General features: G+C 70.0%; 98 protein-coding genes and 3 pseudogenes (2 of these 101 running past the window's edge). 45 read left to right on the top strand and 56 right to left on the bottom strand.

Going from position 1 to position 114,687, the window contains the following annotated elements:
• The 3 genes in view from ACIP6U_RS30520 to ACIP6U_RS30530 are tightly spaced (each overlapping or abutting the next) and all read right to left on the bottom strand, a layout consistent with a single transcriptional unit that may run on beyond the window.
• On the bottom strand, window positions 1–237 hold the beginning of the coding sequence (locus ACIP6U_RS30520) for a cupin (protein WP_401724351.1). Its footprint begins 525 nt before the window's first position; 237 of the gene's 762 nt are visible here — the first part of the coding sequence; the start codon lies at window positions 235–237; its stop codon lies off the left edge, out of view.
• Window positions 231–1,154, bottom strand: coding sequence for a PmoA family protein (locus ACIP6U_RS30525; RefSeq protein ID WP_401724354.1), 924 nt, complete (start codon window positions 1,152–1,154; stop codon window positions 231–233). The genes ACIP6U_RS30520 and ACIP6U_RS30525 overlap by 7 nt, the downstream gene beginning before the upstream one ends.
• Window positions 1,151–2,266, bottom strand: a complete 1,116-nt coding sequence (locus ACIP6U_RS30530; RefSeq protein WP_401724355.1) for a Gfo/Idh/MocA family protein — start codon at window positions 2,264–2,266, stop codon at window positions 1,151–1,153. The genes ACIP6U_RS30525 and ACIP6U_RS30530 overlap by 4 nt, the downstream gene beginning before the upstream one ends.
• A gap of 337 nt (window positions 2,267–2,603) precedes the next feature.
• Between ACIP6U_RS30530 and ACIP6U_RS30535 the strand changes: the two are divergent.
• Window positions 2,604–3,812: pseudogene (locus tag ACIP6U_RS30535) on the top strand (chitinase).
• Between the two features lie 55 nt (window positions 3,813–3,867).
• Here the strand turns inward: ACIP6U_RS30535 and ACIP6U_RS30540 are convergent.
• The 5 genes from ACIP6U_RS30540 to ACIP6U_RS30560 all read right to left on the bottom strand — a co-directional run bounded on the left by ACIP6U_RS30540 (window position 3,868) and on the right by ACIP6U_RS30560 (window position 9,342).
• Entirely contained in the window at window positions 3,868–4,302 is a 435-nt protein-coding gene (locus ACIP6U_RS30540; RefSeq protein ID WP_401724357.1) for a hypothetical protein, read from the bottom strand.
• Window positions 4,303–4,334: 32 nt separating this feature from the next.
• On the bottom strand, window positions 4,335–4,745 hold the full coding sequence (locus ACIP6U_RS30545; protein WP_401724360.1) for a hypothetical protein: 411 nt from the start codon (window positions 4,743–4,745) through the stop codon (window positions 4,335–4,337).
• Between the two features lie 103 nt (window positions 4,746–4,848).
• Window positions 4,849–6,690, bottom strand: a complete 1,842-nt coding sequence (gene asnB / locus ACIP6U_RS30550) for an asparagine synthase (glutamine-hydrolyzing) (RefSeq protein ID WP_401724362.1) — start codon at window positions 6,688–6,690, stop codon at window positions 4,849–4,851.
• Between the two features lie 292 nt (window positions 6,691–6,982).
• Window positions 6,983–9,010, bottom strand: a complete 2,028-nt coding sequence (locus ACIP6U_RS30555) for an ATP-binding protein (RefSeq protein WP_401724363.1) — start codon at window positions 9,008–9,010, stop codon at window positions 6,983–6,985.
• Window positions 8,953–9,342 carry a hypothetical protein gene (locus ACIP6U_RS30560; protein WP_401724366.1) on the bottom strand — a complete coding sequence of 130 codons (390 nt, stop codon included), beginning with the start codon at window positions 9,340–9,342 and terminating at the stop codon, window positions 8,953–8,955. The genes ACIP6U_RS30555 and ACIP6U_RS30560 overlap by 58 nt, the downstream gene beginning before the upstream one ends.
• 187 nt (window positions 9,343–9,529) lie before the next feature.
• Here ACIP6U_RS30560 and ACIP6U_RS30565 point away from each other — a divergent pair, with 187 nt between their 5' ends.
• The gene (locus ACIP6U_RS30565; RefSeq protein ID WP_401724369.1) at window positions 9,530–11,056 is read left to right on the top strand and encodes a hypothetical protein; all 1,527 of its coding nucleotides are present in this window, start codon (window positions 9,530–9,532) and stop codon (window positions 11,054–11,056) included.
• 22 nt (window positions 11,057–11,078) lie between these two features.
• Here ACIP6U_RS30565 and ACIP6U_RS30570 read toward each other — a convergent pair whose 3' ends face one another.
• From ACIP6U_RS30570 to ACIP6U_RS30625, 12 genes are all read right to left on the bottom strand, one after another.
• Window positions 11,079–13,064, bottom strand: coding sequence for an NAD-binding lipoprotein (locus tag ACIP6U_RS30570; RefSeq protein ID WP_401724370.1), 1,986 nt, complete (start codon window positions 13,062–13,064; stop codon window positions 11,079–11,081).
• Between the two features lie 154 nt (window positions 13,065–13,218).
• Complete coding sequence (locus ACIP6U_RS30575; protein ID WP_401724373.1) at window positions 13,219–14,940, bottom strand: MFS transporter; 1,722 nt, start codon at window positions 14,938–14,940, stop codon at window positions 13,219–13,221.
• Entirely contained in the window at window positions 14,937–15,407 is a 471-nt protein-coding gene (locus ACIP6U_RS30580) for a MarR family winged helix-turn-helix transcriptional regulator (RefSeq protein ID WP_401724375.1), read from the bottom strand. The genes ACIP6U_RS30575 and ACIP6U_RS30580 overlap by 4 nt, the downstream gene beginning before the upstream one ends.
• Window positions 15,408–15,499: 92 nt before the next feature.
• Window positions 15,500–17,287, bottom strand: coding sequence for an MOSC domain-containing protein (locus ACIP6U_RS30585; protein ID WP_401724377.1), 1,788 nt, complete (start codon window positions 17,285–17,287; stop codon window positions 15,500–15,502).
• A 95-nt stretch (window positions 17,288–17,382) separates the two neighbouring features.
• Entirely contained in the window at window positions 17,383–18,252 is an 870-nt protein-coding gene (locus tag ACIP6U_RS30590) for a DUF427 domain-containing protein (RefSeq protein ID WP_401724379.1), read from the bottom strand.
• 32 nt (window positions 18,253–18,284) lie between these two features.
• Entirely contained in the window at window positions 18,285–19,004 is a 720-nt protein-coding gene (locus tag ACIP6U_RS30595; RefSeq protein ID WP_401724382.1) for an SDR family oxidoreductase, read from the bottom strand.
• On the bottom strand, window positions 19,001–19,867 hold the full coding sequence (locus tag ACIP6U_RS30600; protein ID WP_401724385.1) for an alpha/beta fold hydrolase: 867 nt from the start codon (window positions 19,865–19,867) through the stop codon (window positions 19,001–19,003). Before ACIP6U_RS30600 ends, ACIP6U_RS30595 begins: the two co-directional genes overlap by 4 nt.
• Before the next feature lie 96 nt (window positions 19,868–19,963).
• Window positions 19,964–20,572: a hypothetical protein gene (locus tag ACIP6U_RS30605; protein ID WP_401724388.1), complete on the bottom strand. Its 609-nt coding sequence runs from the start codon at window positions 20,570–20,572 to the stop codon at window positions 19,964–19,966.
• Window positions 20,559–21,059 (bottom strand): sigma-70 family RNA polymerase sigma factor, encoded by a 501-nt coding sequence (locus ACIP6U_RS30610; RefSeq protein WP_401724391.1) that lies wholly within the window; start codon window positions 21,057–21,059, stop codon window positions 20,559–20,561. Before ACIP6U_RS30610 ends, ACIP6U_RS30605 begins: the two co-directional genes overlap by 14 nt.
• A gap of 42 nt (window positions 21,060–21,101) precedes the next feature.
• Window positions 21,102–21,575 (bottom strand): hypothetical protein, encoded by a 474-nt coding sequence (locus ACIP6U_RS30615; RefSeq protein WP_401724394.1) that lies wholly within the window; start codon window positions 21,573–21,575, stop codon window positions 21,102–21,104.
• 139 nt (window positions 21,576–21,714) lie between these two features.
• Window positions 21,715–22,617 carry a helix-turn-helix transcriptional regulator gene (locus tag ACIP6U_RS30620; RefSeq protein ID WP_401724397.1) on the bottom strand — a complete coding sequence of 301 codons (903 nt, stop codon included), beginning with the start codon at window positions 22,615–22,617 and terminating at the stop codon, window positions 21,715–21,717.
• A 104-nt stretch (window positions 22,618–22,721) separates the two neighbouring features.
• Window positions 22,722–23,183: a cupin domain-containing protein gene (locus ACIP6U_RS30625; protein ID WP_401724400.1), complete on the bottom strand. Its 462-nt coding sequence runs from the start codon at window positions 23,181–23,183 to the stop codon at window positions 22,722–22,724.
• Window positions 23,184–23,408: 225 nt separating this feature from the next.
• On the opposite strand from ACIP6U_RS30625, the gene ACIP6U_RS30630 reads away from it, so the two are divergent.
• Window positions 23,409–24,077 carry a TMEM175 family protein gene (locus ACIP6U_RS30630; protein ID WP_401724403.1) on the top strand — a complete coding sequence of 223 codons (669 nt, stop codon included), beginning with the start codon at window positions 23,409–23,411 and terminating at the stop codon, window positions 24,075–24,077.
• 50 nt (window positions 24,078–24,127) lie between these two features.
• Window positions 24,128–24,337, top strand: a pseudogene (locus ACIP6U_RS30635) (hypothetical protein); the annotation flags it as partial.
• 21 nt (window positions 24,338–24,358) lie between these two features.
• Here the strand turns inward: ACIP6U_RS30635 and ACIP6U_RS30640 are convergent.
• Window positions 24,359–24,793, bottom strand: coding sequence for a hypothetical protein (locus ACIP6U_RS30640; RefSeq protein WP_401724405.1), 435 nt, complete (start codon window positions 24,791–24,793; stop codon window positions 24,359–24,361).
• Window positions 24,794–25,261: 468 nt separating this feature from the next.
• Here ACIP6U_RS30640 and ACIP6U_RS30645 point away from each other — a divergent pair, with 468 nt between their 5' ends.
• Window positions 25,262–26,089: an enoyl-CoA hydratase/isomerase family protein gene (locus ACIP6U_RS30645; RefSeq protein ID WP_401724407.1), complete on the top strand. Its 828-nt coding sequence runs from the start codon at window positions 25,262–25,264 to the stop codon at window positions 26,087–26,089.
• Between the two features lie 54 nt (window positions 26,090–26,143).
• Window positions 26,144–27,010 carry an alpha/beta fold hydrolase gene (locus ACIP6U_RS30650; protein ID WP_401724409.1) on the top strand — a complete coding sequence of 289 codons (867 nt, stop codon included), beginning with the start codon at window positions 26,144–26,146 and terminating at the stop codon, window positions 27,008–27,010.
• Between the two features lie 18 nt (window positions 27,011–27,028).
• Here the strand turns inward: ACIP6U_RS30650 and ACIP6U_RS30655 are convergent, their stop codons facing one another.
• Window positions 27,029–27,994, bottom strand: coding sequence for a GlxA family transcriptional regulator (locus ACIP6U_RS30655; protein WP_401724411.1), 966 nt, complete (start codon window positions 27,992–27,994; stop codon window positions 27,029–27,031).
• A 168-nt stretch (window positions 27,995–28,162) separates the two neighbouring features.
• Here ACIP6U_RS30655 and ACIP6U_RS30660 point away from each other — a divergent pair, with 168 nt between their 5' ends.
• Window positions 28,163–28,912: an MBL fold metallo-hydrolase gene (locus tag ACIP6U_RS30660; protein ID WP_401724413.1), complete on the top strand. Its 750-nt coding sequence runs from the start codon at window positions 28,163–28,165 to the stop codon at window positions 28,910–28,912.
• 39 nt (window positions 28,913–28,951) lie between these two features.
• On the opposite strand, the gene ACIP6U_RS30665 is transcribed toward ACIP6U_RS30660, so the two are convergent.
• Both ACIP6U_RS30665 and ACIP6U_RS30670 read right to left on the bottom strand, forming a co-directional pair.
• Window positions 28,952–29,545: a DUF4328 domain-containing protein gene (locus ACIP6U_RS30665; protein WP_401724416.1), complete on the bottom strand. Its 594-nt coding sequence runs from the start codon at window positions 29,543–29,545 to the stop codon at window positions 28,952–28,954.
• Window positions 29,546–29,683: 138 nt separating this feature from the next.
• On the bottom strand, window positions 29,684–30,358 hold the full coding sequence (locus ACIP6U_RS30670) for a Type 1 glutamine amidotransferase-like domain-containing protein (RefSeq protein ID WP_401724419.1): 675 nt from the start codon (window positions 30,356–30,358) through the stop codon (window positions 29,684–29,686).
• Between the two features lie 192 nt (window positions 30,359–30,550).
• Between ACIP6U_RS30670 and ACIP6U_RS30675 the strand changes: the two genes are divergently transcribed.
• Window positions 30,551–31,093 carry an RNA polymerase sigma factor gene (locus tag ACIP6U_RS30675; RefSeq protein ID WP_401724421.1) on the top strand — a complete coding sequence of 181 codons (543 nt, stop codon included), beginning with the start codon at window positions 30,551–30,553 and terminating at the stop codon, window positions 31,091–31,093.
• Window positions 31,090–31,587: a transmembrane transport protein gene (locus tag ACIP6U_RS30680; protein WP_401724424.1), complete on the top strand. Its 498-nt coding sequence runs from the start codon at window positions 31,090–31,092 to the stop codon at window positions 31,585–31,587. The genes ACIP6U_RS30675 and ACIP6U_RS30680 overlap by 4 nt, the downstream gene beginning before the upstream one ends.
• A gap of 7 nt (window positions 31,588–31,594) precedes the next feature.
• Here ACIP6U_RS30680 and ACIP6U_RS30685 read toward each other — a convergent pair whose 3' ends face one another.
• From ACIP6U_RS30685 to ACIP6U_RS30705, 5 genes are read right to left on the bottom strand one after another with little or no spacing between them, the layout of a single operon-like run.
• Window positions 31,595–32,068: an acyl-CoA thioesterase gene (locus ACIP6U_RS30685; protein WP_401724427.1), complete on the bottom strand. Its 474-nt coding sequence runs from the start codon at window positions 32,066–32,068 to the stop codon at window positions 31,595–31,597.
• Window positions 32,049–34,427: a bifunctional salicylyl-CoA 5-hydroxylase/oxidoreductase gene (locus ACIP6U_RS30690; protein ID WP_401724430.1), complete on the bottom strand. Its 2,379-nt coding sequence runs from the start codon at window positions 34,425–34,427 to the stop codon at window positions 32,049–32,051. The genes ACIP6U_RS30685 and ACIP6U_RS30690 overlap by 20 nt, the downstream gene beginning before the upstream one ends.
• Complete coding sequence (locus tag ACIP6U_RS30695) at window positions 34,424–36,142, bottom strand: AMP-binding protein (protein WP_401724433.1); 1,719 nt, start codon at window positions 36,140–36,142, stop codon at window positions 34,424–34,426. The genes ACIP6U_RS30690 and ACIP6U_RS30695 overlap by 4 nt, the downstream gene beginning before the upstream one ends.
• A gap of 41 nt (window positions 36,143–36,183) precedes the next feature.
• Window positions 36,184–37,089: an acyl-CoA thioesterase gene (locus ACIP6U_RS30700; protein ID WP_401724436.1), complete on the bottom strand. Its 906-nt coding sequence runs from the start codon at window positions 37,087–37,089 to the stop codon at window positions 36,184–36,186.
• A complete protein-coding gene (locus ACIP6U_RS30705; protein ID WP_401724439.1) occupies window positions 37,086–37,568 on the bottom strand; it encodes a cupin domain-containing protein in 483 nt (160 codons plus the stop codon). Before ACIP6U_RS30705 ends, ACIP6U_RS30700 begins: the two co-directional genes overlap by 4 nt.
• A 190-nt stretch (window positions 37,569–37,758) precedes the next feature.
• Between ACIP6U_RS30705 and ACIP6U_RS30710 the strand changes: the two genes are divergently transcribed.
• The 5 genes from ACIP6U_RS30710 (at window position 37,759) to ACIP6U_RS30730 (ending at window position 42,584) form a co-directional block, all read left to right on the top strand.
• Complete coding sequence (locus tag ACIP6U_RS30710) at window positions 37,759–38,178, top strand: RidA family protein (protein ID WP_401724442.1); 420 nt, start codon at window positions 37,759–37,761, stop codon at window positions 38,176–38,178.
• Window positions 38,179–38,271: 93 nt separating this feature from the next.
• A complete protein-coding gene (locus tag ACIP6U_RS30715) occupies window positions 38,272–39,159 on the top strand; it encodes a fumarylacetoacetate hydrolase family protein (RefSeq protein WP_401724445.1) in 888 nt (295 codons plus the stop codon).
• A gap of 156 nt (window positions 39,160–39,315) precedes the next feature.
• Window positions 39,316–40,158, top strand: coding sequence for a PaaX family transcriptional regulator C-terminal domain-containing protein (locus ACIP6U_RS30720; RefSeq protein ID WP_401724448.1), 843 nt, complete (start codon window positions 39,316–39,318; stop codon window positions 40,156–40,158).
• Between the two features lie 377 nt (window positions 40,159–40,535).
• A complete protein-coding gene (locus tag ACIP6U_RS30725) occupies window positions 40,536–42,332 on the top strand; it encodes a CocE/NonD family hydrolase (protein WP_401724451.1) in 1,797 nt (598 codons plus the stop codon).
• A gap of 66 nt (window positions 42,333–42,398) precedes the next feature.
• Entirely contained in the window at window positions 42,399–42,584 is a 186-nt protein-coding gene (locus ACIP6U_RS30730; protein ID WP_401724453.1) for a hypothetical protein, read from the top strand.
• A 13-nt stretch (window positions 42,585–42,597) separates the two neighbouring features.
• Here the strand turns inward: ACIP6U_RS30730 and ACIP6U_RS30735 are convergent, their stop codons facing one another.
• Window positions 42,598–43,038 carry a DUF6086 family protein gene (locus ACIP6U_RS30735; protein WP_401724456.1) on the bottom strand — a complete coding sequence of 147 codons (441 nt, stop codon included), beginning with the start codon at window positions 43,036–43,038 and terminating at the stop codon, window positions 42,598–42,600.
• Window positions 43,039–43,106: 68 nt separating this feature from the next.
• Window positions 43,107–44,585 carry an MFS transporter gene (locus ACIP6U_RS30740; RefSeq protein WP_401724458.1) on the bottom strand — a complete coding sequence of 493 codons (1,479 nt, stop codon included), beginning with the start codon at window positions 44,583–44,585 and terminating at the stop codon, window positions 43,107–43,109.
• A gap of 141 nt (window positions 44,586–44,726) precedes the next feature.
• Between ACIP6U_RS30740 and ACIP6U_RS30745 the strand changes: the two genes are divergently transcribed.
• The 3 genes from ACIP6U_RS30745 (at window position 44,727) to ACIP6U_RS30755 (ending at window position 47,492) form a co-directional block, all read left to right on the top strand.
• Window positions 44,727–45,311, top strand: coding sequence for a TetR/AcrR family transcriptional regulator (locus ACIP6U_RS30745; RefSeq protein ID WP_401724460.1), 585 nt, complete (start codon window positions 44,727–44,729; stop codon window positions 45,309–45,311).
• An 83-nt stretch (window positions 45,312–45,394) separates the two neighbouring features.
• Window positions 45,395–46,909: an alpha/beta fold hydrolase gene (locus ACIP6U_RS30750; RefSeq protein ID WP_401724462.1), complete on the top strand. Its 1,515-nt coding sequence runs from the start codon at window positions 45,395–45,397 to the stop codon at window positions 46,907–46,909.
• 79 nt (window positions 46,910–46,988) lie between these two features.
• A complete protein-coding gene (locus ACIP6U_RS30755) occupies window positions 46,989–47,492 on the top strand; it encodes a hypothetical protein (RefSeq protein ID WP_401724464.1) in 504 nt (167 codons plus the stop codon).
• Here ACIP6U_RS30755 and ACIP6U_RS30760 read toward each other — a convergent pair.
• Both ACIP6U_RS30760 and ACIP6U_RS30765 read right to left on the bottom strand, forming a co-directional pair.
• Complete coding sequence (locus ACIP6U_RS30760) at window positions 47,461–48,348, bottom strand: LLM class flavin-dependent oxidoreductase (RefSeq protein WP_401724466.1); 888 nt, start codon at window positions 48,346–48,348, stop codon at window positions 47,461–47,463. The genes ACIP6U_RS30755 and ACIP6U_RS30760 overlap by 32 nt on opposite strands.
• A gap of 23 nt (window positions 48,349–48,371) precedes the next feature.
• Entirely contained in the window at window positions 48,372–49,391 is a 1,020-nt protein-coding gene (locus ACIP6U_RS30765; RefSeq protein WP_401724469.1) for an aldo/keto reductase, read from the bottom strand.
• A gap of 159 nt (window positions 49,392–49,550) precedes the next feature.
• Between ACIP6U_RS30765 and ACIP6U_RS30770 the strand changes: the two genes are divergently transcribed.
• The 3 genes from ACIP6U_RS30770 to ACIP6U_RS30780 all read left to right on the top strand — a co-directional run bounded on the left by ACIP6U_RS30770 (window position 49,551) and on the right by ACIP6U_RS30780 (window position 52,453).
• Window positions 49,551–50,144: a TetR/AcrR family transcriptional regulator gene (locus ACIP6U_RS30770; protein WP_401724471.1), complete on the top strand. Its 594-nt coding sequence runs from the start codon at window positions 49,551–49,553 to the stop codon at window positions 50,142–50,144.
• 75 nt (window positions 50,145–50,219) lie between these two features.
• Window positions 50,220–50,687: a MarR family winged helix-turn-helix transcriptional regulator gene (locus ACIP6U_RS30775; RefSeq protein WP_401724473.1), complete on the top strand. Its 468-nt coding sequence runs from the start codon at window positions 50,220–50,222 to the stop codon at window positions 50,685–50,687.
• 116 nt (window positions 50,688–50,803) lie between these two features.
• Window positions 50,804–52,453: an MFS transporter gene (locus tag ACIP6U_RS30780; RefSeq protein ID WP_401724815.1), complete on the top strand. Its 1,650-nt coding sequence runs from the start codon at window positions 50,804–50,806 to the stop codon at window positions 52,451–52,453.
• On the opposite strand, the gene ACIP6U_RS30785 is transcribed toward ACIP6U_RS30780, so the two are convergent.
• The 5 genes from ACIP6U_RS30785 to ACIP6U_RS30805 form a co-directional block, all read right to left on the bottom strand.
• Window positions 52,410–52,928 carry an AAA family ATPase gene (locus tag ACIP6U_RS30785; protein WP_401724475.1) on the bottom strand — a complete coding sequence of 173 codons (519 nt, stop codon included), beginning with the start codon at window positions 52,926–52,928 and terminating at the stop codon, window positions 52,410–52,412. The genes ACIP6U_RS30780 and ACIP6U_RS30785 overlap by 44 nt on opposite strands.
• Window positions 52,929–52,937: 9 nt before the next feature.
• The gene (locus ACIP6U_RS30790; RefSeq protein WP_401724478.1) at window positions 52,938–53,699 is read right to left on the bottom strand and encodes a sulfite exporter TauE/SafE family protein; all 762 of its coding nucleotides are present in this window, start codon (window positions 53,697–53,699) and stop codon (window positions 52,938–52,940) included.
• A 151-nt stretch (window positions 53,700–53,850) separates the two neighbouring features.
• A complete protein-coding gene (locus ACIP6U_RS30795) occupies window positions 53,851–55,080 on the bottom strand; it encodes a glycoside hydrolase family 88 protein (RefSeq protein ID WP_401724481.1) in 1,230 nt (409 codons plus the stop codon).
• Window positions 55,081–55,215: 135 nt separating this feature from the next.
• Window positions 55,216–56,745 carry an APC family permease gene (locus ACIP6U_RS30800; RefSeq protein ID WP_401724484.1) on the bottom strand — a complete coding sequence of 510 codons (1,530 nt, stop codon included), beginning with the start codon at window positions 56,743–56,745 and terminating at the stop codon, window positions 55,216–55,218.
• Window positions 56,746–56,911: 166 nt separating this feature from the next.
• Window positions 56,912–57,937, bottom strand: a complete 1,026-nt coding sequence (locus tag ACIP6U_RS30805; RefSeq protein WP_401724487.1) for an alcohol dehydrogenase — start codon at window positions 57,935–57,937, stop codon at window positions 56,912–56,914.
• Between the two features lie 390 nt (window positions 57,938–58,327).
• Between ACIP6U_RS30805 and ACIP6U_RS30810 the strand changes: the two genes are divergently transcribed.
• From ACIP6U_RS30810 to ACIP6U_RS30865, 12 genes are all read left to right on the top strand, one after another.
• Window positions 58,328–59,323, top strand: a complete 996-nt coding sequence (locus ACIP6U_RS30810; RefSeq protein WP_401724490.1) for a LacI family DNA-binding transcriptional regulator — start codon at window positions 58,328–58,330, stop codon at window positions 59,321–59,323.
• A 395-nt stretch (window positions 59,324–59,718) separates the two neighbouring features.
• A complete protein-coding gene (locus tag ACIP6U_RS30815) occupies window positions 59,719–61,248 on the top strand; it encodes an ABC transporter substrate-binding protein (protein WP_401724492.1) in 1,530 nt (509 codons plus the stop codon).
• A gap of 64 nt (window positions 61,249–61,312) precedes the next feature.
• Window positions 61,313–62,254: an ABC transporter permease gene (locus ACIP6U_RS30820; protein ID WP_401724495.1), complete on the top strand. Its 942-nt coding sequence runs from the start codon at window positions 61,313–61,315 to the stop codon at window positions 62,252–62,254.
• On the top strand, window positions 62,251–64,092 hold the full coding sequence (locus ACIP6U_RS30825; protein WP_401724498.1) for a dipeptide/oligopeptide/nickel ABC transporter permease/ATP-binding protein: 1,842 nt from the start codon (window positions 62,251–62,253) through the stop codon (window positions 64,090–64,092). Before ACIP6U_RS30820 ends, ACIP6U_RS30825 begins: the two co-directional genes overlap by 4 nt.
• Window positions 64,089–65,015 (top strand): ATP-binding cassette domain-containing protein, encoded by a 927-nt coding sequence (locus tag ACIP6U_RS30830; protein WP_401724501.1) that lies wholly within the window; start codon window positions 64,089–64,091, stop codon window positions 65,013–65,015. Before ACIP6U_RS30825 ends, ACIP6U_RS30830 begins: the two co-directional genes overlap by 4 nt.
• Entirely contained in the window at window positions 65,012–66,499 is a 1,488-nt protein-coding gene (locus tag ACIP6U_RS30835; protein WP_401724503.1) for a glycoside hydrolase family 43 protein, read from the top strand. Before ACIP6U_RS30830 ends, ACIP6U_RS30835 begins: the two co-directional genes overlap by 4 nt.
• A 76-nt stretch (window positions 66,500–66,575) precedes the next feature.
• Window positions 66,576–68,738: a beta-galactosidase gene (locus ACIP6U_RS30840; protein ID WP_401724505.1), complete on the top strand. Its 2,163-nt coding sequence runs from the start codon at window positions 66,576–66,578 to the stop codon at window positions 68,736–68,738.
• The gene (locus tag ACIP6U_RS30845) at window positions 68,735–71,254 is read left to right on the top strand and encodes a beta-glucosidase (protein ID WP_401724507.1); all 2,520 of its coding nucleotides are present in this window, start codon (window positions 68,735–68,737) and stop codon (window positions 71,252–71,254) included. Before ACIP6U_RS30840 ends, ACIP6U_RS30845 begins: the two co-directional genes overlap by 4 nt.
• A complete protein-coding gene (locus tag ACIP6U_RS30850) occupies window positions 71,251–72,816 on the top strand; it encodes a DUF4038 domain-containing protein (RefSeq protein WP_401724510.1) in 1,566 nt (521 codons plus the stop codon). Before ACIP6U_RS30845 ends, ACIP6U_RS30850 begins: the two co-directional genes overlap by 4 nt.
• 5 nt (window positions 72,817–72,821) lie before the next feature.
• On the top strand, window positions 72,822–75,521 hold the full coding sequence (locus ACIP6U_RS30855) for a family 78 glycoside hydrolase catalytic domain (RefSeq protein ID WP_401724513.1): 2,700 nt from the start codon (window positions 72,822–72,824) through the stop codon (window positions 75,519–75,521).
• 147 nt (window positions 75,522–75,668) lie between these two features.
• On the top strand, window positions 75,669–76,358 hold the full coding sequence (locus tag ACIP6U_RS30860; RefSeq protein WP_401724818.1) for a response regulator transcription factor: 690 nt from the start codon (window positions 75,669–75,671) through the stop codon (window positions 76,356–76,358).
• Window positions 76,355–77,740 (top strand): ATP-binding protein, encoded by a 1,386-nt coding sequence (locus ACIP6U_RS30865; RefSeq protein WP_401724516.1) that lies wholly within the window; start codon window positions 76,355–76,357, stop codon window positions 77,738–77,740. Before ACIP6U_RS30860 ends, ACIP6U_RS30865 begins: the two co-directional genes overlap by 4 nt.
• Before the next feature lie 20 nt (window positions 77,741–77,760).
• Here the strand turns inward: ACIP6U_RS30865 and ACIP6U_RS30870 are convergent, their stop codons facing one another.
• The gene (locus tag ACIP6U_RS30870; protein WP_401724518.1) at window positions 77,761–78,441 is read right to left on the bottom strand and encodes a hypothetical protein; all 681 of its coding nucleotides are present in this window, start codon (window positions 78,439–78,441) and stop codon (window positions 77,761–77,763) included.
• Window positions 78,442–78,505: 64 nt separating this feature from the next.
• On the opposite strand from ACIP6U_RS30870, the gene ACIP6U_RS30875 reads away from it, so the two are divergent.
• Window positions 78,506–78,997: a CGNR zinc finger domain-containing protein gene (locus ACIP6U_RS30875; RefSeq protein ID WP_401724520.1), complete on the top strand. Its 492-nt coding sequence runs from the start codon at window positions 78,506–78,508 to the stop codon at window positions 78,995–78,997.
• Between the two features lie 93 nt (window positions 78,998–79,090).
• Complete coding sequence (locus ACIP6U_RS30880) at window positions 79,091–80,122, top strand: hypothetical protein (RefSeq protein ID WP_401724522.1); 1,032 nt, start codon at window positions 79,091–79,093, stop codon at window positions 80,120–80,122.
• A gap of 26 nt (window positions 80,123–80,148) precedes the next feature.
• On the opposite strand, the pseudogene ACIP6U_RS30885 reads toward ACIP6U_RS30880, so the two are convergent.
• The 3 genes and pseudogenes from ACIP6U_RS30885 to ACIP6U_RS30895 all read right to left on the bottom strand — a co-directional run.
• Window positions 80,149–81,876: pseudogene (locus ACIP6U_RS30885) on the bottom strand (ABC transporter ATP-binding protein); the annotation flags it as partial.
• Window positions 81,877–82,221: 345 nt separating this feature from the next.
• A complete protein-coding gene (locus ACIP6U_RS30890) occupies window positions 82,222–83,400 on the bottom strand; it encodes a HupE/UreJ family protein (RefSeq protein ID WP_401724525.1) in 1,179 nt (392 codons plus the stop codon).
• Window positions 83,397–87,383: a metallophosphoesterase gene (locus ACIP6U_RS30895; protein WP_401724527.1), complete on the bottom strand. Its 3,987-nt coding sequence runs from the start codon at window positions 87,381–87,383 to the stop codon at window positions 83,397–83,399. Before ACIP6U_RS30895 ends, ACIP6U_RS30890 begins: the two co-directional genes overlap by 4 nt.
• Before the next feature lie 224 nt (window positions 87,384–87,607).
• On the opposite strand from ACIP6U_RS30895, the gene ACIP6U_RS30900 reads away from it, so the two are divergent.
• Window positions 87,608–88,543 carry a PfkB family carbohydrate kinase gene (locus tag ACIP6U_RS30900; RefSeq protein ID WP_401724530.1) on the top strand — a complete coding sequence of 312 codons (936 nt, stop codon included), beginning with the start codon at window positions 87,608–87,610 and terminating at the stop codon, window positions 88,541–88,543.
• Window positions 88,544–88,692: 149 nt separating this feature from the next.
• A complete protein-coding gene (locus tag ACIP6U_RS30905; protein WP_401724534.1) occupies window positions 88,693–91,059 on the top strand; it encodes a glycosyl hydrolase family 95 catalytic domain-containing protein in 2,367 nt (788 codons plus the stop codon).
• Window positions 91,060–91,062: 3 nt separating this feature from the next.
• Here ACIP6U_RS30905 and ACIP6U_RS30910 read toward each other — a convergent pair whose 3' ends face one another.
• The 3 genes from ACIP6U_RS30910 to ACIP6U_RS30920 are packed head-to-tail and all read right to left on the bottom strand — an operon-like array spanning window position 91,063 to window position 94,977.
• Window positions 91,063–93,129 (bottom strand): iron ABC transporter permease, encoded by a 2,067-nt coding sequence (locus ACIP6U_RS30910; RefSeq protein WP_401724536.1) that lies wholly within the window; start codon window positions 93,127–93,129, stop codon window positions 91,063–91,065.
• 4 nt (window positions 93,130–93,133) lie between these two features.
• Entirely contained in the window at window positions 93,134–94,108 is a 975-nt protein-coding gene (locus ACIP6U_RS30915) for an ABC transporter substrate-binding protein (protein WP_401724538.1), read from the bottom strand.
• A complete protein-coding gene (locus tag ACIP6U_RS30920; RefSeq protein ID WP_401724541.1) occupies window positions 94,105–94,977 on the bottom strand; it encodes an ABC transporter ATP-binding protein in 873 nt (290 codons plus the stop codon). The genes ACIP6U_RS30915 and ACIP6U_RS30920 overlap by 4 nt, the downstream gene beginning before the upstream one ends.
• A gap of 111 nt (window positions 94,978–95,088) precedes the next feature.
• On the opposite strand from ACIP6U_RS30920, the gene ACIP6U_RS30925 reads away from it, so the two are divergent.
• The gene (locus ACIP6U_RS30925; RefSeq protein WP_401724544.1) at window positions 95,089–95,907 is read left to right on the top strand and encodes a siderophore-interacting protein; all 819 of its coding nucleotides are present in this window, start codon (window positions 95,089–95,091) and stop codon (window positions 95,905–95,907) included.
• Window positions 95,908–96,123: 216 nt separating this feature from the next.
• Here the strand turns inward: ACIP6U_RS30925 and ACIP6U_RS30930 are convergent, their stop codons facing one another.
• From ACIP6U_RS30930 to ACIP6U_RS30950, 5 genes are all read right to left on the bottom strand, one after another.
• Window positions 96,124–96,486: an STAS domain-containing protein gene (locus ACIP6U_RS30930; RefSeq protein ID WP_401724547.1), complete on the bottom strand. Its 363-nt coding sequence runs from the start codon at window positions 96,484–96,486 to the stop codon at window positions 96,124–96,126.
• A gap of 263 nt (window positions 96,487–96,749) precedes the next feature.
• The gene (locus tag ACIP6U_RS30935) at window positions 96,750–97,100 is read right to left on the bottom strand and encodes an STAS domain-containing protein (protein WP_401724550.1); all 351 of its coding nucleotides are present in this window, start codon (window positions 97,098–97,100) and stop codon (window positions 96,750–96,752) included.
• Entirely contained in the window at window positions 97,097–98,191 is a 1,095-nt protein-coding gene (locus tag ACIP6U_RS30940; protein ID WP_401724553.1) for a B12-binding domain-containing protein, read from the bottom strand. Before ACIP6U_RS30940 ends, ACIP6U_RS30935 begins: the two co-directional genes overlap by 4 nt.
• Window positions 98,188–99,852 (bottom strand): SpoIIE family protein phosphatase, encoded by a 1,665-nt coding sequence (locus ACIP6U_RS30945; RefSeq protein WP_401724555.1) that lies wholly within the window; start codon window positions 99,850–99,852, stop codon window positions 98,188–98,190. Before ACIP6U_RS30945 ends, ACIP6U_RS30940 begins: the two co-directional genes overlap by 4 nt.
• A 222-nt stretch (window positions 99,853–100,074) precedes the next feature.
• Window positions 100,075–101,256, bottom strand: a complete 1,182-nt coding sequence (locus tag ACIP6U_RS30950) for a PP2C family protein-serine/threonine phosphatase (RefSeq protein ID WP_401724558.1) — start codon at window positions 101,254–101,256, stop codon at window positions 100,075–100,077.
• A gap of 97 nt (window positions 101,257–101,353) precedes the next feature.
• Between ACIP6U_RS30950 and ACIP6U_RS30955 the strand changes: the two genes are divergently transcribed.
• A complete protein-coding gene (locus tag ACIP6U_RS30955) occupies window positions 101,354–101,842 on the top strand; it encodes a MarR family winged helix-turn-helix transcriptional regulator (protein WP_401724560.1) in 489 nt (162 codons plus the stop codon).
• Window positions 101,843–102,045: 203 nt separating this feature from the next.
• Here the strand turns inward: ACIP6U_RS30955 and ACIP6U_RS30960 are convergent, their stop codons facing one another.
• Both ACIP6U_RS30960 and ACIP6U_RS30965 read right to left on the bottom strand, forming a co-directional pair.
• Window positions 102,046–102,483, bottom strand: a complete 438-nt coding sequence (locus tag ACIP6U_RS30960; protein ID WP_401724562.1) for an OsmC family protein — start codon at window positions 102,481–102,483, stop codon at window positions 102,046–102,048.
• Between the two features lie 106 nt (window positions 102,484–102,589).
• Window positions 102,590–103,894: an FAD-binding oxidoreductase gene (locus ACIP6U_RS30965; protein ID WP_401724821.1), complete on the bottom strand. Its 1,305-nt coding sequence runs from the start codon at window positions 103,892–103,894 to the stop codon at window positions 102,590–102,592.
• Window positions 103,895–104,161: 267 nt separating this feature from the next.
• Here ACIP6U_RS30965 and ACIP6U_RS30970 point away from each other — a divergent pair, with 267 nt between their 5' ends.
• Both ACIP6U_RS30970 and ACIP6U_RS30975 read left to right on the top strand, forming a co-directional pair.
• Window positions 104,162–104,593: a universal stress protein gene (locus ACIP6U_RS30970; RefSeq protein ID WP_401724564.1), complete on the top strand. Its 432-nt coding sequence runs from the start codon at window positions 104,162–104,164 to the stop codon at window positions 104,591–104,593.
• A 79-nt stretch (window positions 104,594–104,672) separates the two neighbouring features.
• A complete protein-coding gene (locus ACIP6U_RS30975; protein ID WP_401724566.1) occupies window positions 104,673–105,605 on the top strand; it encodes an aminoglycoside phosphotransferase family protein in 933 nt (310 codons plus the stop codon).
• An 87-nt stretch (window positions 105,606–105,692) separates the two neighbouring features.
• Here the strand turns inward: ACIP6U_RS30975 and ACIP6U_RS30980 are convergent, their stop codons facing one another.
• Together ACIP6U_RS30980 and ACIP6U_RS30985 are read right to left on the bottom strand one after the other, a co-directional pair.
• On the bottom strand, window positions 105,693–107,480 hold the full coding sequence (locus tag ACIP6U_RS30980) for an FAD-binding dehydrogenase (protein ID WP_401724569.1): 1,788 nt from the start codon (window positions 107,478–107,480) through the stop codon (window positions 105,693–105,695).
• A gap of 207 nt (window positions 107,481–107,687) precedes the next feature.
• Window positions 107,688–108,155 carry a hypothetical protein gene (locus ACIP6U_RS30985; RefSeq protein ID WP_401724571.1) on the bottom strand — a complete coding sequence of 156 codons (468 nt, stop codon included), beginning with the start codon at window positions 108,153–108,155 and terminating at the stop codon, window positions 107,688–107,690.
• 290 nt (window positions 108,156–108,445) lie between these two features.
• Here ACIP6U_RS30985 and ACIP6U_RS30990 point away from each other — a divergent pair, with 290 nt between their 5' ends.
• The 3 genes from ACIP6U_RS30990 (at window position 108,446) to ACIP6U_RS31000 (ending at window position 112,371) form a co-directional block, all read left to right on the top strand.
• Window positions 108,446–109,741, top strand: a complete 1,296-nt coding sequence (locus tag ACIP6U_RS30990) for an MFS transporter (RefSeq protein ID WP_401724573.1) — start codon at window positions 108,446–108,448, stop codon at window positions 109,739–109,741.
• A gap of 85 nt (window positions 109,742–109,826) precedes the next feature.
• On the top strand, window positions 109,827–111,731 hold the full coding sequence (nhaA, locus tag ACIP6U_RS30995) for a Na+/H+ antiporter NhaA (RefSeq protein ID WP_401724576.1): 1,905 nt from the start codon (window positions 109,827–109,829) through the stop codon (window positions 111,729–111,731).
• 52 nt (window positions 111,732–111,783) lie between these two features.
• The gene (locus tag ACIP6U_RS31000) at window positions 111,784–112,371 is read left to right on the top strand and encodes a TetR/AcrR family transcriptional regulator (RefSeq protein WP_401724578.1); all 588 of its coding nucleotides are present in this window, start codon (window positions 111,784–111,786) and stop codon (window positions 112,369–112,371) included.
• A 24-nt stretch (window positions 112,372–112,395) separates the two neighbouring features.
• On the opposite strand, the gene ACIP6U_RS31005 is transcribed toward ACIP6U_RS31000, so the two are convergent.
• Complete coding sequence (locus ACIP6U_RS31005; protein WP_401724581.1) at window positions 112,396–112,896, bottom strand: hypothetical protein; 501 nt, start codon at window positions 112,894–112,896, stop codon at window positions 112,396–112,398.
• A gap of 28 nt (window positions 112,897–112,924) precedes the next feature.
• A complete protein-coding gene (locus tag ACIP6U_RS31010; RefSeq protein WP_401724583.1) occupies window positions 112,925–113,431 on the bottom strand; it encodes an ATP-binding protein in 507 nt (168 codons plus the stop codon).
• 197 nt (window positions 113,432–113,628) lie between these two features.
• On the opposite strand from ACIP6U_RS31010, the gene ACIP6U_RS31015 reads away from it, so the two are divergent.
• Window positions 113,629–113,859 (top strand): DUF397 domain-containing protein, encoded by a 231-nt coding sequence (locus ACIP6U_RS31015; RefSeq protein ID WP_280881144.1) that lies wholly within the window; start codon window positions 113,629–113,631, stop codon window positions 113,857–113,859.
• An 80-nt stretch (window positions 113,860–113,939) separates the two neighbouring features.
• On the top strand, window positions 113,940–114,687 hold the 5' portion of the coding sequence (locus ACIP6U_RS31020) for a helix-turn-helix domain-containing protein (protein ID WP_401724585.1). Its footprint extends 173 nt past the window's final position; only the first 748 of its 921 coding nucleotides appear in the window; it begins with the start codon at window positions 113,940–113,942; its stop codon lies off the right edge, out of view.

The following is a 114,687-nucleotide window of genomic DNA, read 5'->3' on the forward strand; positions in this document are numbered from 1 at the left end:
GGTGAACCAGGCGACGGAGCCCGCCTCCAGGGGGATGTCCCGGTAGCCGTCGGGGCTGAGCGTCTGCACGGCGCCCCGGCCGCCGGTGACGACGTACGCCTCGGTGCAGACCAGGTGGAGATGCGGGCTGCCGCCGCACACGCCGTCGGCGGCCTCCCAGTCGTAGGCGCTCAGATGGGACAGGCCGACGGCGCCGGGCAGCGGATGCGGGAGCGTGGGCTTGGGCTCGTTCACCACGGCAGGCCCTTCAAGTGGGCGTCGACGCTGTCGTGGTCCCAGGCGCCGTCGGCGACGACCACGCGGTAGCGGAACGCGAAGGACTCGCCCGGCGGCAGCTCGAACTCCTCGAAGAACGCCCAGGAGAACGCGGCCGTCGGGAACGGCTCGGAGCGCACGAACCAGTGCGACTCGTGGATCGCGGACCCGTCCAGGTTCTCGGGCGCGTGCGCGAAGACGATGGTGGAGTGGCCGTCGACGTCGTCGTGATCAGTGGTGTACGCGAGCCAGGGGCCCTGACTGCCCATCAACTTCTCGGCGCCGCCGTCGGAGTCGGGGCCGAAGACCGTGCCGCCGGTGAAGTCGCGCGGGCCGCGCCACTGGAGGCCGGTGTAGCCGGCCAGTTCACGGCCCTCGGTGGTCGGGGAGCCGAAGACGAGGGGCTCGGCGCGGACGTTGGTGAGCCGGATCGACCAGTCGAAGGCCCAGGAACCCGCCTCCTCGTCGACGGAGTGGACGACCAACTCCCGTACTTCCCGCGCCCATTCGGCGCCGCCGTGCTCCACCCAGGTCAGCTCCTCGGTGAAGGCGAGCCGGTCGTCGTCGACTGCGAACTCCGGGAAGCCGTCGTGCCGCATGGAGCCCACGCGTTCGGGCTGCGGGACGTAACCCTCGCCGTGCACATAGCAGTTGCCGCCCCAGAAGTTCTGGCCGGAGAGGTGGCTGGCCGTCATCTGGAAGCCCTTGTGCCAGCGGTGGTCCTTGGGGCGGTACCCGGTCACCGTGCGCCCGGCGAGGGTGCGCACCGGATGCGCGTACGGCTTGCGGGCCTCGAAGGCCTCGGGGTCGGGTCGGTAGACGTAGCGGAGGATCTCCGTGCCGTTCGCGGCCGCGACGGCGATGTGGTCGCCGTGGACGTGGCTGACGCGGATGCTCATGCGCGCTCCTTGGGGGCCCAGTGGGGGTGGTCGCCGTGCATCGCCGGGTAGTAGGGGTCACCCGGCGCGATCTCGCCGGCGCGCACGGGCTGTCCCGTGAACGCGGACTTGTAGAGGGCGGCGGCGAATTCGAGGGTGGCACGGGCGTCGGGGCCGCTGCCGGGCGGCCTGACACCGTTGTCGTACGCGTCGAGGAGGGCGCCGAGCTGGGCCGTGTGCGAGCTGGGCACGTCGGCGGTGGGGGTGCGCCAGGCGGCGGCGCGCTCGGCGGCCACGTGCGGGGCCGGGGTGTAGACCCAGTCCTCGTTGCGGTGTCCGTACAGATGGGTGAGTTCGACGGTGGCGTCGGCGCAGTCGATCCGGATGCGGCTCACCTCGTCGGGTGACAGCACGCTGTTGACGACCGTGGCGAGGGCGCCGTTCTCGAAGCGCACGAGGGCGGTGGAGACGTCCTCGCTCTCGGTGTCGTGGACCAGGCGGGCCGCCATGGCGCGGATCTCCGTCCACGGACCCAGCAGGTGCAGCAGGAGGTCGTACTGGTGAATGCCGTGCCCCATGGTCGGGCCGCCGCCCTCGCTGGCCCAGGTCCCGCGCCAGGGCACGGCGTAGTAGGCCTCGTCGCGGTGCCAGGTGGTCTGGCAGTGGGCCACACGCGGGGCGCCCAGTTCGCCGCTCGCGATCAGCTCGCGCGCGTGGACGGCGCCGGAGCCGTAGCGGTGCTGGAAGACCACGGAGGCGTACGCCCCCGACGCCTCCTCGGCCGCCGCGATCTCGTCGTACTCGGCAAGCGACAGGGTCAGCGGCTTCTCGCACAGCACCCAGGCGCCCGTCTTGAGCGCGGCCACCGTCTGCTCCCGGTGCAGGGAGGGCGGGGTGCCGATGAGGACCAGGTCGGGGTGTACGGCGTCCAGCATCGCGTCCATCGAGGTGTGGCCGGCGACCTCCGCGCCCGCGAGCTCCCGGAAGGCGTCGAGTCTGCCCTGGTCCACGTCGACGGCGGCGACCAGCTCCACTCGCTCGGCGTGGGCCCGCAGCGCCGGCAGGTGGCTGCCGCTGACGATGGAGCCGGTGCCGACCACGGCGACTCTGCGGCGGACGGGGCGTGCGGTCATGCGGTTACTCCTCTGACAGCCCGCGGACAGGGCGATCGACGTGCAGAAAGCGCTTGCGTCTGACGGCGACCCTAGGACCCGACCTAATGTCCGGACAACCCCCGTGCAGCGACATTGAGAAATCCGGAGACCTTTGCTCACTTTGACGCAAGCAACGGAGTTTTCACGGCCACGCGCCGGGCGCGGGTGGGGCGGGCCAAAACCGGCTCCGGGTAAAGGAGTTGCATGGCCTAGTCCAAAGAAGTGTTTGGTCTAGGCCACTCCGTTGACGTGGTCATCTCACCCTCATCACCCTGGGACCTCCCCCACTCCCCCACTTCTCCACTGGAGGCACAGAGTGAGACGTCTTCGGGCATGTCTGGGCGCGGCCGCCGCGGTCACGACGGTCGCGGCCGCCACGACCGCTCTCGTCGCGACCAACGCCTCGGGCGCGACGACCGCGCTGAGCAACCGCTGGTACGCCGCCGCCCCGTACTTGATGCCGCTCGACAACAACCCGCCGGACGCGTCCGCCATCATGGACGCCACCGGCCTCAAGGCCTTCCAGCTCGCCTTCGTCCTCGCCCCCAACGGCGGTGGCTGCTCGCCGACTTGGGGCGGTACGGCATCGGTCTCCTCCGACACCGCGGTGCAGTCGGTCGTCAACACGATCCGCGCCAAGGGCGGCGACGTGTCGGTCTCCATCGGCGGGTACGGCGGCACGAAGCTCGGCCAGGCCTGCTCGGACCCGGCGGCCACGGCGGCGGCGTACCAGCAGGTGATCACCAAGTACGGCCTGCACGCCATCGACTTCGACCTGGAGGAGCCGGAGTACGAGAACACGGCGGCGATCCACAACGAGATCGGCGCCGCCAAGATCCTCCAGCAGAACAACCCCGGGCTCTACGTCTCCGTCACCACGGCCGGCACGGCGGACGGGACGGGCTGGTTCGGAAAACAGATGCTGTTGGAGGCGAAGTCGCAGGGGTTCACCCCGAACAACTTCTCCATCATGCCGTTCGACGGCGGCTTCAACGGCGCGGCCTCGCAGACCAGCGCACTCACCAACTTCAACGCGATCCTTCAGTCCACGTTCGGCTGGGACTCGGCGACCGCGTACGCCCATGAGGGCTTCTCCGGCATGAACGGGCGCAGCGACACCGGGGAGTACTTCACCCAGAACGACTTCCAGACCGTGCTGGACTTCGCGACCTCGCACAACATGGACCGCTTCACCTTCTAGTCCCTCAACCGGGACCGCCAGTGCGCGACGCCCGACAACGGCGGTGTCACGTCCGGCACTTGCTCCAGCGTGGCGCAGAGCGCCTGGGACTTCGCCAAGTACTCGGTGAAGTTCGCCGGCGTCACCCCGCCCACCACGACCCCGACCCCGACGCCTACGCCGACCCCCACCGGGTGCAAGACGGCGTGGGGTTCGGCCTCGGTCTACGTGCAGGGTGACGAGGTCTCCTACAACCACCACAACTGGAAGGCCAAGTGGTGGACCCAGAACGAGACACCCGGCGCCGCCGAGTGGGGTCCCTGGCAGGACGAGGGCGCCTGCTGACAGACCACTGGGCCCCGGCGGTCGACTCGCCGGGGCCCACGGGTCGTTCATGTCATCAGCACTGCGGGATCTGGGACTTCCAGGTGGCGGGACCGCCGGTGTCCAGGTACCAGTCGTTGACGTAGCCGTCGCCGATGCCGTTGTCGACGTGCATCCAGTAGCGGTAGCCGTGGCCGTCCGCGTCCGGGTCGCCGGTCGTCCAGCAGTCCAGGCCGAGCTGGTCGCCGTTGTGGTAGCGGCCGAAGACCGGCGACAGCGAGGCGCTGTAGCGCGGGGCGGTGCGGACGACGAGGGCGGATCCGGCGTCGATCCCGGTGACGTAGGCGCACTTGGCCCGGTCGCCGGAGATGCTGCACTCGTGGATCGCGGCACCGGCCGGACCCGCTCCGGTCAGGACGGTGGTGGCGGCGACGGCGAGCACGGCTCCCGCCGCGGCGAGGGCGCGGGGACGGCGCGGGGACCGTACCGACTGCTGGGACTTGCTGTTCACGGGTGTTTCTTTCCTTTCGCGGGACGGCCGGGTCAGCACTGCGGGATCTGGGACTTCCAGGTGGCCGGGCCGCCGCTGTCCAGGTACCAGTCGTTGACGTAGCCGCTGGAGCTGCCGGTGGAGACGAGCATCCAGTAGCGGTAGCCGTGGCCGTCCGCGTCCGGGTCGCCGGTGGTCCAGCAATCCAGCTCCAGCCACTGGCCGTTGCCCCAGCGGGCCACCGCGCCGGCGCTGTAGCGCGGGGCGGTGCGCATCACCAGGGACGAGCCCGGATCGATGCCGATCACCTGGGCGCAGCGCGCGGGATCCCCCGGTCCGGCACCCGGACAGGCGCGGGGCGCGGCCTGGGCGGGGGTGGCCGCCAACAGTCCGGCACCGGCCAGCAGCACGGCCGTACCGGCCGCGGCCCCCAGCCGGGAGGTGAGCAGTCGTGAGGTGGACATCGGCTCCTCCGTTCGTTCTTCGCCGGTGACCCACCCTGGCAGCGAAGGGGAAGCGCCACATCCTGTGAACTGTCAGGGTGGGGACGGGGAACCGGAATGCGGCTCAGGCCGTCCTGACGTCCGGGCGGTAGATGTCCAGCCACTGGGCCAGGTCGAGCGTGCGCTCCAGACCGCGCCGTTCCGCCTGGGTGTTCACGGGCTCTTCTCGGTGGGCGACGCGGTGCAGCCGGTCGCGGTCGACGAGGTCGAAGACCGGGTGGGCGGGCCGCGCCAGGAGATCCTTGGCCTGGTCCTGGAGCGCGGCCGCGTACTTGGGGTCCTGGGTGGAGGGGTACGGGCTCTTGACCCTGTCGTACACGGACTGCGGAAGCACGTCGGCGGTCGCCTCCCTGAGCAGGCTCTTCTCCCTGCCGTCGAAGGACTTGAGCGCCCAGGGCGCGTTGTAGACGTACTCGACGAGCCGGTGGTCGCAGAACGGGACGCGCACTTCGAGGCCGACGGCCATGCTCGCGCGGTCCTTGCGGTCGAGCAGGATCCGGACGAAACGGGTGAGGTGGAGGTGGGAGATCCGGCGCATCCGGTACTCGAAGTCGCTCTCGCCGTCGAGGCCTTGGATGCCCTCGACGGCCGTGCGGTAGCCGTCGGCGATGTATCCGCTCAGGTCGAGTGCGGCGAGCAGGTCGGGGCGCAGGACCCCGGCGTCCTCGCCGAAGTGCCGGCCGAAGCGCACGAGCCAGGGGAAGGTGGTGCCGCGCCGGGCCTCCTCGTCGAAGAACTGGAGGTAGCCGCCGAAGACCTCATCGGCGGACTCGCCGGACAGGGCGACGGTCGACTGGTCGCGGATGGCCCGGAACAGCAGGTACAGCGAGGCGTCCATGTCGCCCATCCCGGCGGGCAGATCGCGGGCCCGGATCACCTTCGCGCGGATGTCGGGGTCGGCGAGCGCCTGGGCGTCCAGGACGATGTCCTGGTGTTCGGTGTGCGCGGTGCGGGCCACGTCGTGGACGAACGGGGTGTCGGGGGTGCCGCGGAGTTCGTCGGCGACGAAGTGGTCCGCCTGGCCCACGAAGTCGACGGCGAAGCTGCGCACCTTCTCGCCGCGTTCGCCCAGTTGACGGGCGGCGATCGCGGTCATGGCGGAGGAGTCGAGGCCGCCGGAGAGCAGGGTGCAGCGGGGCACGTCGGCGACGAGCTGGCGGCGGACGATGTCGTCGAGCAGGGTGCGGACCGTGGCGACGGTGGTGTCGCGGTCGTCGGTGTGCGGCCGGGTCTCCAACTCCCAGTAGACACGGCGGTGCAGGCCCGAGCGGTCGACGGTGACGACGGTGCCGGGTTCGACCTCCGCCATGCCGTCCCAGACGGCGTGCCCAGGCGTCTTGATCATGGTGAACAGCTCGCGCAGCCCGTCGAGCGTCACGCGGGCCGGGGCCAGCGGGTTGGCGAGGATCGCCTTGGGTTCGGAGCCGAACAGGACACCGTCGGACGTCGGGTAGTAGTAGAAGGGCTTGATGCCCATACGGTCGCGGATCATCACCAGCTTGTCCTGCCGGCCGTCCCAAACGGCGAACGCGTACATGCCGTTGAGCCGTTCCGCGATCCCGTCACCCCATTCGAGGTAGCCGCGCAGCACCACCTCGGTGTCGGAGTCGGTCGTGAACCGGTGGCCGCGGCCGGTGAGTTCGTGGCGCAGTTCGGTGAAGTTGTACGTCTCTCCCGAGTAGACGAGCGCCACGCTCCCGTGCGGGGTGTCGGCGCTCATCGGCTGCCGTCCGCCGGGCAGGTCGATGATCGCGAGCCTGCGGTGCCCGAGGGCCGCCGGCCCCCGCATCCAGGCACCGCGGTCGTCGGGGCCGCGGCAGGCCATCGTCTCGGTCATCGCATCCAATGTGGCGGCCTCCGTGCGCAGGTCGCGGTCGAAGGAGATCCAGCCGGTGATGCCGCACATACGTTGCCTCCCGCTCCGGGTTCGCCACGGGACGTGCTCCCACCTGCGCATACCAGCAGGCGATCACGCCCCACGAGCAAACAAGGTGTATTCGCCATCCATGTGCGAGAGTGCGCCGCCCCCTCAGGGGCGGTCAACACGGACGTAACACGGGCAGCCCGATCCACCCGGCGTTTTCAGCCTCACTTTGCATGCGCGAAACCCGCGAAGTCCGGTATCGCCGGGTCGGCCTCATCGGAAATCGGCCACGGGCAAAGATTTCCCCACCTCTGGGCCGGTCGGGCCTGGAGGGTCACCGCCCCGGAGGTGTACGACCCAGGAGTTCCCGCGTGATCGCGCCGGGTCCGCGCAGCATCGCGCGCGCGGTGGCCTCGTCGTAGCCGGCGTCGCCCAGCTGCGAACGGGCGGTCGCCTCGTACCGGTCCCGGACCGGGCCCAGCTCCGGTGTGCCGCGCTGAGGGTGGCCGACCGCGTTCCAGTACCGCTCGGCGGCCGTGTGCGCGGCGACGGCGCGCTCGGCCGCGCCCTGGGCGGCGAGGGAGGACGCGAGGAGATCGAGGCCGAGGGCGAGTCCGAAGCTGTCACCGATCCGCAGTTTGCCCTCCAGCATGGAGGTGGCGTGGGCGGTGGCGCCGTCGGCGCGGTCCTCGAACAACGCGATGAGGGCAAGCTGGTAGTCGGCGTAGGAACGGGTCCACCACTCCCCTCGTTCCATCGACTCCCGCCGCAGTTCCTCGGCGCCCTCACGGGCACGGTCCAGGAGTCCGCGGGCGGTGTGCGCGAAGACGCGCGCCAAGCGGCACATCGCCCGCGGGGCCGCGAGGGCGGGTGCTCCCCCGACCTGCGCGAGGCCCGTGTCCACGACGTGCTCGGCGACGAGCGGCCGGCCGCCGAGCAGGTGGGTCAGCGCGAGCAGATAGGCAGCCCGCAGCACGGCGTCGGCGTCCCCGGTCCGCTCGGCCTGATGGCGGCAGGCGTGGGCCAGCTCGCGCCCCGCGTCGTGCTCACCACGCAGCACTCTCACAACCCCCAGCGCCCACAGCGCTCGGTTGCGGGCCGGACCGGGCGCGGAGGACGACTGCAGCGCCTCTTCGAGATACCGGGCGGCTTCGGGCAGATGACCGCAGCAGCTCCAGAAGAAGCCGAGGTGCCCCGCCATCTCCACGGCCGCTTCGGGGTCCGCCGCCAGCAGGTGGTCCAGCGCGGTGCAGAGGTCGACATGGGAAGCGCTGATCCACCGGTACCAGTGCACCTGATCGACGCCGAACCAGGCCCGGTCCGCCCGCCACGCCGTCCGCGCGTGATGGCGGGCATGCCGGTCGGCGGTCCGGTCCGACTCCCCCAGGGCGTCGAGCCACATCCGGCCGTACTCACGGACGGTGTCCAGCATGCGGTAGCGGTCCCGGGAGCGCATGAGAACAGATCTGCGTACGAGCCCGGCCAGCGCCTTCTCCACCCCCTCGGGAGTGAGAGGACCGCCCGCGCACACCGCGCGTACGGCGTCGGCGTCCATGGCGCCTCGGAACACCGACAGCCGCGCCCACAGCAGGCGTTCGGCGGGAGCACAGAGTTCGTGGCTCCAGCCGATGGTGGTCCGCAGCGCCTGATGCCGGCGCGGTCCGCCCCTCGGTTGCGGGGTCTTGAGGTCGAGCAACTGGCCGAGTTCGCTGCCCAGTTGGTGGATGTCACGCTCGGCCAGCCGACCCGCGGCCAGCTCGATCGCCAGCGGGATGCCTTCGAGACGCGCGCACAGCCGGGCCGCCGCCACCATGTCCGCCGTGTCCGCCAGCGGTCGGCCGGCCTCCTCGGCCAGCCGTTCCAGCAGGCTCAGCGCATCGGACCCGAAGGGCAACGGGCCCAGTGCGACGCCCCGTTCACCCGGCAGGCCGAGCGGCTCCCTGCTGGTCACCAGCACGCTCAACCGCGGGCATTCACGCAGGAGTTGGGCGACCAGGGACCGGCACCCGTCCAGCAGGTGCTCGCAGGAGTCCAGGACCAGCAGCGGATCCTCCTCCGCGAGCCACCCGCTCAAGGCGTCGAGGGGGACGGCCGGGGTGTGGTCGGCGAAACCGAGCGCGTCGGCGGCGGTGGCCACCAGCAGCCGGTCGTCGGGCAGTTGCCACAGATCGGCCCAGGCCACCTCGCGGCCCGTCACCTCACGGAACTCGTGGGCGGCCTGGAGCGCCAGCCGACTCTTGCCGACACCTCCGGCCCCGGTCAGGGAGAGAAAGCGGTGCTCACGGAGGGCATCGGTGAGGGCGGTCAACTCGCGCTGACGGCCGACGAATCCGGGAAGAACGGGCGGTAGGTGGTACGACACGGACACAGTGTCCCGCGCCTGAGCACCGGGCGTGCGCCGATTGGACGCACGGGCCCTTCGAAGGCGTGAACAGGACCAGGGCGGCGGGGCGCGGTCGCAGGGCGTTCGGGCGCGGTCGGGACACTCACCGTTGCGGCGCCGGGGAACCGCTCCTGCATCAGGTCGTACGCCTTCTGGGACTCGATGCCCGGCATCGAGAAGTCCTCGTCGGAGGCACCCGGTGCCTGTAGAGCCCCCAGTCCGACGGCGGCCAGGACCGCCACCCACATCCGGGCGACGTAACCACGCCGCCGGAAGGCCAGTCGGCCCAGTCGATAAAGAAAAGTAGCCACGTCGGCGACTCCTGCTCCGGGATGAACCACCGGCGGCGGCGGACCCGTACCCCTTTTCGATTTACCCTCTGTCCTCGTATCGGCACTGGCCGTACACTGTCAACTCAGGGAAATACAGGCGTGATTGACTGGGGGAGCCGTCATGTCCTGGGATCATGAAGCACGTCCGGATTTCGTCGTCCCACCCATGCCGACCGCACCGCCACCCACTCCGCCATCCGCACCGGCGGACCCGTGGCGCGCCTTCGCGGTGGCGTTCCTGAACCTCAGCGGACTCGGACTCGGGTATGCCCTCGTCCGCCGCTGGGGCCTGATGATCGCGTGCCTGGCCGCGACCGCGATCCTGCTCTTCGTGGCACTGCCCGCGGACCCGAACGGAGTCCCGGGGGCGCTGGTCGCGCTGTACCTGATCCTCCTGCTGGCGGCCGCCGCGCACGGTGCGCTGCTCGGTCTGCGCACCCGGCTGGCGTGGCCGCCGAACCCCCTGGTCGCGGCCGGGCTCGGCATCGTGCTGTTGGCCGTCCCCGCCGGGGGTGTCGTGCTGTACGACGACGCGCGTGACGAGGCCACCGAGCAGATGCTCCTGGACCGGCTGGACCAGGCGAACGAGCTGGTCAGTCTGGGCGGCGCCCGTTCGTCCTTCGAAGTGGGCCGGCCGGAGTACTCCCGGGCGCTGACCATCTATCACGGGCTGACCGAGCACCACCCGGCGTCCCGTGCCGCCGCGCGTGTGCCGGTCCTCCTCAAGAGCTACTACAACACCGTCGCCGCCCCTTACGCGGAGCAGGACTACTGCGGGGCCGTACCGCCGTTGAAGTACCTCCGTACCGTCCCGCGGACGATGGACAAGAAGACCCTCGGGTCCCTGTCCACCTGGCCCGACGACCGGCTGGCCACCTCGCTCTACGAGTGCGCGACGGCGGCGCTGAGCAGCAACAGCGCCAACTGGCCCGCGCAGTTCGGCGAGTTGGTGTCGACGTTCCCGGACTCCGAGCAGGCGAAGAAGGTCGAGCCCGCGATCGCCGCAGAGGTCGGCAAGGCGGTCAAGGCCGTGAGCGGCAAGGACCCGTGTGAGGCCGTCCAGCGCCTGGACTCCCTCTCCACACAGATCCGTGGCGTGTCCGCGACGCAGGCCGAACTCTCCGACGCTCTCGACAGGAACGCCGACCGCGCCGACCGAGGTGCGGCGTCGGGCACGTACAACTGCGGTGTGGACCAGTACAGGGACGGCAGTTTCAGCGAGGCCATCACCTCCATGAACAAGTTCATCGAGGACAACCCCGGCAGCGCGAACCGCGCTCGCGCCCGGAAGATAGCCATCGCCGCGGAGGTCGCCGAGACGGTGCCCGCGGCGGGCAAGCGTCTGCCGACCACCCGCTCGGGCGGCAGCATCACCGTCACGGTCAAGAACGACAGCCCCGACGACATCACCGTCATGTACACCGGACCGGTGACCGGGAGCTTCAGCCTCAAGGCCTGCGGCAGCTGCTCGACCTACTCGTCGCTGCTCACCTCGCTCGGCTCCGCCTCGGAACCGTGCAGCGACAGCGGCAAGAACTACCCGCAGAAGACCATCCGACTGCCCGCCGGCACCACCTACTTCGTCCACAAGTCCAAGACCGGGCTCGGCAAGTCCCCGGCCTCGGACACCGCCAAGCTGACGCCGGGCTACATCTACACCGAGTGCGCCTACACGACGAGCCTCGGTTACTGAGACCGTTGACGGAGCGCCTGCGTCAGGCTGGCGGTACGCCGGTCGGTGAGTCGCCGACCTCGCGCGCCCGCCGCATCCCGGGCACGCCGTCGAGTCCACCGGCCACGGTGTCGTGCGTGCCCGCGGCCGGGATCAGTACGAGGATCTCGTCGTCGGCGCTCCACACGCGCCGGTCGGTCTTGCGCGGGCCGAGCCGGAACCCGTCGTCGCGGCGCGCGGTGCCCCCGCCGTGGCCGCGATGGCCGACCGCGCACTCGCCGCGCTCCAGTGCGGCGGCCACGACCGTCGCGAAGGACGCCTCGCAGCCGGGCCGCACATAGTCGGCGGCCGGGCGCAGGGCGAGCGTGCTGCCTCGGGGAGCGAAAACCTCCTCGAACACCGGGGCCAGCGCCGGGTTGTGGGAGATCTGCGCCATCAGCAGACCGGTGAGCTCGCCCCGCACCACCACGTCGGCGGCCGGGCCCAAGGGGGCGAGCGGACGGCTGCGGTGGTCGCGCAGTTCCGCCACCACCGGCAGCGCCCGGCCCGCCTCCTCCTCCAGTGACCGCAGCATGAGGAGGGTCAACAGGGTCCGGTCGTCGGGTCGTTCGGGGCCCGCGTCCGCGTCCGGTCCCGACACGACGATGCTGTCGTAGCCGAACAGGTCGAGGGCGCGCAGTGTCTCGGCGTGCACCGGGTCGGCGATGTGGAAGACGACGTCGAGTCGCGCGGGGTGCGCGGGCTGCTCCTCCGGGGGCGCGTCGTCCGGGCCGACGACCACGTCGAGGACGGAGCCCGGCTCGACGGTCCGGCGCAGGGTGTCCACGATCAGGGGCGTACGGCGGTTCCAGCCGAGCAACAGCGTGCGTGAGGGCCTGGCGGGGCGCGGGGCGGCCGGCGCGAAGACGGTGGGATCGACGTGCTCGCGGCAGTCGGAGGACGGGAGGTCGGTGTCGTCGTGCGCGACGACGACGAGCCGGTCCGTGGGCGCGAGGACCGTCCCCGCCGGCGGCGCGAGCAGGGGCTGCCCGTCGGCCCGTAACAACCCCACCACACAAGCCGCTTCAAAGCGCAGCGCGGCCTCCCTGAAGGGCAGTCCCGCCAAGTCGGACGCGTCGATGACGTGGAACTCGGCTCCCTCGAAGTCGAGCAGGTCCCGCAGGGCCGCCGGCAGCCCGGGCCGTCGGGAGGCCTGCACCAGCAGGCGGGCCGTGGTGAGGTCTGACTCCAGGACCGTACCGCGCGGCCCGGCCGCCAGCCGCGCGGCCGACAGGTAGCACGGGTCACGCACCGCGGCCACCACGGGCGGCGGCTCCTGTCCGGCGAACAGTGCTCGAAGGGCCAGCAGGACGCGTACGACCTGAAGGTCCGCGTCGGCGTCCTCGGTCGGCAGCACCAGCACCGAGCCGGCCGACGACGGGGCCACAAGCGCGAGAGCCTGGGGGTCCGTGGGCGATCCGGTACGGCACACGAGACGCGCCCTGCCCCGGACGCTGAGCGAGGCCCGCAGCCGCGCCTCCATCTCCGCGGGGTCGCGGTCGGCGAGCACGGCGACCACTCCCCTGCCCCGGCCGGCCCGGGCGGCGATCAACTCGCCGACCACGGTGAAGACTTGGTCCGACCAGCCGAGCACGACCGCGTGCTCCCGCTCCAGCACCGTCGATCGGCCTCGCCGCAGCTCGGTCAGCCGGTCGCCGAGTCCTGTGGTGATCACGCCCACCAGCGTCGAGACGCACAGCAGGGCGATCAGGCCGAGAAGCGCGGACAGCAGCATCCGCAGGGGCGCGCCGGTCATCCCGCCCAGGCGCAGGGTCTCCGCGCTGGTACGCCACACGTCCGTGAGCCGCCCCGACAGGGATCGCGGAGCCTTCGGGTCCGTCCACACCAGCAGCGCGCTGACGGGTACGACCACCGCGAGACAGCACGCGCTCAGCCAGCCCAGCAGCGCGCCGGTGCTGCGGGCCAGCGTGCTGTCGAAGAGGTAGCGCGCCCGGTCCCCTAACTCCGTCGGCCACTGCCGCCTCGCCACATCCGCCCCCTGCTGTCCGACACACCGTTCCTGACGTCGAAGGGTGCGGGTCCGGCGTCCGCGACACGCCGTGGCATCAGGGGTATTCACACTTTCGGGCAGTGCAGGTTCGCGCTGGGCGGAAGGCGTTTGCGGCGCGCGAGGCGTCAGCGGTTCAGGCGTCGCCGCCGCGCAGTTCCGCCAGCGTGGCCGCGGTGAGGTTGCGGGGTGCGGTGGCCGGGTCGACGAGCACGACCGTGCAACTCGCGGTGTGCGTAAGGGCGGTGGTCAAGCTGCCGTCGCCGAACTGGGCGGCCGGGCCGCGCGGCGAGCGCCCGATGGCCACGGCACGGGCGCCGACGTCGGTGGCGTGCTGGGCCAGCGCCCGACCGGCCGCGGCGTGGTCGCCGACGCTGACCAGGATCTGTCCGGTGGCCGCGACGCCCTGGGCGGCGAGGCGGTCGAGGTGGGCGGTGACAGCGGCGCGCGCATGGTCGTGGGTCTCGGTGTCGACGGCCTGTTCCTCGACCACCGCGGTCTGTTGGACGTGGACGACCTCCAGCGGGCTGCTCGTGTCGCGGGCGAGCCTGGCCGCGGCGTCGACGATCGCGGCGGCCTTGGCGTCGGAGCCGACGGCGACGATGACGAGCGGGACATCGGTCGTGGCACGGGGTCCGACCGGGGTGAGCGACGGCACGACGGGCTCCCCTTCTCCCGTGTCGGTCTCGGCCGCGCGCAACAGCCGGTGGCCGCTGGCGAGAACGGGAATGGCGAGCAGGAAGGTGCCGGCGCCGACGTAGAAGGGCACGCTCAGGTCGGTGGCGTCGGCCAACTTGCCCGCCACGTACGGCGCGAGGCCGCCGCCGATGAAGCGCAGGAAGCCGTACGCGGAGGAGGCGACGGGGCGCTCGACGGGCGAGACGAGCATGACGGCCTGTGTGGTCAGGGTGTTGTTGACGCCGATGAAGGCACCGCTGACGATGACGGCCACGATCACCACCGTCGGGGTGGCGACGCCCGCGGCGATGACGGCCATCACGACGCTCAGGCCGACGAGGTTGGCGTACAGCACCGGGGCCGTGCCGAAGCGGGCCTGGAGACGCGGGGCGAAGAACACGCTGAAGGCGGCGACCAGCAGACCCCAGCCGGTGAAGACCAGGCCGAGCTGGTGGGCGCTCAACTCCATGGGATACGGGGCGTATCCGAGCATGGTGAAGAAGCCCCAGTTGTACAGCAGGGCCATGATGCCCATGGTCAGCAGGCCTCGGTGCCGCAGGGCCTTCAGCGGGGCCAGGGCCGAGGTGCGCTGCTTCGGCTTGGGCAGGGAGGGGACGAAGGCGAGGGTCGCGACGAGGGCGATCGCCATCAGCACCGCCACACCGAAGAAGGGACCTCGCCAGCTGATGGCGCCCAACTCGCCGCCCAGCAGCGGGCCTACGGCGATACCGAGACCCAGCGCGGTCTCGTAGAGGATGATCGCGCCGCCGAAACCGCCGCTCGCCGAGGCGACGATGACGGCGAGGGAGGTCGCGATGAAGAGCGCGTTGCCCAGACCCCAGCCGGCCCGGAAGCCGACGATGCCGTCGATGGAACCGCTGGTCCCCGCGAGCGCCGCGAAGACGACGATGACGGCCAGGCCTATGACCAGCGTGGGCTTGGCGCCGATCCGGCTGGAGACCCAGCCCACGAACAGCATCGCGACCGCCGTCACGATCAGGTAGCTGCTGAACAGCAGCGAGACCTGGCTGGGCGAGGCGTGCAGGCTGTCGGCCAGCGCGGGCAGGATCGGGTCCACGAGGCCGATCCCCATGAACGAGATCACGCAGGCGAACGCGACGGCCCAGACGGCCTTCGGCTGCCGGAAGGGGCTGGCGGCCTTTCCATGCGGTGCGGTCATGTGCGGTTCTCTCCAGCCTCTCGAAGCGAATGGCCTTCCTGAATGGCGCGGGCCAGCGCGGGCAGGGCGATCTGTACCGCCTGCCGTTCCTCCACGGTCAGTTCGTCGATGAGTGCTTCGAGCGCGTTCGCGCGTTCGGCGCGCCGCCGCAGGAACATCTCCTCGCCGGCGTCGGTGATCTCCACCAGCACGCCGCGGCCGTCGCTCGCGTCGGCGACGCGGCGGACCAGGCCGGCGCGCTCCAGTCGGGTCACGAGCTGCGTCATGTTCGGCTGGGTCGCGCGTTCGGCGCGGGCCAGATCGGTGAGCCGGTGCGGGCCCTCGCGCCCGAGTCGGCCGAGTGTCGCGGAGGCCGCGGTGCTCAGGCCGCCGGCGGTGGCACTGTGCCGGACGTAGCGGACCATCTCCTCCAGGGCGATGATCAGGCCTTCGGCCGGTGCGGCGACTTCCATAACCCGCTTATGCATAACCGCACTATGCATCTAGGTGTAGAGGGAATCAATATCCCCGTCGGACCTGACCCGAGGAGGGCCGCGCACGACGGCCCACCCGAGGAGCCCTACATGTCGAGGACGACGTCCGTGCCGGGCCGCGCGCAGCAGATGAGGACCTGACCGTCGTCGGGGAGTTCCAGCGGAGTCGGCGCGTAGGTGACCTCGCCGGACAGCAACGGCGTGACGCAGGTGTGGCAGACGCCGGTACGGCAGCTCCAGCGGGCCGGGACGTCGCAGGCATCGGCGAGTTCGAGCACGTTGCGCCCGTCCTCGGGGAACGGGACGGCGAGGCCGCTGCGGGCGAAGGTCACCAGCGGGCCGGTACCGGGCGGACCCGGGGGCTGATGGGGAGGCCTGGCCGTATGCGCGACGACACCTGGGTCGATGGACGGCAGGGCGCCGAAGAACTCGGTGTGGATACGGGCCGGACCGAGGCCTGCCTCGGTCAGAGCGTGCCGCACGTCGGTCATGAAGGCGGCGGGTCCGCAGACGTAGGCGGTCGCGTCGCCTGGGACGGACAGCGCGATCAACTCGTCCTTCGTGAGGCGACCCGCGTGCGCCGTGTACGGGCCGGTGCCGATGTGCCCCTCGCCCGCGCTGTAGAACACGTGCTCATGGGCGTGCGGCAACCCGGCGAGCAGTGCATGCGCCTCCGCGACCAGGAGGTGCTCCCCCGGGCTGCGGGCGCCGTGCAACCACCAGACCTCCCGGTCGCAGTCCCTCGCGGCGAGTTCGTGCAGCATCGCCAGCACCGGCGTGAGGCCGATACCGGCGGAGACGAGGAGCACGGGGCCGGTTTCGTCGGCGAGCACGAACTCGCCCCGGGGCGCGGCGACTTGGAGGGTCGCGCCCGCTCGCAGCCGCGTGGTGAGGTAGCCGCTCGCGGTGCCGTGGGGTTCGTGTTTGACGCTGATCCGGTAGCGGCCGGAATCGAGGGTGGAGGACAGCGAGTAGTTGCGGACCGGGGCCGGGTCCGCCGCTTCGGGGAGGCGCAGGGTGAGGTACTGGCCCGCGTCGGCGGCGGGGAGCGGGGAGCCGTCGGAGGTGGCCAGGAGGATCGAGGAGACCGTCGCGCTCTCGGGGATCACGTCGGCCACGAGGAGCGGCCGGAATCCGGACCAGGCGGGGCGTGTGGCCGTCGCCGCCTCTGTTTCTGCGCCTGTTCCTGCCCCTGTTCCTGCCCCTGTCGCTGTTTCCGTTGCCGTGCTCGACGCCTTCGCCAGCAGGTCGCGGAACGAGCCCTGCCAGCCGGGGCTCAGCGCAGGGATGTCGAGGGCGAGCCGCAGCTTCTCGGGGTCCCGGCCCGGAAGGTAGAGCAGCGCGTCGGTGTCCGCCACGCTCAGCGCGCCCGGCCCGATCCTAGTCCGGACGATCTCGTCGCCGGCCTCGATGGTCCCCTCCCGCACTATCCGCATGTAGAAGCCGGGACGGTGGTGGCCGACCAGCAGTGCGGGCAGTTCGGGCGCGCCGAGGCGCAGGCCGACGCGGTAGCAGGTGACCCGTGGCTGAGTGACCTCGAACTCGGCCTCGCCGATGCGGTAGCGGTCACCGATGCAGACCTCGTCGTCGGGCAGCCCGTCGACGGTGAGGTTCTCGCCGAAGTTGCCGTATTCGAGGTCGTCGCGTCCGAAGTGGCGCTGCCAGTGTTCGTAGGACTGGATCTGGTAGACCAGCACGGCCCGTTGTTCGCCGCCGTGGCCGGCGGTGTCCCCCTGACCGTCGCCGTCGATGTTGAGGCGGCGGACCATGGCGGGGCCGTGCACCGGGTACTTCCACACGCCGGTGTGGACGGTCCGGCCCTGCCAGGCCACGTCCTTCGGCATACCGACGTTCACCGACAACAGCGACGGCATCGCGCGCTCCTTCCTGCGGTGACGGCCGGTCCGGCGGTGCCTTTCGGGGCTCCCTGTCGGGGCTGCCCATCAGGACTACCCGTCAGGACTGCCTGTCAGATCTTCCGGACCACCGTCGTCTCGTCGAGGTCGAGGTTGCGGTCGACGCCGTGCGAGACGACGTTCTGGCCGGGTTCCAACCGTAGTCGGACACCGTCGAGGCGCACCTCGACCTCGTCCGGTTCGAACGACACCATCCCGGAGACGCGTCGCACCTCGGTCCAGGCGTCCTCGTACGACCAGGCCGCGCGCCGGGCGCCGGCGATGTCGTAGTAGCTGGCCAACCCCTTGTACGGGCAGAAGGTCTGCCCCTCGACCGGCGTCAGAGCGGACTCGTCCACGTCGGCGCGCGGGACGTACCAGCGGGGCGCGAAGCCGGACTCGTACAGGACCAGCGGGACGGTGGTGTCGGCGACGATCCTGTCGCCGCTACGGACGACGAGGTGGCGGCTGGTGCGGCGGATGTCGACGCGGTGGTAGCTGTCGGCGGCGTGGCCGACGATCCGTTCGTCCTCCTCGTAGAAGGCGTCCATCGCGCGCCAGGCGAAGGCGATGCCGCCTTCCAACTCCGGCGCGTGGGCTGGTAGTTCGGTGTGCTGCCAGGCCGCGCGTTGAGTGCTCCGCGTGCCGGAGCCGACGGTGTACCAGGACGTCGGCCCGAGGTCGCGGTGGCGGGTGGTGTGCTCACTCCGGTGCAGGGCATCGGGGTCGATGTCGCCGAGCGGGAAGTACGCCACCGGGTAGCGGCCGGGTTCGTGGAGCAGGACGACGTTCTCGCTGTCGGCGATCCACGCGTCGCCGAACCGGACCCGCATGCGGCGGCGCAGCGGTTCCGCGAACAGCATTCTTTCGGGCATCGGGCCGGGGACCAGGAACCGGCCGACCGCACCGGGGGCGAGTGGTCCTTGCTGCCAGGAGAGGCCCATCGTTTCGTTCCCTTCTCCTCCGTCGGGGCGGGTCAGGTGAGCGGTTCGCCGCCGTCGACGCGCAGCGTGGTGCCGGTCAGGAAGGTGCTGGTCATGGCGTAGAGGACGGCACCCGCGATGTCGTCGACGGTGCCGATGCGACGGGCCGGGTTGCGGGCGGCGATGTCGGCGAAGTAGTCCGCCTTGCCCGCTTCACCGAAGGCGTCCCAGGCGCCGGTGTCGATGACTCCCGGGGAGATCGCGTTGACGCGGATCGGGGCGAGCTCGAGGGCGAGGGAGCGGGCCAGGACATCGGCGGCTCCGTTGGTGATGGCCACGGCCAGCGTCCCGACCGCGATCTTCGCCGCGGCGACGCCGGAGAAGAGGGTGAAGGATCCGGACGCGGGGGTGCGGGGAGCCAGGTGCTTGGCCAGCATCAACGGGCCGATGACCTTGGTGTCGAAGGAGCGCCTGACCGCATCCCGGTCCAGGTCGGCGAGCCGGCCGCGGGCGCGTGCCGAGGCGGTGGACACCACGTGGTCGATCGTCCCGAGCCGTTCGCCGAGGGCGGCGATGGAGGCCTCGTCGGTGAGGTCGACCGTCTCGGTGTCGATGTCGGATTCGCCGGCGTAGGCCTTGTCGAGTGCCTGCCGGTCGCGGCCGGCGGCGATGACGTGGGCTCCGGCGTCCCGGGCGGCGACCACGACGGCGCGGGCGATTCCGCCACCCCGTCCGATGACGAGCACGGTCTGACCGTGCAGCGGCCCGGTCACGACAGTGCCCTGTTCAAGAAGCCGCGGATGAGGTCGGCGGCCTGGTCGAGGTGGCTTTCGAGGAGGAAGTGGCCCCCGTCGAGCAGGTGGATCTCGGCGTGGGGCGCGTCGTCGGCGAAGGCGAGCGCGCCGGCGGGGGCGAAGATCTCGTCGTTGCGGCCCCAAACGGCTAGCACCGGGACTTCGCTCTCGCGCAAATAGGCGTGGAGCTTGGGATAGAGCGGGAGGTTGTTCGCGTAGTCGGCGAACAGCTTGAGCTGCACCAGGTCGTTCCCGGGTCGGGACACCGACGCGAGGTCGTGGTGCCAGGTGTCGGGGTCGACCAGGCTCTCGTCGGCCACGCCGTGCAGGTACTGCCACCGGATGGCCTCCAGGGTCAGCGCCCCGCGCACTCCCGGCTCGGTCTGCGGACTCTGCTCCTGCCAGTACGCCCGCACCGGCTTCCAGAACTCCTCCGCGAACCCGGCCTCGTAACCGTTGCCGTTCTGGCTGATGATCGCCGTGACCGCGGCCGGGTCAGCCAGCGCGAGCCGCCAACCCACGGGGGCGCCGTAGTCCTGCACGTAGATCGCGTAACGGCTGATACCGAGCTGACCCAGCAGGCCCGAGGTGAGGTCGGCCAGGGCGTCGAAGGTGTAGTCGAAGTCGTCCACGGTCGGCGCGTCGGACAGGCCGAAGCCGAGGTGGTCCGGGGCGATGACGTGATAGCGGTCGGCCAGCAGCGGGATCAGGTCCCGGAACATGAACGAGCTGGTGGGGAAGCCGTGCAGCAGCACCACGACCGGCGCGTCCTCCGGCCCCGCTTCCCGGTAGAAGAGCTGCTGCCCACGAACGGTCGCGTAGCGGTGATGGATGGTCGCCATGGTATCTAACTCCTGACTTGGCCATGAGTGGTTACAGGCAGGAGCCAACCACCCGACATCTAACCTGTCAAGAGAATCTAAGCGGTTACATCGCCTTCAGTCGCTCCTGACGACGATCGAGAGGTCCTGGGTGAGCTGATGGGCCGGAGCGGAGGTCTGGCAGCGCGCCCAGAGGGTGGGCCTGGCGACCGGTGGGCTGGCCGGGATCGTGACCCCGGCTTGGAAGGATCCGTCGGCAAGCGCGTCGACCGAGGTCAGCGTGTGTGTCGCGGCGGCCGTGGCGGTCGTCCGCGGGGTGCCCTGCGCCTTCCGCTCCTCCATCGAGAGGCTCAGCTTCGCGCCGCGCTCCCAGCGGATTCCGACGGACACCGCCGTGCCCGGCGCGCAGCCGGTGCCGCGGAGCGTCAGCGTGCCGCCGCGCACGATCTCGGTCGGCGAGGCGGTCAGCGACCGGGTCACCGAGGGGCGGGGAGTGCCTGGGGCCGTCGGACCGGGGACGCCCGTTCCGGACGGCTCGGAGCCGATCAACGGGAGGACGGCCACGACCGTGGCGGCCACGGCGAGGGCGGCGACCGTAGCGGTCGCGACCTCCCGGACCGTACGACGACGGCGCGACCGGCGGCGCAGGTCCGCGACCGGCGGCTGCCGCGCGGCACGGGTGCCCTCCTCGACGAGCCGGCGAAGACTGCGCTCAGGTTCGGCCATGGCGGGACAACGCTCCTTCCGGATCTGCGGCGAGCCGGCGAGCCAGGTTCGCGCGGGCTCGGGCGAGCCGGCCGCGCACGGTGCTCACCGGCAGACCCAACTGCTCGGCGACCTGGTCGATCGGCAGGTCCAGTACGTCGTGCAGCAACAGCACCGGCCGCTGGTTCACCGGCACCCGGTGCAGCATCTCGGCGACACCGGCCGTCTCCGGTGTGAGGTGCGGTTGCGGGCGCTGAGCACCCAGGCGCAGCAGGGCCGCGGCGCGGCGGCGCAGTCGCCGGATCTCGCTGACCGCGAGATTGATCGCCACCCTGCGCACCCACAGTTCCGGCACGTCGTACGTCCGGATCGTGTCCCAGCGGTCCAACGCCCGGACGAACGCCTCCTGTACGACGTCCTCGGCCTGTTCGAGACTGCCGGTGACCGAGAACAGCTGACCGACCAGTCGCGCGTACGCCGACTGGTAGAACTCCTCGAAGTCCGTCACCGCGGCCCGCCGTTCTCGGACACCGTCGCTTTCCCGCGTCACTCAGTTCTTGCCGACCGGGGGCGCCTGCGTGGTCTTCTCCGCGGGAGTCAGCTTCAGCCAGGCGAGTTGGTCCGCGGTGGCCTTGCCGTCGGCCTTCAACTGCCGGATCAACTTCTCGGCCCTGGTGATCTGGTCCGCGGTGGGGTTGCCCGTCGTGACCTTGATCTCCCGCTGAATCTCAAGGAGTTGCTGGTTCTCCTCGGACACCTGGGACTTGGTCCCGTCGGCGGGGGACGCCTTGTTCTCCTTGGACAGCTGGGAGTCGGTCCCGGCGTCGACAGACGCCTTGGTCCCCTCAGCCGCCGGAGCCTTCTGGACCGTGCTCGACGACCGGTAGCCGGCCTGCGGCTCGGTTCCGTGGTCGGACGAGGCCAGTGCCGTCGTGGCCAACACGGCGCACAGCCCGGCGGCGGCCACGCCGGCAGCGATCAGTCCCCAACTGCGGTGCTGTGTAGTCGATGTGCGGTGCTGCATGGTCGGCCCTTCGTTCGCCCGGGAGGAAGTACGACGGCTCGAACCATCGAGGCGAGCCTCGCCACCGTCGCACCACTCCCACGCCACAGGGGTCCGGCCGGCGCACACCGCACCGGCCTTCGTCACCGAACCGTGACCATCAACCGGCGCTGGAGATCCCCGACTTGGGGCGGGCCGGGCTCGTACTCACCGAAGTACGGGCGGCGCGCAGGGCGTCGATCCTCTCCGCGCCGGTGGTCCCGGCCTCGGCCGTGTACGTGACGACCCTGAGATCGGTACCGGCGGGCGTCAGGATGTCGAGGTCGACGTCGATGTCCCCGACCAGCGGGTGCTCGATGGTCTTGCGGTCGCCGACGTGCGCGCGGGCGGTGCCGTTGGACCACAGGCGCGCGAACCGGGGGTTGCCGCGCCGCAGGTGGTCGACAAGGGAGGCGAGACGTCCGTCGTGCGGATGGGCGGCGGCCGTCACCCGCAGATCGGCGACGAGGTCCTCCTCCTCGGCCTCGTCGCCGGCCCACGACCTCACCGGCCAGCCCGCGATGGGCACCCCCGCTGGTCCCCCGCTCGACCGGAACATCCCGGCGACGAGATTGCCCTCGTCCCAGCCGTACGTACGGGGATCACCGACCGTCGCGGACCACATTCCGTTCCAGCCGACGAGGGTCCAGTCGGCGGCGAAGACCGCGGTGGGGTTGTCTCCGAGCCGCCTCACCAACTGGCCTACTCGCGCGGGCACTTGCCGGGACACGCTCCCGGTGGCGGGTGGCGCGAGCCGGGCGCAGCGGAACAGATGGTCGCGCTCGGCCGGGTCGAGGCGCAGCGCCCTGGCCAGGGCGGCGACCACCTGGTCGGAGGGGTGGCGGGCGCGGCCCTGCTCCAGCCGCACCACGTAGTCGACCGACAGCCCGGCCAGTCGGGCCAGTTCCTCGCGACGCAGTCCGGGGATGCGCCGGTCGCCGTCCGTCGGCAGCCCGCAGTCGCCGGGTGACACACGCTCACGCCAGCCCCGCAGTGCGATGCCCAAGTGGTTCGTCGTCGCCATACAGATCATCGTGGTGCACACGCCATGGACCACAGGCTGCTTCTGCCGCCCCGCGACGGACTCTTTACTCGCCGGCACGTCCTCGCGGCACGCGTCGGCGATGGTCAGCGGGGCGGTCCGACGATGATCTGGCCGTACGTGTCGGCGGCTTCGGCCAGGAGGTCGCGGGAGATCTCGTAACCCTCGGGGCGCGGGCTGGCCAGGTCGCGGCCGGCGTGGCGGAACATGCCCTCGATGCCGCCCGGGGTGCAGATCATCAGCAGGTCGGCGGTGTCGGACGTGATCCGGTAGCCGTGCGGGACGTTGCGGGGGAGGAAGACGATGCCGCCCTCCGACAGTTCCATCTCCTGGTCGTCGCACCACAGCAGCGCGCTGCCCTTGATGAGCATGAACACCTCGTCCTCACGGGTGTGTTGGTGGTACGGCGGTGCCTCGCCCTTGCTGACGGAGAACCGTCCGACGGTCAACTGCCCGGCGGTGGCCGCGCTGTCCAGGAGGACGGCGAACTCGCCGCCGTCCAGCCATTCGAGCTTCTGCTGCTGCTCGGGCTGTGCGAGATAGGCCATGGTCATGACGGTGTCCGATCTGCGCCGTCGGCGGACACGGCGCCTTCGTCAGCGGGGAACGACGGTCTGGTCTGGTCCGATCCTCCTTCGGCCCGTACAGCGACCGCCAGTGGAGTGGGTGGGAACAGCAGTACCACTCCCCGACCCGAGACCTGGGCCACCGGCTATGTGCATGTGGGCAACCGGCGCACGGGACCCACAACCACCTGTGGCATCCTCTGCGCCATGGCTCACTCGACTGATCAACAACCGCCCGAGGACACGGAGATCCGGGCGGTCGCCGCGGAGCGGCTCACGTTCTTCGGGGACGCGGTGGTCGCCATCGCGCTCACTCTGCTGGCACTGGAACTGCCGGTGCCGGAGGGCTCGACCAATTCCGAGTTGTGGCACTCGGCCACCGATCACCGTGACGCCTACATGGCCTTCGCGATCAGCTTCGTGGTGATCGCCGCGCACTGGCGCGCCCACCACCGGGTGTTCCGCTATGTCACGTCGTCGAACAAGCTGATGACGAGCCTGACCGTGTACTGGCTCCTCATGTTGGTGATCACCCCGTTCGCGACCGACGTGATCGGCGGCGACGGCGCGTTCCAGGCCCGGTTCATCTTCTACGCGATCGTGCAGTTCGTCGCGTGCGTGCTGTTCGTCTTCATGGTCCGGGAGATCCGCCGCGCCACCCTCTACCGCCCGGGCACCCCGCCCGACCTGCTGCCCGGGGCAATCCGCCGCATGAGCGCGGTGGCCGCGGGGTTCCTGGTCTCCATCCCGGTCGCACTCGCCACCGAGTGGGCGTACCTGTGCTGGATCCTGGTCCCGGGCATCCCCGCGGTGATCTTCGCCGCACGCCGGCGCGGCTCCGACGGACAGGTCGCGGGGGCCGCGGGCAAGGACTAGGCCCTGTCCGACGGATCATTGAACTGCCGCATCTCCGGGTCCGCATGGTCATGGGGCGGGGCGATCTGATGAACAGCGAATGGTCGCGGCTGCTGCCGCACCTACCGAAAACCGGTGGGCAGGGTGGACGCTGGGTCAGTCACCGCACATTCGACGTCCTGCCGCGCCCACCAACACACCGCCGGTGCCCGCAGGAAAGCTTCACGTGTCCCGAAAAAAGATCACGGCCCCGGCACCACTGCCCCGACGAGAGGCTCGGAACATGAGCTTGCAGGCAGTCCTCATCGTTGCCAGAGGAAGGCGGCCGCACCGCAGGGGTGGCAGTGAAAGACGTAACCGCGGCCGCCTCCACCGAAGTTGGCGGAGGTCGCGAAGTCGGATCCCTCTTCGAGTTCGGCCGTGAATGTCATACGGGCGGTGCAGGAGGGACAGCCGGGGGTCTCGTCACCTTGGATCCAGTCGGGTTCGCCACCCAGCCGTCCCAGAACAGGCTCCGTGGTTGGGGTGTCGGCTGGGTGGGGGCGCAGGGAGGTCACCGCTCCGAGCAGTGTCTCGCCCTGGGCGGGGACGGTAGCCGCCGATAGTTGGCCTCCGAAGACGAAGCCGCGGTTGGCACCGGAGGTGGCGTCCCAGTCATCGCACATGCCCGGGTCGTTCTGGCAGAAGAAGACCGCGATCACCCCCACTTCAAGGGGCAGATAAGCCAGGAACTGCATGGGCCCGCCGCACTCGCGGCAGTTCGGCCAGACGAATCCAGCCGGGACTAGTGGCACTCCCCCCGTGCGTAGTTCGGGAGCGTCAGCTACGGCTTCCCCGCCGTGGACCAGCAGCATGGCCAAAGCCTAAGCGAAATCTTCCCCACTCCAACCGGACGGAGGCGACCGAGGGCTCAACCCGAGATCCGCCGACAGGCCCTAGCGCGCGTGGCCGCTTTTCAGCGGTTATTGACGTTCTTGCCATAGGCGGCGTGTTCCTGCGACGGGGACAGTGTGACGTGCGGCGTTCGCCAGCGAGCGACATGTCGGCATCCTGCGAGAGACCACTTCGAGCAATTCCGGCAACCGACACCAACCACGGTCGCCGATCGGCGATTGCTTCGTGCTCAACAGAGCGGGTGTTCTCCGACGGACAGGCGTGCCTCCGCACTCCTTGCGCTTTGCACCCTACGGATCAGGAACACCCCCATGTCGAGCAACACCACGGCCCCCGCACACGCACCCGTACGTGCCGAGCGGCAGAGCCCCGGCTACTGGCGCGTCACCTTCGACAATCCTCCCCTCAACCTCTATGAGCCCGAGGTGGAGACCGCTCTCGACGAAGTCGTCGGCAGGCTCGAAGCGGATCCCGACGTCAAGGTCGTCGTTTTCGACAGCGCCGTTCCCGACTTCTTCATCGCCCATCTGAACCTGGGCAGGATCGCCGAGTTCGGTGCAGGCATGCCGACCTGGTTCGACATCATCGGTCGCCTCGGGAACGCCCCTTTCATCACGGTGGGCTCCCTCCGGGGTCGTGCTCGCGGCATCGGGAACGAATTCCTCACCACCCTCGACGTGCGTTTCGCCAGCCGCGAGAAGGCCGTGCTGAGCCAACTGGAGATCGGCACGGGCGTCATTCCTGGCTGCGGCGGCATTCAGCGTCTGGTGCAACTGACAGGGCGTTCACGGGCATTGGAGATCGTCACCTCTGGTGAGGACTACGACGCCGATACCGCCGAGCTGTACGGGTGGGTCAACCGTGCCGTGCCGGACGCCGAGTTGGACGCCGTCGTCGACCGTTTCGCGCGGCGGCTCGCCCACTTCGACGCCGATGCCCTGCGTGCGGTCAAGGAGATCATCAACGAAGAGGCGCCACTGCACGACGCCGCCCGTCTGTCAGCCACGCACGCCCGCTTCGCCGGGCTGCTCGCACGGGATTTCGTGCAGGACCGGCTGAGCCTTTCGGCCAAGGCGAGCCCCGAGGTCATCTACGACCTGGAACTGAACATGGGCGAACGCCTCGGTCCGCGCGGCTAGTTCGCGCGCACGCCTGCCTATGTGTCGATGACACCCGTACGAGAGGGACCAGCTGTGACCACCGAGACCGTACAGAGCCAGATCGAGACGCCCAACCTCCACGTGGACGCCGCGGACGGCGTCACCTACCGCTACCGCCGCTTCGGCCGGGCCGACACCAGCACCCTGCCGCTGGTCTGCCTGGTGCACTTCCGCGCCAACCTCGACAACTGGGATCCCGAATTCGTCGACGCTCTCGCAGCCGAGCGCGAAGTCATCCTGGTCGATCTCGCCGGCGTCGGCGGCTCCACGGGCACCACGCCGAACAGCGTCGAGGAGATGGCGTACAACGCGATCGCCTTTCTCGACGCCATCGACCTACGCCGTTATGACCTGTTGGGTTTCTCGCTCGGCGGTTTCATCGCTCAGGAGATCGTCCTCTTCCGCCCTTGGCAGGTGCGCCGCCTGGTCCTGGCCGGCACGGGCCCCCGGGGCGGGCGTGACATCCACCTGTACACGGCGGGGGCCATCCGTGACGCGGCCTTCGGCGACGCTCCCGCGCCCACCGATCTACTCACCCTCTTCTTCGAGAAGAGCGCGTCCAGCCAGGCCAGGGGCGTGGAGTTCCTCAAGCGCCTGGGGCTGCGTTCTGCGGAGCGGGACACCTCGACGGACCTGGCCGTCCGTGACGCGCAGTTGACCGCGATCTCCGCGTGGGGTGTGCGCGACGACTCTCGCCTGCAGCGTCTGGAGTCCATCCAGCAGCCCGTTCTGGTGGCCAACGGGGACAACGACGAGATGATCCCCACCAAGAACACCTACCTGCTGTCCCAGTACCTGCCCAACGCGAAGCTGAGCATCTACCCGGATGCCGGCCACGGGTTCCTCTTCCAGTACCCGGTCGAGTTCGCCGACGAGGTGAACGCCTTCCTGGGTCGGTGACGGGGTGACGGACTCAGGTCATCGGGCAGGAGTGACCGACGCCTGGAAAGTGCGCCGGTAGGCCGCCGGGGAGACACCCAGTTCGGCGTGCATGAGCTGACGCAGAGACGCGGCGGTGGCGAACCCGATGTCCGTGGCGATCTGGTCGACGGACATGGTGCTGGACTCCAACAACTGACGGGCACGGTCCAGGCGTTGCTTGATGAGCCACTGTCTCGGCGTCACCCCGGTCTCGTCCCGGAAACGCCGGCTGAAGGTGCGCGGGCTCATGTGCGCGTGCTGTGCCAGCTGGGGCAGCGTCAGCGGTTCACCGAGCCGCTCGAGCGCCCACTGGCGGGTGGCGGAGGTGGACGCGGTGTCGCCGTCGGGGATCGGACGCTGGATGTACTGCGCCTGACCACCTTCGCGGAACGGGGGTACCACGCATCGCCGGGCCGCGATGTTCGCCAGTTGGATGCCGTGGTCGATCCGGATCAGGTGCAGGCACAGGTCCACCCCTGCCGCGGCACCGGCGGAGGTGAGCACCTCCCCGTCCTCGACGAACAGCACTCCCTCGTCGAGCCGGATGTGCGGGAACCAGCGGCGGAACACCGGCGCGCACTCCCAGTGCGTGGTGGCGGTCCGGCCGTCGAGCAGTCCGGCCGCGGCCAGGACGAACCCACCGGTGCAGATGGAGGCGAGCCGGGCGCCGGGACGGGACCTGGTGAGTGCGCCCGTGACCTCCTCCGGCAGTTCCCGGGTCAGTCTGCTCGGGTCCACCGGGGTGACGATCACCGTGTCGGCCGATTCGAGCAGCTCAGGACCGTACTGCACCGTGATCGAGAACCCGGCGTTGGTGTCGACCGGCCCACCGTCGACCGAGCAGACATCGACCTCGTAGCGGCCGTCGGCGGCCCCCAGGATGCGTGCCGGGATGCCCAGCTCGAAGGGGTAGACGCCGTCAAGCGCGAGAACGGCGACTCGGTGTCGGTGCACACGATTCATGGCGCGATTCTATCGGTGCGCACCATCCGAGCCACGAACCAGTTTCTCCAGATGAAAGGAACACCCATGACATCTCTCGACTACGCCGTACACGTCAGTCCCCTGCAGCCGTTGTCGACCAGTGCTCTGCCCCCTCGACCTGACGGTGGCCCACTCCTGTGGTCTCCGTTGTCCACGACGATCGTCTACGGTCCCCGCGAGGCCGTTCTGGTCGATCCGGGATTGACGACCGAGCAGGGCGTCGACGTCGCCGAGTGGGCGGCCGGGTTCGACCGCACGATCACCGGAATCTACGTAACCCATGCGCACGGCGACCATTGGTACGCGACCGCGCCTGTACGTGAGCGATTCCCGGACCTCAAGGTGTGGGCCACGGCCGAGACGATCGCGGAAATGCACCGGACCACTCCGGGTGGAAAGCCGAACCCGTTCTGGGGAGCGGCATTCCCGACACTGATCGGCGATACCCCGGTCATCGCCGAGGCGGTCCCGGAAGGGGGACTCAAGGTCGACGGGGAGTCGCTCGTACCTCACGCGGCCGGTCACACCGACACCGAACACACGACGTTCCTGCACGTACCCTCGCTGGACCTGGTCGTGAGTGGCGATGTCATCTACAACCAGGTGCACCAGTACCTCTCCGAAGCCGGCGACCACGGCATCGAATCCTGGCTGAAGGCGATCGACGCCGTGGAAGCGGTCAACCCGACCAGCGTCGTGGCTGGCCACAAGAATCCCGAGCGCGACGATCCCGCGTCCACCATCACTGACACCCGCGATTACCTCAACGCCGCCGCGGAGGCCTTCGCCGGCGCCACCCACCGGGTCGAGTACTTCAACGAGATGGTGCAACGCTTCCCGAAGTGGTTGAACCCGGGAATCGCGTGGCTGACCGCGGTGGGACGCTGGGCCGAATAGGCGTAGCCTCTGATCTCCGCGCCACACCCCACAACGAAATCAGGCGCTGATACGCGTGTCCGAGACCTCCGACGGCTGGCTCTGCAATGTCGTGATGCGCTCGATGACGAGCCCGACCAGTACGGCCGCCGCGATCATGAGCGCCTCCGCCACCACGAGGAGTGCCATCGAGCCCGGGGCGGCCCGGACCGCCACCATCAGCACCAGCGCGTGCGTGATCCAGGCGCCCCACCACAGATTCACCAGTGCCGTGTCCCGCTTCTGCTCCCACTCCGCCGAGCCGGCGCGTCCGATGTCGAGGACGAGCCGGCGAGGGACGACGAAGTTGACCCCGGGTACGAACCACGCGCCGATCGTCCAGCCCCGACTCGAGAGCGAGGTCTGAGGGGACAGCTCCAGGGCATTGCGCCGGGACCGGGCGAGCCACACGAGGAACAGCACGATCGCAAGAGTCATCAAGTAGACGAACACCATCGAGACAACGCCCGACTCGTGCGAGGACCTATCCGTGCGGTGCACATGCTGATCCCGCACAGCCACCGCGCGGAACACGTCCGCCACGGCGGCCACCGCTATCGCCACCTGCGCGGACCGGGCAAGAATCCATGGAGCTCTGCGGGCGGTGTTCGTCATCTTCTTCAGCCTGTTTCGGAGGGTTGGGCGGACACGACGGACGGTTGGGCGAAGTGATCATAGGGTCTACGCGCCCCACGCGCGTAGAGCTCTCAGGTCCTCGATCGCGATCGCGCGAAGACAGCAGGCCTCCTACGTTCATGACACCCCGTTGAACAACTTCCACTGCCCCTCGGAGACGACCTCGACGCCGCCGTCGGTCACTTTGATGGCGGTCTGGGCGTCGATGGCGTAGGCCGGACCGCTGATCCCGACAGCCCACCGCTCGGCCTCCGCCATGGTGTTCTCCGGACAGCCGGGGCTGTCGAGGTGCGGAAAGAGGCAGAAGTCGACGACTCTCAGCGTGCTGTCGTCACCGGTGGACTTCCTCCAGCCCACGAAGGCCTCTCCGATGCGCGGGGTCAGCACCATGCTCCCCGCACTGAGCCCCACATAGACCGTGTCGTGCAGCGATGGGAGGAGGTCGGCCAGTCCGGACTCCCGCATCCAGTGGCACAGGTACAGCGCGTCGCCACCGTTCACGAGAAGGACGTCTGCCTCCCGCACCCAGGAGACCCAGCGTTCCTTGTCGATGCCGGGCAGTGCGGTGAGCTCCAGCACGCCCACCGACTTCCAACCCAGCTCGGTCATGGGACTGGGAGACTGTCCGCTGATGAAGCGCCATGGCCCACGCGGATCCCCGTACGGGCCCCCGTAGCCCGCAGTGGGGATACAGAGAGCGTCGGCTTCGGCGATCGGTTTGCCAAGGAGGTCGACCAACGCCGCCAGGATGCTCGCGTTCCTGACGCCGGAGTCGGTGAGGAGAAGTTTCATCACGCCCCCGCTGATCGCCTGGTGAGAATGATCAAGTGACGCTAACACGACCGGCGTGCACGGAGGTTGGGGTATCAGAGCCCGGCGCCGAGCTGGAGTCCCCTCGCGGTTCCCGCCCGAGTGAGTCCGTGAACCTTTCCCTCCCCCGCACCGACTGTCCCGGTGAACCATGAGGCGACACAGGGAGACGCGGTGAGCGACGACGGGCACGGAAGGCTGCTGGTGGTGCGCTGCCAGCTCGGGGAGCGCGAGGCGTTCCACGAGCTGGTGCACCTCTGGCACGACCCGCTGTGGCGCTACGTGAAGGGCATGGTGGGCTCCCCGGACACCGCGGACGACCTCGCCCAGGAGGCATGGGTCGCGGTGGTGCGCGGCCTGCCGCGGCTACGCCAGCCCGAGCGGTTCGCGGCATGGCTGTTCACCATCGCCCGCCGCACGGTCACCGACCACCTCCGGCAGACGTACCGCACTCCCCCGACCACCACCGACGTGGAGACGGAAGCCGATGGCGACGACTCCGACGCGGGCGTGCTGACCGCACTGGAGATCCAGGCAGGCCTCGGCGGGCTCCCGCCGCTGGAACGCGAAGTGCTGCTCCTGTTCCACATCCAGGACCTGCCCCTGGCCGCCTGCGCGGACGTGCTCGGCGTACCGCCGGGCACCGTCAAGAGCAGGCTGCATCGCGCTCGCCGCATGTTGCGGGACGTCCTTGTCGAGAGGGGATACGAGGCATGAGTGAGTACGACGACGCGGTACGCCGCGATGTGCCGAGGGAACTTGAGCACGCGCTGTCGGCGGAGGTCTCGCTGCGGGCCCGCATGCGGCACATGGCCGTCGGTCTCGCGGGAGGGTGCGGGGCCGCACTCATCTCGGTGCTGTGGGCGACCGAGCCACACCCCCTTCCGGTGCGTACCCAGGCCGCCTTCGCCGCGCTGATCGGCGTCGGTCTCGTCTGGGCCGCCTTCGCCGGATGGGTCCTGAGCCGCCGCCGACCCCTGTACGCCCGGGACCGGGTCCTGGGCGCCCGCCTCGCCCTCACCGTCACCAGCTTGACCTGCGTCGCCGGTACCACGCTGGCCGCGGTCCGCGGCACCACGACCGAAGCGTTGACCATCGCCCTGACCGGCACGGTCCTCGTCATCGCCGCCGGACTGCTCCTGCTACGAGCGCATGCCCATCGTCGAGAGTTGCTGAGACTGCGCAACTCCCTTCAGGAGACGCTCACGTGACGCTCCGTCACCCACCATCCGCACCATGGCCCACCGTCTCGCCTCGCAGCCTGGCCACCCACTCGGAGGGCCACGGTGCGCTCTCGCGAGCACCCGGTGGGACATGCACCGTGACATACCGGCCCGAGGCCGCCAGCCGTCGTGGTCGCTGCTCGAACTCCTCGCCCCAGACCTCGAAGCGGAAGGTGAGCGACGACCTGCCGACGCGTTCGACCACGACAGTCGACGTGACCTCCTGCCCGAACCACAGGGGCGACGCGAAGTCGACCTCGTATCGGACCCGCGGCGCGGCCCCGAAGTAGCCGTCGACGCCGTGCTCCCGCATCAACATCGCCTCGGCCGCCTCGACGAACCGCACGACGGCCGTGTTGTGGTGGTGCCCTGCCGCGTCGGTGTCCATCCACTCCACCCGACCTCGGTGGACGGCACGGGCGAGGACGCCGGCGCCGTCCACCTCCTCGTCAGACGGAGGCCGGTGCATGCGAGGGGGTCCAGCGCAGATGGATGTCCTGGGCGGAGTCGTCGGCCCGCAGCAGCGAGAGACGCGGGCGTACGGCGTCGGTGCGGGCGCTCGGTGGCTTGCGGCGGCCGGCCCCGAACTGCACCGGCCACTGGGCCGCCTCACCCTGGTAGTCCTGCTCGGCCGCCGCATGGAGGGTCCAGTGCGGGTCGTAGAGGTGAGTCCGCCCTACGGCGCACAGGTCGGCCCGGCCCGCCAGCAGGATCGAGTTGACGTCGTCGTACGAGGCGATGGCGCCGACGGCGATGACCGCGGTGCCGGTCGCGGCGGCGATCTCGTGCCGGATCCGGTCCGCGAACGGCGTCTGGTAGGAGCGGCCGAACGCCGGGGTCTCGTCCTTGGTGACCTGGCCGGAGGAGACGTCGATGCCGTCCGCCCCGTGCGCGATGAAGGCGCGGGCGATCTCGACGGCGTCGTGTTCGGTGTTGCCGTCCGGCATCCAGTCGGTGGCGGAGATACGCACGATCATCGGCCGCTCGGCGGGCCATGCCTCGCGGACGGCGTCGAAGACCTCCAACGGGAAGCGCAGCCGGTTCTCCAGCGAGCCGCCGTGTTCGTCGGTGCGGTGGTTGGCGATCGGGGAGAGGAAGGAGGAGAGCAAGTAGCCGTGCGCGCAGTGGAGTTCGATGAGGTCGAAGCCGGCCTCGGCGCCCCGGCGGGCGGCCGCGACGAAGTCGGCGACGATGCCGTCCATGTCCTCGCGGGTGAGTTCGCGAGGTACGTGGCAGCCGGGGCCGTACGCGACCGACGAGGGGCCGACCGTCTCCCAGTTGCCCTCCGGCAACGGGTCGTCCATGCCCTCCCACATCAGTCTCGTGGAGCCCTTGCGACCCGAGTGGCCGATCTGGAGGCCGATGCGGGCGGTGCTCCGCTCGTGGGCGAAGGACACGATCCGCGCCCACGAATCGCGCTGCTCGTCGTTCCACAGACCCGTGCAGCCGGGCGTGATACGACCCTCGGGCGAGACGCAGACCATCTCCGTCATGACCAGTCCGGCACCGCCCATCGCCTTGGAGCCGAGGTGCACGAGATGGAAGTCGCCGGGGACGCCGTCGACGGCGGAGTACATGTCCATGGGTGACACGACGACCCGGTTCTTCAGCTCCAGCTGGCCCAGCCGGAACGGCTGGAACATCGCCGGTGAACTACCGCCGAGCCCTTGCGACTTGGCGAAGGCGGCGTCGACGCGGTCGGCGAACTCCTGGTCCCGGGTGCGCAGGTTGTCGTAGGTGATGCGACGGGAGCGGGTCAGCAGGTTGAAGCAGAACTGGGTCGGCTCCTGCCGGCCGTACATGCCGATGTTCTCGAACCACTCGAGTGACGCCTGCGCGGCCCGCTGGGTGGACTCGACGACCGGCCGCCGCTCGGTCTCGTAGGCGGTCAACGCCGTTTCCGCGTCGAGGTGTTCGTGCAGACAGGCGGCGAGCGCGAGCGCGTCTTCCATCGCCAGCTTGGTGCCCGAGCCGATGGAGAAGTGCGCGGTGTGCGCGGCGTCGCCAATGAGGACCAGGCTGCCGTGGTGCCAGCGTTCGTTGCGTACGGTGGTGAAGTTGAGCCACTTGGAGTTGTTGGCGAACACCTGGTGGCCGGCGAGTTCCTCGGCGAACAGGCCCCGGATGCGGTCGACGGCCTGCTCGTCGGAGGTGCCCGGCTTGAACTCGGTTCCCTCGGTGGCGTCGAAGCCTGCGCGGCGCCAGACGTCCTCATGCATCTCGACGATGAAGGTGGAGCCGGAGTCGGAGTAGGGATAGCCGTGGACCTGCATGGTCCCCCACTCGGTCTCCTTGATGAAGAACTGGAACGCCTCGAACACCCGGTCCGTGCCCAGCCACATGTACTTGCTGTGCCGCCGGTCCAAGGTGGGCCGGAAGACGTCCGCATGCTCCTGCCGGATACGGGAGTTGACCCCGTCGGCTCCCACCACCAGGTCGTGCGAGGCGCGGAGTTCCGCGATGCCGGGGGCGATGGTCGAGAAGCGCACGTCGACGCCGAGGGCGCGGCAGCGCTCCTGGAGCAGGTGGAGCAGTTCCTTGCGGCTCATGGCCGCGAAGCCCTGGCCGCCGATCGTGTGGCTCTCGCCGCGGTAGTGGATGTCGATGTCCGTCCACCGGGCGAACCGGCTGGCCATCGCCTCGGCGAACTCGGTGTCGGCGTTCTCGATGCCGCCGAGGGTCTCGTCGGAGAACACCACACCGAATCCGAAGGTGTCGTCGGGGGCGTTGCGCTCCCACACGGTGACCTCGTGGGTCGCGTCCAACTGCTTCATCAGAGCGGCGAAGTAGAGCCCACCGGGACCTCCGCCGACGATCGCGATTTTCACGGAGCTACCTCTCCCTGCTCGACGGCGGGCGCGGCGGCCAGCTCATTCTCGATGATCCTGCGGAGCGCGAAGTGCTGGAGTTTGCCGCTGACGTTGCGCGGCAGGGCGTCGCAGAAGCGGACGTCGCGTGGGTACTTGTAGGGCGCGATGACCTGTTTGACGTGGTCCTGGATCTCCTTGGCCTTGGCCGCGTCACCGCGCACGCCGTCCCGCAGGACGACGAAGGCGCACACCACCGAGCCACGCTCCTTGTCGGGGCGGCCGACGACCGCGCACTCCTGCACGTCGGGGTGGGTGTCGACGGCGGCCTCCACCTCGGGTCCGCCTATGTTGTAGCCCGAGGAGATGATCATGTTGTCGCCGCGGGCGTGGTAGAAGAAGTAGCCGTCCTCGTCCCGGTGGAAGATGTCGCCGGTGGTGTTCCAGCCCGCCACGACGTAGTCCCTCTGCCGTTCGTCGTCGAGGTAGCGGCAGCCGACCGGCCCGATGACACCCAGCCGTCCCGGCTCACCCGGGCCGAGTTCCTCGCCGTCGGGCCCGAGCACGGTGGCCCGGTATCCCGGCAGCGGCCTGCCCGTTGCACCGGGGCGTATCTCGTCGCCGACGGCGGTGATGAAGATGTGCAGGAGTTCGGTGGCGCCGATGCCGTCGATGACCTCCAGCCCTGCGCCGTCCCGCAGTTGCTCCCACGTGGTGCGCGGAATGTGTTCGCCCGCCGACACCGCGACCCGCAGTCCGACGAGTTGGCGCGCCTGTCCCGCGCGCACGATCGCCCGGTACGCCGTGGGCGCCGTCGCGAGCACGGTGACGCCCAACCGCTCGACGAGATCCGCCAGTTGAGTCGGCGTGGCCGTCTCGGTCAGCAAGGCGCAGGCGCCGGCCCGCAGCGGAAAGACGACGAGCATGCCGAGGCCGAAGGTGAACGCCAGCGGAGCCGTGCAGGCGACCGTGTCCTCCGGGGTCAGCCGCAGGGCGTGGCGGCCGAAGGTGTTGTCGATGGACAGGATGTCGCGGTGGAAGTGCATGGTGATCTTCGGTACGCCGGTGCTGCCCGAGGTCGGTCCGAGGAGTGCCACGTCGTCGGCGGCGGTCTCCACGTTGGTGAACTCGCCCGACTTGGCCGCGGCGCGCGCCACGAGGTCCTCGGGGGCGCCGCCGCCGTACTCGACGACGGTCAGCGACGGCCACGCGGTGTCGCGGACAGTGTGCATGTCCTCGGCGAACCGGTGGTCGACCAGCGCGATGGAGGGCCGGGTCCGCTCGACGACCGGCGCCACCTCACGGGCGCGCAGGGCGGCCATGGTGGTCACCACGACCCCGCCGGCCTTGAGCACGCCGAGCCAGGAGGCCACCGTCCAGGGCGTGTTCGGCGAGCGCAGCAAAACGCGCCCGCCCGGCACCAGTCCGAGGTCCTCGGTCAGCACCTGCGCCACCTGGTTGGCGCGCGTGAGCAGTTCGCCGTACGTCCACGTCTCCCCCGCCGGTGTGCACAGGGCCGGCCGGTCGGGGCCGAACCTGGCGGCGGGGATGTCGATCAGTTCGGTGGCGGCGTTGAGTCGGTCCGGGTAGTTCAGCTCCGGCGTCGTGAACTCGATGGTCGGCCACAGGTGTGCGGGCGGCAGGTGGTCGCGCGTGAAACCGTCCACGTGCGCGGAGGGTGAGAGGGCGGCGGGAGAAGAAGGGGGAAAGGAGGAGGGAGAGGAAGGGCGAGACATCGGAAGGGTCCTTCCGGGAATCCGTCGGCGGGCCGACGGGGTCAGGCGGAACGGAGCATGCCCTCCTGGGCGACTGTGGCCAGGTGACGGTGATCGCGGGTGTAGAAGCGGCCCGTGCCCAGGCCTCGGCCCGCGTCGGCGGCGGCGGCTTCCTGGACGTAGAGGAGCCAGCCGTCCACCGGTCCCGGGCGGTGGAACCACATGGCGTGGTCGAGGCTGGCGGTGATCAGCCCGGGCATGGCCCAGGCCAGGCCGAGGACCCGCAGGACGGGTTCGAGGATCGTGTAGTCGCAGACGTAGGCGAGTGCGGCCAAGTCCCTTTGGGCGTCGGTGAGTCCGTCGACCGGGCGCAGCGGGTCGAACGGCCGGAGCCAGACCGCCTGGTGCGGGACCTGCTTGCCCTCGACGGTGAGGTAGACGGGTCCGGGTACGTGCCGCATGTCGAAGCCGCGGCCGGTGGACCAGTAGGCCTTGGACTCCTCGGTCATCGTGCCGCCGTCGAGGTCCGCCAAGTACTCGGCGGAGGTGGGGAGTTCCTCGGGGGCTGGAACGTCGTCCGTGAACTCGGCCTCGAAGGTGCCGCCGGGCTCACCCGCGGCGAAGTTGGCCAGGCAGACGTAGAGGAGTTTGCCGTTCTGGTAGCCGCGTACCTGACGGGTGCTGTAACCGCGGCCGTCGCGCAGCAGCTCCACCTCGTAGCGCACGCTCGCCCCGATGTCGGCGGGGCGCAGGAAGTAACTGTGCATCGAGTGCAGCGACTTGCCGTCGGTCACCGATCGCATCGCGGCCGCCGCGGCCTGCGCGACGAGGTCGCCGCCGTAGGCCTTGGGCCAGGGGCAGGGCTGGGTGACGGCGGTGAAGGCGAGGTCGAAGTGCTCGGGCGCGGTGGCGGTCAGGGCGACCGCGTCGGTGAAGACCTTGGAGGTCGGGGAGGTCTCGGCCGTCATCGGTTCAGCCAGTCGCGGAGTTCGGAGTCGGCGATGTCGGGGAGGTTGACGACGATGTTCTCCGGGGTCCGGGTCGTCATCCACGTCAGTGGCTTGCTGCGCGAGAGGTTGCACTCGACGTGGGGCATGAAGGGCGGCACGAAGACCCAGTCGCCCTCCTCCATGTCGACGTAGTCCTCGAACTTCTCGCCGAAGTAGATGCGGGCCCGGCCCGACAGGACGTAGCCGCCGGTCTCGGCCTCGCCGTGGTGGTGGGAGACCGAGCGGTAGCCGGGTTCGTTGCTGACCTTGCCGAACCACAGCTTGGTGGCCGGGGTGTGCTGGATGCTGACGCCCGAGACGCGGACGGCCCCGCCCGAGTCGGCGGTGCCCCCGTCCTCCAGGCCGCCGCGCGTGACCACGGGTGCGACGAGGCCGCTGGGCAGTCGGTACATCGAGTTGTCGCCTTCGAGGCGGTACTTGCTGAGGTCGGGCTCCATGGTGGTCGGCTCCGTTCGGTGGCGAGGAGGGCGCCTGTGCCGTGGGACGAGCGAGCGGGTCGTACGAATGCGTCGTGCGAGTGGGTCGAGACGTCGACGCCGGTATCTCGTATTTTTCACTGTCGTCAATTAAAGTCAATACCAGACGCCGAGTGGACCCGTTTCCACCCCGACTCGACCTGGAGACCCAATGACGCCCGTCGCCGTGAACCCGGACTCCCTCCCCGCTCCCAGCGGCTACTCGCACGGGACCCTCGCGGGAAACACGCTCCACCTGGGCGGACAGACCGCTCTGGACGCGGAGATGAAGATCGTGCCGGGCGGGATCGTCGCCCAGTTCCGGCAGGCGTTCGGCAATGTGCTCACCACGCTCCGCGAGGCGGGCGGGGAGCCGAAAGACCTGGTCAGCATCACCATCTACCTCACGGACATCCCCGACTACCAGGCCCACGGCAAGGAGATCGGCAAGGTCTGGCGCGAGCTCGCCGGCGCCGTCTACCCGGCCATGGCGGGGATCGGCTGCACGGCCCTGTGGCAGCCCGAGGCCATGATCGAGATCGTCGGCGTGGCGGTCATCCCGGACGAGCGGCTCGTGACGCCGGGCTCGTAGCCGGCACGGGAGCGGAGTACGGCCGCGCAGGCGACCACAGACCTACGTAGCGACAGGCACCCCCTACGCCCGAGAACCGAAAGGCCGACCGGCATGAAACTCGCGTCCCTCACCGTCGACGGCGTCCGCCGGACCGGCGCCGTGCAGGAGGCCACGCAGGTCATCGCCCTGCTGCCCCCGTCGGTGGGCACGGTCGACGACATCGTCCGCGGCGGCCCGACCGCCCTCGACACAGCCCGGGCCGCTCTCGCCGACGCCGACACGATCCCGCTCTCCGGCGCCCGCCTGGAGTCGCCGCTGCACCGCTTCAACCGCGACATCCTGTGCACCGGCTGGAACTACTGGGACCACTTCGAGGAGTCGAAGGGCAAGCGCGAGGGCCAGGACCCCGTCACCCGCCCCGAGCACCCGACCTTCTTCACCAAGGGCCCGGACACCGTCATCGGCCCCACCGACGACATCTCCTACGATCCCGATCTGTCCGCCAAGTGGGACTACGAGGCCGAGATCGCCCTCGTCATCGGCCGCGACGGCCGGTCGATCCCCGAGGAGAAGGCCCTGGAGCACGTCTTCGGCTACCTCGTCGCCAACGACGTGTCCCAGCGCGACCTCCAGCGCGCGCACGGCGGCCAGTGGCTCAAGGGCAAGAGCATCGACGCCACGATGCCGCTCGGCCCATGGCTCACCACGGCCGACGAGATCACCGACCCTGCGGGACTGCGGGTGCAGTGCGAGGTGAACGGGCGCCTGCTGCAGAACGCCTCCAGCAGCGACATGGCGTTCTCCTTCGCCCAGATCATCGCGGAGCTGAGCCGCGGCATGACCCTGCGCGCGGGCGACGTGATCCTCACCGGCACCCCGAGCGGGATCGGCAGCGCGCGCGATCCGCAGATCTTCCTGGGCGCCGGCGACGTGGTCGTCACCCGGGTCGACGGGCTCGGCGAGCTGCGCAACACGGTGACGCGTACCCGCCTGACGTGACCGGCCCCTTCACCTGGGCCGGCGTTCGTCGAGGTCAGTGCCCGCGCCGAGGGTGACGAGCGGGACGTCGATCGACAACAGGGCGATAAACTGCCCGCCGAACGACGATCCGGCCGCCGTTGCTTAACCGCCGGGAGCACAGAGGAGCGTGTCGCCATGACGGCGGAACCACAGTCCGCCGGCGGACGTGACACCCGCCTGGGCCCGCTCATCACCACGATCTTCGGCCTCTACGCCCGAGGCGAGCACAACTGGCTCTCCGTGGCATCGGTCGTGAAACTCATGGCAGACCTCGGATTCGAGGGCCCCGCCGTACGCTCGGCCGTCTCCCGCCTGAAGCGCCGCGAGGTGCTGCGGAGTCAGCCGCACGAGGGCGCGGCGGGCTACTCCCTCGCCGACTCGACCCTGGAGGCACTCGCCGAGGGAGACGTACGGATCTTCGAGCGTGCCCGGGCGACCGCCGAGGACGGCTGGCTCGTGGTCGTCTTCTCCGTGCCCGAGTCCGAGCGCGAGAAGCGACACGACCTCCGCAGCAGCCTGACCCGCCTGGGCCTCGGCACCGCGGCACCGGGGGTATGGGTCGCACCGGGCAACCTCGCGGTGGAGACCCGGCGAACCCTGGAGCGTCGGGGCCTCGCCGCGTACGTCGACATCTTCACCGGCGACCACTTCGCGTTCGGGGACCTGCGATCGAAGGTCCGCACCTGGTGGGACCTGGACGAACTCACCGAGCTCTACGCCGACTTCCTACGGCGCTACGACCCGGTCCGTGAGGGCGCCCCGGCCGGTGGCACCACACCGCCGGAGGCATTCCGGACGTACATCCCGATGCTGACCCAGTGGCGGCGACTGCCCTACCGCGACCCGGGCCTGCCGCTGTCCCTGCTGCCATCGGGATGGAACGGGGTGACCGCGGGCGCCCTCTTCGCCGAACTGAACGGCCTCCTGAGCGCACCGGCGCGCGAACATGCCCTCAAGGTGATCCACGAGAACAGCTGAGTTCACGTCCTGGTCCGGGTACGGCCACGACGTTCTCCTCTCGGTACGAAGCAGTGCGCGGGGGGCAACGTACTGGGCGCGAGACGACTCAATTGGAGAACCTATCTCCGGTTACTGCGGCGCGGGAAGCCCTCGGACACAACTTCCTGACACAGGTCGACCGTCACCCCGGAGCACCTGGACCCACGCCTACTTCCCGGCTTGCGCAAGCCCTTGACAGTGCCCCACAACCCTCCTGACACTACCGAACATTCGGTCGTCCAGGATCCTGGCGAGCGGCCGTCGTCGGCGCACCACCACCCCTCACTCGAGCCGACCGAACAGGGCCTTGTTCCCCCGCGCACAACGGAGAGCACCACCGACCTCAAGGAACCCGCATGCCGAAATCCAGGACCGGGCGCCGCAGCAGAGCGACTCGCCCGATCGCGGTACTGGCCAGCAGTTCAGCAGCGCTCGTCCTCGTAGTTGCAGGTCAGACGGCAACCACCAGCAGGCCGGCCGCGGCCTCGACCTGGCAGCCGCCGGCTGCCACCTACACGGCGAGCCAGCCCGTGCACACGACCGTCGCCATGGACGACGGCGTGAAGATCTCCGTGGAGGTCGTCCATCCGACCGACCCGAGTACCGGTGAGCGAGCGGCCGGCCCGTTCCCGGTACTGCTGACACAGAATCCCTATGGCTCGGTGCGTTCCGACCCCACCGACAGCGGAACCTACTTCGTGCAGCGGGGATACATCTTCGTGGCCTCGGCGGTCCGGGGCACGGGTGACTCCGGTGGGCAGGTGGACTGGTTCGGCGACCGGCAGGGCCGTGACGGGGCCAACCTGGTCGACTGGGCGGCCCGCAGTCTGGCGGGTTCCAACGGCAAGGTGGGTCTTGAGGGTTGCTCCTACCTCGGGGTGAACCAGTGGTTCACCGCGGCGGCCGTGGGCAAGCACTCCGCTCTCAAAGCCATCGCGCCGTTCTGCACCGACTCGGACTTCTACAACGACCTCACGGCGTCCGGCGGCATTCCCACCACGTTCGTCGCCGGTATCGCCCGGGCCGAACCCCGAGGTCCCGAGGACGATCCGGCGGCCGACCCGCAGGCCGTGACGATCGCCCAGCAGGCCACGGGCGGTTCGCGCTCGTACAACGACGCGTACTGGCAGGCGCGGAGCGTCCAGAAACAACTCGTCCCGCAGATCGTGAAGAACAACATCCCGGCGCTCAGCGAGGCCGGGTGGCGCGACATCTTCCCGGGCGGGAACCTCGACGCCTATGTGGCGAGCCAGAACGCCTACTACCACCGGCCGTTGAGCACACCCATCTCGCCGGACGAGCCCGTCACCGGCCGGTATCAGGCGATCGTCGGGCCCTGGACCCACGGCGAACACGTCAACGAGGAGTCACTCCAGGCCATTCGCCTCGAGTGGTTCGACACCTGGCTCAAGAACGCGCCCACCGGCATGGCTTCCACGTCAACTCCCCTGCACCTGTTCGAGAACGGCGCGGACACCTGGGTCGACAGCGCCGCGTGGCCGCTGTCGCTGGACGCCCGGACCTACTACCTCGGCAATGGTTCGTTGACGGCTACCAAGCCAGGATCCAAGGGTAGTGACAGCCTCCCCTGGGCCACACCGACCGCGTCAAACACCCTGACCTACACGACAGCTCCGCTCACCAAGGCGGCCCTGCTCAACGGGCCGACCGATGTCACCCTCTACGCCAAGTCGACGACGGTCGAGACCGAGTTGACGGCCACACTCAACATCGTCGCGCCGGACGGCACGGTGACCAAGCAGGCCGACGGAATACTCCTGGGCAGTCAACGCGCGACGGACGCCAAGGACAGCCTGTACGGCAAGAACAAGACACTCCTCGAGCCCAGTCACCCCTTCACCCAGGCCTCGCAACAACCCGTGACACCCGGACAGACGACCAGGTACGACATCTCCCTCCTGTCCCGCTTCGCAAAGATCCCGGCTGGCTACAGAATCCAAGTCACCATCAACAGCCAGCCCCCCGCCAACTACCACCTCCAGGTCGCCCCCACCCCACAACAACTCACCAACCTGACCGGCGGCCTCTACACGATCGAACGCTCCCCAGAAGCGGCGTCGTTCATCAACCTCCCACTGACATCACCGGGTGCGGCAACGCCGAGCGAGGACAACTGGGGACCTTCATCCTGAACTGAGCGGCCCGCAAGGTCAGTTGTCGCCGCCGAGGAGACCGACGCCACCCGTCTCGCGGAGCAGTTGGCCGCCTGCCTGGCCCCGACCGGCGGCTGGTACGTCAACTACAACACCGCCACGGAGGCCTTCGTGGTCTTCGCCGAAAGGATCTTCCGCTACCCACGCAAGCAGGCCGAGGGCCGACGACAGGCACAGGCTTACGCACGCTCCATCGGGATCCCGGAACCACAACTGGACTGGCAGGACTGACCGTTGTACCGGCTCAGCGGGCCATCCAGTGGTCCATCTCCCGCGCCCGTGTCTCCAGTGCGTCGACGACCGCGGCCGTCGTGCCCTGGGGATTTCCGGGGGCCTGGATGTCATGCCGGACGCCGCCGCTCACATCGCCGGAGACCGTCTCGGGCATCGGGACCTCGATGTCCGCCCGCCGCGCCAGCGCGAGCGCCGTCGCCACGAAGCCCTCGGAGAGGGCGAGGATCACGGTGTGTCCGGTTCGGCAGTGCCAGGTGACCAGGCCGCGTACGAACTCCGCGTACGCGGCCGGGTCGACCTCAAGTGTGTCCGGGTCGCCCCAGTGCTTGCCTTGGCCGATTCCCGAGGGCAACTTGAGTTCTGCCTCGAAGACCTCGACCTGTCGCAGGAAGAGGCGTCCGGCGCCGTTGGACGGCTCCCACAGCGTCTCGTCACCCATGTCGAAGTTCATGCCCATCGCCAATCCCCCTGTTCAGCAGCCCCGGCAGAGGGTAGATCATCGGACGGCCGGATGCCCGCCTACGACCGGTCGCCGGTGTGACGTCGCGGCAACAACACGGCCGCCGCCAACGCGCCGAGCGCGAAAACACCCGCCGCCCACCAGTACGCGGTGACGTAGCCGTGGATGGAGGCCTGCGCATCCACCGTGCGATCCGAGGTGTTGTGGGTCGCGAGGAAAGTCGCCGTCGCGGTCGCCGCGATCGTGTTGAGAAGCGCCGTGCCGATCGAACCGCCGATCTGCTGCATGGTGTTGACCGTCGCCGAAGCCACTCCGGCGTCCGGCGCCGCCACACCGTAGGTGCCCAAGCTCATGGCGGGCGGCAGGACACAGCCCAGCCCCAGGCCGGCCACCACAAGCGGTGGCAGCACATCGGTGGCGTAGTCGGTGGTCAGGCCGATGCGGGTGAGCCACACCATGGCGAGTGCCGCCAGGACGAATCCGCCGGTCAGGACAGCTCGGGGACCAAGCTTCGGCACCAACTTGATCGTGGAGATCTGGCCGGCCGCCATGATGCCCAGGGTCATGGGCAGCAGGGCGAACCCGGTGCGGACCGGTGAATAGCCTTGGATGTCCTGAAGGAAGTAAGTCAAGAAGAGGAAGATCGCGAACATCCCCGCGCCCACGAGCAGGATGGACACGAAGGCACCCCCGCGGAGCCGATCGCGAAGAACACGCAGGGGTAGGAGGGGTTGTGCGGTCTTGTTCTGCCACCACGTGAAGACGCCCAACAGAGCGAGACCGACGAGCAGCAGAGCCCAGCACCTGAGTGAGGTCCACCCATATGTCTCCGCGTCGGACAATCCGTAGACGACCGCGAACAGGCCCGACGAGGCCAGGAGTGTGCCCGGCACATCGAAGCTCGGCCTACTCGTGCGGGACGAGCGGGGCAGCATCAGGAGCGCGCCGACGAGGGCCACACCCGCGATGGCCACATTGACGTACATGGTCCATCGCCACGACAGGTATCCCGTGAGCACTCCCCCCAACAGCAGCCCGATGCCGCCTCCCGATCCGGCCACGGCTCCGTAGATGCCGAAGGCCTTCGCGCGCTCCTTGGGCCGGGTGAAGGTCGTGGTGAGCAAGGACAGCGCGGCCGGCGCGAGGAGCGCGGCGAAGAGGCCTTGCAGGGCACGCGCGGTGACGAGCGAGGCGAAGCCGGGCGCCGCGCCGCCGAGCGCGGAGGCCAGGGCGAACCCGACGATCCCGGTGACGAACATCCGGCGCCGACCGAAGAGGTCGGCCAGCCGGCCACCCAGGAGGAGCAGGCTGCCGAAGGCGAGTGCGTAGGCCGTCACGATCCATTGGCGCTGGCCGTCCGAGAAGTCGAGCGCCCGCTGGGCGGACGGCAGCGCGATGTTCATGATCGTCGAGTCGAGTACGACCATGAGCTGCGCCAGCGCGATGACGGCCACGGCCCACCACGGACGCGAGGGCGTGGCAGGACCGGCGTCCCGGGCCGGAGCGACCGGTGCGTCCGACGAGTCGGTGAGGGGCATGGTCTGGGATCTCCCGTACGAGGTGGCAGCGGGCATGGAACGGACAGACAAGGAAATGAATCTGAATTCAGTTTCACTCCTGGCGGTTGATCTGTCAAACTGGTCGCGGGACCAGCCGCAGGACTTCAGGGAGTGGACACGGTGCAGACCGCCAAGTCGCAGCGCACGGAGGCCGAGTTGAAGGCTGCGGCGCGACGGCTCATCCTCCGCCAGGGGTACGCGCAGACGAAGATCACCGACATCACCAAGGAGGCCGGCAAGGCGGCGGGCTCCTTCTACCGGTACTTCACCGACAAGGACGACCTGATGCGGTCGCTGGCGGAGGACTTCCTGGCCTCGCATCGCGATCGCGCGCACGGAACCCTCGGCCCCGACCACCGGTTCTCGACGCGTGACGACGTCCGCGCACCTGTGGAGGCGTACTGGGAGAACAGTCGCCTGCACCTCGCCGAGATGACGGGCATCTTCCAGGCCGCCCAGGCCGACGAAGGATTCGCCCGCACCTGGGAGAACCTGCACAGTCACCACGTGGCGATGTGGGCCGACCACATCGAGCAGATGCGCGGCCCGCGGGACGACAACACCATGACCGCGCAGGCGGTGGTGTGCATGCTCGAGTCCTTCTGCTACGCCCAGCTCCGCACCTCGCCGGAGAACGTCGCCATGGCCGTCGACGTCCTCACCGACCTGGTCATGCACGGCATCGCACCCGACGCCGGCGCGTAGTTCCGCCCGGGAACTCCCTTGGTGACGGGGAGAGTTGTGACCTCTGGTAGCTCTGAACCCCCACACAGCATGGAGACAGTCACATGAGACGGTCCCTGGTGGGCGCCATCACAGGCGCCTTCCTTCTGCTGCCCCTTCCGGTGGCAGCCCCGTCGTCCGCAGCCTCCTCACCTCCCGTGGCCGCTGTCACCTGGACGGACTGCACCGACCCCGCCCTCGTCCAAGCCGGCGCCGAATGCGCCGAGCTCCAGGTGCCACTGGACCACGCACATCCGGCCGGAACGAAGATCACCCTGGCGCTGTCCAGGATCCGGCACACCGTGCCCGCGGACCGCTACCAGGGAGTCGTACTGGCCGCCCCCAATCCGCTCGGCGGTTCGGGCTACAGCGATCCGCTCCAGAGCACGCGCCTGCCCGCGACCGCCGCGGGCGCGTACGACTGGGTCGGTTTCGCCCGCCGGGGCCTCGCCCCGAGCGCGCCCGCGCTGTCGTGCGAGAGCGGGTACTTCTCCTACGACCGACCGGCCTACGAGCCCGCGACGGCCGCTGAGGAACAGGCCTGGCTCGACCGGACCGAAGGCTATGCCCGGGCCTGCGACACACCTGAACAGTCGGCGCTGCTCGACCACATGAAGGCGACCGACACGGCGGCGGACATGGAGACCATCCGCACCGCGCTCGGTGCCGAGCAGCTCACCATCTACGCCCACTCGTACGGCACTTACGTCGCTCAGGTCTACGCCACCCTCCATCCGCAGCGCGTCCGCCGCATGGTCCTCGACAGCAACGTCGACCCCCGCCGCGTCTGGTACGACGCGGCGAACTTCGACCAGAACGCCCAGTTGGAGGAGAACACGCTGCTCTGGTTCGACTGGCTCGCCGCACACGACGACGTCTACCACCTCGGTGCGACCCGCCAGGCGGTCACACAGGAGTGGGACACCCAACTCGCCTCGGTCACCCGGACGCCCGCCGCCGGAGTGATAGGCCCCGACGAATGGGCCGACATCTTCCTGGTGGCCCCCTACTTCCAGGCGAGTTGGCCCCTGCTGGGCAGCGCGTTCTCCGGCTGGGTGCACCAGGGCGACGGCGCCACGCTGAAGGCCCTGTTCGACCAGCTCATGCAGTTCGGCAACGACAACACCTACGCCGCGCTGCTCGCCGAGGTGTGCACGGACGCTCCCTGGCCGACGGACTACGCGCGCTGGAAGGCCGACACGGAAGCGTCCGCCGCCGTCGCACCGATGACGACATGGGGCAACACGTGGTTCAACGCGCCCTGCCGCACCTGGGGTGCTTCCGCGGGCAAGCCGGTTCGTGTCACCGGTAGGGCGGTCGGCAGCGCACTGCTGGTCGCGGAGACCCTCGACGCGGCCACACCGTTCGAGGGCAGCCTCGAAGTACGCGCACGCTTCCCGCACTCGGCGCTCGTCAGCGTGCCGGGCGGCACCACCAACGGCGGGACACCCGGCACCAACTCCTGTGTGGACACGGCGATCGCCGCCTACCTGACCACCGGTGCTCTGCCCTCCCGCACGCCCGGCCGGCACGCCGACCTGGAGTGCGCGCCCTCCCACCTTCCGAGCCCCACCGGCTGACCGACCGCCCCTCCGCGTGCGCGGAACGCACCATCGAGAGGGTTCTCGCTGGGGATTTCCGACCGGCGAACTGTGGGCCGTGGCCGATGCCGCGGCCCGCAGCCCCAAGTGGCCTCCCGACCGCAGCGTTCTCCGTACGGGCACTCACGGTCCCGCTTCTCCGCGCCGGAGTGCCTCGGACGGTGTCGCGGGTGACGGCCAGGGCCGAGCCGACCCGTTCGGGGCGGGCGCGGTCGCCGGTGAGCGCGAGGGTGACGGCGCCCCCGTGCGCGAGCGATGCCGGGGCCAGGGCGAAGGCCTCGTCCGTGGCGGGATCGACCCGGCGTACGAGACCCTCGACGCTTCCCGCGGACGGCAGGTCGGGGTCGAACGGATCCGCCGACTCGGTCTCGAACCTCGCCACTTGAGGACAGCCGTCGGCCAGGACTCGCCCCGACAGCTCGTGGAGCGCCGCGTCCAGCGGGTCCCCCGAGACGCGGCCGAGCAGTTCAGCGGCCGAACCCCGGACGGACAGGCACCCGGACGCCGTGGCGAGCTCCCTTGGACGCCGGTCACCGTGTCGACGGAAGCACCTGGTGAATGAGCTCGTCGGCCACCCACCGGACGACCTGCGCGGGGTACGGCGTCGGCACCCCCAGGACGATGTGGTGGAAGCCGGCGTCGATCGCCAGGCCGATCGCCGCGCGGGTGACGCCGGGGTGGTCATAGGAGACCGGCAGGTGGATGGAGCGGGTGATCGTGGCGGGGTCGCGGCCGATCTCGGCGCAGTAGCGGTCCAGCAGCGCGCTGCGACTGATCACGTCTTCTATGTCGCCGCCCGGGATGTTCCACAGGTCGGCGTGTTCGGCGACCACGCGCAGGGTCGCGGACGAGCGGCCGCCGATGAGGATCGGCGGGTGGGGGCGCTGGACGGGTTTGGGGCTGCCGAAGGCACCGGTGAGGTGGTGGTACGTGCCGTGGAAGTCGAAGGGCTTGTCCTCGGTCCACAGTCGCCGGATCACCGTGCAGGCTTCGGCGAGGCTCCCCACGGCGTGCGCGGAGTCGTGGAACGGCAGCCCGTGGGCCTCGTACTCGCGTCGCGCCAGTGGGTGGTCGGGCCGTGAGCCGACACCGATGCCGAAGTCGAGGCGTCCTTCGGAGACGATGTCGACGGTGGTGGCGATCTTGGCCAGCAGCGCGGGCGGCCGGAATCGGTTGCTGGTCACCATCACGCCGAGCCGTAGGCGTCGGGTCTGGGCGGCCAGGGCGGAGAGCAGGGTCCAGCCCTCGTAGGCCGGTCCGTCCGGGTCGCCGCCGATCGGCATGAGGTGGTCGAACAGCCAGGCGTGCTCGATCTCCGGGATGGTGTCCGCCTCGCGCCAGACCCGCAGGACGTCGTGGTAGTCGACCTGTTGCGGGGCGGTCATGATGCCGAAGCGGGGGCGAGGTGTGGGTGGCATGGGTCGTCGGTCCTCTCGGGCGGTCAGCGGCGCCGCAGTGCCGGGTCGAGCAGTGCGGGCGGGGTGTCGGACTTCTCGTGCGGGGCCAGGTCGAGACCGGGGGCGACGATCGAGTCGATGGCGTCGAGGACGTCCGCGGAGAGCACGGTGTCGGCGGCGGCGAGTTGTGAGTGCAGGTGGTCGAGGGTGCGGGGGCCGATGAGCGCGGTGGTGACGGCCGGGTGGGCGGTGACGAATCCGAGTGCGAGCTGGATCATCGTGAGGCCCGCCTCGTCGGCCACCTTGGCGAGCCGCTCGACGGCGTCGAGCTTGGCGCGGTTGGCGGGGACGGTGGTGTCGAAGCGTTGCGGCATGAAGGTCGAGCGGCTGGTGGTGACCTCCCGGCCCGCGCGGATCGCGCCCGACAGCCAGCCCGAGGCCAGCGGGCTCCAGACCAGTACGCCGAGCCCGTACTCCTCGGTCACCGGCAGGACGTGGGTCTCGACACCGCGCTGGAGGATCGAGTAGCCGGGCTGTTCGGTGACATAGCGGTTCAAGTGGCCGTCACGGGCGGCCCATTGCGCCTGGACGATGCGGTAGGCGGGGAAGGTCGAGGACCCGAAGTAGCGGATCTTTCCCGCGCGTTGCAGGTCGGTCAGGGTGGACAGGGTCTCCTCGTCGCCGGTGTTCGGGTCCCAGCGGTGGATCTGGTAGAGGTCGACGTGGTCGACGCCCAGGCGGCGCAGGCTGTTGTCCAGTGCGGTGACCAACCACCGCCGGGAGCTGCCCTGTTGGTTGCGCTCCTCCCCCATCGGCATGCCCGCCTTCGTCGCGAGCACGATGTCGTCGCGGCGGCCGGCGACGGCCTTGCCGACCATCTCCTCGGACTCGCCCCGGCCGTACATGTCGGCGGTGTCGATGAGGTTGATCCCCGCCTCCAGGGCGGCGTCGACGACGGCGGTGGCCTCGTCCTGGGTGGTGCGCCCGATCCGGCCGAAGTTCATCGCGCCGAGCGCGAGTGTGCTGACCTGGATGCCGGTGCGGCCCAAGGTGCGGTACTGCATGACGTGTTCCTCCGGTGCGGGTTGAGCGCGGTGACAATGCGCGGAGTGGTTGCCGGAACACCTGCTCTGGCATCATGAGTAAACGGAACGTCGTTCCGGAAACGACGATACGGAACCGTGTTCCGCTTTGGCAAGCGCGGTGGCGAAAGGAGCGATCCGGTGGGGAACGACGACGAGGGCCCGGGACAGGCAGCCCAGCCCAAGCGGAAGGACGCCCGGCGCAACAAGGAGACCCTGCTCGACGCGGCGGCCTCGGTCTTCGTCACGTCGGGCGTGGAGGCGCCGGTACGCGACATCGCGGCGAAGGCCGGAGTCGGGCTCGGCACGATCTACCGCCACTTCCCCACCCGCGCGGACCTGATCGTCGCGGTCTACCGGCACCAGGTCGACGCCTGCGCCGAGGCGGGCCCGGCCCTGCTGGCGAGCAGCGCGTCGCCGCACGCCGCACTCGGGCAGTGGATCAACCTCTTCGTCGACTTCCTGGTCACCAAGCACGGGCTCGCCGCCGCGCTGAAGTCCGACAACGCCGGCTTCGACACACTGCACGCCTACTTCCTCGACCGCCTCGTACCGGTGTGCGGCACCCTCCTCGAAGCCGCGTCCGACGCCGGCGAGATCCGCGCCGACCTCAAGGCCTACGAGCTCATGCGCGGGGTCGGGAACCTCTGCATCGGCGCGGAGAGCGATCCCGACTACGACGCGCGCCGACTGGTCGAGCTCCTCGTCGCGGGGCTCCGACAGCCGCGGCCATGACGTCAGCGTCCAGGGCGACGGATTTACTAACAATTGATTGAGCAGTTCAGGCTGATAAGCCTAGTGTGAGTAAACGTGCAGACGGACACGGAAGCAGACAGCGGCAACGCCCTCGACCCGAACGACACCGCGCGGCTCGCGGCCGATCTACGGCTCGCGGTGGGCCGGGTGAGACGACGGCTGCGGCAGGCCCATGCCGTGGGGGACGTGTCCCTGTCCGGTGTGTCGGTGCTCGCCCGGCTCGCGTCCGACGGTCCGGACTCGCCGACGTCCCTCGCCGAGTCGGAGCGCGTGCGCCCGCAGGCGATGGCGAGCACGCTCGCCGTCCTCGAACAGCGCGGGCTGGTCCACCGCTCCCCCGACCCCGCGGACGGGCGGCGCAGCATCGTGGCGGTCACCGAGGAGGGTCGCTCGATGCTGGACGAGCGGCGCTCCGAGTCGATCAACCGGCTCAGCACCGTCCTCGACGAGTTCAGTACCGAGGAGCGGGCCACGCTCGCGGCGGCCCTGCCGCTGCTCGACCTGTTGGCGGAGCGACTGTGAGCGGCGCCTCGAGGCTGGGCTCCCCGCGGTCGGCCCGCCACAAGACCACTCCGGTCGGCCCGGGATACAAGTGGGTCGCGCTGTCCAACACCACGCTCGGCGTGCTGATAGCCACGATGGACGCCTCCATCGTGATCATCTCGCTGCCCGCGATCTTCCGCGGTATCGGCCTCGATCCGCTCGCGCCGGGCAACATCGGCTATCTGCTGTGGATGATCCTGGGCTATCTGCTGGTCTCGGCGGTGCTGGTGGTCGTACTGGGTCGGCTGGGCGACATGTTCGGCCGGGTGCGGATCTACAACCTCGGCTTCCTGATCTTCGCGTTCGCCTCCGTCGCGCTCTCGTTGGACCCGTTCCACGCGGGAGCGGGCGCCATGTGGCTGATCCTGTGGCGCGTCGTGCAGGCCTTCGGCGGGTCCATGCTCACCGCCAACTCGGCCGCCATCCTCACCGACGCCTTCCCCGCCCGGCAGCGCGGCATGGCCCTGGGCATCAACCAGATCACCGCCCTCGCGGGCCAGTTCCTCGGCCTGCTCGCGGGCGGCCTGCTCGCCGTCGTCGACTGGCGTGCCGTGTTCTGGGTGAGCGTCCCGATCAGCATCACCGGCACGATCTGGTCCTACCTCAGCCTCCGCGAGACCTCGGCGGGCCGCCCCGGCCGGGTCGACTGGCTGGGCAACCTCACCTTCGCGTCGGGCGCCGGCATCCTGCTGGCCGGCATCACCTACGGCATCCAGCCCTACGGCGGCAGCGCCACCGGCTGGGGCAACCCCTGGGTGCTCACCGGCCTGTTCGGCGGCGTCGCCCTGCTGCTGCTCTTCTGCTACATCGAGACGCACGTCGCCGAGCCCATGTTCAACCTGGCCCTGTTCAGGATCCGGGCGTTCACCGCGGGCAACCTGGCCGCGCTGCTGACCTCGATCGCGCGAGGCGGGCTGCAGTTCATGCTGATCATCTGGTTGCAGGGCATCTGGCTGCCCCTGCACGGCTACGACTTCGAGGACACTCCTCTGTGGGCCGGCATCTTCATGCTGCCGCTCACGATCGGCTTCCTCGTCGCGGGCCCCGTCGCCGGCTATCTGTCCGACCGGTTCGGCGCCCGCCTGTTCTCCACGGCGGGGCTGGTCGTCGTCGCACTCTCCTTCCTCGGGCTGCTCGCCCTGCCCGTCGACTTCGACTACGGGCTGTTCGCCGCGCTGTTGCTGCTCAACGGCCTTGGCCAGGGCCTGTTCTCCGCGCCGAACACGTCCTCCATCATGGGCAGCGTGCCGGCCGAGTTCCGGGGCGTCGCCTCGGGGATGCGCTCCACCTTCCAGAACTCCGGTACGGCCCTGTCCATCGGTGTGTTCTTCTCGCTGATGGTCTCGGGGCTCGCGTCCAGGCTGCCGACGACACTGAGCAGCGGACTTCAGGCCAACGGTGTACCGGCCGGAGCGGCCGAGCATGCCGCCTCGCTGCCTCCGGTGAGCACGCTCTTCGCCACGTTCCTCGGCAACAACCCGATCCAGCACCTGCTTTCCGCCGACGGCGCCCTCGACCACGTGTCGGCGGCTCAGCGGGCCGTCCTGACCGGCCACACCTTCTTTCCGCGGCTGGTCTCCGGTCCGTTCCACCACGGTCTGGCGATCGTGTTCGGCGTCGCCGCCGGCATGGCCCTGGTCTCCGCCGTGGCCTCCGCCCTGCGCGGCAGCCACCGTGCCGAGCCCACGCTCACCTCGGAGATCAAAGAGAGGCCAGCCAAGTCGCCGTCTCGGCCGGGCGGTTGAAGCGGAGGGTGTTGAGGGGGGCGAAGCGCGGGTCGTCGGTGCGGTCGGTGATCTCCCGCTGCCGAGGAGCGTGTTGGGACCAGGCCCACCGCACCGGGTGCTCTCGGCTCAGCCAGCCTGACCAGGGTTCCCTGTTGCCGCTGAAGATCAGCTCGCGCGTGATCGTGCGCCGAAGGGAGCGGCGCAGGATGCGAGGCATGATCACGCGCTTGCGGTAGTCCAGCCAGAGCACGGTGTCCGCCCGGTCCCAGAGGAGGTCACGGACCTCGGGATAGCCGATCGAGTCGATGATCCACCGCGGTTCGGCGGCGATCCTCGCCATCTCCTCGGTCAGCTTGTCGTTCACGGTCCAGTTCGGGCCCGAGAAGTACAGCGCGTCCATCTCGTGGTACGGAATTCCCAGCCGTTCGCCCACTGCCCGAGCGAGGGTCGACTTCCCCGCGCCGGTGACACCCACCACCAAGATCCGTTCCATGCAGGCACCTTACGCCCGGAGCCACAGCGAGACGGCGAGGCCGAGGCCCGCCAGCGCGATCGCGATGCGCAGCGGCTTCTCGGGAAGGCGCCGTACGACCACCGGACCGACCCGGCTGCCGACCAGACACCCGAGGCCGAGGGCGACGGCGGCCGTCCAGTCGACAGGGGCGAGGAAGGCGTAGGCGACGGCCGCCGTGACGTTGGCGGCGCCGGTGACGATGTTCTTCACGGCGTTGGTCACGGGCAGGGGTTCGTTCGCCGACAAGGACAGTACGGCCAGCATCAGGACGCCGGCCGCGGCGCCGAAGTAGCCGCCGTACAGCCCGACGAGCAACACCGCGCAGACCAGCGGCAGTTTGGAGCGCACGCCGCCGGTGTCCTTCTCGCGCCGGGCGGCCAGTCGGCGCAGTGGTTCGCGGACGAGGATCAGTACCGAGCCCAGGGCGATCAGCCACGGCACGACCTGCTCGAACGCCGAGGAGGGAGTGCTCAGGAGCAGTGCCGCTCCCACCGCTCCCCCGGTGGCCGCCAGGAGCGAGAGGCGCAGCAGGCGGCGCCCCTGGCCACGTAGTTCCTCGCGTGAACCGGCCGCCGTACCAAGGGTGTTGGTGAACAGCGCGACGGTGTTGGTCACGTTGGCGGCCACCGGCGGCAGTCCTGCCGCCAGCAGCGCCGGATAGCTGAACAGCGAGGCGAGACCGGCGATCGATCCGGCGAGACCGGAGGCCACGCCGGCGAGCGCGAGCAGCAGTACGGAGCCGGCGTCCACGCGGTTGCTCCCTGGGTCGAGCGGTCCCACGTCGCGCCGTTGCGACTCGGCCCGCCGTCTGTCGGCGGGCCCGGGCAGTGCATGTCCCAGGGTACGGATGGCGTCTACATGCGGAGACGGCGGGTCGAGGTCAGGTCGGACCCTGGTGAGGTCACGCCACGGTGGACAGGTCGATCGCCCGGTCGACGTCGTTCGGGCGCAGTACTCGCAGGATGCCTTCGAGGAGGTAGTAGTCGGCGTACGGGAGCGAGACCTCGATGCCGTCCTCGGCGGGACGGTTGCGGGTGCAGCGGGCGACGGCCGCGTCGGCTCGGGTCGAGTTCCTCGTGAGGCAGGTCTCCGACAGCGCGGTGAGCAGGCGCAGGGCGACATCGCGGTAGGCGGGGCGGCCGGACGCGGTGGCCAGGTCGATCAGTCCGCAGGCCATGATGGCGCCGGCCGACGCGTCCTTGATGTCGTTGGGCGCCTGGGGCGCGCGGTAGTCCCACACCGGGACGTTGTCGGGGGTCAGTGCCGCGACGGCGTAGTCGGCGAGTTTGCGTGCGGTGGCCAGGAACTCCGTGTTGCCGGTCCGCCTGTACATGGTGGTGAATCCGTAGATGCCCCACGCCTGTCCGCGTGACCAGGCGGACGTGGGGCTGTAGCCCTGCACGGTGTTGGGCCCGATGGCCGCGCCGGTGGTCGGGTCGAAGTCGTACACGTGCGGGATCGATCCGTCGGCGCGGGGGAAGACGCGCTGCGCCGTCTTCGCGTGCTCGATCGCGATGTTGAGGTATTTCGGGTCGCCGGTCTGCCTGCTCGCGAAGGCCAGCAGGTCGAGGTTCATCATCGTGTCGATGATGACCCGGCCCGCGTTGGACGTGTCGCTCAGTGCGCCCCAGGCCCGGATGAAGTGGCCCTTCGAGTTGTACCGCTGGATCAGGGAGTCGGCCGCACGGATGGCGCCGGTGCGCCAGCTGGCGTCACCCGTCAGCCGCCAGGCGGTGACCCATGACGGGTAGAAGAGGAAACCGAGGTCGTGCGTCCCCGTGTCGGTCTGCCGGGGCGCGAGCCTGGCCGCTGACGCGAGTGCCCAGGTGCGGAAGGCGGTGTCCCCGCTGTGCAGCCAGGCCATCCACAGCGTGCCGGGCCAGAAGCCGCCGACCCAGTCGCCGTTCTGGGAGTACGTCCATTTCTCGAACTTCGTCCCGACCGGGAAGCCGGTCGCATTCGGCGCGACCGCGCGGACCTTCGCCACCGCGTAGTCGGCCGCCGCGCTCAGCGTGCTCAGCGTCGATACCGGTAACCGGTCACTGACACCGGCCGCGGCCGGTGTCGCGGACGCGTAGACGGCTGCGGCGCCCGCCGCCGTGGCCAGGACCGTACGTCGGGAAACAGTCATGCCCGCACCTCCAACTGGTCAACGGGAGTACGCAGTTGACCGAGCTTTGCACAGCGGCATCAGTGGTGTACACCACCGTGTGCGGAGTTCATCCATGTGAACCGCTGGAGAGGTAAAGGCACTTCGGGGTCGCGGCTACTCCTTCACGGCGGCCGCCCTGCGCGTCGGACTGCCCAGTGCCCAGAAGAGGACGCCGAGGAGCATGAACCCGGCGAGCGGGACGGCCTCCGTCAGGAGGTACTTCCAGCGCTCCCCGTAACTCCAGCCGTCCGGCGCGTAGTCGGAGCCGAACCAGTGGTCGCCGAGCCCCGGGGCGATCAACTGCACGCTCGCGAACAGGATGAGCAGGGTGAGGACCACGCTGATGGTGCGCGGGAAGGGCGCCTTGTACGGGCGCGGGACGTGCGGGGCTTTGCGGCGCAGTACCGCGAGGGCGGGGAAGATGCCCAGGTAGCTGACGAGGGTGGTGGAGACGGCGAGGCCGAGGACGGCGCCGAAGAGCTTGGCCGCGCTGCCGTTGGTGAGTTGGTGGGCGAGGACCAGGACGAGGGTGGAGACCAGGCCGCTGAGGATGTTGACCCGTACCGGCGTGCCGAACCGGCTGGAGATGACGCCGAGGAAGCGGGGCGCGGCGCCGTCGTAGCCGGAGACGGCGAGGGCGCGGTCGGAACCCATGACCCAGGTGACGCCGGAGGACAGCACCGTGAGGATGAACATGACCGCGGCGAGGTCCCCGAGCACGCTGCCCGCCCCGCTGAGCGTGGCCGTGCCATCGGCGCCGACGTGGCCTCCGTACACGGTGAAGACCTGGCGGATCGCGTCGATGAAACCGCCGAGGCCGGTGATGGCCTTGACCGGGAGGACCAGCAGGATGCCGAGGATCGGCAGGGCGTAGAGCAGCACCGAGAGGCCCGCGCTGCGGAAGATGGCGAAGGGCACGTCCTTCTGGGCGTCGGTCATCTCGTCGCCGGCGGTGTTGGGCAGCTCGAAGCCCACGTAGTTGAACATCAGGACGGGCACCAGACCGACGAAGCCCGCGTACGTCGGGGAGAAGTCGCCGAGCCCGAATCCGTGCAGGCCGTGCTTGATGCCGTAGATGACGACCGTGAGGGTGAACAGGCCGAGCAGGACGAAGCGGCTCCAGGCACCGATCGTGGGGATCCACTTGCCGACGTCGAAGGAGAGGATCGCGGCCAGGACGCCCACCCAGATGAACACGAGGGTGAAGGCGTAGAAGGCGGGGGTGCTCAGGTCGTTGCCGTCGTTGAAGAAGGTCGTGTACGCGGTGACGGCGGAGACGGCGAGGGTGCCGCCGAGCCAGACCGGGTTGGTGATCCAGTACAGGAAGTTGTTGACGGCGCCCGCGAGGCGGCCGAAGGCGCGGCTGGTCCAGATGTAGGGGCCGCCCTCCTCCGGGAAGGCGGCCCCGAGTTCGGCGATGAGCAGCGCGGAGGGCACGAAGAACACCACGGCCAGCACGATGAGCCAGGTGAACGCCTCCGCGCCGGACGAGGCCACGGTGCCGATGGTGTCGACGCCGACGATGGTGCAGAGGAGGAAGAAGAGGATGTCGAAGCGGCCGAAGTGCTTGCGCAGCTTCTGCCGCTCCGTCTGGGCTGCTGCCGGCGTGCCGGCCGCGTCGAAAACTGTCTGGCCAGCGGTCACCGGGAGCTCCTGCGTGCTCGTGCCACGGGTGGGATTCGGCCAATGATCGGGCTCCGCACAAAAGCACACAAGTGTTCATTTACAAGTCTTGACCATTACTTCTTCCGCTTTGTTTCACCTGTGACTCCGGCGCTGTTTCGCCGCCGTAACGAGCCGGTGGGCGGCCTCACCCGGTGGTGAGCACCATCCGGAAGCGGGCGGCGCCCGAGAGCATCCGCCGGTACGCCTGGTCGACCTGGTCCAGCGGCACGGTCTCGGTCATCGGGCGGATACCGTGCAGGGCGCTGAACTCCAGGGTGTCCTGGACGTCCTGTGCCGTACCGGACGGATGGCCGCGCACGATCTTGGCGCTCATGAGCAACTGGGTCGGATTGATGTCCAGCGACTCGGGCGCCCCTCCGATGACGATCAGTTCACCGCGCGGCGCCAGCCCGTCCACGGTCGAGCTGATGGCGGCGGAGTTGCTCGCCGTGGCCAGTACCGCCCTGGCTCCGCCGAGGGACTGAAGCGCCTCGGCGACGGACGTGTCCGCCGTACTGTCGACGTAGTGGTGGGCGCCGAGCTGCTTGGCGAAGTCGGCCTTGTCGGCTCCCCTGGCGATCGCCACGGTCTCGAAGCCCATGGCCGTCGCGAACCGCACCCCGAGGTGACCGAGACCGCCGATCCCCAGCACGGCGACCAGATCGCCGGCCCGCGCGGAGCTGCGCCGCAGTCCGTTGTACGTGGTCACGCCCGCGCAGGCCATGGGGCCCGCGTCGGCCGCCGACAGCGCCTCGGGGATCCGGGCCAGGGCGTCGACGGGCGCGATCATCATCTCGCCGAAGCCGCCGTCGTACGCCCAGCCCGGGACCTTGAGGTTCCGGCAGACGATGAAGTCGCCCTGCCGGCACTGGGGGCAGTGGCCGCAGCTGCCGCCGAACCAGCCGACCGTCACCCGGTCGCCCACCTGCCAGCCGAACTCGTCGGCGCCCTCGCCGAGTTCGTCGACGCGGCCGGCGATCTCGTGCCCGGCCACCACCGGGAACGTCAGGCCGGGCACGGCGCCGTTCACGAACAGGGTGTCGCTGCGGCAGATCCCGCAGGCTTCAACGGCCACCCGCACATGCCGGGGGCCCGGCCTCGGTACGTCACGCTCGGTGATCTCGAAGGTCCCGCCGGCGGCGGCCACCTGTGCCACTCGATAGGTACTCATGCGTCTCCCCGGAAGTCGCGTACGACCACCCCCGCAGCAGTGGATCAGCCGTGGGCCGATCGTGCGCGTCGAACAGAAGTCGAGCAGGAGGGGTGAGGGGGCGGGCCTCGCCGGAGAGCACGCCCGCACGGTCGGAACCCACGGAGCGTGACATCACACCCGGCATGTGTCGCCTGCGGGTCACCTCCCTGTCGCGCGCGTTCCGACGCGCGAGCGCATCCATCCCACCACTCCCCGACCGGCCCCACAACACGGCGGATCGAGCGGATCGCGCCGACGGGGTGTCCGACTCCTCGGACACGCTCTATGGTCACTGTTACGATTCAGTGACGCACACCACTCGGTCGGACACGTCGTACCGACATGTCCGAGATGTTCCAGGAGGCTCCCATGGCGGGCAGGACCGGCCGCGTGACGGCGACCGACGTCGCCAAGGAGGCAGGGGTCTCGCAGACGACGGTCAGCTATGTGCTGAACGACGTGCCGCACCAGAAGATCTCAGAGCAGACCCGTCGCAAGGTGCTGGACGCGGTCGCGAAGCTGGGCTACAAACCGTCGGCCGCCGCCCGCGCGCTCCGCCTGGGCCGCAGCGACCTGGTGCTGATGTTCCTTCCGGACGTTCCCGTCGGCGGCACCCTGACGGCCCTGGTCGAGTTGCTCGGCGACGAGCTGGAGCGCCACGGCCTCAATCTCGTCACCCGGCGCGAACGGCACGCCCCCCTCGAATCGCTGTGGCGGGAACTCGCACCGGCGGCCGTCATGACGGCCTTCGACGTCCCCGACGAGGACGTGGCCAGCATGCGGGCGGCCGGCATCCACGTGGTCAGCGCAGGCATGAGCCCGACGGACAACCCGGGTGTCCTGACCGTCCCCCAGCGCCTCATCGGCACGATGCAGGTCGAGCGGCTGGCGGCGACGGGGCACACGCGTATCGGTTACGCCGCTCCCGGGGACTCCCGGCTGCGGGACTTCCTGACCCTCCGGCTCGACGGTGCCCGTGCCGCCTGCGCGGAACTCGGTCTCGAACCCCCCGTCGTGCTCGAAGTGCCCCTCGACATCTCGGCAGCGGCCGCCGCGGCCGAGCACTGGCACTCGGCCGTCCCGGCGGTCACGGGAGTGTGCGCCTACAACGACGAGACGGCGTTCGCCCTCCTCGCGGGCATGCGCAGGGTGGGCCTGACCGCCCCCGGCGACCTCGCGGTGATCGGTGTCGACAACGACAAGCTCGCGCCCTTCGCGATGCCGCCGCTGACGACGATCGACAACAACCTCGACATCGTCGTGGGCCGCGCGGCCCGGATGATCGTCAACGGCGTGACCGGCCGCTCGCTGCCGACGCAGCCCCAGGTGACACCGCTGAGCCTGGTCGTGCGCGAATCGGCCTGACGCCGGCCGGCCCCGGTCGGGGGCGCCCTTCAAGCCCTTCGCCCACTTCAAGCCCTTCGCGTCCTTCAGGCGTGCCAAGACCAGGCAGGCCAGAGCCAGGCGTGCCAGCACGCCCCTCTCCCCCGAATTCCGGCTTTCCGGAAATCACTGATGCACGGGTCTTGTGGCCCGCCACGGGCTGGGCTTACGTTACGCATACGTTTCACTTGTACGTATCAGTGGCTGGTTCTCGACCACCGAAAACGGTGGCGACCACACCCCTTTCGGCCAGGGTCGGCTGACTGCCAAGAGCGGTCGAAGCCGCGTCAGGACCTGGTTCTCCCATACCTCCGAGGCCCTCAAGGGCGGCTCGACGTCCGATGCCGCCCGGTCATCAACTCACCAGCGGAGTACCCATGAGAAGAATCGCGCTGACGGCCGTATCGACTGTCCTGATGTTGTCCGCGGCCGCGTGCGGCTCGGGATCGAGTTCCGGTTCGGGCAAGACGGCCACCGGCGGCACCCTCACCCTGGCCCCGCTGGTCGCGGCGCAGCCCTGGGACCTGGCCGACGCCGGGCTCGGCAACAACGCGCAGTACTATCAGCCCGTATACGACTCGCTGTTCCGGCTCTCCCCGACAGCCGAGGTCGAGCCCAACCTGGCGACCAAGTGGTCGTACGACGCGGCTCGTACGGTACTCACGCTGACCCTGCGCAGCGGCGTCAAGTTCACCGACGGCACCGCCCTGGACGCGGCGGCGGTCAAGGCCAATCTGCTGCACACCAAGGGAGGCACCAGCGAGGCCGCGGGCCAGCTCACGAGCATCAGCGGTGTCGACGTCGTCAACGCCACGACGGTCGCGATCAAGCTCTCGGCCCCCGACCCCTCCCTGGTGCCGAACCTCGGCAACGTGGCCGGCATGATCGCCAGCCCCAAGGCCATCACCGCGGGGACGATCAAGAACGACCCGGTGGGCTCCGGTCCCTACACCCTGGACAAGTCCGCGACCACGGCGGGCAGCACGTACACCTTCGTCCGCAATCCGGGGTACTGGAACAAGGCCGCCTTCCCCTTCGACAAGATCGTCCTCAAGCCGCTCACCGACCCGACCGCCGTGCTCAACGCGCTGCGTTCGGGGCAGGTCAACGGCGCGCTGCTGGCGAGCGCCAAGAACATCGCGCCGGCCAAGAGCAGCGGGCTGACCGTCACCAAGTTCACCTCCGGTGACGTCGAGGGCGTCTACATCTGGGACCGGGCCGGAAAGATCGTCAAGGCGCTCGGTGACGTCCGGGTGCGCCAGGCCATCAACTACGCCTTCGACCGTTCCACGATCGTCAAGACGGCGAAGCAGGGGCTGGGCAAGGCGACGACCCAGATCTTCAACCCGGCGGGCTCGGCCTTCGACGAGTCGCTGAACTCCACGTACTCCTACGACCCGAAGAAGGCCAAGCAGCTGTTGGCCGAGGCGGGTTACCCGAACGGCTTCTCGGTCACCGTCCCCGATGTGTCGTCGGTCTTCCCGGACCAACAGGCGGCCATGGTGCAGCAGTTGGAGGACATCGGGATCAAGGTCAAGGTCGACAAGATCCCGGTCTCGCAGTTCATCAGCGCCCTTCTCGCGGGCAAGTACCCGCTGTCGTACATGACGCTGGCCTCCTTCCGCCCGTGGGACACCATCCAGATCGAGGTGGCCAAGAGCGCTCTGTGGAATCCGCTGCACACCGAGGACGCCAAGGTCACCGACCTGATCACCAGGGCCCGTTCGGCGACCGGCGCCGCCCAGGACGCGCTGTTCAAGGAGCTCAACACCTACCTCGTCGACCAGGCGTGGAACGCGCCCTGGGACTCCGTGGAGAACACCTACGCGACGACCAAGGGGATCACCTTCACCCCGCAGACGTTCGCCGCCGTTCCGCCGATCTACAACTTCAAGCCCGTCGGCTGACCCGGCCACCGATCAACACCGGTCTGAGTAGGGCAAGTCGGAGAAAGGCAAGGTGGAGAGACCGATGATTGTGTTCTTGGTCCGGCGCGTCGCCGCCGGGCTGGTCCTGGTCCTGGTGATCGCGACCATGACCTTCGCGCTGATGGGCCTCACGGGCTCAGATCCGGTGCGCCAGATCGTAGGACAGACGGCCACCCAGCAGCAGGTGTCGGCCAAGTCCGCCGAACTCGGCCTCGACGAGCCCTTCGTGGTCCGCTACGGCCACTGGCTCGGGGACGCGCTGCACGGCAACCTCGGCAGCTCGTGGTTCAGCGGTGAGTCCGTGACGAGTTCGCTGGAGAACAAGCTGCCGGTGACGCTGTCGATCGTGCTGGCGGCGCTGCTGCTGTCGGCGGTACTGAGCACGGTGCTGGGAGTGGCCGCCGCCGTGCGCCGGGGCGCCCTGGACCACGTGGTGCAGCTGCTCGCGGTCCTCGGGTTCGCCGTGCCCAGCTTCCTGGTCGCCCTGATGCTCGCCGTCGTGGTGGGCGTCAACCTGGGCTGGCTGCCCGCGACCGGCTACGTGCCGTTCGCGGACTCGGCGGGCGGCTGGCTCCGGTCGATCACCCTCCCGGCGCTGTCGCTCGCCGTCGGAGCGATCGCCGCCACCGCCCAGCAGGTGCGCGGCTCCATGGTCGACGTACTGCGCGCCGACTACATACGCACCCTCCGCAGCCGCGGCATCAGCGAGCGCAGTCTGCTGTTCCGCCATGCCCTGCGCAACGCGGCGCCGGCCGCGCTGACCGTGCTGGCCCTGCAGTTCATCGGCCTGGTCGGCGGCGCGGTGGTCGTCGAGAAGGTCTTCGGCCTCAACGGCATCGGCAGCCAGGCGACCACCGCCGGATCCCAGGGCGACACCCCGGTGGTCATGGGCGTCGTCGTGGTGATGGTCGCCCTCGTGGTGGTGGTGAACATCCTGATGGACCTCGCGTACGGATGGCTCAACCCGAAGGTGCGTGTCGGATGACACTCCCTCAGCCCGAACAAGCGGCACACACGATCGCGGTCGCCACGCCGGGGCGGGCGGGACTCCTGCGCCGGCTCCTGCGCAGCCCGATGGCCGTGACCTGCCTGGTGCTCCTCGCGCTCATCGCGCTGGCCAGCCTGTTTGCTCCGCTCCTGACCAGCCAGGACCCGGCGCACACCTCGCTGACCGACAGCCTGGCGCCCATGAGCGGGAAGCATCCGCTCGGCGGTGACGGCGTGGGCCGTGACGTCCTGGCCCGGCTGCTCTACGGCGGGCGGACCAGCCTGCTCGGCGCCCTGCTCGCGGTGGCCGTCGCGCTGGCGATCGGTGTTCCCACCGGTCTGGTGGCCGGGTACTACCGCAAGTGGTTCGACGCCGTGAGCAGTTGGGTGTCCAACCTGCTGATGGCCGTACCGGCGATCATCGTGCTGCTCGTCGTGATGTCCGCGGTGGGGCAGAACACCTACCTCGCCATGGCGGTCTTCGGCGTGCTGATGTCGCCGGGGGTCTTCCGGCTCATCCGCGCCTCCGTGATCTCCGTACGCGAGGAGCTGTACGTGGACGCGGCGCGGGTGTCCGGTCTGACGGACCCCCGGATCATCCGCCGGCACATCCTGCCCGTCGTGCAGGCGCCGACCATCATCCAGGCCGCCCAGATGCTCGGTCTCGGCATCGTCATCCAGTCCGGCCTGGAGTTCCTCGGTCTGGGCTCGGCGACCCAGGCGAGCTGGGGCTCCATGCTCAACGACGCCTTCGCCAACATCTACACCAAGCCGGTCCTGCTGGTCTGGCCCGGAGTGGCGCTCGCGGTGACCGTCGCGGCGTTCGGTCTGCTGGGCAACGCCGTGCGGGACGCGCTGGACGGGAGCGCGGTCGGCGGGCGGAAGGCGCGCCGCGCGGTGGCCCGCCGGCAGGTCGCGAAGGCGAAGTCGCCGGCCACGGGTTCCGAATCGACGGACACGGACGACGCCTTGCTCGTGCTCGAAGGCCTCACTGTCTCCTATCCGACGGCCGAGGGAGAGAAGGCCGTTGTCGACGGCGTCTCCCTGACGGTGCGTCGGGGTGAAGTCCTCGGACTCGTAGGGGAATCGGGCTCGGGCAAGAGCCAGACCGCCTTCGCCGTCCTCGGCCTGCTGCCCCGGGAGGCACGGGTCTCCACCGCCCGACTGGTCTTCGACGGCAAGGAGTTGGGAGGCCACGGCCGCGCGGAGGTGAACCGCTACCGCGGTCGCCGGATCGCCTACGTGCCGCAGGAACCGATGTCCAACCTCGACCCTTCGTTCCGGATCGGCGCCCAACTGGTCGAACCGGTGCGTCGACACCTGGGGGTGTCGGCGGCCGAGGCGAAGGCGAAGACACTGGGCCTGCTGGAGCGGGTCGGAATCACCGACCCGGAACGGGTCTTCGCCTCCTATCCGCACCAGATCTCCGGCGGTATGGCGCAGCGCGTGCTCATCGCGGGCGCGGTGTCCTGCGAACCGGATCTCCTGATCGCCGACGAGCCGACCACCGCCCTCGACGTGACCGTGCAGGCCGAGGTGCTCGATCTGATCCGGTCCCTTCAGAGTGAGCGGAACATGGGCGTGATCCTGGTGACCCACGACTTCGGCGTAGTGGCCGATATCTGTGACCGCGTGACGGTGATGCAGACCGGGACGGTGGTGGAGTCCGCTCCCGTACGGCAGTTGTTCGCCGATCCCCAACACCCGTACACCCGCATGCTCCTGGCGTCCACGTTGGAGGACGCGGAGCCACGGTCCGCCCTGGGTCCGGGTCGCACCGTGCCGGCGATCGTCGCGGGGATCACGAACACCGGACGTCAGGAGGGTCCGGCATGACCGGGACCATGAACGGGACACCGAAGAAGGAACTCCCTGCGGAACCCCTGCTGGTGGCCGAGGACGTGGTCGTGGAGTACCCGGCCAAGGGCTGGCGCAAGCCGCCGTTCCGGGTGCTGAAGGGGGTGTCGATCACCATCGGCGCGGGCGAGACGCTCGGCCTCGTCGGTGAGTCGGGTTCGGGCAAGACCACGCTGGGACGGGCCGTCCTCGGCCTGGTCCCGGTCGCCTCCGGCACCGTCCGCTACCGCGGTGAGGTCATCTCGGGCCTGGGTGCGAAGGAGCGTCGCGCGCTCAGCGACGACATCCAGGTGGTGTTCCAGGACCCGTACACCTCGCTCAATCCGGCGATGACGGTCACCGACATCCTCAGCGAGCCGCTGCGGGTCGCGGGTACCTCCCGGGCGGAGGCCGAGAAGCGGGTGAGGGACCTCCTCGACCAGGTCCGGTTGCCCGCCGACGCCGGGGAGCGGCTGCCCCGGGAGTTCTCCGGCGGCCAGCGGCAACGCATCGCCATCGCCCGGGCGTTGTCCCGGGACCCGAAGGTCATCGTCTGCGACGAGCCGGTCAGCGCACTGGATCTGTCGACCCAGGCCCGGGTGCTGGACCTGTTCGTCGAGATCCAGGAACGCACCGGCGTCGCCTACCTCTTCGTCACGCACGACCTGTCCGTCGTCCGGCACATCAGCCACCGGGTGGCGGTCATGTCCGACGGAGAGATCGTCGAGACCGGGGACGCCGCGACCGTCACCACCACACCTCAACACCCTTACACCCAACGGCTGTTGCTCGCCGCGCCCGTACCGGATCCGGGGCGGCAGGCGGAACGCCGGGCCGAGCGGCAAAGGCTGGCGGCGGCCATGGCGGCCGACACCTCCGCGCACACCTCCGTCACCGCCTCGACGTCGGGAGAACGAGCATGACCCTGCCCAACCCCACCGTCCCCGGCTTCCACCCGGACCCCAGCGTCACCCGTGTCGGCGACGACTACTACCTCGCGTGTTCCAGCTTCGAGTACCTCCCCGGCATACCGCTGTTCCACAGCCGCGACCTGGTGCAGTGGAAGCAGATCGGCAACGTCGTGACCCGACCCGGGCAGTTGGCGGTGGAGAAGGTGCCCACGCTCGGCGGAGCGTGGGCGCCCACCATCCGATTCCACGACGGCCGCTTCTGGCTGGTGGTGACCGATGCGATGGGGCGCGGCAGCCTGATCTTCACCGCCGACCGGGCCGAGGGCCCCTGGTCCGACGGTGTCGTCATGCAGGGGATGACCGGCATCGACCCGGACCTCGCCTGGGACTCCGACGGGACTTGCTTCGTCACCTACTCGGGCCTGCAACTCGACGGCGACCGCGCCGGCGAGCATCTGGGCGTCCAGCAGGTCCGCATGGACCTCGACACCGGCCAAGCCCTGGAAGAGCCAAGGTCGTTGTGGTCGGGCACGGGCCTGATGTTCCCCGAGGCGCCGCACCTCTACGAGATCGACGGCACCTGGTACCTCCTGATCGCCGAGGGCGGCACCGAGCGCGGGCACGCCGTGAGCATCGCCCGCGGCACCCGTCCCGACGGTCCCTTCGAGGGCTGCCCGGCCAACCCGGTGCTCAGCGCCCGCAGCACCGACCGCCCGGTCCAGAACACCGGGCACGCCGATCTCGTCAGCACTCCCGACGGCGGCTGGGCACTGATCCTGCTGGGTATGCGGCCCGGTGGCCTGACCAGGGCCTTCTCCCCCATGGGCCGGGAGACGTTCAGCACCTCGCTGGAATGGGTCGACGGCTGGCCGGTCGTGCAGCCGGTCCACCTCACCACGCCCACCGGACCGGTTGAGCGGCACGAGGACTTCACCGGCGCCGAACTCGGCCCGGAATGGCTCTCGATACGGACGCCGGCCGCCGACTGGTCCTCGCTCACCGAGCGTCCGGGGCGCCTCGTCGTGCATGCCGACGGCTCCACCATGGACGACCCTCGGCCACGGTTCGTCGGCCGCCGTCAGCAGCATCGGTCGGCCGCCTTCTCCGTACGGGTGGACAGCGCCGGTGGGGTCGGCGGGCTGAGCCTGCGGATCGACGAGCGTCATCACTACGACATCGAGGTGGGCGCCGGTGTCGCCCGTGCCCGCGCCCGGGTGGGCGGAGTCCGCCAGACCTGGGAACAGCCGGTCCCCGCAGGGGAAGTGACCCTGCGGATCGAGACCGAGCAGGTAAGCGGCATGGACCTGGATGCCCTCGGTCCGGACGTGGTGCGGCTGTCCGTCGATTCCGGCACCGGACCGGTCGAACTCACGGCGCTCGACGGCCGCTATGTCTCCGCGGAGACCGCGGCGTCCTTCACTGGCCGGGTCGTCGGTATGTACGCCGCCGAAGGCTCGGTCGCCTTCGAGCAGTTCAGCTACCGGGGCGAGGACTAGGACCTGTCCGGCGGATCAGCTCGGCGCCGCGCACAGGACCGTCTCCGCACCACCGAGAGAAAGTCACCAGTACCGTATGGGCACTTCCTCCTCACGCATGCTCTTCGGAGCCGCGTACTACACCGAGTACCAGCCGTACGAGCGACTCGCGCAGGACCTCGATCTGATGGCCGAGGCCGGGTTCAGCGTGATCCGGGTCGGCGAGTCGGTCTGGTCGACCTGGGAACCCCGCGAGGGCCACTTCGACCTCGACTGGCTGCAACCGGTGCTCGACGCCGCCCACGACCGGGGCATCAAGGCGATCGTGGGCACCCCGACCTACGCCGTCCCGCCGTGGCTGCGCCGCAAGTACCCCGAGACGGCGGCCCGTTCACGCACCGGGGAGCCCATCCCGTACGGCATGCGGCAGGACGCGGACTACTCGCATCCCGCCTTCCGCCATCTCGCCGAGCGGCTGGTCCGCAGGATCGTCGGGCGTTACGCCGACCACCCGGCGGTCATCGGCTGGCAGGTCGACAACGAGCCCGGCCTGCGGCTCTTCCACAACGACTCGGTGTTCCAGGGCTTCCTCGACCACCTCCGCGAACGCTACGGCGACGTCGAGACGCTCAACCGCCGCTGGGGGCTGACCTATTGGTCCCATCGACTCCAGGACTGGGCGGACCTGTGGACCCCGGACGGGAACTCCACCCCGTCGTACGACCTCGCCTGGCGCCGCTACCAGTCGCGGCTGACGCAGGAATACATCACCTGGCACGCCGAGTTGGTCCGCGGCCTGGTCCCGGAGCACCACTTCGTCACCACCTGTGTCGCCCTCGGTCAGCAGGGCCTGGACATCTCGGCCATCGGCCGGCCACTGGACGTCCCCGGGGCGAACATCTACTACGCCACCCAGGAGGGGCTGGCGCTGCCGGGCTCCGACGAGCCGGACGGCGGGCTGTACCCGTTCTTCGTCTCCTGGTCGGGACCCGCCTGGCTCTACCTCCAGAACGACATGGCACGCGGCATCCGCCAGGAACCCTTCCTCGTCATGGAGACCAACGCCACCTCCATCGGCGGCTCCGCGGACAACTTCCCTCTCTACCGGGGCCAGGCCCGCCAGGCCGTGTGGAGCATGGTCGCGCGCGGCGCCAGGATGATCGAGTACTGGCACTGGCACTCCCTGCACTACGGCGCAGAGACCTACTGGGGCGGCATCCTCGGGCACAGCCTGGAGCCGGGCCGGACGTACGAGGAACTCTCGGAGATCGCCGGGGAGTTCCGGCAGGCCGGCAGTGCGATCGAGGGACTGCGGCCCCGCAGCGACGTGGCGATGCTGCTGTCCGCCGACAGCCGTTGGGCGATGGAATTCATGGGGCCGCTCAGGGGGAACGCCCCTGCCTGGTTCGGTGATCCGCAGTCCTATGACCGCATCGTCGCTGCCTCCTACCGGGGGCTGTTCGACGCCGGACTGTCCGTCGACATCGTTTCCCCGGAGCAACTTCCGCCCAGTCCGGAGGCGTTGGTGGACAGGTGGCCAGTACTGGTGGTCCCGGCGCTGTACATCGCGGACGACGCGACACTTGATCTGCTGCGCCGGTACGCGGAAGCCGGCGGCCATCTCCTCCTCACGCCCCGCACCGGCTACGCCGACGAGGAGGCCGTCGCCCGGCATACGGTCATGCCCGGAGTACTGCGCCCCGCGGCGGGCGCGTCCTACCAGGAGTTCACCAATGTGCTGGCGCCGGTCACGATCACCGAGGGGGCCGGGACGGCGAACGGCCCCACTCTGCACGGGCATGCCACGGCATGGGCCGACGGGCTGATCCCGGAGGGTGCGACCGTCCTCGCTGGATACAACCATCCGCACCTGGGTCAGTTCGCGGCCGTCACCACCCACGAACACGGCGCCGGCCGCGTGACGTACATAGGCACCGTCCCGGACCGCGAACTCGCGCACAGCCTCGCGGACTGGGTCGCCTCGGTCTCCCTTCCGGCCGACGCCTGGCGCGCGGACAGACCGGCATCCGTCACCTGCACGTCGGCCACCACCGCCAACGGCACCGTCCTGCGCTTCGTCCACAACTGGGCCTGGGATCCGGTCGATTACCGGCTGCCGGAAGAAGTCCGGGACCTGTTCACCGGCGCACGCCTCACCGCCGGAGACGCCCTCCCGCTCGGCCCCTGGGACGTCCGGGTCCTCATCGAGAGCACGGGCGACGCCCCCACCGACCACACTTCACCGAGGAGGACCCCGTGACCCGGCAGCCCACCACCGACGCCCCGTCCGCGACTGACGAAGCCGACCTCGCCCGGCGCCTCGGCGCGCTCACCCTGGAGCAGAAGGTGCGGCTGCTCACCGGCGCGGACTTCTGGTCCCTGCACCCCGAACCCGCCGTCGGCCTGCGCAGACTGGTCGTCTCGGACGGACCGGCCGGAGTCCGCGGCGAACTGTGGGACGAGCGCAGCCCCTCCGCCAACGTGCCCTCGCCCACGGCGCTGGCCGCCACCTGGGACGAACCGCTGGTAGAACAGCTCGGCGAGCTGCTCGCCCACGAAGCGCGCGGCAAGGGCGTGGACGTCCTCCTGGCCCCCACCGTGAACCTGCACCGAACCCCTTACGGCGGGCGGCACTTCGAGTGCTTCAGCGAGGACCCGCTGCTCACGGCCCGCATCGGGGTCGCGTACGTCCGAGGGGTTCAGGGCGGTGGCGTGGCGGCCACCGTGAAGCACTTCGTCGGCAACGACTCCGAGACCCAGCGCATGACACTCGACGCGCGGATCGGCGAACGCGCCCTGCGCGAGCTGTACTTGGCGCCGTTCGAGCGGATCGTCGGCGAGGGCGGGGTCTGGGCGGTCATGGCCGCCTACAACGGGGTCAACGGGCACACGATGACCGAGAGTCCGCTGCTGCGTGAAGTGCTGCACGAGGGCTGGGGGTTCGACGGACTCGTGATGTCGGACTGGTTCGCCGTGCGCACCACCGAGCCGTCCGCGCGCGCCGCGCTCGATCTGGTGATGCCCGGCCCGATCGGCCCGTGGGGCGACGCGTTGGTCGCCGCCGTGCGGAAGGGCAAGGTCGACGAGGCGGTCGTCGACGACAAGGTGCTGCGGCTGCTGAGGCTCGCCGCCCGGGTCGGCGCGTTGGACGACCTGCCTGAAGCGGTTCGGCCGGCGCACTACGACGCCGTGTCGGTCGCGGCCCGACTGCGCGAGACCGCCGCCGCCGGGTTCGTGCTGGCGCGCAACGAGGACGCCGTACTGCCCCTGGACCGCGCGGTGTTGAAGAGGGTCGCCGTCCTGGGCCCCAACGCCGCCGTGGCCCGGACCCTCGGCGGCGGCAGCGCCACCGTCTTCCCGCCCTACACCGTCTCCCCGCTCGACGGCATCCGCGCCGCCCTGGGCGAGGACGTCGAGGTCACCCACGGAATCGGCGTCACGCCGCAGAACCGCACGCCCGTGGCGGCGCTGTCCTACCTTCGCCACCCCGACGGTTCCGGCGAGGGCGTGGAAGTGCGGTTCCTGTCCGCGGACGGCACCCTGCTCGGCTCCGAGCGTCGCGCCGGGGGCGCCTACACCTGGATGGGGTCCTACGGGCCCGGTGTGCCCACCGGTCAGGTCGCCCGCGTGGAGGTGCACACCGTGGTCCGTGCGGCGAGCGCCGGCCAGTACGCGATCGGCGGTTCCGGCATCGGGCGTTTCCGGTTGGCCGTCGCGGGGGCCGAGGTGTTCGACGTACGGCTTCAACTCCCGCCGGGCGCCGACCTGGTGGAGGGGCTGATGACTCCGCCCCAGCACCTCCACACCGTCGATCTGGCCGCGAACGAGGAGACCGAGGTCGTCCTCACGCACGACGTCGACTCCGTCTCCTCGGGGGACTCCATCGGCGACGCGGTCACCATGTTCCAGCTCAACCTCCAGCCGCCGCACGGCAGTGACGACGAGGAGATCGAGCGGGCCGTGGCACTCGCCCGCGCCGCCGAGGTCGCCCTGGTCGTGGTGGGCACCACGGAGGAGGTCGAGAGCGAGGGCTTCGACCGTACCGGCCTGACCCTGCCCGGCCGCCAGGACGAACTCGTCCGCCGCGTCGCCGAGGCCAACCCCCGTACCGTCGTGGTGGTCAACTCCGGTGCTCCGGTGCTGCTTCCGTGGGCCGACGACGTGGCGGCGGTGCTGCTGGCCTGGTTCCCCGGGCAGGAGTTCGGCAACGCGCTCGCCGATGTACTGCTGGGGATGAGGGAGCCCGGTGGACGGCTGCCCACGGCTTGGCCGGCGTCCGAGCGAGGGCTGCCCTCGACCGAGCCGATCGACGGCGTCCTCGCCTACGACGAGGGGCTGTTCATCGGCTACCGGGGTGACGGGCGTGCCGGATGGCAGCAGCCCCGGTACGCCTTCGGTCACGGACTCGGGTACACCGCCTGGGAGTACGTCTCGATCGATGTGCCTGACACGGTGCCGACCGAGTTCGACTTCACGGCGGAGATACGGATACGCAACAGCGGCGCCCGGCACGGCAAGGAGGTCGTGCAGGTGTACGCGAGCCGCCCTGGCGGCGCTGTCGAGCGCCCGGTCCGCTGGCTCGCCGGGTTCGCCGTGGTCGAGGCGGGGGCCGGCGAGGAGGCCGTCGCGACGGTCACCGTGGACGCCCGCGCGTTCCAGCACTGGGACACCGAAGCGGGCGCTTGGGCGGTCGAGTTGGGAACCTTCACGTTGGAGGCGGGCCCGTCGTCGACGAACCTTCCTCTCACCACCGACATCGCCGTCAACCGCTCATGACCGCTCCACGAGTGGAAACGGTCACCGCCCCCTGGCGGCAGACCGAGTTCACCCTGAGCGGCGCTCGCGACTACGCCAACCCGTACACCGACGTGGACGTATGGGCCGAGTTCACGCACGAGTCCGGGACGGTCCTGCGCCGCCCGGCCTTCTGGGACGGCGGCCGGGACTGGAAGGTCCGTTTCGCCTCCCCGGAGACGGAGGGCAACTGGACGTGGCACAGCGGGAGTTCAGTAGCGGACGAAGGACTCTCGGGGCAGAGCGGAGCACTCGTCGTCCGCCCCGCCCCGGACGACGGCAACGCCTTCCACCGGCACGGCTTCTGGCGGATGTCTCCCGGCGGACGCAGCCTGGTCCACGCAGACGGAACGCCCGCGCTGCTCGTCGGCGACACCGCCTGGGCCCTGCCCTGGCGGGCCACCGAGGAGCAGGTCGCGCACTACGCGGCCGACCGGCGGGCCAAGGGATTCAACGCGGCCCTGCTGATGAGCGTCCAGCCCGACATGGACGCACGCGGCCCGCGCGACCGCACCGCCGACGAGGGCTTCGACGTCGGCTTCGAGGACCTTCCTACCGGGCACGTCAACGTGCTCAACCCGGCGTACTTCCAGTACCTGGACCGGCTGATCGGCATCCTGCGCGAGCACGGGATCGTCCCCGTACTCCAGCCGCTCTTCCACGGGTTCGGCTGGAAGGGCCTGCGGGTAGCGGGTCCTGTGATCCCACCGCAGGAGTACGCGCGCTACTGCCGTTACCTGGTGGCCCGTTACGGCGCCGCCCCCACCGTCTACCTCGTCGGTGCCGACGGTGAGGGTCACGAACCGCAGATCGCGGCGGGTGGCGCGGAGGTCGGCCGCTGGGACGGCTACGGCCAGCCCTGCGGCATCCACTACCGCCCGCACGCCGACAACAGCGCCCACCAGAGCGAGAGTTGGCTGCACTTCCAGTGGTGCCAGACCGGCCACATGGGCGGACACGTCCAGGAGCGCGTCGCGGACATGTGGCGCAACACCCCTGCCAAGGCGGTCGCCAACGGCGAGCCCACCTACGAAAACACCGGGCGTCCGGGCCGCGCCGCGGGCTGGTGGCAGGGACACGAGGCCTGGAGCAACCTGTGCGCCGGCGGCACGATGGGCGTGGTGTACGGCGCGGCGAGCCTGTGGCAGTGGCGCCTGCACGCCGCCGAACCCGGGCACGAGGAGTTCTTCCTGGCAGAGGGGGCCGGCTGGCGGGAAGCACTCGACTTCGAGGGCTCTGGCCATGTCGGGCTCGTGTCCCGGATCCTGGAGGGCCTGCCGCTGACGGACATGCGGCCCGACTGGCACTCGGCCCTGTCTCCCCGGGGCCTGTCCGTCCCCGGCATGCTGTACCTCGGCTACGCGGAGGAGGGCGGCCCCTTGTTCATCACCGATCCGGTGAACGTCCCGCTCCCCTACCGGGTGGTGGACCCCCGGACCGGCAAGACCGTCCGCGAGGGTGTACGCGCCACCGCAGAGGAGCCCGTACCCGACGAAGGCGGAGCCCCGAGGGTGTACATCTGCCATGACCCGAAAGGGAGTTGATCGCCGTGCACGTGACACCACCCACCTTCGAGCACCACCGCGAACCCCTGGGCATCGGCGAGCCCGCTCCCCGCCTGAGCTGGCGCACGTTCACCGACACCGAGGACTGGCGACAAGCCGCCCACCAGGTGGAGGTCACCACCGCCGACGGCACGGTGCTCACCGACACCGGCCGCGTGGAGTCCGCCGAATCCGTCCTCGTCCCCTGGCCCGCCCGGCGCCTCGGCTCCCGCGAACGAGTCGGCGTACGCGCACGCGTGTGGGGCGAGGGGGAAGCCGATCCATCATCCTGGTCGGTGACCTCGTACGCCGAAACCGGCCTCCTGGACCCGGCCGACTGGACTGCCCGCCCCGTCACCCCGGACCAGTCCCCCACCGAGGAACCGCTGCCCGTCACCCTGCTCCGCCACGACTTCGCCCTCACCGGTTCCGTCACCTCGGCCCGGCTCTACATCACCGCGTACGGCGTCTACACCGCCGAGATCAACGGCGAGCCCGTCGGCGACCACGTCCTGGCCCCCGGCTGGACCTCCTACCGACACCGCCTGCGCTACCAGACCTTCGACGTCACCCCCCTGCTCCGCACCGGCGACAACACCATCGGAGCGCTGCTCGGTGAGGGTTGGTACACGGGACGTCTGGGCTTCCACGGCGGCAGCCGCAACATCTACGGCGAACACCGCGCGTTGCTGGCCCAGTTGGAGATCGTGTACGCCGACGGCACGACGGAGACCGTCCGCTCCGACGAACACTGGCGCACGACCACGAGTCCCGTGCTGCGTTCGGAGATCTACGACGGCGAGGTCTACGACGCGCGGCGGGAGCGGCCGGGATGGTCGACGCCGGGACACGACACGTCGGACTGGGCACTCGTGCGCGAACTATCCTTCCCGCAAGCCGAGTTGGTGGCGCCGACAGGTCCTCCCGTGCGACGCACCCAGACCGTCGCCCCGGTCTCCGTCATCACGACACCCTCCGGGAGGACCGTCCTGGACTTCGGACAGAACCTCGTCGGCCGACTGCGCATCCGCGTCTCCGGCCCCGCCGGCCATGAGGTCACCCTGCGCCATGCCGAGGTGCTGGAGGACGGAGAACTGAGCACCCGCCCACTGCGGTTCGCCGCCGCCACGGACACCTATGTCCTGCGCGGCGAAGGTGCGGAGGCAGGGGAAGGCGTGGAGGTATTGGAAGGCGCGAAGACCGGGAAAGGCCCGGGGACGGGCACAGGCGTCGAGACCTACGAACCGCACTTCACCTTCCACGGCTTCAGATACGCCGAGATCGGGAACTGGCCCGGCCCGCTCGACCCCGCCGACGTCGAAGCGGTCGTGCTGCATACGGACATGGCCCGTACCGGCTGGTTCGAGTGCTCCGACCCGCTGGTCGGCCAACTGCACGAGAACGTCGTACAGAGCATGCGCGGCAACTTCCTCGACGTCCCCACGGACTGTCCGCAGCGCGACGAGCGCATGGGCTGGACCGGTGACATCCAGGTCTTCGCGCCCACCGCATCCTTCCTCCACGACTGCTCCGGCATGCTGACCGGCTGGCTGCGCGACCTGTCGGCGGAGCAGTTGGAGCGACCGGACGGCGTGCCGCCTCTGGTCGTCCCCGATGTGCTGCCCCCGAACACCTTCCAGAGCGTAGGGGCGCAGGCCGTGTGGGCCGATGTCGCGGTGCTCCTGCCCTGGACCCTGTACCAGCGCTTCGGGGATCTGGAGGTGCTGCGCACCCAGTACCCGAGCATGCGGGCCTGGGGTGAGGCCACGATCCGGCTCACCGCCGAGGGCGACGGGCTGTGGCGGCAGGACTTCCAACTCGGCGACTGGCTGGACCCGCAGGCCCCGCCGGACCGTCCGGGCGACGCGCGCACCGACGGCGACCTCGTCGCCAACGCGTATGTGATCCGCTCCGCGGAGGTGCTCGCCGAGGTCGCCGAACTTCTCGACGCCGACGGGCACTTGGACGGGAAGGGGGATGCCGTCCGCTTCCGTGCGCACGCACAGGCGGTACGCGAGCGATTCGCCGACCACTTCGTCACGCCGGACGGCCTGCTGTCCTCGGACAGTCAGACCGCGTACGCCCTGGCGATCGCCTTCTCGTTGCTGCCCACGGAGCGTCAACGTCGGGGCGCGGCCGAGCGGTTGGCGCAGATCGTGCGTCGCGCGTCCTTCCGTATAGCCACCGGCTTCACGGGCACGCCGCTGATCTGCGACGCGCTGTGCGCGGCGGGCGAACCACAACTCGCCTACCGGATGCTTCTGGAGAAGGACTGCCCGTCGTGGCTGTACCCGGTGACCATGGGCGCCACCACCGTCTGGGAGCGCTGGGACTCGATGCTGCCCGACGGCACCGTCAACCCTGGCGAGATGACCTCCTTCAACCACTACGCGCTCGGTGCCGTGGCCGACTGGCTGCACCGTACGGTCGCTGGTCTCGCCGCCGCCGAACCCGGCTGGCGACGGTTGCGCGTCGCCCCGGTCCCGGGTGGCGATCTGACCTGGGCGAGGGCGGCCCACGACACTCCGTACGGCAGGGCCGAGGCGGGTTGGCGCATCGAGGGCGCCGAGGCGGACACCCTCGTCGTGGAGACCTTGGTTCCCCCGGGCGTCCGGGCCGAGGTGCACCTTCCCGACGGCAGTGCCCCGTTCGAGATCGGCTCGGGGCGCCACACGTTCCGATGCGCCGGCGCCGCTCCTGCCTGAGCCCCCTCCCCCGCACGGCCGCCGCGCCAGGCAGGCAAAGCCGGTGACCTGCGAGTTCCGCTCTTAATCTGTCTTGTGAATCGTCCGGACATACTGGACTCAGGTGGCGGCCCGATCTTCGCCCCGGCACAGAGGTGAGAGAGCGTGATGTCGATGGCGCGGCGCAGGCCTGAAGTCCTGGTGGTGGACGACGACCAGGGCGTCCGCCAGGCCCTGCGGCTCGGGCTGTCCGTCGAGGGCTTCGACGTCCGGGAGGCCGGCAAGGGCGAGTCCGCGCTGGAGGCGGTCGCCGATCAGCTGCCCTCGGTGGTCCTGCTCGACGTGGTCATGCCCGGCCTGGGCGGGGTCGAGTTGGTACGCCGGTTGCGGCAGCAGGGGCGGACCATCCCGGTGTGCATGCTCTCGGCCCGCGACGAGGTCGACGACCGGGTCGCGGGACTGGCGGCCGGCGCCGACGACTACGTGGTCAAGCCGTTCTCGGTGGTGGAGCTCGCCGCGCGGTTGCACGCGCTGGTCCGCCTCCACGAGACCAGCAGCGAACGTCCGCTCGTCCTGGGTGACCTCGCCATCGAGCCCGTCCGCCGCGAGGCCACTCGCGCCGGGCGCGAACTGGGGCTGACCACGAGGGAGTTCGACCTCCTGATGGCGCTGGCCCAGCGGCCCGGACAGGTGTTGAGCCGGACCCAACTGCTGGAGCAGGTGTGGGGTTACACCTGGGACGTGGACACCAACGTGGTCGACGTGTTCGTCGGCTATCTGCGCAAGAAGCTGGAGGCCGGCGGCGAGCAGCGGATCCTGCGGACGGTGCGCGGCGTCGGATTCGCGCTGCGGCCATGAGGCTCCCCTTCCCGCGCAGCCTGCGCTCACAGATCACCGCGAGCGTCGCGCTCCTGGTCGTGGTGGTGGTCGCCCTGGCCGGTCTGATCATCGTCGACCGGATCGACCACCGCGATCGCACCGACGTCGACCGGCAGCTGACCGTGCGCGCGGAGAAGGCCCAGGGAGACGCGTACAAGCTGCTCTCCCAAGGGGACGGCGCGGGAGGCGACGACTACGGCGGGCTGCTGGCCGGCAGCCAGTCGCTGGTCCGCCTGATCTCCGGCGGCAAGATCATCGACTCTCGGGGCGACCAGCCCGGCGTGGACATCCCCGTCCCTGTCGCCGACGGCCTGAGCACCGTGCAAGTCGGCGGCCAGTCCTGGCGCTCCCTGGTGGAGCCGGTCGACACGACCGGCGACGGCACCGACGACGCGCACATCCAGGTGCTCCAGGACCTGGACCCGATCGAGCAGCGGCTCGCCGACAACACGCGCATCGTCGCCGGCGTGGCCGCCCTGGCCACCCTGGTCGCGGGCGGTGGCGTCTGGCTGATCACCCGCGTGATCCTGCAACCGCTCCAGCGACTGCGCACCGGTGCCCAGCGCATCCGCCCCACGGACACCTCCCGGCTGCTCCCCCAGGTCAGACGGCCCCAGGAGGTGGCCGACCTGTCCGCCTCCCTCAACCGCATGCTGGGCCAGCTCCAGACCAGCATGCAGGCCACCCGCCGCTTCACCGCGGACGCCGGTCACGAGCTGCGCACCCCGCTGACCACGCTCGGGATGAACCTGGAGACACTCCAACGCAACCCCCGACTCCCCGCCGCCCAGCGCCAGGAGGCCCTCGACGCCATGACCGTCGAGCACCGCCGGATCACCGCCCTGCTGGAGGGCCTGCAGATCCTCGCCCGCGGTGACGCCCACGCGCTTCCACCGCGGGCCGCGGTGGATCTCCCCGCACTGCTGGACGAGGCGGTACGGCACGCCCGTAACCGCCACCCGGGCACGGCCTACGCCCTTCACATCGCCGCCTCGGAACCGGCTCCCCATGTGGAGGGCTGGCCCGCCGGACTGCGGCTGGCCGTGGACAACCTCCTCAACAACGCCGCCCTTCACGGACGCGTGCCGCACGGCCAGGTCCATGTCTCCCTCACCTGGGACGCCGGCTCCGCGCACATCACCGTCTCCGACAACGGCCCCGGCATTCCCGCCGACCGACGTGAGGCCGTCAAGGCACGGTTCGCCCGCGGGCCCCATCCCCACAGTCACGGCTCCGGCCTTGGCCTGGCCCTGGTGCAGCAGCAGGCCGAACTCCACGGCGGCGCACTCTCGTTGGGCGACGCGCCCGGCGGCGGGCTGATGGCGACGCTTTCGGTGCAGAGCGGGCGGACGGGACCGTAAGAGGAATGGCGTGCGGCGGATCAGGCCTCGCGCAGGAGCCAGCCGATCCGCAGTTCCTCCGCACCCGGCCGGAACACCCGCAGGAGCTCGGCGCGTTCGGGGTCGTCCTCGGGGAGGTTGGCGGCGAGAAGGGCCTGCGCGGCGAGTGTCTGGGGCCGGGCACCGAGCGCGCCGCGCAGGTGAAGTGAGCGGCGCAGCATCGCCGTCCGCTCGGCGGGCTCCTTGTGCACCGCGAGGTGCCGGATGACGTAGGACTCGAGGTAGCCGTCACCGGTCTTCCTCGCGACGTCGAGAGACGTCTCGTAGAGCGGGAGGGCGCCGGCCCGGTCCTCGTCGATGTTGTCCAGCAGGACCGCCCAGTGGAACTCGGCCCAGGCGCGCGTCTTCTCGTCGCCGCTCTTGACCGCCGCGCGATAACCGGCCTCGGCCACGGCTCGGTCGTCGGGGCGGGGGTCGCGCCGGAACAGCAGGCGGCTGTAGGCCAGCCGCCCGGTGAGCAGGTGTCGGGTCGGCGACGCGGGGTCGAGCGCCTCGACCGCCTTCTCGGCCTCCTCATGCCCCTCGATCCGGAAGAACCAGCGGTCGACGGCGATCTCCGCGCGCAGCTCGGGCTCGGCGTCCGGGCTCAGGGCGGCGAGCGCGGCGTCCCACTCCCCGAGCAGGTACAGACGGCGGGCCACGTAGGTGTCATCAGCTACCATGACGCCTACATTAGGAAGCGACGATGTAGGTGGTCAAGTGCAATACGGTGACTACGTTGGCAACGTGGTGCGGTTGGCCGTGGAGCTGGCCAATACCGGAACCCTCGACCAGCACGGGGACCTGGCCGCCACGTTCTTCGCGGAGCACGAGGTCACTCCGCCGCCGGACGGCGACTACGGCGAGCTGCCGGACCTCGTGCGCACGGCCCTGGCGCAGTCGGTCGACGGCGCTGCCCCCGACGCCGTGCACCGCCTGCTGCGCGACTATCCGCCGGAGATGCACCTGTCCGACCATGACGGCCTCGGCGGCTGGCACATCCACTTCAGCCGCAACGGCACCCCGGCCGAGCGCTGGGCAGGCCAACTGATCGCCGCCCAGCTCGCCCTGGTCGCGGCCGGGGACCCGACGGTGACACTGGGACGCTGCGCGGCAGCCGGGTGCCAGAACTACTTCGTGGACCAGTCACGGAACCGGACACGCAGGTTCTGCTCCAACGCCTGCGCGAGCCGGACGACGGTCGCGGCGCATCGGGCACGGGTGGCGAAGAACTCGTAGCGGAGCCTGGCGCGGAGAACACCATCGACAGACGATCGCGCAACCGAGGGGATGCCTGAACACCGACACCGCCGGGAGCTTAAGGTCCCGTCCATGACGAGGACCACGCCACCGCGCCCGCTCGATGTCGAGGCGCTCTTCCCGGAACTGACCGCGTATCGAGGTACGACCACCCGGCTGCACCCGCGGCCGGGGAAACCGGACGTGTCCGCCAGTTCCGTGGGCGGGCCGATGCTGTGGCCGGCCGACGAGCCGTGGCCGGTGTGCGAGGAGTCCCACGCCCGTGCACATGGCCGTCGGATCGCGGACATCCGCCGGGAGCGCGAGATGCTGGCGGCCGCGTGGGCCGACGAGCAGTTCACCGGGTTCACCCAGGAACAACAGCGATTCCTGGAGGAGTTGGACCGCGACCACCGCATCCCGGAGGCAGACGCGTCGGATCCGCTGCCGATGATCGGGGTCGCCCAGTTGTACCGACGGGATGTCCCCGACCTGCCGCCGGGCCCGGCCGGCTGCGACCTGCTCCAGGTCTTCTGGTGCCCCTTCGACATACACGGCACGGGCAGCTTCGACATGGTGCTGCACCTGCGCTGGCGCAGATCCACGAAGGTCGGTGAGGTGCTCACCTCTCCCCCACAGCCGCAGGTGGTCGGCTACGACGGCTACGTTCCCGACCCCTGCGAACTGCACCCCGAGCAGGTCGTCACCTACCCCTTCGCCGGGCTTCTCCCCCAAGAGCTGTGCGCCCGGATCGACGGCTGGGAGGAAGCCCTGGAGGCAGCCGCCGAACAGTCCGAGGACGAAGAACACCCCGAGCCTGTCGGATACCAGTACGACCTCTCCATCCCACCCGGCTGGCACGTCGGCGGATTCGCGTCCTGGCACACGACCGATCCGTACCCGATGGACTGCCTGGCCTGCGCAACTCCCATGGAACTGCTGCTGACCATCGACACCTCCGAGTGGGACGGTGGCAGCGGCAGTTGGCGGCCGCTCGAAGAACGCGGCCTGCGCCCACACCCGTTCGCCAAACCCACGCAGATCCACGTGGGTCGCGACGGCGAACTCAACGTCTTCACCTGCCCGGCCGATCCCGCGCACCCGCACCGCTGGAGTCTCCAGTAGCACGTCCGGGGAGCCGGGATCTTGCCTCAGTGCCCCGGCTCGGTCTTGCCGAACCGGACACCTCGCGATGCGCCCAGTAGTTCCGCGTAGACCCCACACAGGGCGAGGAGTTCGTGATGGGTGCCGGATTCCGAGATCCTCCCCCGGTCGAGCACGACGATGCGGTCCGCCTCCGGAGCGAGTCGCAGATCATGGGTGATCATCAAGGTGGTTCGGCCCGACATCAGGCGGCGCAGTGGCCCGATGATCCGCCGCGCGGCCAGAGCGTCCAGCCCGGTGGTGGGCTCGTCGAGGATCAGGACCGGGGCGTCGCGCAGCATCGCCCGGGCGATCTCGACGCGTTGGAGCTGGCCGCCCGACAGTTGGGCGGTGTGCGGGTCGATCCGTGTCTCGTAGCTCTCCGGCAGGGCGGTGATGAAGTCGTGGGCAGCCGCGGCCCGCGCCGCCTGTTCGATGTCCTGGCCGGTGGATCCGGGGCGGCCGGAGGCGATGTTCTCGCGGATCGTGTCGTGCAGGATCAGGGTCTGCTGCGGCAACAGCGTGACCTGTTCACGCAGGAAGGACAGCGCGTCCTCGTGCACGGGGACGCCGTCGAGGAGGACGCGTCCCTCGGTCGGGTCGTAGAAGCGCAGGAGCAGCTTTGCGATCGTCGACTTGCCGGCGCCGCTGGGACCGGTGACCACGACGAACTCGCCGGGCCGGGCGGTCGGCGACACCTCACTGAGGGTCGCCGCGTCCTGTCCGGGATAGCGGAAGCCCACCCGTTCCAGTTGCAGCGTGCGGTGGACCGGCCACGCCGGGACGGTCCGGTGCGGTGGCGGGTCGGCGACGGCGGGTTCGGAGTCGAGGATCTCAAGGAGCCGTTCGGCACCCGCGGTGGCGGCGGTGACGGTCAGTCCGAGCTGGCCGAGACCGCGGAGCGGTGGATAGAGGTAGCCCAAGAACGCCGAGAACGACAGGAGTTGACCGAGCGTCATACGGTCCTGGGAGATCTCCCACGCGCCCAGTCCGATGACGCCGAGCACGCACAGCGTCTCGATGACCTCCACCAACTGCTCGTAGAGCTCGCTCATGCGCGCTCCGCTCACGGACGCCCGCGGCCACGCCCGGGTCTCCCGGCGGAGCCGATTCTCCTCGGCCGCCTTCCGGTTGTAGGCCTGGGTCAGGACGACGTTCCCCAGCGCCTCCTCGACGACGGACGTGATCGCCCCGTCGGCGGCGCGCTCCTCGCGGGCGACGGACTTCAGCGGCCCGGAGAACCTCCTCACGGTCAGCCACAGCACAGGTACGAGGACAAAGGTGGCGAGCGCCAGGTCCCAGCACAGCCAGAGAGCGGCGGCCGAGAACAGTACGACATTGCAGACGGACGAAATGGTGCCGACGACCCCCGAGACGACCATCTCCTCAATGGCCTCAACGTCTCCCGTGAGCCGCTCGACCAGATCGCCCTGGCGATGCCGTTGAAAGAAGTCGGGCGGAAGATCCTGGACATGTCCGAAGACATGGGCGCGCAGCCGCATGACGAATCGCTCGGCGGTCCATACGGCGAGGGAGTTGCCGAGGTAACCGACCGCGGCCCCGACCACCGCCACGCCCAGCCACTTTCCCGCGGGCTCCCAGAAAGCGCCCAACGAGCCTGTCCGCAAGGCGTGGTCGGTGAGTTCGCCGAAGAGCAGGATAGCGGCGGTCTCGCACAGGGCCGCGAGGGTGACACACAGACAGATCGCCGCCAGCCGGTGTCGTCGTCCTGCGGTGGCGGCCTTGGACCTGGGGCACCGGGCGCAACCGCAGCCGCATTGTCTGCCGGTCGTCGTACGAGGCCACCGTAGAGGACTTTCTTGAGGGAGGCCTGAGAAATGTGCGGGTACGGAAAAGCGGGCCCGCTTCAACATCTCGCGCTACTTGACCGGGCGGGTCTTGCGCGGCTTCGCGGGCTTGCCCTTGGCCGGCTTCGCGGGCTTGGTGGACTTGACCGGAACGACCTTAGTGAAAGCCACGGTTCCTCCATGAGCGCAGCAGCTCGACAGCTGCCTGGTTCCTTTTGCCGAAGCCGTTCGGCTGCGACACGGAAAACACTAGGAGGGGAAATTGAGGACAGTTTACGAGGCGAAAGGCACGTCCCCGAACGGCACCCGGTCCCAGAACCAGTACAGGCTCACCACCACGATCGGTACGGTCAGCGCGGGCAGCACCCACCGGTGGACGGTGGTGCGGCGCAGGAGCAGCAGCAGCGGAAAGACCACGGCGATGATCCCCAACTGCACCGCTTCGATGCCGACGTTGAAGCTCAGCAGCGACAACAGCAGCTCCCAGGACCAGCTCTCGTCGATGCCGAGCGCCCCGGCGAAGCCGAGGCCGTGCACGAGGCCGAAGAGGAAGACCGTCGGCAGCCGCCAGCGTCCGCTTCCCTCGCGGTCGCGCAGGAGGATGCCTGCCAGGGCCACGACCGCGATGGACGCGGCGATGACGGGTTCGACGACCGCCGCCGGCACGTGCACCACGCCGGTCGCCGCCAGCAGGAACGTGACGCTGTGCGCGGCGGTGAAGGCGGTCGCCGCCAGGAGGACCTCGCGCAGGGTCCGGGCGCCGATGAGCAGGGACAGCAGGAAGAGGATGTGATCCAGGCCGAACAGCAGGTGCTCGGTGCCGAGCAGGAAGAACTCCGCGATCTGGTGGGACTCGTGGTGCCCACCGGTCTCCACGGTCGGTTCGCCGGCCGTCAGCACCTGCGAGCCGCGCGGTCCGTCGAGGTCGTAGTGGACGATCGTTTGAGTGCTGTGGACGAAGCTCTCCGCGTCGGGGAACAGGGCACTGGAGATCGCGTAAGTGCCGTCGCCGTCCGGGCAGTTGTAGACCAGGCTGAGGACGGCGAACGGTTTGGTGCCGCGGGTGCGGACATCGGCGTCGTGAGCCGGTCGGGGCGTGCAGGGCTTGTCGTCGTGGGTGAGGGCGAAGCGTGCGGTGACGTACTCGGTCACGGCGTCGGCGTTCTTCTTGAGCTGGTGCCGCTGTGCGGGTCGGCCCTTCGCCTCGTACGCCTCGGCGTACAGCCAGGCCGACTTCATCAGCAGGTCGTATTCGAGTTCGAGGTCCGCCCGCACCCGGGTTCCGGTACCCCTCACCTCGACGTACGCGGTCGAGGTGAGGTCGTGCGCGGCGGCCGGGGCCGGGTGGGCGAGGCCTGCGGTGAGCAGGGCCAGCAGGGCGCCTACGACGGTGAGGAGCGCGTGGCGCGCCCGCGAGGCGGGCGGGCGCGCCGGCGTCGATGGTGCCGTCACGGCTGGTCACCGGACGACATGAACCACTCGTAGCCGGGTACGTCCGGCCCCCACGTGCCGGGGCGGCCGTGGGCGTCCTTGGTGACGAAGACGCTCGGCTCGGAGGCGGTCACGCCGCCGCCGGTGGAGCGTGCCGTGACGAACCAGGCGTGGGTCGTGCCGGGCCTGAGCCCCTTCCAGGCCACCGAGGCGACCTTGCCGGAGTCGACCTTGGCCCTGCCGATGACGCTCACGGGGTTGTAGAGCGCGAGCGAGTCGGTCTGGAAGGTCGTGCTGCGGCTGCTGAGGTCGACGGGGAGGACCATGTTGTCCTCGGTGCCGTCGTACCGGTGCAGGGTGTCGTACTCGGTGGAGCCGAACCCGTCGAGCAGCGGCGAGTAGGTGTCCACGGTCAACTCGGCGCGTCTCACGTTGAATTGGAGCATCCGGAAGAAGCTCGCGCCGAACTGGAGTTGAGTGTCGGGCTGGTAGCCGCCGATCTCGGTGAGCCCGAGCCGGTCCGCGGAGACCGTGTAGAACTGGTAGTCCGCGAGCAGTTCGACGACGTCGTGCGCGACCTCGCCGACCCGCGGCTTCACGTTCGTCCCCACGCCGTGCTCGTGACCCGCGAGGATCAGGAACACGTTCGGGTTGTTCTGCACGACCGTCTTGTAGAGCATCGAACCGTCAGGCGGGGAGAACGCGGCGCCGCGTCCGTCGGGGTTGTTGCTCGGGGCGAGGTAGTCGTGCGAGAGCAGGATGCCGTTGCGGTCGGGGTAGCGCTTGAAGACCGAGTCGGCCCATTCGGCCTCCTCGCGCGTCACCCCGTAGGACAGACCCACCACGACGAAGTCCAGGCCCCCGGCCGAGAACAGGTCGTAGTGGTTCTGGTTGTCGCCCGCGCGCCACGGGCCGCCGTACTCGGCGTGCTCCCAGCCCTTGGACAGTGCCTCGTAGCGCTGGGGGCCGTAGTACGTGTTGTAGATGGCGTCCGGGCCGTTCTCGGTGCCGGACTGGTTGTCGTGGTTGCCCGCGATCACACCATTGGGCACGCCCGCGTCGTCCAGGATCCTCTGCTGCTCGGACGACACCTCCATCTCGCCCACGACCTGCTTCTGGGTCGCCTCGTCGGCGGGCTTGCGGATGTTGTTCTCGATGATGTCGCCGGTGTGGGCGACATACGCGATCTTCCGCTGGTCCTTGTTGGCCACGATCCAGCGCGAGACATCGCCGTACGCCTTCTCCCACACGGCGCGCTCCTCTGGCGTCTCCTGCTCGACCGCGCCCTCGGAGAGGTACTGCGTGTCGGTGTAGTGGACGATCGAGAAGTCGTACGAGTCAGGGTCGGCGAAGGAGTTGGGGTCGCCGGCGTCGATGTCGTCGGCGAACGGGTCCTCGCCGGTGACCATGACGTGGATCTGCTTGCGGTCGAGGTACGTGCGGTCGACGACGGTCGTCAGGACGGTGTCGCCGTCGGCCGCGCCGCGGGTGCTCGTCAGGACGTCCCAGCGCTTGGCGGCGGTGTTCCACACCCGCAGGGCGGCGAGCCGCTCGGGGTCGATGACGCCTTCCCAGCGCAGGACCGGCGCGTCCACGTGGCCGTTCACCTCGACGTCGAAGCGCTGGAAGGTGACGTCCTCGGCGGCCGGCGCGTCGAGGGTCCTGCCGTCTGCGGGTTCGAGGCCGTCGGCCTTCACCCTGCGCTCGCCCTTGACCTTGAGGGTCGTGGGGACGGTCGGGGCGGTCCCCTGGTACACCCGGCCCGGGGTCAGGATCTCGGCCTCGGAGAAGGTCGCGCTGACCTTGCCGCCGTCCGGTTCCGCGACCTTGGCGGAGAGGGTGACGTTCTTGCCGGCATCGGTCGTACCGGACTTCGGGGTGAGCTCGGCGGGGATGTCGGGGATGCCGGCGGAGCTGAACTTCACTTCCCTGGTACCGGAGTTGCCGAGGCTGTCCGTGCCGGACACCGACAGAGTGTGCTCGCCGGCCGAGAGGCCCGGGCCGATGGAGGCGCCGAGTTGGATCGGGTGGCCGTCGAGCTTGACGTCGGGCCCGCTCACCACGCCGGACAGGTCGTCGATCCGCACGTCGAGGACGACCGTGGCGGTGATCTTCTGCCCGGCGGCCGGGGTGCTGGCGGTCACCCGGGGGGCCGAGTTGTCGGTGGCCAGGACGCGGGTCGCGGTCTTGCCGCTCTTCGAGGTCGCGGCCAGCGTGTGCGTACCGTCGTCGATCTTCTTGGTGTCGAGGTCGGCACGCAGCCCCTGCGCCGGGCCCTCGACGAAGAACTCCAGGTCGACCTCCGTCAACGGATTGACGTTGTCACCACAGTTGCCGTCGCCGAAGCTGTACGACCCCTTCAGCATCCGGCCCTCGGCGGTGCCGCTCGCCGGGGTGAGCGTGATGCCGGAGAGGGCGAAGTCGTCGTGGTTGTCGCCGCACGAGGTCGCGTAGGTGCCGGTGACGACGTCGACGGTGTTCCAGCCGGGAACGAGCCACTCGTTCGGCAGCGCCAGATCGACGTGCTGGCTCACGAAGTCGCCGTCCAGGACGTGCTTCTGACCGTTGATCAGGAGGTAGTTCTGGTAGCGGGCTTCGATCGAGTTGCTGCCGACGGTGAAGCCGAGCGTCGCGTTGCCGGAGCCGAGCGTCTCGGTGACGGGCACGGCCGGAGCGTCGATCGTGTAGCGCAACTCCGCCTCGCGCAGACGGGTGTCGGTGTTCCCGCAGGTGCCGTCGCCCATGGCGTACGTGTCGGCGATGTCATGGCCGGTGACACTGGCGCCGTCGAGGGTGAGGGCGAGGTGGGCGAGGTCGAAGTCGTCGCGGTTGTTGCCGCAGCTCTCCTTGTAGGGGCTGGTGACGACCTTGATGACGTTGTCGCCCGGCACCAGGAACCGCGCCGGGATGGCGATGTCGACGCGCTGGCTGACCCACGTGCCGCCCAGGTCGATGCGTTTGCCGTTGACGAGCAGGTAGTTGTCGTAGCGGTCGTCGACGGAGTTCGCGCCGACGTCGAAGGAGAAGGTGGCCGCGCCGTTGCCGAGGTGCGGGTCGGTGGCGGGCGCGCCACCGTCCACGGTCAGCGATTCGACGGAACCGTCGGTGCCGGCCGGGAAGTTCGCGAACACCGACTGACGGCCCGCCACGAGCGTGCCGTCCTTGGGCAGCAACCGCGGTGCTCCGGCGGGGGCGTTGTTGACCGACACCTTGTTCTTGAGGGACTTGCCCGAGGTGGTGGTCGCGGACAGGGTGTGCTGTCCGTTGGTGAGCTTCGTGGAGTCGAGGTCGGCCGTGAGTCCGGTCGTGCCCTGCGGGTCGCCCAGCACGAAGAAACTGAGCGTCGCCTTCGTCAGCAGAGAGGTGTTGGAGCCGCAGCTGCCGTCACCGAAGGAGTAGGTGTACTCGTTCTCCTCACCGTCCGCGACCTCGCCGAGCAGGTCCAGGCTGATGTCGGAGAGCACGAAGTCGTCGTAGTTCGTGCCGCAGGAACTGTCGACCGTACCGGCGAAGATCTCGATCCGGTTCTCGCCCTTGACCAGCTTCTCGTTCGGGATCTCCAGTGTGCCGCGCTCGTTGACGAGATCGCCGATGTCGACCCGGTAATCGCCGTTGACCAGCACGTAGTTGTGGTAGCGGGCCTCGGTCGAGTTCGAGCCGACGTCGAAGCTCAGCCGGGACACACCGACCGTCCGCTCGGCGTCGATCGCCTTGCCGTCGACCGCGAGCTTCGTGACCGAGTCACCGGCGAGGGTCGGCACGGCGGCGACCTTCTGCGTGCCCTCCAGGTACGCCCCCTCGCCGGGGGTGAGGGTGGGCAGACTCGTGGCCCCCGCCGACCTGTCCCGAGCCGAGGCACGCTCCTCCGGATCCGTGTCGGCGTACGCCGTCGTGAGATTGCCGCTCACGAGGAGCAGGGCGGTGAGGACCACTCCTACGAGGTGGTGGGTGCGGTGCGGTCCGTATCCGCCGTGTGGCCGTCTGCGCCGTTGCGTTGGCCTCATCAGGTCGCCCTTCCTGATCGCTGCGAGGTGAGTGGCAAGGTGAAAGGCATGCCGACGAACCCCGCTGCACGACATGCCCATGGCGAATCGTGGGTGGCTCAGGTGAACACAGGTGAAGCAGCGGTGAAAGCTGAGGAGAAGGGGACTTCTGGTTGATACTGAGGCGGCTGCGAGGACTCGGGTTCCAGCAGGTCAAGGTGTCGAACAGGAGAGGGTGTCGGCAGGTGGGCACGACGGAACGAGGACGCCCGGACGGGCTGTTCGTGGGGCTGTGCACGCTGGACGTCATCCAGCTCGTGGACCATGTGCCGTCCTCCAACGAGAAACTGACGGCCCGTGAGCAGACCTTCGCCGCGGGCGGACCGGCGGCGAACGCGGCCGTGGCCTTCAGCCATCTCGGCGGCACGGCCGAGCTGTTGACCGCGATCGGCTCCCATCCTCTGAGCCTCGGGATCACGGCCGACCTGAACCGGATGGGCGTCACCGTTTCGGACCTGGCGTCCGACACGGTCCAGCCGCCGGCCGTCTCCTCCATCCTGGTGACCGCGTCCACCGGGGACCGCGCCGTCGCGTCGACCAACGCCACGGGTCACCGACTGGCCCCGCCGGATGATCCCGACGCGCTGGTGGCGGGCCGCGATGTCGTCGAGTTCGACGGTCATCACATGGAACTCGCGATGGCCGTGGCCCGTGCGGCGCGGGCCGCCGGGTGTACGACCCTGCTGGACGGGGGCAGCTGGAAGGACGGCACGCCGGGTCTGCTGCCATGGATCGACGTGGCCGTCTGCTCGGCCGACTTCCACCCACCTGGCGTGGACACACCGGCGGACACCCTCAGGTTCCTGAGCGACCACGGGGTCACATGGTCGGCGGTCAGCCGGGGCGGGCAGCCGATCGTGTGGGCCGGGCCCGAGGGCGGCGGCTCGGTGGAGGTGCCCGCGGTCCGGGTGGCGGACACGTTGGGCGCGGGGGATGTGCTCCACGGAGCGCTTGCCTACTACCTCGCGGCAGAGGCTCGGACTCCGGGTGGGCGTCTGACATCGGAGGGCTTCGTGCAGGCGCTGCGAAGGGCGGCCACGGTCGCCTCGCGGGCGTCCGCCTCCTTCGGGACGCGGGCCTGGATGCTGGACGACGACCGGGCAGAGGCCGAGTCGGGCTGAGCCCCTCAACTCTCCTGGCGGGGCTGCCGGTTGACTACAGAGCGACCAACACATCGGATCTATCGCTCCGCATTGACACGCTTCACCCCCATCTCTATGTTGCCTGACGGGATAGCTCCGATGAATCACCCGAGCCGCCTGGAGGCACCATGCCGAACCCCTCCGAGCCCGCCCCGTCCAGACGTACCGTCCTCGTCACCGGATCCGCCCTCGGCGGCACCCTGCTCACCACGGGCCTGACGACCACGCAGGCGAGCCCGACCGATCGCGCCGAGGCCGCTGCCGGACACCCCGCCGAGCACCTGACCGGGCAGCACGCCGACCCCTGGCGCACGGTTCTGGACGACGCCGATCCGGTCTGGCAGCGCATGCCGACGACCTGGTACGAAGGCCCCTTCCTCGGCAACGGCTTCCTCGGCTCCGGCATCTACGCCGAGCCCGGTGCCACCACGACCGCCGTGCGCTTCAACGTCCAGCACTCCGAAGTACAGGACCATCGCCCCGAGTTCGGCTCGCTGTTCGGCCTGGCCCGCTTGCCCATCGGATACTTCACGCTGGAGCCGGTGGGCGCGATCACCGGTCTCGACTGGCGACTGTCGCTGCACGACGCCGAGTTGACCGGCACACTCACCACCGAGAAGGGCAGCCTGGCCCTGCGCGCCCTGGTTCACAACGACCGCTCGGTCCTCGCCGTGGAGGTGACGCCGAGCGCGGGCGAGCGCGACTTCCGCTGGGTGTTCCACCCGGCCGACGCGATCAGTCCGCGTGCCGCCTTCAAGCCGCTGCCGGACGGCTACCAGGGCAACCCGCCCGCCGAGGTCGCCGACCACGACGGAGTGACCGCCGCCGTGCAACCGCTCCTCTCGGGCGGGCAGCACGTGACCGCGTGGCGGGAGCAGACCAAGGGCCGGACACGGACGCTGTACGCGCATGTCGCGCACTCGTACCCACGCAGCACCGCCCTGAACAGGGCCCTCAAGACCGTCCGCACCACGGCCCGACTCCCCTACTCCGCCCTGGCTTCGGACCACCGAGCCTGGTGGCACGCCTACTACCGCAAGAGCTTCCTGTCCCTCCCCGACGCCCGGCTCCAGCGCTTCTACTGGATCCAGCTCTACAAGACCGCCTCCGCCGCCCGCCGCGACGCACCGGTGATGGCGACGAGCGGCCCCTGGCTGGAGCCCACCCCGTGGCCCAACACCTGGTGGAACCTCAACGCCCAGTTGGAGTACTGGCTCATCCACGGCTCCAACCACCTCGAACTCGACGCGATCACACGGGCGTTGAGCGAGTTCCGGGACAACCTCGCCAAGGAGGTGGCCCAGCCCTACCGGGGCGACTCGCTCGGCATCCCGCGCACCACCGACCCGCACCTGGTCAACGGCGCCGCCGGCACCCTCACCGGCTACGGCGTGGGCATCCCCGGCCAGGACCCACCCACCCCCGAAGTCGGCGACCTGACCTGGGCGTTGCACAACGTCTGGCTCAGCTACCGCCACACGATGGACAAGTCGATCCTCCGGGACGTCCTCTTCCCGCTCCTGCGCAAGGCGATCAACTACTACCTGCACTTCCTCGAACCCGGCCCGGACGGCAAGCTGCACCTGCCCGCCACGTTCTCCCCTGAGTACGGCGGCAACTCCCGCGACTGCAACTACGACCTGATGCTCCTGACCTGGGGCTGCCACACCCTGCTCGAATCCGCCGAACTCCTCGGCATTCAGGACCCGTTGGTCCCTCGATGGCGCGAAGTACTGGCGAAGCGCGCGCCCTATCCGACGGACGCGAACGGCTTCATGATCGGCGCGGACATCCCCTTCGCGAAGTCGCACCGCCACTACTCGCATCTCCTCGCGGTCTACCCGCTGTACGAGGTGACCGGCCGCACCCCCGACGAACACGCCCTGATCGAGCGGTCGTTGGCACACTGGGTCGGCTTCGAGGGTGCCCTCCAGGGCTACACCTTCACGGGCGCCGCCTCGATGTCGGCACTCCTCGGCAAGGGTGAGGACGCGCTGAACTACCTCGGTGAGCTGATGACCCGCTTCATCCAGCCCAACACCATGTACAAGGAGTCGGGGCCGGTCATCGAAACGCCCCTCTCGGCGGCGCAGTCCCTGCACGACATGGTGTGCCAGTCGTGGGGCGGGGTCATCCGGGTCTTCCCCGCTCTGCCCGCCGCCTGGGCGGACCTGGCCGTGCACGACTTCCGTACCCAGGGCGCCTTTCTGCTCAGCGCCCGCCGCCAGAGCGGTACCACTCGCTGGGTCCGACTGGTCAGCGAGGCGGGCGCCGCCTGCGTCGTACGGCACGGACTGACGGGGCCGATCGACGTACGGGACGGGCACGGCCGTACCCTCCGCCACTCCGACGCGGGCGACGGCACGATCCACATCGCCCTGCGCAAGGGCGAGTCGGCGCTGATCACCGTCAGGGGCGACCGGCCCGACCTGACCCTCACCCCCGTACGACCGAACGAGGACGCACCCCGTTGGGGGTTGCCTCTCGCGACCTAGTGCCTAGTGCCGGGTGCGGACCAGCAGGTACAGGAAGTACGGCGTACCGATGACCGCCGTCATCAGACCCGCGCCCAGCTGCGCCGGCGCGATCACCGTGCGGCCCAGGAGATCCGCCGTGCCGACGAGGGCCGCACCCAGGAGCACCGCCACCGGTACCACCCGTGCGTGGCGGCGGCCGACGAGGGTGCGGGCCGCGTGCGGGGCGACCAGGCCGACGAAGGCGATCATGCCGGCGGCGGCTACCGCGGTGGCGCTCAACAGGACGCTGACGACCAGGAATCCGAGCCGTGCCGGGGCGAGGCACAGGCCGAGCAGGGCCGGCGTGTCGTCGTCGAGGGACACGAGGTCGAGCTCGGTGCGTCGCGCCACGGCGACCGCGAGGCCCAGCACGAGGGCGCCGGCGACGGGGAGGGTGTCGGGCAGGGTGCGGCCGTAGGTGGAACCGGAGAGCCAGGTGAGTGCCTTCGTGGCGTTGAAAGGGTCCGTCAGGACGATGAGCAGGCTGATGAGGGCGGTCGTGGCGGCGGACACGCCGATGCCCACCAGGACCAGTCGGTTGTGCCCGAATCCGCCGCGCGCCGTGAGTCCGAACACGAGGACGGCGGTCAGGGCCGCGCCCGCGAAGGCCGCACCGGCAACGCCCCAGGAACCGGCCGCCGATGCCGTGGTGACGAGCAGGACCGCGCCGAGGGCGGCACCGCCCAGGACGCCGAGCGTGCCGGGTTCGGCGAGCGGGTTGCGGGTGACGGCCTGGACCAGGGTGCCGGACAGGGCCAGGGCGGCGCCCGCGAGGAGGGCGGCGAGGACACGCGGGACGCGGGTGTCGAGGACGAAGGAGACGGACTGCGCGGCCCTGCCCTGGGCCCAGTTGGCCACATCGCCCAGCAGTAACTTCGTGTCGCCCAGCAGGACTCCGGCGACGGTCACCGCGAGCAGAACGGCGACGAGTGCCGCCACCGTCGTCAGGAACACGGCCCTGGTGGGGATGCGCAGCCGTTCCGGCCCGGTCGCGGTGGTGGTGTCCCGTACCCGCAGGGCCATCGCGATCAGGAACACCGCGCCGAGGATGCTGGTGACGACTCCGGTGGGTACGGCGACCGCGGACTCGGCCGAGACGAGGGCGCGCAGCAGCACGTCCGCGCCCAGCACCAGTGCGGCACCGGCCAGTGCGGCCACCGGCAGGCTCGCCCGGGTGCGGACGAAGGGACGGACGTACCGGGCGAGCGGTCGGATCAGGGCGGGTGCGCACAGGCCGACGAAGCCGATGGGTCCGGCGAGCGTGACGGCCGCCGCGGAGAGCAGTGCGGCGAGCACCACGACCGTGATCCTGGTGGCCCGGACCGGGACACCGAGGCCGCGCGCGGCTTCGTCGCCGAGGGCCAGGGCGTCCACGCGGCGGGCCACGAGCAGCAGTCCGACGAGGCCGGCCAGGACGACGGGCGCCATCTGCACCACGCCGTCGAAGCCGTTCTGGCCGATGCTGCCCTGGTTCCACTGGTAGAGGCCCTGGGTGCGCTCGGGGAACAGGAGGAGCAGTCCCTCGGTGACCGCCGAGAGGCCGAGCGTCAGGGCGCTGCCGGCCAGGACGAGGCGGACGGTGCCCGTGCCGAGGCCGGACAGGGACAGGACGACGGTCGCCGCACCGAGCCCGCCCAGAAACGCCACGCCCGAGGAGGCGAGCAACGGCAGCGAGGCGCCGGTGACGCTGAGCAGACCGAGGGCCAGGTAGGAACCGGCGTTCACGGCAAGGGTGTCGGGCGCGGCGAGCACATTGCGGGTGACGGACTGGAGCGCCGCGCCCGCGATGCCGAGTGCGGCACCGACCAGCAGCCCGGCAGCCATCCGGGGCAGCCGTGAGGAGATCACGACGGACGCGTCGGCGGAGTCGGCGTGGCCGGTGAGCGCCTTCCACACTTCGGTGGGGCCGACGGCCGCGGTGCCCTGGGTGATGTCGACGACCGCGAGGGCCGCCACGAGGAGGACGAGCGCGGCCGTCACCGCGGTCGCGCCCGTCCTGGAGCTGACGGCGGGCGCGCCGGTGGTGGGAGCTGGTGCGGTGACGGTCATGGCGCTACTTCGTGAGGGCGGCGACGACGGCGTCGACGTACGCCTCCATCGACTGCGGGCCGCCGAACATCCAGATGCCGTCGGGCAGTCGGTGCACATTGCCCTTCTTCACGAACGGCAGGGACTTCCAGACGGCGTTCTTCGCAAGGTCGTTGGAGAAGGGGTCGCTGGCCTTCTCGGCCTTGCTGCCGATGTACGCGAACTCGACGTCCCCGAGGCTCGTCAGGCCCTCGACATCGGTGGCGGCGAGACCGTAGGCGGCGTCCCCCTTCAGCGTCCAGGCGTTCTTGAGGCCTATCGCCTCGTTCACGGCACCCAGGAGCGAACCGCTCGTGTAGGGGCGGACGGACACCTGGTTGGAGGCGACCCAACCGTCCGCGAACGCGATCTTCCGGCCGCCGAGGCCGGCATCTGCGAGCGCCTTCTTCCCCTCGGCGACCTTGGTGTCGAAGGCCTTCTTCGCCGCGTCGGCCTTGTCCGTGGTGCCGGTCGCCTCGGCGATGAGGTCGAGGTTCTCCTCCATCTGCCCGATCTGGTCGGCGGACTTGGCGGAGCGCACCTCCAACACCGGGGCGATCTTGCGCAGTTGCTTGACGGCTGCGGCCGACAGGTCGGTGGTGGCGACGATGAGGTCCGGCGAGAGCGCGGCGATGGTGTCCATGCTGGGCTGGCCGCGGGTGCCGATGTCCTTGGGCGTGTTCTTCAGCGGGGCCGCGGTGTCCCACGTCGTGTAGCCCTTGACGTCGGCGACACCGACGGGGTCGACGCCGAGCGTGACGAGGCTCTCCACGACGTTCCACTCGGTGCCGACGACCTTCTCGGCTGGCCCGTCGAGCGTGACCTTCGCGCCGCTCGCGTCGGTGAGGGTGATGCTCTTCGCGCTCTTCTCGGCGCTGGTGGCGGCGGGTTCGGTCGTCCCGCACCCGGCCAGGACGACAGCGGCGGACACGGCGGCGAGAGCTGTGAGAGAACGTCTCATGAGGTGGTGCTGAGCCTTTCGGTACGTGCGTGATGGCGGCCGATCGCGCGGGTGCGCAGCCGGCCCGTCAGGGGGTCGGTGTCGACCTCGATGCGGATGCCGTACGTCTCGGTGAGGCGCTCGGCGGTCAGTACGTCCTCGGGCGCTCCGTCGGTGACGATCCGTCCCGCGTGCAGCAGGGCGATCCGGTCGGCGACGGCCGCCGCCTGGTCCAGGTCGTGCAGCACGACGCCGACGGTGATGCCGTGGTCGTCCGCCAAGTCCCTTACGAGGTCGAGCAGTTCGACCTGGTAGCGGAGGTCGAGGTAGGTCGTGGGTTCGTCGAGGAGGAGGACTCCGGTGTCCTGCGCGAGGCAGCTGGCGAGCCAGACGCGCTGGAGCTGACCGCCCGAGAGGTGTTCGGCGCCCCGGTCGGCGAGGTTCTCGACGTCGGTCAGGACGAGCGCCCGTCGCACGGCCGCCGCTCCGTCCGGGTCCGCCCTGCCCCAGCGCCCCCGGTAGGGATAGCGGCCGAACTCCACGATGTCCCGCACGGTCAGACCGCTCGGGGCGGTGCGGCTCTGGGTCAGCAGCGCGACCCGTCGGGAGAACTCACGGGCGGTCAGGGCGAGTCCGTCGGCGGTGTCGCCGCCCTCGGTGCCCAGTCCGAGGGTGCCGGTGCGGGCGCGCTGCAGCCGGGCCAGGGTGCGCAACAGTGTCGACTTGCCACTGCCGTTGGGGCCGACGAGTGCGGTCACATGTCCGGGGCGGAGCGTGATCGCCGCCTCGTGCACGACATCTGTTCCGTCGTACGCCACGGTCACGTCCCGCGCGACCAGCTCGTGTCCGCGCAGCCGGGAGGGCCCGCTCGTCTCTTCACCAGAACTCACGAGCGAAGGTTAGCCTAACCTAACCAATGCGAGTACCCGTGGGGCGCCGGAGAGGATGCCAGGTCAGCAGAGGTGGACTCGACACAGGAAGGTTAGGCTAACCTTCCTGACATGGCGAAGATCCGTAGACTGGTCCCGCAGCAGCCCGGGATGTTCCGTGCCGAAGTCGCGCGCACCGAGCGTGTCACCCCCTCCGTCCACCGCGTGACGGTCACGGGGGCGGAACTCTCCGAGTTCCCCTGGCAGGGCTACGACCACTGGTTCCGTCTCTTCTTCCAACTCCCCCACCAACAGCGGCTGCATCTGCCGGAGTTCACCGGTTCGCGCTGGTGGCCGCCCTACCTGGCCATGCCCGATGAGCTGCGGCCGCACTGCGCCAACTACACCGTGGCGGACTTCCGTCCCGAAGCGGCGGAGATGGACATCGACTTCGTCGTGCACCACGGTCCCACCGGCCAACTCGCGGGCCGGGCCGCGATCTGGGCCTGCCGTGCCCGTCCCGGCGACGCGCTCGCCGTGCTCGACCAAGGGCTCCTGTTCGACTGCCCGCCGGACGCCTCCGAGGTCCTGGTCGTCGCCGACGAGACCGGGCTGCCCGCCACCACCGGCATCGTGCGGTCCCTGCCGCGCGAGACGGTGGGCCGGATCATCCAGGAAGTGCCCACCGCGGACGACTGCCGTGACCTCGACGCCCCGGCCGGAGTCACCGTCACCTGGGTCGTCCGCGAGGACCCCACCGCCGTACCCGGCAGCGCGGCCCTCGGCGAACTCCTGCGGCACTCCCCCGCCGACGACGCCGGATACGCCTTCGTCGTCGGCGAGTCCACGCTGGCCACCGAGGGCCGCCGGCACCTGCGGAGGGCGGGCCTGCCGAAGGAGCGCATCACCTTCTCCGGGTTCTGGCGGCACGAGGAGCACCAGGCGGCTTGACGATCGCGGGGGGGGCGACGGCCCCATCACCGCCGAGGTCATCCACCTTCGGCCATAGCGAACTGGTCGACTACCTGCGCGGCCGAGGGCTGTGGCCTCGTCGTCCAGGCCCAGTTCGCCCAGGTGCGCCAGCGCATGCTCCGGGGTGATCATGGGGTAGTTGGTGCTGAACAGCACCTTCCTGCGCCTCCGATCCATCCGTGCCGCCCGACATCCTCAGTCGGAGAGGGCATCGGCGAGGGAGGCACGAATCGTGAGAACGGTCTCGACTCCGACAAGCTGCAGAACCCGCAGGACCGGCTGAGACGGGGCCGCGATCCGGAGCCACGTGCCGGGCCGGTCCCGCAGTGACCGCGCTGCGGTCAGCAGGACGTTGATGCCGGTGGAGTCCATGAAGGAGACGCCGGAGAGGTCGAGCGCGATACGTCCGGTGCGATTCACGCAGTCCTGGAGGGCCGCGCGCAGCGCCCCGCAACTGTCGCTGTCGATCTCTCCGACCGGAGTCACGACGCTGACGCCGTCGTGGTCGGCCGTACGGACTCTGAGGTGTTGCGGCGAGCCGCCGCTGTCTGGGAGCACGATGTCTTCTCTCTGAACGGAGTCTGTTGCCTGCCGTCTCCGGCCGAGGGAATCTCGTCCACGCGCACCGCGTGCAGGCTTGTACGCGACCTCCCCGGACCATGGGGACGGTCGTGCGGCAGCCGCTGGGTCCTAACGGCACATGCCGGAAGTCCGGGCAGCCTCCTCCGAGGCCGTGGACCAGGTGGCTTTCAGCTCGGGCAATCGACTCTCCAGGACTGCGCGGAGCTTGAACACACCACGCTTTCCGCTCGTGGAGCCGGTTACTCGGCCTGCTGAGACGTGTGCGGCTGCATGAAGAGCTGCTGGATTCCGGTCACGTGGAGCAGGCGTTGAAGGAACGGCGGCGTGTTGTCCAGGTGCAGCCGCACAGCACGTGCGTCGGTTCTGCGGCGGATCATCAGGAGGGAAGAGAGGCCGATGGAGTCGCAGAAGTCGAGCTCCGCGCAGTCGAGGCGCAGGTCGTACAGGTCGGGGTGGTCGGCGAGGCACTGGTCGGCATGCTGGACCAGTCCGTCACCGGTGTCGTAGTCCAGGCCCCCGGCCAGGTGGAGACTAACGGTGCCGCGGCCGGCCTCAAGGGTGACGGTGAGCGAGGAAGGCATCGGCGTCATACGGGGACTCCGGGGGGTGTGTCGGTGGTGACGTGTCCGCGGAACAGGGCGGAGCGGGCCTGGTCAAGGAGTGACACGGACCGTGGGAAGTCCTTGAGTTCGGTGGCCAGGATGTCGAGGGCGGGGTTGAGGGACCGGGCGGGCACACGGCGTGCGGTGAGAATGCCCGCGGTCCAGGTGATGAACGAGGTGAAGAGGTCGCTGTCGTCGGTGTATAGGGCCACGGTGAGGAACTCGACGATGTGGGCGATGTCTTCGGCGGTGCGCTCGCGTTGGTTCCGGGTGTAGTCGGCCATGGCCGGGAAACGGTCTTCGAGCTGGGAGACGACCGTTTTGACCAGCTGCGGCTGGGTGCGGGCGACGAGCGTGTATTCCTGGTCGGCGAGGTGCGGCAGGTCGTCGATCTGCTGTCGCCCGGTGGCGAGGTTGGGGGCGGGAATGCCCTCGGCCAGCTGCCGGGCGGCGGCGCGTGCGTCCGGGGCCCAGGCGTTGGCGCCGAGGAGACGGGCGTAGCGGCCATCGGGCCCGAAGGCGGCGCCGCCGACGAGTACGGGTATCCCGATGGCCTGACAAGCGGTGATCGCCGCATGAGCCGCCGGCAACCGGGTCGGGATGGAGGAGGACAGGGCCACGGCGTCCGCGCCGGTGTTGTGAAGGTGGGCGATGAGGTGCGGGGTCGGGACCTGGGCACCGAGGAAGTCGACCTGCCAGCCGCGAAGGGTGAGGACTTCGGCAAGAAGGCGGGCCGGCAGGGAGTGCCATTCCTGTTCCACGCAGGCCACGGTGATCCGGCCGAGGGTGGGCTGGGTGCGACGGGCCGGATGGTGGGCGAGGGCGGCGACCACGCGCTCGGTGATGGCGCTGGCCGCGTGCTCCTGCGCGACGCTCAGCCGGTTGGCCGCCCACTCGGCTCCCACCCTCACCTGGAGCGGGGCGAGGAGGTCCAGGAGGACCGCTTCGGCGTCCATACCGCTGTCGAGGGCGGCGAAGACGATGTCGGCGGCCCGGTATTCGTCGCGGCTGGTCACGGCTGCCCAGAGCCGGTCCTGCGTGTCTCCGGCTTCGGCCTCGCCTTCGGTGACGGTGTTCATGCGGTGTACCTGCCACGGGTGTGTCCGTCGACGGCGCTGAGGTGATTGGTTCGGGGTGCGCTGATGGCGATCAGGGCCATGTCGTCGTGGGGGCCGTTGCGCAGCCACTGTGAAGCGAGCATCTGGATTCGGTCGACGACGGCTTCGGCGGGCATGTCGGCGCAGTCCGACAGGGCTTGTCGCAGGCGTTCGTCGCCGAACAGCTCCTCGCCCAGGGGTCCGCCGCGGGCTTCGGTGAATCCGTCGGTGTAGAGCAGGCAGGTGTCGCCCGGCCGCAGAACGGTCTCGACGGAGCGGGCCTCGATCGCCGGAAGCACGCCGATGAGGGAACCATGGGTGGCGATCTCCTCGACGGTGCCGTCCCGGCGTACCACCAGCGGGCTGGGGTGACCGGCCGAGGTGAGACGCAGTCGCACATGGTTGTCGGCTCGCTGGACCGAGGCCAGCACCATGGTCGCGAAACGTGTGTGGTGGGAGGACAGCAGCGCGCCGTTGAGGAGCCGCAGCATCCGTTCGTGGTCGTCGGCCATCGGCAGCAGCGCCTGGAGGGTGTTACGGATCTTGCCGGTGAGGACCGCGGCTTCCAGCCCCTTGCCGCACACGTCTCCGAGGATCACCAGCGACGCGTCCGCCGGGGTGCTTCCGGGGTGGACGTCATAGAAGTCGCCGCCCACGCGCTCCGCCGCGCCCGCGGGCCGGTAGCCGCCGGCGATCTCCACACCGTCCAGTCGTCGGAGGGTGGGTGGCAGCAGATCCCGCATCAGGGTCTGCGTTATGGCGCTCTGTTCGCTGTAAAGGCGGGCGGCTGACAGGGCGGCCCCGGCCCGTGCGGCGAAGAGCCGGGTGAAGATCTCCTCGTTCTCGTTGAACTGCGGCCGGTCTGTCGCGCGCAGGAGGATGAGGGCTCCGGCCGGGACGCCGTGACCGGGCAGCGGGGTGACGACGACCGACCCGATCGATGCCTCGCAGCTGTCCGGCAGCGCCCAGACGGGCAGTGCCGTGGGGTCGATCCAGCGGGAGGGAACAGGCGGGAAGCCCTGCAGCGCCTCGCCCAGTCCCGGGAGATCGGCCGGATCGGCGACGACGAGGGCGCGGTCGGCCTCCTGGCCCGATACGGCGCGGGCGAGGGGCAGTTTGCCGCCGGTCGCGGGGGCGACGACGATCGCGACGTCCGCGAGGTACTCGGCGGCGAGCTGCGCGGTCGCGGCCATGCATCTGCCGGTGTTCAACGAGGCCAGCAGGACATTGGACGCCTCCGCGAGAAATCTGGTGCGTTCACGCTCGGTGGCGAGGGCCTCTTCGGCGAGTCGGCGCTCTGTGTCGTCGACCAGCCACCACACCACGCTTCCGTCCGCGTTCAGAGTGGGATGCGCCTCGAAGGTGTACGCCGCGATCCGCCCCGACACCGTCTCCGAACGAGTCGTGCCCCCGTCTGCCGACGACGCGTGGACAGCGTCCGCGACCGCTGCCTGGTGGGCCCGGGCCAACCAGTCCGGAACCACGTCCCGCATGCTCGTGCCCGGTACCGCGTCTCCCAGGAGGTGACCTGCCGCGTCGTTCAGCTCGATGACGGTACCTGTCCCATCAGCCACGATGACGGGACAGGGAGCCGAGCCCCACAGCCGTGACCGGGTGACGGAATTGCCCTTGGTAGAGGCCATAAAATGGGCCCGCCCTGGGCGAACCGCACCACCCTCCTGGATCGACGACAATCACTTGCCGTGCGGCAAGCAAATTAGTTGCCGTGCGGCAATCATTGTCCAGCGGGCAGCTCAATAGCAACCCGCCGCGGACATCGGGTGCCCTGAAGGGTGGGCTCCACACGTCGTCAACACCAAAGAGGCGAAACCTTCACACGAGGGCCCTCGGGGAAAGCGCTGGTTCTAACCGGCCGCGGCCGAGCGCCCGTACCAGTCCAGGCACATCACCAGGGAATCGTCCGCCGCCGGACCGGCACCCCGGTGCCCCAGCAGTTCTTGCAGCATCACCCTGGGCACCTGGGACGCGGGCAGCAGACGCGTGCTGGTGATCGACTTCGCCAGGGCGCGCAGGCTGTACTTCTCCCCACCCGGGGACAACGCGTCGTAGACCCCGTCGCTGATGAACAAAAGGCGGTCTCCGGGCTCGACGACGATGCGCTGAGAGACGTAGGCGGTGTCCTCGAACATCCCCAACGGCATCTGCGCCTCCAGGTCGATCGTCTCGACCACGCCCGCCCGCAGTCGCCACATCTGCGGAGAGCCCGCGTCGATGATCTCCACCTCCCCCGTCGGGAGATGGAAGCGGAGCAACAGCGTCGACAGATACCGGCTCCCCTGGTGCTGCCCGTAGACAGCCTGGTCGGCGAGGTACGCCTGGTCGCTCAGGTCGAGGCCGGCGCGACGTGCGTTGCGCAGGGCGTTGACGGCGAGGTTGGTCAGCAGGGCGGCCTCGATCCCCTCGCCCATGCCGTTGCTGACGGTCAGGAACAGGTCGTCGGCGGAGGCCGACCAGTCGAAGCTGTCGCCGAAGATGGCATACGCCGGCTCCAGCTGGGCCCCGAGGCTGTACTCCGGCCGGGCGCAGGAGCGCCCCGGCAGCAGCTGCCACTGCATCTCGGCGGCGAGCGTCAGCCGCTCCGCACGCCGCGCCTGGAGGAACACATCCGTGTCGCGCTCGGCGACGACCACCTCGTGCGCCAGGGCGTCCGCATACTGCCGGAGCTCCTCCAGCACCTCCGCCGCAGGCTCGTCCGGGCCCGGCAGAGAGACGCTCAGCACCCCGAGCCGGTCCCCCCTGACGCTGACCGGAACATGCACGGTCACCTCCGCCCCGGAGACATCGCGCACGCAGTGCGGCTCCTGGGCACCAAAGGCACGACCAGGTGCGCTCTCGTACACTGACAACGGCCGCAGAGTATGCGGCAGCACCCCGACGGGCTGAAGACGGGTCATCGCGTAGTCCGCCATCAGCAACTCCACGGCCCCGGCCCGGAACCGGCGCTCGATCAGCGAGCGGAGCACGTCGAAAATCTCATGGGGAGCGGCCTCCCGCAGAGCACGTTCAACCGCACTGGGTCTCTCCACCGGTACCGGTCCCTCTTTCCTTCACATATCTTCGTCTGTGCGACTGCTCACAACGACCAGCCGGAACGGGCACGATCCACCCACTCGGGAGTGTCACATGCGCGAGGCCGACGCCTCCCACGACCAGCACATCTCCCCCGCCCTGCCCGAAATCGGACCGGTCCTGGAGCACCTCGAAATAGCCTGGGAACGCAGCCGCGCCACACTCAGCACCGCGCCCCTCTCCTCCATCCAGACCCGCGTGATGTACGTCATCGACCGCGAACCCGGCATCAATCTGAGCACGCTGGGCCGACGGCTGTGTGCCGCCCCGCCATCCGTCACCCGCCTGTGCGACCGCCTCCAGGCCGCCGGATTCCTCCGCCGTGTCCCCCGCCCCGAGGACCGACGCGAGATGCGGTTGGAACTCACCGAGACCGGCATCGCCCATCTGCACGACATCAGGCACCGTCGGGAAGAGGCCCTCCGTCAGGCGATGGCCCACATGAGCCCTGCCGAACAGCACGCTCTCGCCACCGGACTGAGCGCGCTACGCGACGCGGTCGACGCACCCGCCCCGATCCACGAGCAAGAGCGGACGGCCTGACCCGGACGCGGACGAGTCTCGGAGAGCAGCGTCTGCGGCTTTCGCCACGAGACACCGGCCGACCGGACACAGAGCGGGAATTGGCCTTCACCGGCCTGCACCGGTACGGCGGCGGTGGAGGCCGTCGACGACGACATCCCCGAGAGCGAGCACGACTTCTTCGAAGAAGGACGGCCACCTGAGTCAGGCCGCCTCTGGCACCGTCACACGTCCTCGACCGTCGACGTGACCGGCGTACCGATCTCGACCGTGCGGCTGACCGTGCAGAGCCGGTCGTGGGAGGTCTTCACCGCGCGGGGCAGGATCGCGCGGGCGCGGTCGGCGCCCTCGCCGTCCGGGAAGGCGACGGAGAACGCGACCGCGAGATCGGTCAGTCGGTTGCCGAGTTCGTCGCTGACCTTGTCGCCGCTGACCGTGACGGTGAACGTCGTGGGCTCCGCGTGCCGGCTGGTGGCGACGTCGACGTCCACCGCGGTGCAGCCGCCGAGCGCGGCGAGAAGCAGTTCGACGGGGGTGAACGCGGTGTCGTCGGCATCGGAGCCGGTGCCGAAGGCGAGCGTGCCACCGCGGGCGTTGGTCGCGACGAAGCGTCCGGGGGCGGTCCGCTCGACGGTGACAGTGCGCAGAGAGTTGTCGGTCATGCCTACGACATTAATGCGGCCCGGCGCAGAGACCTCGGACGTCCCCCTCGGCGGAGTCGGTGCCTGCGTCTGATACGAGGCACTGCGTCGAGTCCCCGTACTTCGACTACCCCAGCACCTTGCCCGGGTTGAACAGCCCCCGAGGGTCGAGGGCGTCCTTGACCGCACGGTTCAGCGCCATCACCTCGGGACCCACCTCGGCGCGCAGTCCCTCGCGCTTGAGCAGGCCCACGCCGTGTTCGCCGGTGACCGTGCCGCCGAGGGCGAGGGCGTCGGCGATGATGTCGTGGAACGCGGCCTGGGCCCGGGCCCGCGCGGGCTCGTCGTCGGGCGGGGTGACCAGCAGCGGGTGGAGGTTGCCGTCGCCCGCGTGCGCGATGTTCGCGATGAGCGTCTCGTGGCGCTCGGCGATGGCGTGGATGCGGCCGAGCATCTCCGGCACGGCGGACTTCGGCACGCAGATGTCCTCGGTGAGGACCGGGCCGAGCCGTTCCAGCGCCGGATAGGCCAGGCGCCGCGCCTCGAAGAGGGCGTCCGCCTCCTGCGGGTCGGTGGACCGGACCGCCCAGGTTGCGCCGGCGCCCTCGAAGCACCGCCGGATGGTCTCGGCCTCCTCCTCGCCCGCCTTCCCCGGCGCGTCGGTCCGCCCCAGCACGACCACGTCCGCCTCCGTCGACAGGCCCATGTGCTTCCAGGCGTCAACGGCTTCGAGGCAGTACCGGTCGATCAGTTCGAGCGCCGACGGCACCACCCCGGCGGCGGCCACGGCGGCGACGGCATGCCCCGCGTCCACGACGGAGGAGAAGTAGCCGGCCACCGTGTGTTCGGGGGCGCGGCTGGGACGCAGGCGCACCGTCACCTCGGTGATGACGCCGAGCGTTCCCTCGGATCCGACGAGCAGACCGGTCAGGTCGTAGCCGGCCACGCCCTTGGCCGTACGACGTCCCACCCGGACGAGTTCGCCGGTCCCGGTGACGAACTGGAGCCCCAGGACGTAGTCGCGGGTGACTCCGTACTTCACGCAGCACAGCCCGCCCGCGTTGGTGGCGACGTTGCCGCCGATCGTGGACCAGGGGGCGCTGGCCGGGTCCGGCGGGTACCACAGGTCCTGCTCGGCGCAGGCGGCGCGGAGGTCGTCGTTGACGACGCCGGGTTCCACGACCGCGAGCCGCTCCAGCGGGTCGATCTGCTTGATGGCCGACATGGCCTCGGTGGACAGGACCACCGCCCCGTCCACGGCGTTCGCCCCGCCCGACAGCCCGGTCCCGGCACCGCGGGTCACCACCGAAGCCCCGTGATCGAGACAGGCACGCACGACCCGCTGCACCTCTTCGGCGGTCCGCGGCCGCACCACCGCCGCCGGTTTCCCGTACGGCGCCCACTCGGCCTCGTCGTGCGCGTACCCCGCCATCACGCCGGGGTCGGTGACGACACGTCCCTCGGGGAGGTCGCTGTGCAGACGTCGGATCAGTTCGCGGTGCGGGGCCTCATCGTGCATGACAGCACCGTAGACCTCGACGGACCTCGGCTCCGATCCGGTGATCGCCGGACAGAACGATCACGTGGTGGATTTCGGGAAGGCTTGCGCCACCCCGAATGTTGTTGTGCATGACACCGGTTTTCGGCGTCCCTGATCACAGCGAAGGCTCCGGCCTTCTTAGAAGGGGAACAAACAGTCATGTTCAAGCGCATTCTGGTCGCCGTCGATCCCAGCCCCGCCCGGCAGTCCGCCCTCCGGCTGGCGGGTGAGCTGGCCCAGGCGGCGGACGCCGAGGTCCGTGTCCTGCACGTCGTCGCCTCCGCCGCCAACCTCGCCGCGGTGGTTCCGCTCGAGGACGACTCCGAGGCGAAGGCCATCCTCGACGAGGCCGTGGCCACCCTGCGGGACAAGGGGATCAAGGCCGAGCCCGCTCTGGCCAGGGGTCTGACCACCCAGGTCGCCGCCGCCATCTCCGAGGCGGCCGACGAGTTCGGCGCCGACCTCATCGTCCTGACCCCGCACCACCGGGGATCCATCGAAGCGCTCTTCGACCCGCGGGTCAGCGACGCCGTCGCCCACTCCAGCCACGCCGCGATCCTGTTGGCGCCGGAGGAAGCGGCGCAGGCCTGATCCCTCCTTCCGTCTCCTGGCCGGGCGTCACCGCCCGGTCCGGGAGACGCGCGCCGGCGGTCGCGCGTAGGGTTCCCGAATGATCGAGGTACCGGAGACATTCGCGCGGAGCACGGTCGAGCGGGAGGGCGAGACAGGGGCCGTCTGGCTCACCGAACTGCCCGGAATCGTCGACGAGTTGCTGCGGGTCTGGGGCTGCACGCAGGACGGCGAGGTCATGCACGGCGGTGTCGGCGTCATCGTCCCGGTGCGACGCCCGGACCGCTCGCCGGCCGTGCTGAAGGTGTCGTTCCCCCACCCCGGCAACGTCCATGAGCCGGACGCCTTCGAGGCCTGGCACGGGCGCGGAGCCGTCCTCCTGTACGCGCGGGACGACGAACGGTTCGCCATGCTGCTGGAGCGGGTGCACACGTCGACGCTCGCGGAAGTCGAGGACGGCGACGAGGTGGTGTCGGTCGCCGGGCGGATCAATCGACGCCTGGCCGTACCCGCGCCGCCCGACCTGCCCCGACTGCGGGAGCAGACCGACGTCTGGGAACAGCAACTGCGTACGGACGCCGAGGAGTTCGGCGATGCCCTGTCGCGCCGAACGGTCGACGCGGCCGTGGCGACCGTCCGTGAGGTGGGTCGCGAGCAGCCCGACCTCCTCGTCCACGGCGACCTGCACGGCAGGAACATCCTGCGCGCCGAGCGTGAACCCTGGCTGGCCGTGGACCCCAAGGGCTGTGTGGGAGATCCGGCCTACGACAGTGGCGCCCTGCTCAAGTCCCGCGGGCTCGGCATTCTGGAGGCGGACGACCAGGGCAAGGCCGTCCACCGCATTCTGGACGTCTTCGCCGAGGCCGCGGAGGTCGACCGCGAACGCGTCCGGCGGTGGGCCCAGTTCCACGCCGTCCAGGCCGCGTTCTGGGCCCGCCGCCACGGATTCCGGGTGGCCCGTGGCGGCCCGCTGCTGGACCTGATCACCGCATTCGCGGACAACCTGGCGGAGTTGCTCGTCGAGCGCGCCTAGCCACGAAGACCACGTGGGCCACGTGGGCGCGCCCGACGAGCAGTCCGCCGGAGACAGGCTGTCCGCCGGTGACGAGCAGTCCGCCGGTCAGGTCGCGGTCGCCGCCGCTGCGGCCCGTCCGGCCGCTCGGCCGGAGAAGAGGCAGCCACCGAGGAAGGTGCCCTCCAGCGAGCGGTAGCCGTGGACACCGCCGCCGCCGAAGCCCGCGACCTCACCGGCCGCGTACAGACCGGGAATCGGGCTGCCCGCGGCGTTCAGGACACGGCCCGAGAGGTCGGTCTGGAGACCGCCGAGGGTCTTGCGGGTGAGGACGCTGAGGCGTACGGCGATCAGCGGTCCGGCGCTGGAGTCGAGGATGCGGTGGATGGCCGCCGTGCGGCTGAGGGAGTCTCCCGTGTAGTTCAGGGCGTTTCGGATGCCCATGACCTGGGCGTCCTTGGAGTACGAGTTGGTGATCTCCCGGTCGCGGGCCTCGGTCTGGCGCTTGAGGTCGTCGAGGACGATCAGGTTGTCGCCGGTGAGCTTGTTCATGCCGGTGACGAGATCGGTGAGTGTGGTGGCGACGACGAAGTCCGCGCCCTTGTTCTTGAACTTCTCGATCGGCTCCGGGGTCTGCCAGATCCGGGACAGCAACTGCCAGATGTTCTTGTTGGTGAGGTCCGGGTTCTGCTCGGAACCGGAGAGCGCGAACTCCTTGGCGATGATCTTCTGCGTGGTCACGAACCAGGAGTAGTCGTAGCCGGAGGCGGTGATCGATCTCAGGGTGTGCAGGGTGTCGTAGCCCGGGATGTCGGGCGAGTCGAACCGCTTGCCGGTGGCGTCGAACCACATCGAGGACGGGCCGGGGAGGATGCGGATGCCGTGGTTCGGCCAGATCGGGTCGTAGTTCCTGAGGCCTTCGGTGTAGTGCCACATGCGGTCCGGGTTGACGATCCGGCCGCCTGCCTTCTGGGTGATGCCGAGCATGCGGCCGTCCACGTGCGCGGGCACGCCGGTGACCATGAACTTCGGCGGAGTGCCCATCCGGGCGGGCCAGTTCTGCCGGACCAGGTCGTGGTTGGCGCCGATGCCGCCGGAGGTGACGACGACGACCGGGGCGCGCAGTTCGAAGTCGCCGACGACCGTGCGGGAGCTGGAGGTGCCGCGAGCCGCGGTGGAGGGCTCCAGGAGCGCGCCGCGGACGCCGGTGACGACCCCGCCGGTGGTGACCAACTCGTCCACGCGGTGGCGGAACTTGAAGGTGACCTTGCCCGCGTCGACGCCGGCCCGCACCTTCTTCTCGAACGGCTCGACCACGGCCGGGCCGGTGCCCCAGGTGACGTGGAAGCGGGGCACGGAGTTGCCGTGTCCGGTCGCGAGGCCGCCGCCGCGCTCCGCCCAGCCGACGATGGGGAACCACTGCACGCCGAGTCCGGACAGCCAGGACCGCTTCTCGCCAGACGCGAACTCCACATACGCCTTGGCCCACTTGGCGGCCCAGTAGTCCTGTCCGTTCGGGTCGTCGACACCGCGGTCGAAGCCGGCCGCACCTTGCCAGTCCTGCCAGGCCAGGTCGTAGGTGTCCGTGACGCCCATCAGGCGCTGTTCGTCGGAGTTGACGAAAAAGAGGCCGCCGAAGGACCAGAAGGCCTGGCCGCCGATGCTCGCCTCGGGCTCCTGGTCCAGCAGCAGCACCTTGCGGCCCGCGGCGACGAGTTCGGAGGTCGCGACGAGTCCGGCGAGTCCGTGACCGACGACGATGGCGTCGGCGTCCTGCGACTCGGCGCCGAAGGCGGGGACGGCGTTGGCCGCGAGGGCGGCGCCGGCGATGACGCCGCCCGTCACGGTCAGGGCATGCCGACGAGTGATCGCCGCAGGGGCTGACGAGTTCTCCATGGACGGCCTTCCAGAGGACGTGCGGGGGGTGGGAGATGCACGGGAGCCTGCTGCGGCAGCCAGGTGTTACCGACGGTAGCCCAGGAGTTCTCGACGTCGCCAGAGTCGTGCGTCATGAACATGCAGGAGGTGGCCGACGAGTTGTGACGGCCGCGGGTATGCCTCAAGTAGGCGACGGGTCACGCCAGTTGCCCTCGCCGACCCCTCTCACGCCACGGCGTCGTACGCGACCCGCAGCCGAACACTTGCCTCGGCCCGCGACCTCGGGGCACGCTCCGCGAACACGACCAGTCGCAGCACGAGATAGCGGCCGATCCCGACGAGCGCGGTGGCCGACAGGTACACCGCCTGTTGCAGCACCAGCCCACCGCCGGGGTGGAAGGCATCCAGCGCGCCGACCGCGGCGGACGTGACCAGCCAACCGGCGATCATGGTGGCGGCACTCTTCAGGTGGCCGGCCAGACCGGGCCGTCCGTGGCCGAACGAGACGCGGGCGTGCAACTCGGTGGCGACCACGGTGGAGACGACGGTGGTCAGCGCGTTCGCCACCATCCACGGGATCCACTGCGCGAGCGGGACCAGGGCCGCCGAGGCCGCCAGCGTGACCCCGCAGCCCAGCCCGGCGAAACGCCCGAAGGCCGCCGCGTGCCGACGGATCAGTCGCAGGCTGTTCATGGTGGTCCCCTCCCCGGCCGCCACCCCCCGCGGGGTCGCTGTCATGCGGCAGAGATTGACCGACCACGGATTCAGCGCGGTTTCAGCGCGTTCTCAGGGATGTCGGCGCGCTGAAACCGGAGCGGCGGGACGAAGCCGAAGGTCCATCGCCGCCCGCCCGCGGACGTTGACGGGAATAGACAGAGCTGTCTACCTTGTTGGCCACCAACACAGACAGATCTGTCTACTCACTGCCGCGCAGACAGCCCAGGACTCCGATGATCCCCGTCCTCGTCCTCGAAGGGCCTCCGATGAACCCGCTCGAACCATCCGACCGCACCATGACGTCGAGCCGCCCCATACCGCCCCGGGCGGCCTTCTTCGTCCTCGCCTCCGTCGTGATCTCCCTTCTCGCCGCCTCCAGCGCACCCACCCCGCTCTACGCCGCCTACCAGGCCGAATGGGGCTTCACGCCCATCACCACCACGGTCGTGTTCGGCATCTACGCGATCGCCGTCCTGTCGAGCCTGCTGGTCTTCGGAAAGCTCTCCGACCACGTCGGACGCCGTCCCGTCCTGATCGCCGCGATCGCGGCACAGGCCGTGGCGATGGTGGTGTTCTCCACCGCCGGCGGCGTCGACGAGCTCCTCCTCGCCCGCATCGTCCAGGGCCTGTCGACCGGCGCCGCGCTCGGTGCGGTCGGGGCCGCGATGATGGACATCGACCGGCCGCGCGGCACGCTGGCGAACGCCTTCGTCCCCGGCCTGGGCACCGCCACCGGCGCCCTGGTCAGCGGTTTCGTCGTGCAGTACCTGCCCGCCCCGACCCACGCGATCTACCTCGGCCTGCTCGTCGTGTTCGTGCTCCAGGCGATCGCCGTCTCGCTCATCGACGAGACCGTCGCCCGCGAACGCGGAGCCCTGGCCAGCCTGGTGCCCGAGATCAAGCTCCCGCGCACGGTTCGCGGCGCCGTCCTGGCCGCCGCTCCCGTCATCTTCGCCGTCTGGGCACTCGCCGGGTTCTACGGCTCGCTCGGCCCCGCCCTGATCCGCACCCTGGTCGGCTCCGACTCCGCCGTCTACGGCGGACTCGGCCTCTTCGTCCTCGCGATCGTCGCGGCCATGTCCGTCCTCGCCCTGCGCAAGGCGCAGACCACCACGGTGATGTACACCGGCATCGGCGCGCTCGTCGCCGGAGTGGCGCTCACGCTGCTGGCCATCCACCTGAGCTCGTCCGCCCTGTTCTTCGTCGGCACGGCCGTGGCCGGCCTCGGCTTCGGCAGCGGCTTCCAGGGCGGTATCCGCACGGTCCTCCCGCTGACCCGGCCCCACGAGAGCTCCGGCGTCCTGTCCCTGCTGTTCGTCACCTCCTACCTCGGCATGGGCATCCCGTCCGTCGTCGCGGGCATTCTCGTGGTCCACGGCGGAGGCCTGATCCAGACGTCGGAGGAGTACGGCGCGCTGGTCATCGTCCTCGCGCTGCTGGCCCTCGTGGCCCTGCTGCTGCGCGGCAGGCCGCAGCCCGTCCGCGGGCTGACCGTGGCCTCCGGACCGGCGGTCGCCGGGCGTCGGCCGGTCGAGGCGGAGACCGCGGAACGCGTGTCCTGATCCGTTGCTCACTACACTGACGCACACACGACGAGTGATCGGGATGCGCGTGCAAGACGAAGCGCCAGGGACGACCGCGTCGTCCATGAACGGCTCCGCGAACGGCTCCACCACCGACTCCATGTCCGGGCAGACCGAGTGCCCCAAGGGAGCGCACGGTCCGCTGCGTGCCTTCCTGGAGACCGAGACCGGCAGCGCCGCGGTCCTGCTGGGTGCGGTGGTCTCCGCGCTCGTCTGGGCCAACGCCGCCCCGGACTCGTACGAATCCGTATGGCGGACCGTGATGTCGTTCCATATCGGTTCGCAAGGCGTGTCCCTGGATCTGCGCGAGTGGGTCAACAGCGGGTTGATGGCGCTGTTCTTCCTCATCGTCGGGCTGGAGGCCCGCCGCGAGTTCGACCTGGGTGAGCTGCGGGAACGCCGACGCGTCATGCTCTCGGCGGTCGCGGGCGTCAGCGGCATGCTCGTACCCGTCGCGATCTATCTCGCCATCAACGCCGGCGACTCCTCGGTGCACGGCTGGGGCGCGGCCATGTCGACCGACACGGCCTTCGCCCTCGGCATGCTGGCCGTCTTCGGCTCGCGGCTGCCGAGCGGGCTGCGGGTCTTCCTGCTCACCGTGGCGGTCGCCGACGACTTCCTGGCCCTGGCCGTCATCGCCTTCGCCTACAGCGGCTCGATCTACCTGCCCGCACTGTTCACCGCGGTCGGTGTCTTCGCCGCCCTGCTCGTGGTGCGCGGTGCCGGTGTACGCCACGGCGCGGTCTACGCGGTGCTGGGCATCGCGCTGTGGGGCGCGCTGCTGCGGTCGGGGGTGGACCCCGTGGTCAGCGGTCTGGCCATGGGCCTGCTCACGTACGCCCATCCCGCCGAGCGGAGTGCGCTGGAGCGGGTCAGCCGGCTCTTCCTGGGCTTCCGGGAACAGCCGACGCCCGAGCTGGAACGCACCCTGCGCCGCGGCCTGGCCACCGCGCTGTCGCCCAACGAGCGGCTCCAGCGGATGTTCCACCCCTGGACGAGCTACGTCATCGTGCCGCTGTTCGCCCTGGCCAACTCCGGCCTCACGATCAGCGCCGACGCGCTCAAGGACGCGTTCACCTCGCCCATCACGCTGGGCATCCTGCTCGGCTACGTCGTGGGCAAGCCGGTGGGCATCCTCGGCGCCACCTGGATCGCCGCCCGCCTCGGCCGGGGCCGGCTGCGCCCGGCCGTCGGCTGGGGCGCGGTCACCGCGGGCGGAACCCTCGCCGGGGTCGGCTTCACGGTGTCGCTGCTGATCGCCACGCTCGCGTTCGACGGACCGCAGCTCGAACAGGCGAAGATCGGCATTCTGGCGGCCGTGGTCGCCTCCTTCCTGATCACCTGGGCGGTGACCGGAATCATCGCGCTGCTTCCCACACCGGCCCGCACCCGCGCCCTGCTCGGCCAGGGCCAGCCCATCGTCGATCTCAGCGAACCCGTCGACACCGCACGGGACCATGTGCGCGGCCCCCTGGACGCCCCGGTGACCGTGGTCGAGTACGGGGACTACGAATGCCCGTACTGCGGCCTGGCGGAAACGGTGGTCCGCGAACTGCTCGCCGAGTTCGGGGACGACCTGCGCTACGTCTGGCGACACCTGCCCCTCACGGACGTCCACCCCAACGCCCAACTCGCCGCCGAGGCGGCCGAGGCGTCGGCCCTGCAAGGCCGCTACTGGGAGATGCACGACATCCTCATGGCCCATCAGGGAGACCTGCGGCTGAAGGATCTGCTGGCCTACGCCGAGCAGATCGGCCTCGACACCGACGCCTTCCGCCGGGATCTGCGGGCCCGCGCGGGCGCGGAACGGGTGGCCGACGACGTCGAGTCCGCGGATCTCAGCAGCGTCTCGGGCACACCGACGTTCTTCGTCAACGGCCGACGGCACTACGGCGCGTACGACGTCGCCTCCCTGTCCGCGGCCGTACGGGCGGCGCGGGCCCGGGCGGCGCTGGCGACGATTGAGTAGACCTGTCTGGTCACGAGTTAGACTTGAAGTCTCTGTCGAGAAGGTGAGCGGCATGGCGAAGACGCGGACCGCACAGACTCCGACGGCCCGGGAGCGCCTGCTCTCGGCCGCGGGCGAACTGTTCTACGCCGAGGGTGTGCAGACGGTCGGGATCGACCGGATCATCGAGCACGCCGGAGTGGCCAAGGCCTCGCTCTACAACACCTTCGGCGGAAAGGAACAACTCATCCTCGCGTATCTCGAGTCACGGCACGCCTCGGTGACCGGCCGGCTGCTGCGCGCCATCGACCGCGTCGACGACCCGCGCGCGAAACTCCTGGCGGTCTTCGAGGCGCAGAGCGAGCTGTTCGCCCAACCCACGTACCGCGGCTGCGCGTTCGTCGCCGCCAGTGCGGAGGCGAAGCACGGCAGCGCCATCGAGGAGACCACCGACGTCTATCGCGCCGCCATCAGGACCCTGTTCACCGAACTCGCCCGGGACGCCGGCGCCGCGGAACCGGAGGCGCTGGCCCGCCAGTTGCATCTGTTGTACGACGGTGGCGGACTGTCCGCCCGGATGGACCGTGACCCCTCCGCGGGCGCGGCCGCCCGGGCGGCGGCATCGGTCCTGATCGACGCGGCTCTGTCCAAGCGCGTATAACTCGGCGCTGGACAAGGGCCGTTCTCACTCGGCCAGGGCGCCGGCGAGTTCCTCGGTGGCGTGGACGAGCGCGCTGTCCCGTTCCGTGAGCAGGCGCGGGATGGCTCCGCCGTCGGCGCGTACCGCGCGGCGGGCCGCGGACTCCCACTCGACGTAATTGTCCTGATGGCGACGGAGTTTGGGGTAGGCGGCGGCCGTGGTGCCCCATTGTCGGGCGCCGGCGATGTTCCTCAGCAGGTGGAGGATCTGCACCCGGCAGGTGACCTGCGGGCGTTGGGCGAGGTCCCACAGGAAGGGGACCGTGACGGCTGTGGCCTCGCCGACGACGAAGCCGTACTGGCAGATGCGGTTCTGCAGCCGGTCGAGGCCCGTGGTGGCGGCGGCCGGGTCGCCCGAGGCGATGGCGGCGAGCAGGAAGGGGATGGCCGCCGCGGAGCCGGTGGCGTCCTTGATGTCACGCCAGGGCACATGCCCGACGTCCCCGAGCGTCGCGGACGGCTTGCCTCTCTTCACGGGTGCGGTCATCGCTGCGGGTGTTCGCCGTTCCGTCATCTCAGGTGCGGGGCCGGGTGGGCAGCATGGCCCAGACGGTCTTGCCCGTGGGGGCGCTTCGGGTCCAGCCCCAGTGCTCGGACAGGGCTTCGACGAGGTGCAGGCCGCGGCCGTGCTCCTCGAGCGGGTCGGTCGTCGACGGGTATCCGGGCAGGCTGCGGCTCCGGTCGGTCACGGCGCACACCAGGTGGGCGGGGCGGAGAGTGAGCTTCAGCCACACCTCGGGGGCCGTCTCGTCGCCCGGGTTGTCGGCGAGGGTGTCCCGCACGGCTCCGGCGGCGAGTTCGGTGACGATGGTCAGCGCGTCCTCACGGCACCAGTCCAACTGCCAGTCACCGAGGGTGCGTTCGACGAACTCGCTTGCCTGGACGCGCCCTTGGTCGGTGCCGGAGAGGCGGAGTGTGGCGGTCCTCGGTGCGTTGCGCGGAGGGACACCGGCGGGTGCGGTCCGCTCTGCGGGTGACGCGGACGGGCCCAACGCGGGTGCTGCGTGTGCGGGTAACGGCACGGCGCCTCCCTGAGGTGATGTCAGGACCGGGCGCCGACACGGAGGTTGACGCCTTGGTTATTATCCACGATGTGAGCGACTCTGTGCAATTTCACGAGAAATTGCGCACGAGTCAAGGGAGTCGGCGTCACACGGGACCTGTCTGACCTGTGGTCGGCGGGTGGTCGCTGGGGCGGAACACATGCAAGGAGAGTGCTGTGGCAGCAGTTCCCAACGGAGTGCGAGCGAGTTCACTGGGCGTCCACTGGATCAAGAGCCGCCACAGCAATGCCGAGGGCAACTGCGTGGAGGTCGCCGCCCTGGCCGAGGGAGGCGTCGCACTGCGCAACTCCCGTGATCCGCACGGCCCGGCGCTGGTCTACACACCGGCCGAGCTGGCCGCGTTCCTGGCCGGCGCGAAGGACGGCGAGTTCGACCACCTGCTGTGAGATCTCCGGCCGACGGATGCGCCGACGGCGGCCGAAATGCGATAATGCGAGCTGTCGTCCCCTGTCCACCGGGAGCCAGGATGCCCTCCGAGTCACCGCGCGTCTCCCGCCTCGAACCGTATCTGAATCGCACCGAGCCCGCCCCGACCTTGCTGAAGATGCTGGTCGGGGTCCAACTGGCGGGCATCCGTGAGGACTCCGGATACGCGCAGGAACAGGCCGCCCGCATCGTGGGGTTCAGCCCGGCGAAGCTGTCCCGCATCGAGGCCGGCAAGGGGCGCAGGCCGCCCACCGAGGGCGATGTCCGCGCGCTCCTTGAGCTGTACAAGACGGAGGACTACGAGACCTCGGTCCTGCTGCAGTTGTTGCGTCGGGCCGGTGAGCCCGGTTGGTGGCAGCGCTTCGACAAGCGGCTGATGCCGGAGTGGTTCGACCGGCTCGTGGGACTCCAGGAGGCGGCCGCCGCCATCCGTACGTTCGAGATCCAGTACGTTCCCGGACTGCTGCAGACCGCTGCCTACACCCGTGCCGTGGTGGAGCGCGGGCTGCCCTCGGCTCCGGCCCGCGAGATCGAGCGCCGGGTGGAACTGCGCATGCGGCGCCGGGAGTTGCTGGAGCGCGGGAACGCTCCGCAGCTCTGGGCGGTCGTCGACGAGTCGGTGCTGTTGCGCGTGCTGGGCAGCCGTGCGGTGATGCGCGAGCAGCTGGAGCACTTGGTGGCGATGGCCCAACTGCCGCATGTGACCGTGCAGATCGTGCCGCTGGACGTCACGAACGCCTCCGCGCCGAACATTCCCGTCACCTATCTGCGCTTCGGCGGCCTCGACC

Source organism: Streptomyces sp. NPDC088794, from assembly GCF_044750545.1.
Taxonomy (GTDB): Bacteria; Actinomycetota; Actinomycetes; order Streptomycetales; family Streptomycetaceae; genus Streptomyces.

Bases quoted from the DNA above. Each gene is read 5' to 3' on its own strand.
- ACIP6U_RS30705 (WP_401724439.1), bottom strand. From the start codon at position 37,568: ATGGAGCCCGACCTCAGCAAGTACCGCCTCGAAGGCGACAACTCGATG.
- ACIP6U_RS30575 (WP_401724373.1), bottom strand. From the start codon at position 14,940: ATGACCGCACCGCATGGAAAGGCCGCCAGCCCCTTCCGGCAGCCGAAG.
- ACIP6U_RS30620 (WP_401724397.1), bottom strand. From the start codon at position 22,617: ATGGCGACGACGAACCACTTGGGCATCGCACTGCGGGGCTGGCGTGAG.
- ACIP6U_RS30710 (WP_401724442.1), top strand. From the start codon at position 37,759: ATGACGCCCGTCGCCGTGAACCCGGACTCCCTCCCCGCTCCCAGCGGC.
- ACIP6U_RS30670 (WP_401724419.1), bottom strand. From the start codon at position 30,358: ATGAAACTTCTCCTCACCGACTCCGGCGTCAGGAACGCGAGCATCCTG.
- ACIP6U_RS30915 (WP_401724538.1), bottom strand. From the start codon at position 94,108: ATGAGACGTTCTCTCACAGCTCTCGCCGCCGTGTCCGCCGCTGTCGTC.
- ACIP6U_RS30625 (WP_401724400.1), bottom strand. From the start codon at position 23,183: ATGGCCTATCTCGCACAGCCCGAGCAGCAGCAGAAGCTCGAATGGCTG.
- ACIP6U_RS30860 (WP_401724818.1), top strand. From the start codon at position 75,669: ATGTCGATGGCGCGGCGCAGGCCTGAAGTCCTGGTGGTGGACGACGAC.
- ACIP6U_RS30960 (WP_401724562.1), bottom strand. From the start codon at position 102,483: ATGACCGACAACTCTCTGCGCACTGTCACCGTCGAGCGGACCGCCCCC.
- ACIP6U_RS30955 (WP_401724560.1), top strand. From the start codon at position 101,354: ATGCGCGAGGCCGACGCCTCCCACGACCAGCACATCTCCCCCGCCCTG.
- ACIP6U_RS30700 (WP_401724436.1), bottom strand. From the start codon at position 37,089: ATGACGGCCGAGACCTCCCCGACCTCCAAGGTCTTCACCGACGCGGTC.
- ACIP6U_RS30850 (WP_401724510.1), top strand. From the start codon at position 71,251: ATGACCGCTCCACGAGTGGAAACGGTCACCGCCCCCTGGCGGCAGACC.
- ACIP6U_RS30645 (WP_401724407.1), top strand. From the start codon at position 25,262: ATGTCGAGCAACACCACGGCCCCCGCACACGCACCCGTACGTGCCGAG.
- ACIP6U_RS30965 (WP_401724821.1), bottom strand. From the start codon at position 103,894: ATGGCGGGGTACGCGCACGACGAGGCCGAGTGGGCGCCGTACGGGAAA.
- ACIP6U_RS30630 (WP_401724403.1), top strand. From the start codon at position 23,409: ATGGCTCACTCGACTGATCAACAACCGCCCGAGGACACGGAGATCCGG.
- ACIP6U_RS30985 (WP_401724571.1), bottom strand. From the start codon at position 108,155: ATGAACAGCCTGCGACTGATCCGTCGGCACGCGGCGGCCTTCGGGCGT.
- nhaA (WP_401724576.1), top strand. From the start codon at position 109,827: ATGAACGGCTCCGCGAACGGCTCCACCACCGACTCCATGTCCGGGCAG.
- ACIP6U_RS30665 (WP_401724416.1), bottom strand. From the start codon at position 29,545: ATGACGAACACCGCCCGCAGAGCTCCATGGATTCTTGCCCGGTCCGCG.
- ACIP6U_RS30830 (WP_401724501.1), top strand. From the start codon at position 64,089: ATGACCGGGACCATGAACGGGACACCGAAGAAGGAACTCCCTGCGGAA.
- ACIP6U_RS30895 (WP_401724527.1), bottom strand. From the start codon at position 87,383: ATGAGGCCAACGCAACGGCGCAGACGGCCACACGGCGGATACGGACCG.
- ACIP6U_RS30695 (WP_401724433.1), bottom strand. From the start codon at position 36,142: ATGTCTCGCCCTTCCTCTCCCTCCTCCTTTCCCCCTTCTTCTCCCGCC.
- ACIP6U_RS30835 (WP_401724503.1), top strand. From the start codon at position 65,012: ATGACCCTGCCCAACCCCACCGTCCCCGGCTTCCACCCGGACCCCAGC.
- ACIP6U_RS30735 (WP_401724456.1), bottom strand. From the start codon at position 43,038: ATGAACTTCGACATGGGTGACGAGACGCTGTGGGAGCCGTCCAACGGC.
- ACIP6U_RS30640 (WP_401724405.1), bottom strand. From the start codon at position 24,793: ATGCAGTTCCTGGCTTATCTGCCCCTTGAAGTGGGGGTGATCGCGGTC.
- ACIP6U_RS31005 (WP_401724581.1), bottom strand. From the start codon at position 112,896: ATGACCGCACCCGTGAAGAGAGGCAAGCCGTCCGCGACGCTCGGGGAC.
- ACIP6U_RS30795 (WP_401724481.1), bottom strand. From the start codon at position 55,080: ATGACTGTTTCCCGACGTACGGTCCTGGCCACGGCGGCGGGCGCCGCA.
- ACIP6U_RS30720 (WP_401724448.1), top strand. From the start codon at position 39,316: ATGACGGCGGAACCACAGTCCGCCGGCGGACGTGACACCCGCCTGGGC.
- ACIP6U_RS30925 (WP_401724544.1), top strand. From the start codon at position 95,089: ATGGCGAAGATCCGTAGACTGGTCCCGCAGCAGCCCGGGATGTTCCGT.
- ACIP6U_RS30530 (WP_401724355.1), bottom strand. From the start codon at position 2,266: ATGACCGCACGCCCCGTCCGCCGCAGAGTCGCCGTGGTCGGCACCGGC.
- ACIP6U_RS30740 (WP_401724458.1), bottom strand. From the start codon at position 44,585: ATGCCCCTCACCGACTCGTCGGACGCACCGGTCGCTCCGGCCCGGGAC.
- ACIP6U_RS31000 (WP_401724578.1), top strand. From the start codon at position 111,784: ATGGCGAAGACGCGGACCGCACAGACTCCGACGGCCCGGGAGCGCCTG.
- ACIP6U_RS30935 (WP_401724550.1), bottom strand. From the start codon at position 97,100: ATGACGCCGATGCCTTCCTCGCTCACCGTCACCCTTGAGGCCGGCCGC.
- ACIP6U_RS30910 (WP_401724536.1), bottom strand. From the start codon at position 93,129: ATGACCGTCACCGCACCAGCTCCCACCACCGGCGCGCCCGCCGTCAGC.
- ACIP6U_RS30750 (WP_401724462.1), top strand. From the start codon at position 45,395: ATGAGACGGTCCCTGGTGGGCGCCATCACAGGCGCCTTCCTTCTGCTG.
- ACIP6U_RS30880 (WP_401724522.1), top strand. From the start codon at position 79,091: ATGACGAGGACCACGCCACCGCGCCCGCTCGATGTCGAGGCGCTCTTC.
- ACIP6U_RS30655 (WP_401724411.1), bottom strand. From the start codon at position 27,994: ATGAATCGTGTGCACCGACACCGAGTCGCCGTTCTCGCGCTTGACGGC.
- asnB (WP_401724362.1), bottom strand. From the start codon at position 6,690: ATGTGCGGCATCACCGGCTGGATCTCCTTCGACCGCGACCTGCGCACG.
- ACIP6U_RS30840 (WP_401724505.1), top strand. From the start codon at position 66,576: ATGGGCACTTCCTCCTCACGCATGCTCTTCGGAGCCGCGTACTACACC.
- ACIP6U_RS30820 (WP_401724495.1), top strand. From the start codon at position 61,313: ATGATTGTGTTCTTGGTCCGGCGCGTCGCCGCCGGGCTGGTCCTGGTC.
- ACIP6U_RS30545 (WP_401724360.1), bottom strand. From the start codon at position 4,745: ATGTCCACCTCACGACTGCTCACCTCCCGGCTGGGGGCCGCGGCCGGT.
- ACIP6U_RS30975 (WP_401724566.1), top strand. From the start codon at position 104,673: ATGATCGAGGTACCGGAGACATTCGCGCGGAGCACGGTCGAGCGGGAG.
- ACIP6U_RS30680 (WP_401724424.1), top strand. From the start codon at position 31,090: ATGAGTGAGTACGACGACGCGGTACGCCGCGATGTGCCGAGGGAACTT.
- ACIP6U_RS30785 (WP_401724475.1), bottom strand. From the start codon at position 52,928: ATGGAACGGATCTTGGTGGTGGGTGTCACCGGCGCGGGGAAGTCGACC.
- ACIP6U_RS30980 (WP_401724569.1), bottom strand. From the start codon at position 107,480: ATGGAGAACTCGTCAGCCCCTGCGGCGATCACTCGTCGGCATGCCCTG.
- ACIP6U_RS30815 (WP_401724492.1), top strand. From the start codon at position 59,719: ATGAGAAGAATCGCGCTGACGGCCGTATCGACTGTCCTGATGTTGTCC.
- ACIP6U_RS30580 (WP_401724375.1), bottom strand. From the start codon at position 15,407: ATGCATAAGCGGGTTATGGAAGTCGCCGCACCGGCCGAAGGCCTGATC.
- ACIP6U_RS30615 (WP_401724394.1), bottom strand. From the start codon at position 21,575: ATGCAGCACCGCACATCGACTACACAGCACCGCAGTTGGGGACTGATC.
- ACIP6U_RS30870 (WP_401724518.1), bottom strand. From the start codon at position 78,441: ATGGTAGCTGATGACACCTACGTGGCCCGCCGTCTGTACCTGCTCGGG.
- ACIP6U_RS30780 (WP_401724815.1), top strand. From the start codon at position 50,804: ATGGACGCCTCCATCGTGATCATCTCGCTGCCCGCGATCTTCCGCGGT.
- ACIP6U_RS30810 (WP_401724490.1), top strand. From the start codon at position 58,328: ATGGCGGGCAGGACCGGCCGCGTGACGGCGACCGACGTCGCCAAGGAG.
- ACIP6U_RS30565 (WP_401724369.1), top strand. From the start codon at position 9,530: ATGCCGACCGCACCGCCACCCACTCCGCCATCCGCACCGGCGGACCCG.
- ACIP6U_RS30970 (WP_401724564.1), top strand. From the start codon at position 104,162: ATGTTCAAGCGCATTCTGGTCGCCGTCGATCCCAGCCCCGCCCGGCAG.
- ACIP6U_RS30940 (WP_401724553.1), bottom strand. From the start codon at position 98,191: ATGAACACCGTCACCGAAGGCGAGGCCGAAGCCGGAGACACGCAGGAC.
- ACIP6U_RS30990 (WP_401724573.1), top strand. From the start codon at position 108,446: ATGAACCCGCTCGAACCATCCGACCGCACCATGACGTCGAGCCGCCCC.
- ACIP6U_RS30760 (WP_401724466.1), bottom strand. From the start codon at position 48,348: ATGCCACCCACACCTCGCCCCCGCTTCGGCATCATGACCGCCCCGCAA.
- ACIP6U_RS30600 (WP_401724385.1), bottom strand. From the start codon at position 19,867: ATGGCGACCATCCATCACCGCTACGCGACCGTTCGTGGGCAGCAGCTC.
- ACIP6U_RS30805 (WP_401724487.1), bottom strand. From the start codon at position 57,937: ATGAGTACCTATCGAGTGGCACAGGTGGCCGCCGCCGGCGGGACCTTC.
- ACIP6U_RS30685 (WP_401724427.1), bottom strand. From the start codon at position 32,068: ATGCACCGGCCTCCGTCTGACGAGGAGGTGGACGGCGCCGGCGTCCTC.
- ACIP6U_RS30865 (WP_401724516.1), top strand. From the start codon at position 76,355: ATGAGGCTCCCCTTCCCGCGCAGCCTGCGCTCACAGATCACCGCGAGC.
- ACIP6U_RS30525 (WP_401724354.1), bottom strand. From the start codon at position 1,154: ATGAGCATCCGCGTCAGCCACGTCCACGGCGACCACATCGCCGTCGCG.
- ACIP6U_RS30605 (WP_401724388.1), bottom strand. From the start codon at position 20,572: ATGGCCGAACCTGAGCGCAGTCTTCGCCGGCTCGTCGAGGAGGGCACC.
- ACIP6U_RS30825 (WP_401724498.1), top strand. From the start codon at position 62,251: ATGACACTCCCTCAGCCCGAACAAGCGGCACACACGATCGCGGTCGCC.
- ACIP6U_RS30945 (WP_401724555.1), bottom strand. From the start codon at position 99,852: ATGGCCTCTACCAAGGGCAATTCCGTCACCCGGTCACGGCTGTGGGGC.
- ACIP6U_RS30585 (WP_401724377.1), bottom strand. From the start codon at position 17,287: ATGCCGTCGCTGTTGTCGGTGAACGTCGGTATGCCGAAGGACGTGGCC.
- ACIP6U_RS30715 (WP_401724445.1), top strand. From the start codon at position 38,272: ATGAAACTCGCGTCCCTCACCGTCGACGGCGTCCGCCGGACCGGCGCC.
- ACIP6U_RS30765 (WP_401724469.1), bottom strand. From the start codon at position 49,391: ATGCAGTACCGCACCTTGGGCCGCACCGGCATCCAGGTCAGCACACTC.
- ACIP6U_RS30905 (WP_401724534.1), top strand. From the start codon at position 88,693: ATGCCGAACCCCTCCGAGCCCGCCCCGTCCAGACGTACCGTCCTCGTC.
- ACIP6U_RS30725 (WP_401724451.1), top strand. From the start codon at position 40,536: ATGCCGAAATCCAGGACCGGGCGCCGCAGCAGAGCGACTCGCCCGATC.
- ACIP6U_RS30590 (WP_401724379.1), bottom strand. From the start codon at position 18,252: ATGGGCCTCTCCTGGCAGCAAGGACCACTCGCCCCCGGTGCGGTCGGC.